The organism is Mycolicibacterium tusciae, from assembly GCF_002086795.1.
GTDB lineage: Bacteria > Actinomycetota > Actinomycetes > Mycobacteriales > Mycobacteriaceae > Mycobacterium > Mycobacterium tusciae.
Window position 1 is genome coordinate 1 of record NZ_MVIM01000015.1, and the last position, 112,694, is coordinate 112,694.

General features: G+C 66.1%; 119 protein-coding genes and 1 tRNA gene (1 of these 120 running past the window's edge). 57 read left to right on the forward strand and 63 right to left on the reverse strand.

Annotated features, from left to right (window positions below; genetic code table 11):
- Window positions 1-51: 51 nt before the first annotated feature.
- The 5 genes from ponA2 to BST47_RS22840 all read right to left on the reverse strand — a co-directional run bounded on the left by ponA2 (window position 52) and on the right by BST47_RS22840 (window position 4,710).
- Window positions 52-2,520: a transglycosylase/D,D-transpeptidase PonA2 gene (ponA2, locus tag BST47_RS22820; RefSeq protein WP_083128079.1), complete on the reverse strand. Its 2,469-nt coding sequence runs from the start codon at window positions 2,518-2,520 to the stop codon at window positions 52-54.
- A gap of 107 nt (window positions 2,521-2,627) precedes the next feature.
- Entirely contained in the window at window positions 2,628-3,074 is a 447-nt protein-coding gene (locus BST47_RS22825) for an RDD family protein (RefSeq protein ID WP_083127941.1), read from the reverse strand.
- Complete coding sequence (locus tag BST47_RS22830; RefSeq protein WP_234809830.1) at window positions 3,071-3,592, reverse strand: hypothetical protein; 522 nt, start codon at window positions 3,590-3,592, stop codon at window positions 3,071-3,073. Before BST47_RS22830 ends, BST47_RS22825 begins: the two co-directional genes overlap by 4 nt.
- Window positions 3,593-3,685: 93 nt before the next feature.
- The gene (locus BST47_RS22835; protein WP_083127942.1) at window positions 3,686-3,901 is read right to left on the reverse strand and encodes a hypothetical protein; all 216 of its coding nucleotides are present in this window, start codon (window positions 3,899-3,901) and stop codon (window positions 3,686-3,688) included.
- A 29-nt stretch (window positions 3,902-3,930) separates the two neighbouring features.
- Window positions 3,931-4,710, reverse strand: a complete 780-nt coding sequence (locus tag BST47_RS22840; protein WP_234809831.1) for an alpha/beta hydrolase — start codon at window positions 4,708-4,710, stop codon at window positions 3,931-3,933.
- An 81-nt stretch (window positions 4,711-4,791) separates the two neighbouring features.
- Here BST47_RS22840 and BST47_RS22845 point away from each other — a divergent pair, with 81 nt between their 5' ends.
- Window positions 4,792-5,793 (forward strand): AraC family transcriptional regulator, encoded by a 1,002-nt coding sequence (locus BST47_RS22845; RefSeq protein ID WP_083127945.1) that lies wholly within the window; start codon window positions 4,792-4,794, stop codon window positions 5,791-5,793.
- A 33-nt stretch (window positions 5,794-5,826) separates the two neighbouring features.
- Here BST47_RS22845 and BST47_RS22850 read toward each other — a convergent pair whose 3' ends face one another.
- Window positions 5,827-7,035 (reverse strand): NAD(P)/FAD-dependent oxidoreductase, encoded by a 1,209-nt coding sequence (locus tag BST47_RS22850; protein WP_083127946.1) that lies wholly within the window; start codon window positions 7,033-7,035, stop codon window positions 5,827-5,829.
- Between the two features lie 36 nt (window positions 7,036-7,071).
- Window positions 7,072-8,118 (reverse strand): LLM class flavin-dependent oxidoreductase, encoded by a 1,047-nt coding sequence (locus BST47_RS22855; protein ID WP_234809832.1) that lies wholly within the window; start codon window positions 8,116-8,118, stop codon window positions 7,072-7,074.
- 9 nt (window positions 8,119-8,127) lie between these two features.
- On the opposite strand from BST47_RS22855, the gene BST47_RS22860 reads away from it, so the two are divergent.
- Complete coding sequence (locus BST47_RS22860) at window positions 8,128-8,616, forward strand: SRPBCC family protein (protein ID WP_083127948.1); 489 nt, start codon at window positions 8,128-8,130, stop codon at window positions 8,614-8,616.
- Between the two features lie 11 nt (window positions 8,617-8,627).
- Here the strand turns inward: BST47_RS22860 and BST47_RS22865 are convergent, their stop codons facing one another.
- On the reverse strand, window positions 8,628-8,894 hold the full coding sequence (locus BST47_RS22865) for a hypothetical protein (protein ID WP_083127950.1): 267 nt from the start codon (window positions 8,892-8,894) through the stop codon (window positions 8,628-8,630).
- On the opposite strand from BST47_RS22865, the gene BST47_RS22870 reads away from it, so the two are divergent.
- The 3 genes from BST47_RS22870 to BST47_RS22880 are packed head-to-tail and all read left to right on the forward strand — an operon-like array spanning window position 8,887 to window position 11,739.
- Window positions 8,887-9,285, forward strand: coding sequence for a DUF6636 domain-containing protein (locus BST47_RS22870; RefSeq protein WP_083127952.1), 399 nt, complete (start codon window positions 8,887-8,889; stop codon window positions 9,283-9,285). The genes BST47_RS22865 and BST47_RS22870 overlap by 8 nt on opposite strands.
- 40 nt (window positions 9,286-9,325) lie before the next feature.
- The gene (locus BST47_RS22875) at window positions 9,326-10,852 is read left to right on the forward strand and encodes an MFS transporter (RefSeq protein WP_234809833.1); all 1,527 of its coding nucleotides are present in this window, start codon (window positions 9,326-9,328) and stop codon (window positions 10,850-10,852) included.
- Window positions 10,853-10,863: 11 nt separating this feature from the next.
- Entirely contained in the window at window positions 10,864-11,739 is an 876-nt protein-coding gene (locus BST47_RS22880; protein WP_083128082.1) for a formylglycine-generating enzyme family protein, read from the forward strand.
- A 4-nt stretch (window positions 11,740-11,743) separates the two neighbouring features.
- On the opposite strand, the gene BST47_RS22885 is transcribed toward BST47_RS22880, so the two are convergent.
- Complete coding sequence (locus BST47_RS22885) at window positions 11,744-12,163, reverse strand: hypothetical protein (RefSeq protein WP_083127954.1); 420 nt, start codon at window positions 12,161-12,163, stop codon at window positions 11,744-11,746.
- A 131-nt stretch (window positions 12,164-12,294) separates the two neighbouring features.
- Between BST47_RS22885 and BST47_RS22890 the strand changes: the two genes are divergently transcribed.
- On the forward strand, window positions 12,295-13,089 hold the full coding sequence (locus BST47_RS22890) for a TspO-related membrane protein (RefSeq protein WP_234809834.1): 795 nt from the start codon (window positions 12,295-12,297) through the stop codon (window positions 13,087-13,089).
- Here BST47_RS22890 and BST47_RS22895 read toward each other — a convergent pair.
- The 3 genes from BST47_RS22895 to BST47_RS22905 form a co-directional block, all read right to left on the reverse strand.
- On the reverse strand, window positions 13,074-13,493 hold the full coding sequence (locus BST47_RS22895) for a pyridoxamine 5'-phosphate oxidase family protein (protein ID WP_207568671.1): 420 nt from the start codon (window positions 13,491-13,493) through the stop codon (window positions 13,074-13,076). The two genes, BST47_RS22890 and BST47_RS22895, sit on opposite strands and share 16 nt — an antisense overlap.
- A gap of 42 nt (window positions 13,494-13,535) precedes the next feature.
- Window positions 13,536-14,396, reverse strand: coding sequence for a transglutaminase-like domain-containing protein (locus BST47_RS22900; RefSeq protein WP_083128086.1), 861 nt, complete (start codon window positions 14,394-14,396; stop codon window positions 13,536-13,538).
- Between the two features lie 79 nt (window positions 14,397-14,475).
- Window positions 14,476-14,694: a DUF3072 domain-containing protein gene (locus BST47_RS22905; RefSeq protein WP_083128087.1), complete on the reverse strand. Its 219-nt coding sequence runs from the start codon at window positions 14,692-14,694 to the stop codon at window positions 14,476-14,478.
- A gap of 262 nt (window positions 14,695-14,956) precedes the next feature.
- Here BST47_RS22905 and BST47_RS22910 point away from each other — a divergent pair, with 262 nt between their 5' ends.
- From BST47_RS22910 to BST47_RS22960, 11 genes are all read left to right on the forward strand, one after another.
- Window positions 14,957-15,307 carry a WXG100 family type VII secretion target gene (locus BST47_RS22910; protein WP_083127956.1) on the forward strand — a complete coding sequence of 117 codons (351 nt, stop codon included), beginning with the start codon at window positions 14,957-14,959 and terminating at the stop codon, window positions 15,305-15,307.
- Window positions 15,308-15,310: 3 nt separating this feature from the next.
- Window positions 15,311-17,599: a TPR repeat domain-containing protein gene (locus BST47_RS22915; RefSeq protein ID WP_083127958.1), complete on the forward strand. Its 2,289-nt coding sequence runs from the start codon at window positions 15,311-15,313 to the stop codon at window positions 17,597-17,599.
- Between the two features lie 5 nt (window positions 17,600-17,604).
- The gene (locus BST47_RS22920) at window positions 17,605-18,465 is read left to right on the forward strand and encodes a hypothetical protein (protein WP_133056239.1); all 861 of its coding nucleotides are present in this window, start codon (window positions 17,605-17,607) and stop codon (window positions 18,463-18,465) included.
- A 104-nt stretch (window positions 18,466-18,569) separates the two neighbouring features.
- Complete coding sequence (locus BST47_RS22925; RefSeq protein WP_083127962.1) at window positions 18,570-19,535, forward strand: metal-dependent hydrolase; 966 nt, start codon at window positions 18,570-18,572, stop codon at window positions 19,533-19,535.
- On the forward strand, window positions 19,532-19,720 hold the full coding sequence (locus BST47_RS22930; protein ID WP_083127964.1) for a ferredoxin: 189 nt from the start codon (window positions 19,532-19,534) through the stop codon (window positions 19,718-19,720). Before BST47_RS22925 ends, BST47_RS22930 begins: the two co-directional genes overlap by 4 nt.
- Window positions 19,721-19,727: 7 nt before the next feature.
- On the forward strand, window positions 19,728-20,909 hold the full coding sequence (locus BST47_RS22935; protein ID WP_083127966.1) for an NAD(P)/FAD-dependent oxidoreductase: 1,182 nt from the start codon (window positions 19,728-19,730) through the stop codon (window positions 20,907-20,909).
- 5 nt (window positions 20,910-20,914) lie between these two features.
- Complete coding sequence (locus BST47_RS22940; RefSeq protein WP_083127968.1) at window positions 20,915-22,081, forward strand: FAD-binding domain; 1,167 nt, start codon at window positions 20,915-20,917, stop codon at window positions 22,079-22,081.
- A 334-nt stretch (window positions 22,082-22,415) separates the two neighbouring features.
- Window positions 22,416-22,859, forward strand: a complete 444-nt coding sequence (locus BST47_RS22945; protein WP_083127970.1) for an STAS domain-containing protein — start codon at window positions 22,416-22,418, stop codon at window positions 22,857-22,859.
- Window positions 22,860-22,997: 138 nt separating this feature from the next.
- A complete protein-coding gene (locus BST47_RS22950; RefSeq protein ID WP_083127972.1) occupies window positions 22,998-24,605 on the forward strand; it encodes an aldehyde dehydrogenase (NADP(+)) in 1,608 nt (535 codons plus the stop codon).
- A 28-nt stretch (window positions 24,606-24,633) separates the two neighbouring features.
- On the forward strand, window positions 24,634-25,563 hold the full coding sequence (locus BST47_RS22955; RefSeq protein WP_083127974.1) for a 5-dehydro-4-deoxyglucarate dehydratase: 930 nt from the start codon (window positions 24,634-24,636) through the stop codon (window positions 25,561-25,563).
- A 2-nt stretch (window positions 25,564-25,565) separates the two neighbouring features.
- Window positions 25,566-26,831 (forward strand): glucarate dehydratase family protein, encoded by a 1,266-nt coding sequence (locus tag BST47_RS22960; RefSeq protein WP_083127976.1) that lies wholly within the window; start codon window positions 25,566-25,568, stop codon window positions 26,829-26,831.
- Between the two features lie 3 nt (window positions 26,832-26,834).
- Here the strand turns inward: BST47_RS22960 and BST47_RS22965 are convergent, their stop codons facing one another.
- Window positions 26,835-27,506, reverse strand: coding sequence for a GNAT family N-acetyltransferase (locus BST47_RS22965; protein WP_083127978.1), 672 nt, complete (start codon window positions 27,504-27,506; stop codon window positions 26,835-26,837).
- Window positions 27,507-27,712: 206 nt separating this feature from the next.
- On the opposite strand from BST47_RS22965, the gene BST47_RS22970 reads away from it, so the two are divergent.
- The 3 genes from BST47_RS22970 to BST47_RS22980 all read left to right on the forward strand — a co-directional run bounded on the left by BST47_RS22970 (window position 27,713) and on the right by BST47_RS22980 (window position 30,599).
- On the forward strand, window positions 27,713-28,942 hold the full coding sequence (locus BST47_RS22970) for a cytochrome P450 (protein WP_083127979.1): 1,230 nt from the start codon (window positions 27,713-27,715) through the stop codon (window positions 28,940-28,942).
- Window positions 28,935-29,606, forward strand: a complete 672-nt coding sequence (locus tag BST47_RS22975; RefSeq protein WP_083127980.1) for a TetR/AcrR family transcriptional regulator — start codon at window positions 28,935-28,937, stop codon at window positions 29,604-29,606. Before BST47_RS22970 ends, BST47_RS22975 begins: the two co-directional genes overlap by 8 nt.
- A 66-nt stretch (window positions 29,607-29,672) precedes the next feature.
- A complete protein-coding gene (locus BST47_RS22980) occupies window positions 29,673-30,599 on the forward strand; it encodes a LysR family transcriptional regulator (protein ID WP_083127981.1) in 927 nt (308 codons plus the stop codon).
- Here BST47_RS22980 and BST47_RS22985 read toward each other — a convergent pair.
- On the reverse strand, window positions 30,596-31,837 hold the full coding sequence (locus BST47_RS22985; protein WP_083127982.1) for a serine hydrolase domain-containing protein: 1,242 nt from the start codon (window positions 31,835-31,837) through the stop codon (window positions 30,596-30,598). The two genes, BST47_RS22980 and BST47_RS22985, sit on opposite strands and share 4 nt — an antisense overlap.
- A 23-nt stretch (window positions 31,838-31,860) precedes the next feature.
- Entirely contained in the window at window positions 31,861-32,751 is an 891-nt protein-coding gene (locus BST47_RS22990; protein WP_234809835.1) for a hypothetical protein, read from the reverse strand.
- 61 nt (window positions 32,752-32,812) lie between these two features.
- Here BST47_RS22990 and BST47_RS22995 point away from each other — a divergent pair, with 61 nt between their 5' ends.
- Complete coding sequence (locus BST47_RS22995) at window positions 32,813-33,448, forward strand: TetR/AcrR family transcriptional regulator (protein WP_083127983.1); 636 nt, start codon at window positions 32,813-32,815, stop codon at window positions 33,446-33,448.
- Window positions 33,449-33,564: 116 nt separating this feature from the next.
- Complete coding sequence (locus BST47_RS23000; RefSeq protein WP_083127984.1) at window positions 33,565-33,894, forward strand: hemophore-related protein; 330 nt, start codon at window positions 33,565-33,567, stop codon at window positions 33,892-33,894.
- Between the two features lie 16 nt (window positions 33,895-33,910).
- Here the strand turns inward: BST47_RS23000 and BST47_RS23005 are convergent, their stop codons facing one another.
- Both BST47_RS23005 and BST47_RS23010 read right to left on the reverse strand, forming a co-directional pair.
- Window positions 33,911-35,278, reverse strand: a complete 1,368-nt coding sequence (locus BST47_RS23005) for a serine/threonine-protein kinase (protein ID WP_083127985.1) — start codon at window positions 35,276-35,278, stop codon at window positions 33,911-33,913.
- A gap of 87 nt (window positions 35,279-35,365) precedes the next feature.
- Window positions 35,366-36,325 carry a 2-hydroxyacid dehydrogenase gene (locus BST47_RS23010; RefSeq protein ID WP_083127986.1) on the reverse strand — a complete coding sequence of 320 codons (960 nt, stop codon included), beginning with the start codon at window positions 36,323-36,325 and terminating at the stop codon, window positions 35,366-35,368.
- A 317-nt stretch (window positions 36,326-36,642) separates the two neighbouring features.
- On the opposite strand from BST47_RS23010, the gene BST47_RS23015 reads away from it, so the two are divergent.
- Genes BST47_RS23015 through BST47_RS23055 form a run of 9 tightly spaced genes read left to right on the forward strand, consistent with a single transcriptional unit; the run spans window position 36,643 to window position 46,055 of the window.
- Entirely contained in the window at window positions 36,643-38,226 is a 1,584-nt protein-coding gene (locus BST47_RS23015; protein ID WP_083127987.1) for an ABC transporter substrate-binding protein, read from the forward strand.
- A 17-nt stretch (window positions 38,227-38,243) separates the two neighbouring features.
- Window positions 38,244-39,173 (forward strand): ABC transporter permease, encoded by a 930-nt coding sequence (locus BST47_RS23020; RefSeq protein WP_083127988.1) that lies wholly within the window; start codon window positions 38,244-38,246, stop codon window positions 39,171-39,173.
- Window positions 39,174-39,185: 12 nt separating this feature from the next.
- On the forward strand, window positions 39,186-40,175 hold the full coding sequence (locus BST47_RS23025) for an ABC transporter permease (protein WP_083127989.1): 990 nt from the start codon (window positions 39,186-39,188) through the stop codon (window positions 40,173-40,175).
- Between the two features lie 13 nt (window positions 40,176-40,188).
- Window positions 40,189-41,211, forward strand: a complete 1,023-nt coding sequence (locus tag BST47_RS23030; RefSeq protein WP_083127990.1) for an ABC transporter ATP-binding protein — start codon at window positions 40,189-40,191, stop codon at window positions 41,209-41,211.
- A complete protein-coding gene (locus BST47_RS23035) occupies window positions 41,204-42,208 on the forward strand; it encodes an ABC transporter ATP-binding protein (protein WP_083127991.1) in 1,005 nt (334 codons plus the stop codon). The genes BST47_RS23030 and BST47_RS23035 overlap by 8 nt, the downstream gene beginning before the upstream one ends.
- On the forward strand, window positions 42,205-42,933 hold the full coding sequence (locus BST47_RS23040; RefSeq protein WP_083127992.1) for a sulfite exporter TauE/SafE family protein: 729 nt from the start codon (window positions 42,205-42,207) through the stop codon (window positions 42,931-42,933). Before BST47_RS23035 ends, BST47_RS23040 begins: the two co-directional genes overlap by 4 nt.
- A gap of 1 nt (window position 42,934) precedes the next feature.
- A complete protein-coding gene (locus BST47_RS23045; protein ID WP_083127993.1) occupies window positions 42,935-43,747 on the forward strand; it encodes an IclR family transcriptional regulator in 813 nt (270 codons plus the stop codon).
- Between the two features lie 14 nt (window positions 43,748-43,761).
- The gene (locus BST47_RS23050; RefSeq protein ID WP_083127994.1) at window positions 43,762-45,096 is read left to right on the forward strand and encodes an enolase C-terminal domain-like protein; all 1,335 of its coding nucleotides are present in this window, start codon (window positions 43,762-43,764) and stop codon (window positions 45,094-45,096) included.
- Window positions 45,093-46,055 carry a 2-hydroxyacid dehydrogenase gene (locus BST47_RS23055; RefSeq protein ID WP_083127995.1) on the forward strand — a complete coding sequence of 321 codons (963 nt, stop codon included), beginning with the start codon at window positions 45,093-45,095 and terminating at the stop codon, window positions 46,053-46,055. The genes BST47_RS23050 and BST47_RS23055 overlap by 4 nt, the downstream gene beginning before the upstream one ends.
- Here BST47_RS23055 and BST47_RS23060 read toward each other — a convergent pair.
- From BST47_RS23060 to BST47_RS23070, 3 genes are all read right to left on the reverse strand, one after another.
- A complete protein-coding gene (locus BST47_RS23060; protein WP_083127996.1) occupies window positions 46,052-46,717 on the reverse strand; it encodes an IF2 family translation initiation factor in 666 nt (221 codons plus the stop codon). The two genes, BST47_RS23055 and BST47_RS23060, sit on opposite strands and share 4 nt — an antisense overlap.
- A 25-nt stretch (window positions 46,718-46,742) precedes the next feature.
- The gene (locus tag BST47_RS23065; RefSeq protein ID WP_083127997.1) at window positions 46,743-47,297 is read right to left on the reverse strand and encodes a CsbD family protein; all 555 of its coding nucleotides are present in this window, start codon (window positions 47,295-47,297) and stop codon (window positions 46,743-46,745) included.
- 156 nt (window positions 47,298-47,453) lie between these two features.
- Complete coding sequence (locus BST47_RS23070; protein ID WP_083127998.1) at window positions 47,454-48,245, reverse strand: bestrophin-like domain; 792 nt, start codon at window positions 48,243-48,245, stop codon at window positions 47,454-47,456.
- Window positions 48,246-48,419: 174 nt separating this feature from the next.
- Between BST47_RS23070 and BST47_RS23075 the strand changes: the two genes are divergently transcribed.
- Complete coding sequence (locus BST47_RS23075) at window positions 48,420-48,887, forward strand: hypothetical protein (RefSeq protein WP_083127999.1); 468 nt, start codon at window positions 48,420-48,422, stop codon at window positions 48,885-48,887.
- A 14-nt stretch (window positions 48,888-48,901) separates the two neighbouring features.
- Here the strand turns inward: BST47_RS23075 and BST47_RS23080 are convergent, their stop codons facing one another.
- Together BST47_RS23080 and BST47_RS23085 are read right to left on the reverse strand one after the other, a co-directional pair.
- The gene (locus tag BST47_RS23080; RefSeq protein ID WP_083128000.1) at window positions 48,902-49,369 is read right to left on the reverse strand and encodes a cyclic nucleotide-binding domain-containing protein; all 468 of its coding nucleotides are present in this window, start codon (window positions 49,367-49,369) and stop codon (window positions 48,902-48,904) included.
- 136 nt (window positions 49,370-49,505) lie between these two features.
- On the reverse strand, window positions 49,506-51,047 hold the full coding sequence (locus tag BST47_RS23085) for a serine/threonine-protein kinase (RefSeq protein ID WP_083128001.1): 1,542 nt from the start codon (window positions 51,045-51,047) through the stop codon (window positions 49,506-49,508).
- 352 nt (window positions 51,048-51,399) lie between these two features.
- Here BST47_RS23085 and BST47_RS23090 point away from each other — a divergent pair, with 352 nt between their 5' ends.
- Complete coding sequence (locus BST47_RS23090; RefSeq protein WP_083128089.1) at window positions 51,400-52,338, forward strand: cyclopropane mycolic acid synthase family methyltransferase; 939 nt, start codon at window positions 51,400-51,402, stop codon at window positions 52,336-52,338.
- A 44-nt stretch (window positions 52,339-52,382) separates the two neighbouring features.
- Window positions 52,383-53,267: a cyclopropane mycolic acid synthase family methyltransferase gene (locus tag BST47_RS23095; protein WP_083128002.1), complete on the forward strand. Its 885-nt coding sequence runs from the start codon at window positions 52,383-52,385 to the stop codon at window positions 53,265-53,267.
- Here BST47_RS23095 and BST47_RS23100 read toward each other — a convergent pair whose 3' ends face one another.
- The gene (locus tag BST47_RS23100) at window positions 53,268-54,518 is read right to left on the reverse strand and encodes a KasA/KasB family beta-ketoacyl-ACP synthase (RefSeq protein ID WP_083128003.1); all 1,251 of its coding nucleotides are present in this window, start codon (window positions 54,516-54,518) and stop codon (window positions 53,268-53,270) included. It lies immediately after the preceding gene.
- 138 nt (window positions 54,519-54,656) lie between these two features.
- Here BST47_RS23100 and ppk2 point away from each other — a divergent pair, with 138 nt between their 5' ends.
- Window positions 54,657-55,535 (forward strand): polyphosphate kinase 2, encoded by an 879-nt coding sequence (gene ppk2 / locus BST47_RS23105; protein ID WP_083128004.1) that lies wholly within the window; start codon window positions 54,657-54,659, stop codon window positions 55,533-55,535.
- Here the strand turns inward: ppk2 and BST47_RS23110 are convergent.
- A complete protein-coding gene (locus BST47_RS23110) occupies window positions 55,463-56,017 on the reverse strand; it encodes a DUF5994 family protein (protein WP_165799841.1) in 555 nt (184 codons plus the stop codon). The genes ppk2 and BST47_RS23110 overlap by 73 nt on opposite strands.
- Window positions 56,018-56,395: 378 nt before the next feature.
- Complete coding sequence (locus BST47_RS23115) at window positions 56,396-56,599, reverse strand: cold-shock protein (protein ID WP_083128005.1); 204 nt, start codon at window positions 56,597-56,599, stop codon at window positions 56,396-56,398.
- A 329-nt stretch (window positions 56,600-56,928) separates the two neighbouring features.
- On the opposite strand from BST47_RS23115, the gene BST47_RS23120 reads away from it, so the two are divergent.
- Both BST47_RS23120 and BST47_RS23125 read left to right on the forward strand, forming a co-directional pair.
- The gene (locus BST47_RS23120) at window positions 56,929-58,281 is read left to right on the forward strand and encodes a glycoside hydrolase family 183 protein (protein ID WP_083128006.1); all 1,353 of its coding nucleotides are present in this window, start codon (window positions 56,929-56,931) and stop codon (window positions 58,279-58,281) included.
- Between the two features lie 39 nt (window positions 58,282-58,320).
- Complete coding sequence (locus BST47_RS23125; protein WP_083128007.1) at window positions 58,321-59,052, forward strand: peptidoglycan recognition protein family protein; 732 nt, start codon at window positions 58,321-58,323, stop codon at window positions 59,050-59,052.
- Window positions 59,053-59,056: 4 nt separating this feature from the next.
- Here the strand turns inward: BST47_RS23125 and BST47_RS31265 are convergent, their stop codons facing one another.
- On the reverse strand, window positions 59,057-59,701 hold the full coding sequence (locus BST47_RS31265; protein ID WP_234809836.1) for a DUF4333 domain-containing protein: 645 nt from the start codon (window positions 59,699-59,701) through the stop codon (window positions 59,057-59,059).
- Window positions 59,698-61,116 carry a neutral zinc metallopeptidase gene (locus BST47_RS23135; RefSeq protein WP_083128090.1) on the reverse strand — a complete coding sequence of 473 codons (1,419 nt, stop codon included), beginning with the start codon at window positions 61,114-61,116 and terminating at the stop codon, window positions 59,698-59,700. Before BST47_RS23135 ends, BST47_RS31265 begins: the two co-directional genes overlap by 4 nt.
- A 202-nt stretch (window positions 61,117-61,318) precedes the next feature.
- Here BST47_RS23135 and BST47_RS23140 point away from each other — a divergent pair, with 202 nt between their 5' ends.
- On the forward strand, window positions 61,319-62,902 hold the full coding sequence (locus tag BST47_RS23140; RefSeq protein WP_420094061.1) for a serine/threonine-protein kinase: 1,584 nt from the start codon (window positions 61,319-61,321) through the stop codon (window positions 62,900-62,902).
- Here the strand turns inward: BST47_RS23140 and BST47_RS23145 are convergent.
- The 3 genes from BST47_RS23145 to BST47_RS23155 form a co-directional block, all read right to left on the reverse strand.
- Window positions 62,896-63,858: a serine hydrolase gene (locus tag BST47_RS23145; RefSeq protein WP_207568672.1), complete on the reverse strand. Its 963-nt coding sequence runs from the start codon at window positions 63,856-63,858 to the stop codon at window positions 62,896-62,898. The two genes, BST47_RS23140 and BST47_RS23145, sit on opposite strands and share 7 nt — an antisense overlap.
- A gap of 107 nt (window positions 63,859-63,965) precedes the next feature.
- A complete protein-coding gene (stpK7, locus tag BST47_RS23150) occupies window positions 63,966-65,768 on the reverse strand; it encodes a serine/threonine protein kinase StpK7 (RefSeq protein WP_083128010.1) in 1,803 nt (600 codons plus the stop codon).
- A 71-nt stretch (window positions 65,769-65,839) separates the two neighbouring features.
- Complete coding sequence (locus tag BST47_RS23155; protein ID WP_083128011.1) at window positions 65,840-67,198, reverse strand: cytochrome P450; 1,359 nt, start codon at window positions 67,196-67,198, stop codon at window positions 65,840-65,842.
- Window positions 67,199-67,331: 133 nt separating this feature from the next.
- Between BST47_RS23155 and BST47_RS23160 the strand changes: the two genes are divergently transcribed.
- The gene (locus BST47_RS23160; RefSeq protein ID WP_083128012.1) at window positions 67,332-69,704 is read left to right on the forward strand and encodes a lysylphosphatidylglycerol synthase transmembrane domain-containing protein; all 2,373 of its coding nucleotides are present in this window, start codon (window positions 67,332-67,334) and stop codon (window positions 69,702-69,704) included.
- A 70-nt stretch (window positions 69,705-69,774) separates the two neighbouring features.
- On the opposite strand, the gene BST47_RS23165 is transcribed toward BST47_RS23160, so the two are convergent.
- A complete protein-coding gene (locus BST47_RS23165) occupies window positions 69,775-71,271 on the reverse strand; it encodes an alkaline phosphatase D family protein (protein ID WP_234809837.1) in 1,497 nt (498 codons plus the stop codon).
- A 230-nt stretch (window positions 71,272-71,501) separates the two neighbouring features.
- Between BST47_RS23165 and BST47_RS23170 the strand changes: the two genes are divergently transcribed.
- The 5 genes from BST47_RS23170 (at window position 71,502) to BST47_RS23190 (ending at window position 75,823) form a co-directional block, all read left to right on the forward strand.
- Complete coding sequence (locus BST47_RS23170) at window positions 71,502-71,888, forward strand: DUF2237 family protein (protein WP_083128014.1); 387 nt, start codon at window positions 71,502-71,504, stop codon at window positions 71,886-71,888.
- Window positions 71,889-71,934: 46 nt separating this feature from the next.
- Complete coding sequence (locus BST47_RS23175) at window positions 71,935-72,417, forward strand: hypothetical protein (protein WP_083128015.1); 483 nt, start codon at window positions 71,935-71,937, stop codon at window positions 72,415-72,417.
- 97 nt (window positions 72,418-72,514) lie between these two features.
- The gene (locus BST47_RS23180) at window positions 72,515-73,768 is read left to right on the forward strand and encodes a TolB-like translocation protein (RefSeq protein ID WP_083128016.1); all 1,254 of its coding nucleotides are present in this window, start codon (window positions 72,515-72,517) and stop codon (window positions 73,766-73,768) included.
- Between the two features lie 110 nt (window positions 73,769-73,878).
- The gene (locus BST47_RS23185; RefSeq protein WP_083128017.1) at window positions 73,879-74,757 is read left to right on the forward strand and encodes a DUF4344 domain-containing metallopeptidase; all 879 of its coding nucleotides are present in this window, start codon (window positions 73,879-73,881) and stop codon (window positions 74,755-74,757) included.
- Between the two features lie 142 nt (window positions 74,758-74,899).
- Entirely contained in the window at window positions 74,900-75,823 is a 924-nt protein-coding gene (locus BST47_RS23190) for a DUF4436 domain-containing protein (RefSeq protein ID WP_083128018.1), read from the forward strand.
- 47 nt (window positions 75,824-75,870) lie between these two features.
- Here the strand turns inward: BST47_RS23190 and BST47_RS23195 are convergent, their stop codons facing one another.
- Complete coding sequence (locus BST47_RS23195; protein WP_083128019.1) at window positions 75,871-77,010, reverse strand: serine hydrolase domain-containing protein; 1,140 nt, start codon at window positions 77,008-77,010, stop codon at window positions 75,871-75,873.
- Between the two features lie 375 nt (window positions 77,011-77,385).
- Here BST47_RS23195 and BST47_RS23200 point away from each other — a divergent pair, with 375 nt between their 5' ends.
- Window positions 77,386-77,832, forward strand: a complete 447-nt coding sequence (locus tag BST47_RS23200; RefSeq protein ID WP_133056240.1) for a hypothetical protein — start codon at window positions 77,386-77,388, stop codon at window positions 77,830-77,832.
- 5 nt (window positions 77,833-77,837) lie between these two features.
- Here the strand turns inward: BST47_RS23200 and BST47_RS23205 are convergent, their stop codons facing one another.
- The 10 genes from BST47_RS23205 to BST47_RS23245 form a co-directional block, all read right to left on the reverse strand.
- Window positions 77,838-78,611, reverse strand: a complete 774-nt coding sequence (locus tag BST47_RS23205; protein ID WP_234809838.1) for an IclR family transcriptional regulator — start codon at window positions 78,609-78,611, stop codon at window positions 77,838-77,840.
- 2 nt (window positions 78,612-78,613) lie between these two features.
- Window positions 78,614-79,426, reverse strand: a complete 813-nt coding sequence (gene hcaB / locus BST47_RS23210; protein WP_083128021.1) for a 3-(cis-5,6-dihydroxycyclohexa-1,3-dien-1-yl)propanoate dehydrogenase — start codon at window positions 79,424-79,426, stop codon at window positions 78,614-78,616.
- Window positions 79,423-79,707: a dihydrodiol dehydrogenase gene (locus BST47_RS23215; RefSeq protein ID WP_234809839.1), complete on the reverse strand. Its 285-nt coding sequence runs from the start codon at window positions 79,705-79,707 to the stop codon at window positions 79,423-79,425. The genes hcaB and BST47_RS23215 overlap by 4 nt, the downstream gene beginning before the upstream one ends.
- Window positions 79,704-80,330 (reverse strand): 3-phenylpropionate/cinnamic acid dioxygenase subunit beta, encoded by a 627-nt coding sequence (locus tag BST47_RS23220; protein WP_083128022.1) that lies wholly within the window; start codon window positions 80,328-80,330, stop codon window positions 79,704-79,706. Before BST47_RS23220 ends, BST47_RS23215 begins: the two co-directional genes overlap by 4 nt.
- A complete protein-coding gene (locus tag BST47_RS23225; RefSeq protein ID WP_083128023.1) occupies window positions 80,327-81,754 on the reverse strand; it encodes an aromatic ring-hydroxylating dioxygenase subunit alpha in 1,428 nt (475 codons plus the stop codon). Before BST47_RS23225 ends, BST47_RS23220 begins: the two co-directional genes overlap by 4 nt.
- Before the next feature lie 84 nt (window positions 81,755-81,838).
- On the reverse strand, window positions 81,839-82,540 hold the full coding sequence (locus BST47_RS23230) for a class II aldolase/adducin family protein (RefSeq protein WP_207568673.1): 702 nt from the start codon (window positions 82,538-82,540) through the stop codon (window positions 81,839-81,841).
- Between the two features lie 515 nt (window positions 82,541-83,055).
- Complete coding sequence (locus tag BST47_RS23235) at window positions 83,056-83,295, reverse strand: anti-sigma factor family protein (protein WP_207568674.1); 240 nt, start codon at window positions 83,293-83,295, stop codon at window positions 83,056-83,058.
- A complete protein-coding gene (locus BST47_RS23240) occupies window positions 83,292-83,927 on the reverse strand; it encodes an RNA polymerase sigma factor (protein ID WP_083128096.1) in 636 nt (211 codons plus the stop codon). The genes BST47_RS23235 and BST47_RS23240 overlap by 4 nt, the downstream gene beginning before the upstream one ends.
- Before the next feature lie 21 nt (window positions 83,928-83,948).
- On the reverse strand, window positions 83,949-84,164 hold the full coding sequence (locus tag BST47_RS31695) for a hypothetical protein (RefSeq protein ID WP_420094060.1): 216 nt from the start codon (window positions 84,162-84,164) through the stop codon (window positions 83,949-83,951).
- A complete protein-coding gene (locus BST47_RS23245) occupies window positions 84,157-84,660 on the reverse strand; it encodes a YkgB family protein (RefSeq protein WP_083128024.1) in 504 nt (167 codons plus the stop codon). The genes BST47_RS31695 and BST47_RS23245 overlap by 8 nt, the downstream gene beginning before the upstream one ends.
- Before the next feature lie 312 nt (window positions 84,661-84,972).
- On the opposite strand from BST47_RS23245, the gene BST47_RS23250 reads away from it, so the two are divergent.
- A complete protein-coding gene (locus BST47_RS23250) occupies window positions 84,973-85,755 on the forward strand; it encodes a thioesterase II family protein (protein WP_083128025.1) in 783 nt (260 codons plus the stop codon).
- 217 nt (window positions 85,756-85,972) lie between these two features.
- Here the strand turns inward: BST47_RS23250 and BST47_RS23255 are convergent.
- Window positions 85,973-86,055, reverse strand: a tRNA-Tyr gene (locus BST47_RS23255).
- A 102-nt stretch (window positions 86,056-86,157) separates the two neighbouring features.
- On the opposite strand from BST47_RS23255, the gene BST47_RS23260 reads away from it, so the two are divergent.
- The gene (locus BST47_RS23260) at window positions 86,158-86,649 is read left to right on the forward strand and encodes a YajQ family cyclic di-GMP-binding protein (RefSeq protein ID WP_014209444.1); all 492 of its coding nucleotides are present in this window, start codon (window positions 86,158-86,160) and stop codon (window positions 86,647-86,649) included.
- 4 nt (window positions 86,650-86,653) lie between these two features.
- On the opposite strand, the gene BST47_RS23265 is transcribed toward BST47_RS23260, so the two are convergent.
- The gene (locus BST47_RS23265; protein ID WP_083128026.1) at window positions 86,654-87,457 is read right to left on the reverse strand and encodes a transglutaminase-like domain-containing protein; all 804 of its coding nucleotides are present in this window, start codon (window positions 87,455-87,457) and stop codon (window positions 86,654-86,656) included.
- A 133-nt stretch (window positions 87,458-87,590) separates the two neighbouring features.
- Here BST47_RS23265 and BST47_RS23270 point away from each other — a divergent pair, with 133 nt between their 5' ends.
- On the forward strand, window positions 87,591-88,616 hold the full coding sequence (locus tag BST47_RS23270; RefSeq protein WP_083128097.1) for an NAD(P)H-dependent glycerol-3-phosphate dehydrogenase: 1,026 nt from the start codon (window positions 87,591-87,593) through the stop codon (window positions 88,614-88,616).
- A gap of 7 nt (window positions 88,617-88,623) precedes the next feature.
- Here BST47_RS23270 and BST47_RS23275 read toward each other — a convergent pair whose 3' ends face one another.
- The 3 genes from BST47_RS23275 to grcC1 all read right to left on the reverse strand — a co-directional run bounded on the left by BST47_RS23275 (window position 88,624) and on the right by grcC1 (window position 91,223).
- Window positions 88,624-89,148: a hypothetical protein gene (locus tag BST47_RS23275; RefSeq protein WP_420094062.1), complete on the reverse strand. Its 525-nt coding sequence runs from the start codon at window positions 89,146-89,148 to the stop codon at window positions 88,624-88,626.
- Window positions 89,149-89,295: 147 nt separating this feature from the next.
- Window positions 89,296-90,174, reverse strand: a complete 879-nt coding sequence (htpX, locus tag BST47_RS23280; RefSeq protein WP_083128027.1) for a zinc metalloprotease HtpX — start codon at window positions 90,172-90,174, stop codon at window positions 89,296-89,298.
- A 41-nt stretch (window positions 90,175-90,215) separates the two neighbouring features.
- On the reverse strand, window positions 90,216-91,223 hold the full coding sequence (gene grcC1, locus BST47_RS23285; protein WP_207568675.1) for a nonaprenyl/(2E,6E)-farnesyl/geranylgeranyl diphosphat synthase: 1,008 nt from the start codon (window positions 91,221-91,223) through the stop codon (window positions 90,216-90,218).
- A gap of 21 nt (window positions 91,224-91,244) precedes the next feature.
- On the opposite strand from grcC1, the gene menJ reads away from it, so the two are divergent.
- Window positions 91,245-92,465: a menaquinone reductase MenJ gene (menJ, locus tag BST47_RS23290; RefSeq protein ID WP_083128029.1), complete on the forward strand. Its 1,221-nt coding sequence runs from the start codon at window positions 91,245-91,247 to the stop codon at window positions 92,463-92,465.
- A gap of 18 nt (window positions 92,466-92,483) precedes the next feature.
- Here the strand turns inward: menJ and BST47_RS23295 are convergent, their stop codons facing one another.
- Complete coding sequence (locus BST47_RS23295; RefSeq protein WP_083128030.1) at window positions 92,484-93,083, reverse strand: TetR/AcrR family transcriptional regulator; 600 nt, start codon at window positions 93,081-93,083, stop codon at window positions 92,484-92,486.
- A gap of 85 nt (window positions 93,084-93,168) precedes the next feature.
- Here BST47_RS23295 and BST47_RS23300 point away from each other — a divergent pair, with 85 nt between their 5' ends.
- The gene (locus tag BST47_RS23300) at window positions 93,169-94,737 is read left to right on the forward strand and encodes a phytoene desaturase family protein (RefSeq protein WP_083128031.1); all 1,569 of its coding nucleotides are present in this window, start codon (window positions 93,169-93,171) and stop codon (window positions 94,735-94,737) included.
- Here BST47_RS23300 and BST47_RS23305 read toward each other — a convergent pair.
- Window positions 94,734-94,955 (reverse strand): hypothetical protein, encoded by a 222-nt coding sequence (locus tag BST47_RS23305; protein WP_083128032.1) that lies wholly within the window; start codon window positions 94,953-94,955, stop codon window positions 94,734-94,736. The two genes, BST47_RS23300 and BST47_RS23305, sit on opposite strands and share 4 nt — an antisense overlap.
- A 21-nt stretch (window positions 94,956-94,976) precedes the next feature.
- Between BST47_RS23305 and BST47_RS23310 the strand changes: the two genes are divergently transcribed.
- Both BST47_RS23310 and BST47_RS23315 read left to right on the forward strand, forming a co-directional pair.
- Window positions 94,977-95,408: a GAF domain-containing protein gene (locus BST47_RS23310; protein ID WP_083128033.1), complete on the forward strand. Its 432-nt coding sequence runs from the start codon at window positions 94,977-94,979 to the stop codon at window positions 95,406-95,408.
- A 148-nt stretch (window positions 95,409-95,556) separates the two neighbouring features.
- On the forward strand, window positions 95,557-95,796 hold the full coding sequence (locus BST47_RS23315; protein WP_083128034.1) for a hypothetical protein: 240 nt from the start codon (window positions 95,557-95,559) through the stop codon (window positions 95,794-95,796).
- Here BST47_RS23315 and BST47_RS23320 read toward each other — a convergent pair.
- The gene (locus BST47_RS23320; protein ID WP_083128035.1) at window positions 95,793-96,854 is read right to left on the reverse strand and encodes an alpha/beta hydrolase fold domain-containing protein; all 1,062 of its coding nucleotides are present in this window, start codon (window positions 96,852-96,854) and stop codon (window positions 95,793-95,795) included. The genes BST47_RS23315 and BST47_RS23320 overlap by 4 nt on opposite strands.
- A gap of 46 nt (window positions 96,855-96,900) precedes the next feature.
- Window positions 96,901-97,587 carry a demethylmenaquinone methyltransferase gene (locus BST47_RS23325; protein ID WP_083128036.1) on the reverse strand — a complete coding sequence of 229 codons (687 nt, stop codon included), beginning with the start codon at window positions 97,585-97,587 and terminating at the stop codon, window positions 96,901-96,903.
- 70 nt (window positions 97,588-97,657) lie between these two features.
- On the opposite strand from BST47_RS23325, the gene BST47_RS23330 reads away from it, so the two are divergent.
- Window positions 97,658-98,482 (forward strand): SDR family oxidoreductase, encoded by an 825-nt coding sequence (locus tag BST47_RS23330; RefSeq protein WP_083128037.1) that lies wholly within the window; start codon window positions 97,658-97,660, stop codon window positions 98,480-98,482.
- Between the two features lie 81 nt (window positions 98,483-98,563).
- Here the strand turns inward: BST47_RS23330 and BST47_RS23335 are convergent, their stop codons facing one another.
- On the reverse strand, window positions 98,564-99,691 hold the full coding sequence (locus BST47_RS23335; protein ID WP_083128038.1) for a glycosyltransferase family 4 protein: 1,128 nt from the start codon (window positions 99,689-99,691) through the stop codon (window positions 98,564-98,566).
- Window positions 99,692-99,824: 133 nt separating this feature from the next.
- On the opposite strand from BST47_RS23335, the gene BST47_RS23340 reads away from it, so the two are divergent.
- Window positions 99,825-100,499, forward strand: coding sequence for a DsbA family protein (locus BST47_RS23340; RefSeq protein ID WP_083128039.1), 675 nt, complete (start codon window positions 99,825-99,827; stop codon window positions 100,497-100,499).
- A gap of 3 nt (window positions 100,500-100,502) precedes the next feature.
- Here BST47_RS23340 and BST47_RS23345 read toward each other — a convergent pair whose 3' ends face one another.
- The 7 genes from BST47_RS23345 to BST47_RS23375 all read right to left on the reverse strand — a co-directional run bounded on the left by BST47_RS23345 (window position 100,503) and on the right by BST47_RS23375 (window position 106,782).
- Window positions 100,503-101,018 (reverse strand): DUF3592 domain-containing protein, encoded by a 516-nt coding sequence (locus BST47_RS23345; RefSeq protein WP_083128040.1) that lies wholly within the window; start codon window positions 101,016-101,018, stop codon window positions 100,503-100,505.
- A gap of 22 nt (window positions 101,019-101,040) precedes the next feature.
- The gene (gene menD, locus BST47_RS23350) at window positions 101,041-102,678 is read right to left on the reverse strand and encodes a 2-succinyl-5-enolpyruvyl-6-hydroxy-3-cyclohexene-1-carboxylic-acid synthase (RefSeq protein WP_083128099.1); all 1,638 of its coding nucleotides are present in this window, start codon (window positions 102,676-102,678) and stop codon (window positions 101,041-101,043) included.
- 2 nt (window positions 102,679-102,680) lie between these two features.
- Window positions 102,681-103,463, reverse strand: a complete 783-nt coding sequence (locus tag BST47_RS23355; RefSeq protein ID WP_083128041.1) for an alpha/beta fold hydrolase — start codon at window positions 103,461-103,463, stop codon at window positions 102,681-102,683.
- 15 nt (window positions 103,464-103,478) lie between these two features.
- On the reverse strand, window positions 103,479-103,979 hold the full coding sequence (locus BST47_RS23360) for a nitroreductase family deazaflavin-dependent oxidoreductase (RefSeq protein ID WP_083128042.1): 501 nt from the start codon (window positions 103,977-103,979) through the stop codon (window positions 103,479-103,481).
- Between the two features lie 53 nt (window positions 103,980-104,032).
- Window positions 104,033-104,779 carry a DJ-1/PfpI family protein gene (locus BST47_RS23365; RefSeq protein ID WP_083128043.1) on the reverse strand — a complete coding sequence of 249 codons (747 nt, stop codon included), beginning with the start codon at window positions 104,777-104,779 and terminating at the stop codon, window positions 104,033-104,035.
- 18 nt (window positions 104,780-104,797) lie between these two features.
- On the reverse strand, window positions 104,798-105,754 hold the full coding sequence (locus BST47_RS23370) for a GlxA family transcriptional regulator (protein WP_083128100.1): 957 nt from the start codon (window positions 105,752-105,754) through the stop codon (window positions 104,798-104,800).
- A 62-nt stretch (window positions 105,755-105,816) separates the two neighbouring features.
- Entirely contained in the window at window positions 105,817-106,782 is a 966-nt protein-coding gene (locus tag BST47_RS23375; RefSeq protein WP_083128044.1) for an o-succinylbenzoate synthase, read from the reverse strand.
- Window positions 106,783-106,826: 44 nt separating this feature from the next.
- Here BST47_RS23375 and BST47_RS23380 point away from each other — a divergent pair, with 44 nt between their 5' ends.
- From BST47_RS23380 to BST47_RS23390, 3 genes are all read left to right on the forward strand, one after another.
- Complete coding sequence (locus tag BST47_RS23380; RefSeq protein ID WP_083128045.1) at window positions 106,827-107,318, forward strand: DUF427 domain-containing protein; 492 nt, start codon at window positions 106,827-106,829, stop codon at window positions 107,316-107,318.
- A gap of 96 nt (window positions 107,319-107,414) precedes the next feature.
- Entirely contained in the window at window positions 107,415-107,900 is a 486-nt protein-coding gene (locus BST47_RS23385) for a TspO/MBR family protein (protein WP_083128046.1), read from the forward strand.
- Window positions 107,900-108,526, forward strand: coding sequence for an SOUL family heme-binding protein (locus tag BST47_RS23390; RefSeq protein WP_083128047.1), 627 nt, complete (start codon window positions 107,900-107,902; stop codon window positions 108,524-108,526). The genes BST47_RS23385 and BST47_RS23390 overlap by 1 nt, the downstream gene beginning before the upstream one ends.
- 20 nt (window positions 108,527-108,546) lie before the next feature.
- On the opposite strand, the gene BST47_RS23395 is transcribed toward BST47_RS23390, so the two are convergent.
- The 4 genes in view from BST47_RS23395 to BST47_RS23410 are tightly spaced (at most 59 nt apart) and all read right to left on the reverse strand, a layout consistent with a single transcriptional unit that may run on beyond the window.
- On the reverse strand, window positions 108,547-110,091 hold the full coding sequence (locus BST47_RS23395) for a long-chain-fatty-acid--CoA ligase (RefSeq protein ID WP_083128048.1): 1,545 nt from the start codon (window positions 110,089-110,091) through the stop codon (window positions 108,547-108,549).
- A gap of 59 nt (window positions 110,092-110,150) precedes the next feature.
- A complete protein-coding gene (locus BST47_RS23400) occupies window positions 110,151-111,755 on the reverse strand; it encodes an amidohydrolase (protein ID WP_083128049.1) in 1,605 nt (534 codons plus the stop codon).
- A gap of 44 nt (window positions 111,756-111,799) precedes the next feature.
- Window positions 111,800-112,594 (reverse strand): mannan-binding protein, encoded by a 795-nt coding sequence (locus tag BST47_RS23405; protein ID WP_420094063.1) that lies wholly within the window; start codon window positions 112,592-112,594, stop codon window positions 111,800-111,802.
- Window positions 112,594-112,694, reverse strand: partial view of an Rv1363c family protein gene (locus tag BST47_RS23410; RefSeq protein ID WP_083128051.1) — the 3' portion only. The gene runs 532 nt beyond the window's last position; 101 of the gene's 633 nt are visible here — the last part of the coding sequence; its start codon lies off the right edge, out of view; the stop codon is at window positions 112,594-112,596. Before BST47_RS23410 ends, BST47_RS23405 begins: the two co-directional genes overlap by 1 nt.

Consider the following 112,694-nt stretch of genomic DNA (forward strand, 5'->3'; position numbering starts at 1 on the left):
GAGCGGAGGCGAGCCCGTCGAGGCGGAGTTGACGGTCGAGGTGGGATCGCTTCAAGTGCGCAAGGGCGAGGGCGGTGGCGGGCCTGGCGGCGGCGGTGGCGGTGGTCCCAAGGTGATCGGCGGCAACCCCGGAATCTCGATGACCATCGGGTTCGCCGGCGGCGGTGGTGGAGGCACGCCGGGCGGCGGCGGGGGCGGCTCGTCCGGTCGTGGCGGCGGTGCCGGCGCTACCCCGTTGCTGATGTTGATGGTGATGATCGACCCCGGAATCGTCTGACCGCTTGGCGTCGTCCCGACGACCGTTCCGTATCGTGCCGAACTGTTCACCGAGGACGGCTGATCCGCCACCTGAAAGCCGGCCTCTCGCAACCGCTGACGCGCCGCATCCACCTTGAGGCCGGAGACGCTGGGCACCCGACCACCCGGCGCACCGTCGACATAGCGCGGATCCGTTGGCGGAAGGCGCACCTCGCCGAAGTCGGTGGCGATCGGCTTCATCGCCGTGAACCACGTGCGGGCGGGCTCGCTGCCGCCAAACAAGTCCCCATTACCGCACTCGCGCAACGGAAATGAACAGATACCCGACGGAGTACTGGAATCTGCGAAGATGTAGTTCGCCGCCGCGTACTGATTGGTGAAGCCGAGAAATCCCGCCGACCGGTGCGACTCCGTCGTCCCCGTCTTGCCCGACATCGGCAGCTCCCACCCCGTCGACGCGGCCGCACCCGCTGCGGTCCCAGGGCTCTGATCGTCCTTGCTGAGCGCATTCGCGAACGTGTTCGCGAGCCCCTCGGGCACCGCCTGGTCGCACGGCTGACTGTCGACCGTCACCTCATTGCCGTGGCGGTCGAAGATCTTGTCGATCGGGTTCGGTGGGCACCACACACCGCCAGACGCCAGCGTCGCCGCCACGTTCGCCAACTCGAGCGCGTTCAGCTGGAACGGGCCCAACGTGAACGACCCGATGTTCTGCCTCTTGATGAACTCCGCCAAGCTTTCGTTGCTCTCGGGGTCGTATGCCCGCGCCGTTCCGGGCAGCGCGTACGACCGCAGCCCCAGTCGCACCGCCATGTCGACGGCGCGCGGAACACCCACCTGCTGAATCAATCTCGCGAAGGCGGTGTTCGGTGACGTCGCCAGCGCGTCGGTGACATTCATCGAGCCGCGGTAGTTCCCGGCGTTTTTCACACACCACGTCTCCTTCGGACAGCCCGGCGTATCGCTGCTGCCGAGGCCCCTGGCCTGGACTGAGCCCGGCACCTGCAACTGATTGTTGATGCCCATGCCCATTTCGAGCGCCGCCGCGGTGGTGAACACCTTGAAGATCGAGCCCGCGCCGTCGCCCACGAGTGAGAACGGCTGCTGCTGCACCGTTTCGTGGGCGTCGCCGTTGAGTCCATAAGTGCGACTGCTGGCCATCGCCACGACGCGATGGGCATCCTTGCCGGGCTTGATGACGCTCATCACGCTGGCCACCCCGTCGGCCGTCGGGCTGGCGAACTCGTCGATCGCCGACTTGACCGAATCCTGCACCTTCGGGTCGAGAGTCGTGCGGATGAGGTAGCCGCCGCGTGCCACCTGCTCCTTGCTGATGCCTGCCCTGGCCAGGTAGTCGAGCACATAGTCACAGAAGAAGCCGCGGTCCCCGGCGGCGACGCATCCTCCCGGCATCTGGTTCGGCCGGGCCAGCATCCCCAACGGTGCGGACTTGGCGGCACGAAGTTCGTCGGCCTGCCCAGACAGATTCTCGATCATGGTGTCCAACACCACGCCTCGCCGTTCCATCGCGGCCTGGGGATTGCTGTACGGGTCGAAGATGCTCGTGGACTTCACCAGTCCCGCCAACAGCGCGGCCTGCTGCCAGTTCAGGTCCGATGCATTGACGCCGAAGTAGGTCTGCGCCGCATCCTGCACGCCGAATGCGCCGTTTCCGAAATACACCAGGTTGAGGTACCGGGTGAGGATCTCCTCCTTGGACAGCGTCTCGTCGAGGGCGAGCGCCAAGCGCATCTCGCGCAGCTTGCGCGCGGGCGTCAACTCGACGGCGGCCCGCCGCTCGGCGTCGGTCTGAGCCGTGACCAGCAACCGGAAGTTCTTCACGTACTGCTGTTCGATGGTCGAGCCCCCGCGGGTGTTGATATTTCCGGCGAGGTAGCCGGAAATACCGGTGAGCGTGCCTTGCCAGTCCACCCCGTTGTGCTCGGTGAAGCGCTTGTCTTCGACCGAGACGATCGCCAGCTTCATCGTGTTGGCGATCCGATTGGAAGGCACTTCGAAGCGGCGCTGTGAGTACAAGCGCGCGATCGGCTTCCCCGCCGCATCCACCATCGTCGTGACCAGTGGGACGTCGCCCTTCAGCAGCTGTGCCGAGCCACTTGTGATGACGTCGGCAGCCCGGTTCGACACCAGCCCGATACTGCCGACCAATGGGAACAGCAGCGCGGCCACCAGTGCACCGGCAGACAGACAACACAAGATCAACTTCGCGACGGCATCCCACACCGACCGGTGCTCCCCCATGCACACAGATTAGTGAGCCGCAGACCGCACGGCGCGCATATCGACAGACCAATCGTCACCGGCCCCTACCGACGAACCGCCGCGCCGACGCCGACGCTGATCTGCGGTCAACGCGCTCCCCTCAGGTAGATCACCCGCGTCCGGAAGACGATGTCCTGCAACGATCTTCGCTGACGGTCGAGTGCGATCCACAGCAGTCCGACCGGGAACAGCACACAGCAGATCGATCGCAGCAATCCAACGAGAAGGCTCACGCGCGGTGACCGTCGCCCGACGACCCGCAGTCCCATCGTCACCGCGCCCGCGGTCGATCCCGAGACCGTCCAGCATCCCGTCAGGTACAACACCGCGACGGCAAACGTCACCACCGTCGAGAACACGGCGTTCAGTGACGGCAGGCTGAAGGCTGTCGGCGAATACACGAGCCTCACCAGCACCAGGCCTCCGTAGAGCGCGCCCATGATCAGCAGCACCACGACCAGGTCAATGACCGCAGCCAACCCCCGGGTGATGATACCGGCCGCCCGCTCACCGTCAGGTTCCGATGTGGTCACCGGGTGTCCCGGTCACGCCCCAGCATGCGATTGACCATTCCGGCCACGGCGTCGTCGGCGCGCTCACCCTGCGTGCGCACGTCCAGCATCACCTCGGCGGTCATCGAATTCGTCGATTCGCGGATGATCGCCGGTAGGTCTACACCTTCAATCACCTTGTCCGCCAGAGCGATGAGGTCGACCCGGTTGATCACCGCGTCGATGTCGAGATCGGCTGCGAGCGCGTCGATATCCACTCTTTCGCGTACGAGCGCGTTCAAATCCATCTCGTCGAGGACCAGGTCGACCAAACCGACCGCGACCGCGGCCACCAGTGCCTTGAATTGGTCGGCGCTCTGCGTCACCCATCTGTCACCCAGCTCGGACAGGCCGACGACGCCGCGCCGCATCAGCGGCCCGAACACCGGCACCTTCTCCGCGACGCGATAAGCGGCCTCCGCGGCGCCGACCGCCATCACCCCCGTACCCACCGCGGCGGATACCGCCGGGTGTTTCAGCAGGTCGACGCCGGTACCCATCACCGCATGGTAGTTCTCGCGGCGCACAAATCCTGCGCAACGGCGCTTGCCGAACAAACCTCACCCACTACATCGCCGAGCACTCCTGAGTGATCAGCCGTCGTCGTCCATCGCGGAGCGCAGGAACGGCAGCACCCAGCCCGAAAGCGGCCACACCGCCGCCAGCGCGAACGCGAACATCGCACCGACGATCCCGGCGATCGCGCGGTGCTTGCGGCGACTCTCGTCGGCGAACGCGCCGCTACGCAGCAGCAGGAACGTGGTGGTCAGCCAGCCCGCCAAATAGAGGGCACCGAGCGCATATTTCATATGCCACCGTTGTACCCCTTCGCGGGGGATCAGGTCGTTTCCACCCTGGCCTGCACGTGCGCGCGCAACCGCGAACCAAGCTCGGCGAGCGCCAGATCGGCTTCGGCGCGCACACCTGCCTGGAGGTGGATGTCGCGCCACAGCGCGTCGGATCGCTGGTGCTCGACATCTGTTGCCACGCCGACGATCTTCTCCACCAGCGGATCCTCGCCCGCGCTCTGCAACACAATCGGCGGCAGATCCGCGAAGTTCCCGCACACCGGAGACACCGCCGATGTGATCACCGGGCGGATCAGGCCCAACGCCGCCGGTCGCGCGATTCCCCTGTCCCGCAGCGTCATTGCCAGCGCCAGCGCCAGCCCGCCGCCCGCTGAATCACCCGCGATCACCGTCGTTTGAGGGTTCATGCCGGCTGCCAACAGCGCCGTGTACACCTCGACCATCTCCTCGAGCGCCACTGACTCCGGCGCCAACGAGTAGTCCGGCACCACGGCCGCCATCCACGCCGCCTCGGCCAGCCTGCCCGCGACGCGCCGATAGCCGTACGCGCTGCCCAGCCCGTACGCTCCGCCATGCAGATAGATCAGCGTTGCGTTGGCACCCAAGCTCACCGTCCGCTCCACCGGCACCCCGCCGACGACCTCTCGCTGCCAGTGCACGCCTTCGAGCGGTCGCGTCAACGCGGTGACGGCGTCATACATCTTTCGGTCAACGCGCACCGAGAACCGATGCGACGCTAACGGCGAGCGGCACCCCCTCAGTGCCGCCCGCACGATCTCACGACGAATCCTCACCATGTGTCGCGTCATGCATTGAGAATGGCTGTCAGCACGCCCCCGAGTCTTGACAAGATCGGACATTTTTTTACCATTTCGCGACAGAAAGCAACGATGGTCAACGTCATCCGGTCCACGGCGATGTGGGGCTACCCCGGGCTCGTCTTCGAGCGCGGGGCCGACCCGGCGGTGTTTCTGGACCGCTTCGACATCCCTTCGGGCACCGAGCTCGAGGTGGACACGTTCATCCCTTTTACGTCGCTCGTCCAAATACTCGAAGCCACCGCCGAGGAGCTGGCCTGCCCCGACTTCGGGTTGCGCCTATCGGGCCGCCAAGGCCTGCACATCATCGGGCCCGTTGCGGTCATCGTGCGCAGCGCGTCGACGGTGCTCAGCGGCATCGAAGCCGTCGAGCGCTTCCTCTACATTCATTCCCCCGCGCTCACGCTGGCCGCCCAGCCACGCGACGATGGCGGCGTCGAGTTCATCTACGAAATCGTCGAGCTGGGAGTTCCTCACATCCAGGCTTACGAGCTGAGCATGGGCATCGCCGCGCAGATCGTCCGCCTACTCGGCGGGCCGTCAGCGCGTCTGGACGCCGTCTCATTCCCGCATCCCCAACAGGGCACCGACGCCGCCTACCGTGACGCACTGGGCTGCGCTGTGTACTTCGAACGGCCGCGCGCCGGCTTCGAGCTGTCGGCGGAGCTGGCCGCCCGTCGCAACGAGAACGCCGACCCGCAAACACAACGCATCGCCACCGAATACCTCGAGGCGACGTATCTTCCGGCCACTGCCACGCTGGCCGACCGCGTGGCCGAGCTGGCACGCCGACTGCTACCCACCGGGCAGTGCACCGTCGAAGCGATCGCCGGTGAGCTCGCCGTGCATCCGCGAACGCTACAGCGGCGACTCGGCGACGAGGGTGCCCGCTGCCAAGACATCATCGACCGCGAACGCCGAGCGCAGGCCGCACGCTACCTCGCCGAACCGGACCTGCATCTCTCACAGATCGCCGGTCTGCTCGGGTATGCCGAACAGAGCGCGTTGAACCGGTCGTGCCGACGGTGGTTCGGCAGGACGCCGAGGCAGTGTCGGTCGGGTGCGCTGGTGTAGGACGTCGCGCTGAGTTCTCTCAACAGGCGTCGGTCAGAGCCGTCCTTTGAGGATCAGATTCCAGTACATCTGCGGCAGGGCGTAGCGGTCGAACGCCCAGGCCGATCGGCGCGGCTTCAGCGGATCGAGGAACGACGGCAATGAACTTCTCAGCGATCCCGTCCCGTCGAACTCGCCGAACATCAGCCGGCGCTCATCGGTCGCGATCGGCGCGACCGTGTACCCGTCGTACTCCTGGAACCGGCCACCGCTGCGCGCCGCCATCAGGTTGTCGACCAGGATCGCCGACTGCCGCCGGATCGCTCCGCCCGACGGGTCGGTGCCGACGTTCGCCGCGTCGCCCAGTGCCCACACGTTGGCGTGGGCCCGGTGCCTGAACGTCTTCGGGTCGATGTCGACCACCCCGTGCGCGTCGCCGTCGGCCAGACCCGACTCCTCGATCCACCTCGGTCCGCGAAAGGGCGGGACGAGATGCAACAGGTCATACGGCAACTTCTGCTCGACACCGTCGCCCACACGGACCGCCAGCTTCCGCTCCGCAGGATGTACTCCGGTCACGGTGGCGTTGTTCAGCACCTGCACGCCGATGTCGTCGAGACAGCGCCGCAGCCGGCCGTCGACCTCCGCGACCCCCAGCAGGTCCGGTCGATCGACAACCAGCGTGATGTCGATGTCATCGATGCACTCCATCCGCCGCCAGTACGCCGCCGCCAGAAACAGCGGCTTCAGCGTGGTACCCGTGCAGCTCACCGGCGGACGCGGGACCGTGAACACGGCATGCCCCGCCGCCATGGACTCCACCAGCTGCCACGTCTTCTCGGCATGGTCGAGATAGTTGCTCGCCACTGCGTCGGTGTCGAGGACGGTGAACACGTCGGCCAGCTCCGCCATATCGGGGACGAGTCCGGGCGCGAGGACCAAGTCGGTGTACCGATAGACGCGGCCACTCCTGCATCGAACCGTCTGCAGTTCGGTATCCACGCCGACGGCGGAGTCCTGCACCCACGTGCACCCATCCGGGGTCACCGACTCTTGTGTGCGCTCGGCGCTGCTGCGCGACGCCTGCCCGCCGCCCACATACGACAACAGCGGCCGATAGGTGTGCACCGCAAGCGGTTCCACCACTCCGACGCTGACGACTCCGCGCCGCAGCAGACGAGCGGCCACGCTGAGCCCCGCGTTGCCGCCACCGACGACCAGGACGTCGAAGGAATCCTCGCTGCGCTCCGGTGGGACTTCCATGGACGAGCATTACCCGGTTCGGCGCCCCCCAATCCCCTATTCCTCGGCCACCAACGCAAGCAGTCGCTCCAGCGTCGCCAACTGCTGCTCGTAGTCGCCGTCCAACTTCGTCAACAGCGTCGTGATCCCGGCCGCTCGGTAGCTGTCCAAGCGCTCCGCGATTCCCTCTTGCGTACCAACGAGATTCGTCAAACGTCCGAGATCGATGGGCACCGCAGCGCGCGCCTCGTCGCGTCGGCCGGCCTGCCACAGCTCGGCGACCCTGGCGACCTCGTCGCCATAGCCGAGTCTGCTGAACGCGTCGTTGTAGAAGTTGCGGCCGCCCGCACCCATCGCCCCGATGGTGAACGCATACCCGTCCGCATGCCGGCGCGAGGCCGCGTCGGCCGCCGCGTCGTCGTCATGGAACTCCACCGCCACCGGCGCGACCAGATCCAGGTCCGCCAGCGTGCGGCCCGCTCGCTGCGCGCCCGCACGCAACGGACCCAGCACCACCTCCGCTGCCTCCGGGATGAACGCGTTACCCAGCCACCCGTCCGCCGCCTCACCCGTCAGCCGCAGATTCCTCGGGCCCATCGCCGCCACATATACCGGCACATGTTGCGGCCGCACCATCGGTCGAAGCGCCGCGCCGCTGCTGTCCGCGAGCGGCAGCGGATAGATCTCCCCGTCATGTTCGAGTCGATCCCCCCGGCTGACGATCCGGATGATCTCGATCGTCTCCCGCGTCGTCTCGACCGGCTTGCGGAACCGGACCCCGTGCCACCCCTCCATCACCCGCGGCCCCGACGTCCCGATCCCCAGCAGGAAGCGTCCGCCCGACAACTCCTGCAGACTCAGCGCCGACGTCGCCAGCAGGGCTGGACTGCGCGAGCCCAGCTGCACCACGAAGGTTCCCAGCTTGATCGTCGACGTCTTCGCCGCGACATACGCCAGCCCGGTCAGCGCGTCGTACCCCCACACCTCCGGCACCCACAACGACTCGACGCCGATCCGCTCGGCGGCGACGGCGAAGTCCACCGCTCCCGGCAGTCGGGGCTCGATCATCGTCCCGATCTTCACCCGCGCCGCCTCCCTTGGCATGCTGCAACTGTGCGCCACCGCGATCAGCCCACCATAGAAGTCACCCAGCGGGTCCGCTGCGATGTGGCCACCGCGTGGTCCCACGTCACCGACATCACTCTGCCTGCCCGGTGCTCGTCAGAACTGCAGAGCGTCGAGTGGATCGACGGGGCCGGCGTCGAGGTGGGTGCTCGCTTCCGTGGCCACAACCAAAACGACGCGATGGGTCAGTGGCAGACCGTGTGCGAAGTCGTCGAGGTCGAGGATCAGCGCCGCTGGGTGTGGAATGTGTTGGGCATCGAAGGAACTGCCGCGACATGGGGTTTCGAAGTCGAACCAGCCAGCGACGGCGTGCTCATTCGTCAGTGGGCCCGACTGGGACCGGGCACGTCCGGGCTGACTATCGGGATCGCGAACCAACCCCACAAGGAGGCCCGCATCGTCGCCCGCCGACTGTCCGAGTGGCAGCAGAACATGCAGGCCAACCTGGAGTGGATCCGGTCGCACGTCGAAGCGTAGGTGCTTCAAGATCAATCGATGAAGGAGAACGGTGACATGACGAAGGGCGCATACCGCCAGCAGCCGATGCTGCGCCGGGTCGGAATGATGGTCGCGTGCTGTGCACTCGCGGTCACGACCGCCGCGTGCTCATCGTCCGATGAGACGTCGGATGAGACGTCCTCGGTTGAGACATCGTCGGCAACCAGCGCGCCCCCCACATCGACAGCGGCATCCCCAACCGCCGCACCGCCGTCGACAGTGACCGCCACCGCGCCCGCACCTGCGACCGTGACCATCACTCAACCCAAGGCCACCCCCGGCGTGAACATCGAGCCGATCAACGGGCCGTTCCAGTCGCCGTCCGGCAACATCCGCTGCACGACATTCGACTCTGACGGCCGCAACACCGTGCGCTGTGAGGTCGTCGAACATGTATGGCAGGCCCCACCCCGGTCCCCTGACTGCCAACTGAACTGGGGTGACCGGGTTGAACTGACCGAGGACGGCGCCGCGGTCTTCAGCTGCTACGGCCAGAACCTTCCCGACCCGCAGGCCACCCTCGAGTACGGCAAGGTCGCCACCTTCGGTTCCATCTCGTGCACCAGCGAAACCGTGGGAATCATGTGTCTGGACAACGACACCGGCCACTTCTTCAACGTGTCGCGCGACGCATATCAGGTCGGCTGATCCTGCTGCTGGTGAGCGTGCGGCCAGTAGCATCCACTCGGTGTCCACCGATTCCCCCGTTGAAACCGGGGATCGCCACGCATCGGGACTAGCCGCCGTGATGACGGTGGCCGCCATGGGCATCGGCTACGGCATTGCCATCGGCGACCCAACCACGCTGTCTGCCAACCTGCAGGTTGTTTCCGCTGGTCTGCACATCACCGGCACCACCTCCACGTTCGTCGCCAGCCTGGCCACGCTGACCATGGCCGCCACTGTGCTGAGCGCCGGCGCCCTCGGCGATCTGTACGGCATGCGCCGCATGTACCTGCTGGGCCTGTCGGGCGTGATCGTGTTCAGCGCGCTCGCCGCCGCCGCGCCGGTGGCAGCGATTCTGATGATTGCTCGCGCCGGCGTCGGCGTGGCGTTCGCGTTCCTGATCGGGTTGTCGCTTGCGCTCACCAATGCGGTGTTCCCGCCGCGAAGGCGGGCCGCGGCCATCGCGGCCTACTTCGGTGTGGGATACGCCATCGCCACGCCAATGCCCGCGATAAGTGGTGCACTCGGACACGCTATCGGCTGGCGCGCATGCTTTCTCGTGGTGCCGCTCATCGCGGTCCTCGGATTGGCGATCACATGGCGATTCGTGCCCGAAACGCTGCGTGCCAGCCGACGCCTCGACCTGCCCGGCTTGTTCCTGTTCGCCATCGCTCTGCTGGGCCTCATCTTCGGTACGTCCCGAATGGAGACCGGCATCGACCTGACCGGTCTCGTCTCCGTCGCGCTCGGCATCGTGGCGGGTGTCGGGTTCGTGATTCGAGAACTGCGCACCCCCGACCCGGCGCTGGACATGCGGGTATTCCGCTCCGGCCGGTTCAACGCGGCGGTTACGGCCGGAGTCATGTTCAACATCGTGCTCGGCGGGTCCATGGTGCTGCTGGCCTTCTACCTTGTGACGATTCGCAAGGAATCCCACGAGCTGTTCGGCTTCCTGCTCATCCCCGCCACCGCGATGGCCGCAGTGGCCGCCACCGCAGCCGGTCCGGTGATCAGAAGCATCGGTCCCCGCGCGGTGATGATCACCGGCCTTCTCGCCATGCTGGCCGGTCTGCTCGTGCTGAGGTTGTTCGACCTGAACACCGGGCGCACAGTCGTTTTCGTCACCGCAGCTCTGATCGTCGTCGGCGGTGCACTGGTCACCACCCCGCAGGCGACGATCATGATGAGTAGCGCGCCTGACGATCTCGGCGGCGCGGTATCGGCTGTCAAGAGCGCGGTCAACGAGGGCGGATACTCACTCGGCCCGGCCCTGTTCGCGCTCATCGGAATCAACCTTTTCCTCACCGATAGCGTGCACGACTTGTCGAAATCCGGTATCAGCCGTGCGGAGACACGCGAAGCGTTGGTGACGGCACACGGTGGCCAGCAGGCTCACCTCGTCAATCCCGAGCAGGCGCGACTGGTGGTGGAACAAGCGCCGCACAACGCTATCGATGCGATTCACACGCTGAGTCTGATGATGGCCGTTGGGCCGGTCGTGGCGATCATCCTGGCGCTCTGGCTCATCAAGCCCGCCGCCAAATCGTGACGCCTGAGACGGTGCTGACCGAACTGATCGACGTCCCCGGGGGTTCGTTCCGCATGGGCTCCAATGACTTCTATCCCGAAGAGGCGCCTGCCCATACCGCCACCGTCGACGGATTCGCGATCGAGCGCCACCCGGTGACCAACGCCCAGTTCACCCAGTTCGTCGACGACACCGGTTACGTCACGATCGCCGAAAAGCCTTTGGATCCAGCCCAATTCCCCGACGTACCGCCGGAGGATCGGGCACCGGGAGCGCTGGTGTTCCAGCCGACCGCCGGTCCTGTCGACCTGCGCAACTGGCGCTTGTGGTGGACCTGGATGCCCGGTGCGTGCTGGCGACACCCCCGCGGACCGGAGTCGTCGATCGAGAACCTCGACGAGCATCCCGTGGTCCAGATCGCCTACCCCGACGCCAACGCCTACGCGCAGTGGGCCGAGCGACGGCTGCCCACCGAAATCGAATGGGAGTACGCGGCGCGGGCGGGATCGACGACGGTGTACCCCTGGGGCGACACCGCGCGACCGGGCGACGAATTGATGGCCAACACCTGGCAGGGCCGCTTCCCCTACCGCAACGACGGCGCCGACGGTTGGACCGGCACCTCGCCCGTCGGCACGTTCGCCGCCAACCCGTTCGGACTCGTCGACATGATCGGCAACGTCTGGGAATGGACCACCACCCACTACCGGCCGGGCCACCGCCCCGGCCAGCCCGCTAAGTCCTGCTGCACTCCCATGCTCTCGGCCGACCCCGCGGTGATGCAGACCCTCAAGGGCGGCTCACACCTGTGCGCGCCCGAGTACTGCCACCGCTATCGCGCGGCGGCGCGCTCGTCGCAATCGCAGGACACCGCCACGTCGCACATCGGGTTTCGCTGCGTGGCCTGAGCGATCAGTACGGCGTGACGGTCGTTCCGTCGACGGAGACGTTCATGCCGTGGACGCTCTTGATGTTCGTCAGACGCGTCCCTTCGATCGTCAACAACAGGGCCCAGCCGTGAAACCGATACGGCTGGCCGTTGACCATCGTCACCTCTTGACCGGAGGTCGGACCGATACCGCCTTCGGCCCAAGTGACCTTCCCGGCGGGGTCCACTGATGCGACGCGACTGCCGACCGGAGCACCAGCGAATCCCGCGGGGTTTTCGCACGCGGCGGCCTCCGCCGTGACCACGCAGCGCACGTTGCCGGCGGTGCGGAGGTACTGGGCGACGGGGTTGTAAGCGCCCGGCTGCGCCGAGGCCGTCGGGGCAATCCCACCCCCCATGACCGCTGCGACCACCCCCAGAACTGCAGCCGATTGTCGTTTCATGAGCTTTCCTTCAGCGCGCAGGCATCGTCGTCTGGGTGATTGTGCGCCATCGATCCCCCATATTTGTGCCGATTGGCATCCGCGAAGCGTCCGGCTCCGAATACCTGGTGAAGCGCATGAGAGGAAACCAGTTGACCACTGCACAGGCCGACAGCAGGGCACCGTCGGTGCGATCGTGGCGGTGGATCGCCGCGCTCTTGGCGCTCACTCAGCTCGCCGCGCCCGTGATCGCGAACGCGGTGGCCCCCGACTTCCTGAAGTCAGGAGCGACGAACCAGGCACTCATCACCCCCGCCGGTTACGCGTTCAGCCTGTGGGGACTGATCACCGCCCTGAGCGCGGCGACGGCGTTGGCGGTCCTGCGTTACGGCCTTGGCTCGTGGTGGGAGACGAGCGTGCTCGTCGACGCCAGCGTGGCGTTCATCGGATTCAGCGTCTGGCTCCTCGTGGCTTCGCAGGACTGGCTGTGGGTCAGCGTCGCGGTGTTCGCGGTGATGGTGTCGGCGCTGATCCACATCATGCGACTGCTGGTGCGGCGGCGCCATGACCTGACCTGCCCGCCCTGGGTCGCGCTGCTCACCACCGTGACATTCGGCCTCTATCTCGGCTGGAGCAGCATCGCGGTGTTCGCGAATGTCGCTGCAGCGCTTATCCAGAGCGGTGTCTCAGCGTCGACCGCCTGGTGGCAATTCATCGTGCTGGCCGCCGCGGGTGCCTGCGCGCTGATCCTGACGACGATGCTGCGCGGCACCCCCGGTTATGCGGCGGGAGTGGTGTGGGCGCTCGTGGCGATCGCGATCGGCGCGGCCGGCCGGGACAATACGTTCCTATCGGTGACGGCCGTCGTGGCCACCGTGCTCGTCGTCATTGCGACAGTCGCGGCGATACAACGTCATCGCGCACATCCGACTCATTCTTCTGAGTAGTCGAAGCTCAGCCACCGCTGCGGCCGCATCCGGATGAGCACCGACGTCGGGGTCAGGTTCGCCTCGGTGAACTGGTTGCCCGCCTCCTCGCCGAGATAACGGACGGCGATCGGGCGCGCATAGTCGTCGGTCGCCGGGCTGATGTCGGTGACGTCACCCTCGGCGGTGACGTACTTGTATGGCGGCTGCTCATCCTGAGCGGTGATCGAGAACCGGCCGGCATCGCGGATCAGCCGATGCTTGAGTGAATCGGACTCGGTCCACAACAGCACCTCGCCGCCGGGTTCATACCCGTACCAGATCGGGACACTGAGCGGGGCGCGGTCTTTACGTTCGACCGCGATCACCCCGACGTGCAGATCGGACAGGAACTTTTCGCGGTCATCACTGCTCATCTTGGCCATATACGGCCAAACCGCGTCCCACCAGATCGCATTCCCGGGGCGTCAGTGCAGCGAGACGAGGTCGTGCACGGAGTCCTGGGGCAGCGGTCCGTCCACGACGGCCGTCACCTCCATGTTCTTCAACGTGATCGCGCCCTTGTGGTTGTCGAGGAAAGCGGTGTCGGCGGCGTCGCGTCCGGTGGCGATGCGCACCATGGACTGTCGCGGAGACAGGCACGTCGCATCGACGACGCGCCAGACTCCCTCGACGTACGCCTCGGCGACCGCATGGAAATCCATCGGCTCACAACCCGGGGCGTACACCGCGACCAGCCGAGCGGGCACGTTCACGGCGCGCAGCAGTGCGACCACCAGATGGGCGTAGTCGCGGCACACGCCCTCGCCGGCCAGCACGGTGTCGGCCGCGCCGTCGATCGGGTCGCTGGATCCCGGTACGTAGTTCAGCCTGGTGCCCACCCACGACGACACCTTCTCCAGCAGGGTCTCCGAGTCGGCATAATCCGCGAATTCCGTTGCGGCGAAACCGAAGAACTTGTCGGCCTCGGCGTAACGGCTCGGCCGCAGGTAGGTGATCAGGTCGATGTCGTGCACCGGCGCGGGGTCGGCCTGCCCGTAGACCGTCGCCGTGTAATCGGCGGTGACGGTGCCCTCGGGTGCCGCAAAGCGGTGAATCCGCGTGCCGTGCTTGCCGATGACCTCGTCGGGGGTGACGGGCTTGCCGTTGCACGTGAAGGTGAGCGACTCGGTCACGCGTGCGCCGGGATGATCGGCGATGGCGATCTGGAACTCGAGGATGGTGGGCGCCGTGACGGCCACTTCGAGGTTGGCGCCGACGTCGCGCTTGAGTTCGCTCGTCGGCGCCTCGTCCGTCGCGTCCGCTGTTGATCGTCGCCACTCAGGCATCTCAGCCATCGCGCACCACTTCCGTCGGGAGGGTGTAACCCTAACGGCGTTCGCGGAGGTCGGCAGCGCGACAAAAGTGCTAGGAGCTCCCCGATCGCCCGGTCTGCTGCTGCAGCTCGTCGATGAGCTCGGACGCCTGCGCCTTGGTCAGGTCGTCGGGGATATCGCGTCCCGCTTCCTGGGCCAGGGTGCCGAGGTAACTGCGCTGCGGGCCGGTCATGGGCTCGTCGCCGGTCACCCACTCGGACGTCTCCTTCTCGGCGTTCTCCATCGGGGCTTGCTGAGTGTCCTTGGTCATGACCGCAGAATTGCCATCGCACATGCGTTCGAAACATGTCCGGGCTCACCGTCGAGCCAGCAAACCCTCCCCGCCACAGATGAATGCAAGAAACGTGCGCAAACCCCGCACCGCAACGGGCTGCAGCGGATCATATCGCCGAAAATCGTCCCGCCCACAGCCTCGCAGATCCGTGTGACCAGCGCTGACACGGAGCGGCACCGCGTGGGCGAAAAATTGGCGCACAGGGGGCGCTCCGACCAGTGGTAATGTTTCAGCAAACATGGAAGCTGCTATCTCGAGGGTGGGGTTGTTCGACATGGGCAAGAACTTGGAGGTCGATCCGGTCGAGGTGCGGATGGCCGCCGATCACGTCGATGTGGCCGCCGACGGCCTGCGTTCGGATCACGGCGTCGCACAGGAACGCATCGGCACCGCCCAGGCCGGCTGGATCGGGACCAGCGGTGACGCGCTCGCCAAGGTCGCCACCAAGTGGGAAGAAGACACCACCCGCCACTACAACGAGCTCATCGCGCACGTCGAGGGTTTCAAGTCGGCGGCGGTGAGCTACGTCGGCACCGACAACCAGCAGGCCACCGAGATCGAAAACGCGGGTCCGGATCTGGGGCTGTAATCCGTGGGGATAACGCTTGCCGACGTCCAGAATTGGCAGCCCGAGCAGATCGACGAAGTGTCACAGGCGGCAGCGCAACGTGCCCGCACCAGTGGCGAAGCCGCCGAAACGCTGCGCAACCTTTCGGTGTTCGGGACGTGGAAGGGCGAAGCCGGCGAGGCCGCGCAGCAGGCCATCAACCAATCGGCCACCACCCTGTCCCTGTCGCAGAAGGAGGCCTTCCTCGTCGCGATGGGCGCGGGGAAAGCCGCCGGTGACGTCCGCAAGGTCAAGAACGACCTCCAAAGCCTGCTCGATTACGCCAACGCCGCCCCGCATGTCCAGATCGACCTGGCCACCAACACGGTCACGCCGCCCGACACCACCGGCTGGCCCGCCGAAAAGATTGAGGAGCTGAGAGCGAAGACCGAAGATGTCGAGAACCGGATGGGGGCCGTGCTGGCCGCCGCCGAGGAAGCCGACGCCGACCTGGCGCGGGTGCTCACCGCCGCGACCGGAGGCGACCCCGGGCTTCCCGGAGAGCAGGGCACCAACGACGGACAGTCACTGCAGGACGGCCAACTCACGCCTGAGGAGATGGCGCGTCTGGAGGAGAACACCAACCTGACGCCCGAGCAGCAGGAGGCGTTGGTCCGCGGCGATCTGGTGCTGCCCACGAGCCAGATGGAGTACCTCAACAACTTGTCTCGGTCGCTGGATGGCAAGAGCCCGGCCGAGATTCGCTCGATGATCGACCAGATGAACGCCAACGGCCAGAACGGCGGCGCCGTGGCCGACGCGCTGCAGCTGCTGGGCAACGAGAACATCACGACGGCCGGCGATCCCGCCGAAGGCGTGCCGACGCAGGGCGGTATGGCGAACCTGCCGTCGGGTATCCGCGAAACATTCGAGCGGCCCACGCGCGGGATTGCGGTGCCTACCCAAGGCACCAACGAGCAGGGCAATCCGACCATCGAGATGCCCGACCTCGAGCATCCGTTCCCCGAGCTCAACAATTACCGCGACATCGCGGCGATCGTGTCGGCCGGCGACGCGAACCTGCAGCATGGGACGGCGTTGGACAAAGCCCTGCTGGACAAGTCGGAGGAGGTCCTGCACGGCACGCACAACCCGCCGTATTACCCGTGGGCCGAAAATGTCGAATGGACACAGGAACGCATCGACCCGGCGGTGCAGGACATGCTCAACGCGGCCGGACGCGACCAGATGGCCGTGCACAGCGAGCTCACGGGCGCCGACGGGAAGACGCCCAACACGGCGTTCATGGAGGACCTGTTCACCCATCAGTGGGCGGACGACGGCGCCGCGGCAGGCACGCTGCTCAACGGCACCGGTGCAATACCGACCGACCTCACCGACCCCACGCAGATGGACCAGGCCACCCGCGCCGGGCAGATCATGCATACGGTCGACTCGTTTGTCGGCAGCGCCGAGTACTCCCCGCGGTTGCTCGACATCCCCGGCCTGGACGGACAGTCGGTCGGTCAGGTCAACCCCGAGCTCACCCAGGCCCTTGCCGAGGCCAACAAGCCTTACATCGACGACATGCTCGGCAATTCCCTGGACGACAGCCAAGGTTTCCGCCCGTTGGATGACATGAAGAACCCGGAGATGCCGGTCATGCGGGATCTGTTCGCGGTGATCGACAGCAATGCGGATGCCGCCACCATCCTCAACAGCCAGGCGTATCTCAATGGCCTTCAGTATCAAGCCAACTTCGAGCAGTCCATCATCGACGGCGGCACGGTCAACACGGGCGATCTGCAGTCAGCCGGCACGTTGCGGGGCGTGATCGATTCCGCGGCCAACATCGCCGACAACGACGCCATCGAATACGGCAACCTGCAGGAGGTGTTGGCCTACGAGAGTCGTGGCATGTGGTTCGACGTGGCCAAGACGATCGGCGGGGAGCTCCCCTTCGTCGACAAGATCCTGGAGTGGAACGACAAGATTCCGGGTGATCCGCTGCACCAGATCTTCGTCGGCGACGCGCCCGTGGGCGCCGACCCGACCTACATCGCCCAGCAGAGTTCCGAAATGATGCAGTACGCCGTGGCGCAACGGTTGATCGACGCCAACCTCGGCGACCCGTCCGTCTTCCAGCAATTCGGCCTGATCGACCCCGAGACCAACCAACTCAGGCCGATCAAGCAGGACGACTTCGGCGACTTCCGCTCTGCCTTCACGGATTACTTCATGGGAATCAACCCGACGGTGAAGATCGGTATCGAGGACTACGAGGACGCCTACCGGGACGCGCTGCCCACGCCGACGGGGCACACGGGAGGATAGCGAGCGTGAAATCGATCGTGCGGTGCTGCGCGGTGCTGCTGCTGACCGTGGTCGGGCTGACGGGGTGCCGCACCGACGAGCCGCCCGCGCCGACGTTTACGAATTGGCCGCAGAGTCTGGCCGACTTCCGGTTCCGGTGGGCGGCCGAGCCGGGCATCGACCTGGTGTCAGGCCCGGCGGTGCCGCTGCGCGCATATCTGGAGTCGTACCGGATCGCTGAACTCACTCGCGAGATCGGCGACGTTTACCCGGGGTTCGAGCGCGCTGTCCCGCAACTGCCGTCCGACTCGGACGCCCCCGCGCAGCTGCTGTCCATCCGACCCTCGTTCGAGGGTGAGCCGTTCGGTCCCCCGGGACCGTTCTTCGGCAACGAGTTCTTCCACATCCTCGAGATCACGCCGATCGAGGGCGGCTACCGCGCCTACGTGTGCGACGGCTTGTACAAGATCTTCCGCGACGGCAAGGAGGAGGACGAGGGTAAGTACGTGTCGGTTGTCGGCTACCGCGCCCGCACGGGCCTCGGCGACGTCAACGGCATGAAGGTGTGGCGGGTCGAGTTCACCGACAGCCCGCCGGCCGCCGACGCACCCGCGAAGGTCACCGACCAAAGCGGGCCCAACCCAGCGCCTGCCGGAGACGTGTTCGGGCCGTGGCGCATCACCGGTGCGAACGACGCCATCTGGGGATCCATGGTCAATCGTGAGTCCACCGCCGACGAACGAGTCGACGGCGCACAACGGCTCTCGCAATGCTCCGATCTGCTGCCGCACTGGCGCACCGAGCGGGACGCGAACATCAGGGCCTCACTCGACACGCCGCCTGCCGCCGAGCCCGCGTCACCCGGCTGGCCAGAGGCGACGGCGTAATGGGACATCCCAAATCCCCAATCCAGTACCGGCGGTACGTATAACTCGTATTCGAGCCGGGTAGTCAGCCTTCACCGACACTGCGCTATCCCGGGGAGGAATCGATGCCGGAAGTCCAGCTGCATCATGACGGGCATCCGAAATACCGCCGCATGGTTCGCTTCGACTGGTCGCAGACACCTCTGCACTGGGTGCCCGACGATCCGTTTACGACGCACATGATCAACGTCCTGCACTTGTTGCTCCCCGAGGGGGAACGGCACTTCATCAAGGCGGTTCTGGAGGCCTCGTCACTGGTCGAGGATCCCGAATTGGAGTCGGCGATCAAACCGTTCGTGCAGCAGGAGTCATGGCACGCCTGGGCACACCAGGTCGTGCTGGACCATCTCGCCGAGCAAGCGATCGACACCAAGCCCTATACCGACCGCCTTGGACGCACCCTATCCATCACGCTCGGCGACCCGCCGAAGCTGCTTCCGAAGCGGCTGCATCGGTGGTGGCTCTATCGCCGACTGGCCGACGTCGCTGCCCTCGAACACTTCACCGCCATGCTGGGCCAGTGGGTGCTGCAGAACCGCACCCACGACGAAATCGGCACCGACCCGATGATGCTCGACCTCCTGCGCTGGCACGGCGCTGAGGAAGTCGAACACCGCTCGCTGGTCTACGACGTTTACCAACACGTGAGCGGCAACTACTTCATCAGGGCCTTCTCGATGCTGATGACGACGCCGCTGTTCGTCGGCTGGTGGGTTGCCGGGGCACGCTACTTGATGAACGCCGACCCGACGATCAACCAGAAGTGGCGGTGGCGTGACTGGGTTCGGGCTGCCCGCAAGGGCCGACTGCCCGGACCGTCGACGCTGCTGGTGACCGCTCCGTTGCGGTACCTGCGGCCCAGTCACCATCCCGACAGTGAGGCCTCGACCGAGCGGGCCATCGAATATCTGGAGTACTCCCCCGCTGCGAAGGCCGCCCGCGAACGGGCCGGCGCCCGGCAACGACCGCAGGGTGCCGAGATGACCAGCGGTCAGCAGATCTCCGAGGTGGAAAGGACTGGCGCACAATGAAAGTAGTGGTCGATCTCGACACCTGTGACGGCAACGGCGTCTGCATGAGCATCTGCCACGAGGTTTTCGACGTGCAGGAGGACGGGCTGCACGTGCTGCAGGATCACCCGAGCGACGACTTGCGCCATCAACTCAAGGGCGCGGAAGTGTCATGCCCTACCCAGGCGATCACGGTGAAGGACTGACGCGCTGATGCTTCGCGACATAGTCGTCGTCGGCGCCGGTCTGGCGGGAATGCGCGCCGCCGAAACGTTGCGGCAGCACGGCTACGACGGCACGCTGACCGTCGTCGGCGACGAGCGCCACGCGCCCTACCACCGTCCGCCGCTCTCGAAGAAACTTCTCAGCGGACAGATTCAACGCGCGGGGATCGACCTAGCGCTGCAGTTCGACTTCGACGCCCGCGTCCTGCGCGGCGCCTCGGCGCGCAAGCTCGACACGTCGGCGCGCACCATTGACCTCGACGACGACGGCACACCGCTATCGCTGCACTACGACGGCCTCGTCATTGCCACCGGCGCCACACCGCGCGCCTGGCCCGGCGGGGCGGTACCCGACGGTGTCCTGCTGCTTCGCACGGTCGACGACTGTCTCGCGATCCGCGAACGACTTTCGGCGCGGCCACGGGTCGTGGTGGTCGGCGGCGGGTTCATCGGCGCCGAGGTCGCCGCAACGTGCCGGACGCTTGGGCTCGACGTCACGCTGATCGAACGCGGCAATGGTCTGCTGCAGTCCGCGCTCGGCGCCGAGATGGCCGAGTGCTGGGCGAAATTGCACACCCAGCACGGTGTCGACCTCAGGGTCGGTGCCGACGTGCAGGCGTTCGTCGGCGACCGAAGGGTGGAAGGCGTCACGCTGGGCGACGGCTCGCAGGTTGCCGCCGACCTTGTCATCGTCGGGTTGGGCGTCACCCCCGCCACCGACTGGCTCGAAGGGTCAGGGCTGCGCGTCGACGACGGTTTGGTGTGCGACGCGACCGGTGCGGTCGACGGTTGCGACAACGTCGTCGCCGCGGGTGACATCGCGCGCTGGTGGCATCCACGCTACGAACGCCACCTCCGCATCGAGCACTGGGACCACGCGGGACGCCAGGGCGAAACCGCGGCCCGGACGCTGCTCGGCAGTGCGGCTGCCTACGACGGCTTGCCGTACTTCTGGTCCGACCAGTACGACGTCAAGCTTCAGATGCTGGGTGTGCCGACGGGCTACGACGCCTTCACCATCGTCGAGGGCCGACCCGACGACTGGGACTTCACCGGGGCCTACGGGCGCGAGGGCCACACCATCGCGGTGCTGTCGACGATCCCCGGCCGGGTTCAGGCCTACCGCGACGCGATTGCACAGGCAGCGGCCTTTCCACCGAGACCGGCGTAGCACAGGTGCGGGTCGCCATCAGCGGGGCCGGTGTCGCGGGCACAGCGCTCGCATACTGGTTGGACCGCGCCGGCCACACCCCCGTTTTGATCGAGCAGGCGCCGCGATTCCGGACCGGCGGCTACATGATCGACTTCTGGGGCGTCGGCTACCGCGTTGCGGAGCGGATGGGCATCGAGGAGCAGATCTGCGAACTCGGCTATGACGTGAACTGTCTGCGCTCGGTCAGCCACGACGGCGAGGTCAAGGCGGAACTCGGCGTCGAGACCTTCCGCCGCATGCTCGACGACGACTTCATCAGCCTGCCCCGCGGTGACCTCGCTGCGGCGATCTACCGCACCATCGACGGCCGAGTCGAGGCCCGTTACGGCGACAGCATCAGCACGATCGAGCAACTCGGCAACGGCGTCCGCCTGAGCTTCGAGCACGCCCCGCCTGAACAGTTCGACCTCGTCATCGGCGCGGACGGGCTGCACTCGACCGTGCGGCGGCTGGAATTCGGACCCGAGGGTGACTACCTGCACTACTTGGGCTGCCAGGTCGCCGCATGCGTGGTCGACGGTTACCGCCCCCGCGACGACCTCGCGTACGTCACCTACAACACCATCGGCCACCAGATCGCCCGCTTCGCCCTGCGCGGCGACCGCACGATGTTCCTGTTCGTGTTCCGCTCCGCGGACAGCAGTGACGAGACCCCACCGAAACAGCGGTTGCGCAATGAGTTCGGCCAGCTCGGCTGGGAGTGTCCGCAAATACTCGATGCGGTCGATGACGTCGAGGATCTCTACTTCGACGTCGTGAGCCAGGTCCGGATGAACCGCTGGTCGCGCGACAGAGTACTGCTGATCGGCGACGCCGCAGGATGCATCTCGTTGCTCGGCGGCGAGGGCACCGGGCTGGCGATGACGGAGGCGTACGTCGCCGCCGGCGAACTCGTCCGCGCGGACGGCGATCACCGCCGCGCCTTCGACGCGTACGAGAGCCGACTGCGTCCGCTGATCTCGTCCAAACAGGTCAGCGCCCAGCGGCTCGTCGGCTTCTTCGCGACGCGAACCCGCTTCGGGCTGTGGTTCCGCAACGTCGCCATCCGCACCATGAACTTCTCTCCAGTGGCGACGCTGTTCTCCGGCAGCGTGCGCGACGACATCGAACTGCCCGATTACGCCATCTAGGTCGCCGGGTTCAGCTAATCGCCGAACGGTCGCACGACCCAATAAGAGCAGGTGATCCAGGCGGCGCTGCGCAATTGTGCAACGGTTTCCGTTGTCCATAAGTGCAGTTACTGACATGCACGCAAGATCACACTTAGACAAGCTGACCAAAGGTCTTGCAGCCAAACAAAACTGGAAGTTTTCCGAAGCTGCAGACGGGCGACGAAATCCGTACTACCCTCAACTTTGGTTGAGTTCCCAGCCCGCCGGCAGCGCCGTTCTGGTGCCGCGTACTGGACTCACTCCAGGACGCTCTCCGGCGACACCTCTACAAAAACGATCTTGGGGTTGTGCAATGAGGGATGGGACCGTGCGTATCGGTCGGCCGGATCCTGCTTCGGTAGATGAGCACCGACAATGCGGCAGAGCGACGTTTGCAGTGCGACGGCTCGCCGCGTCACGCCTGGCCGTCGCGGTGATCGGCGACATCGACGCCTGTAACGGACGCGAACTCGGCCGCTTCGTCGAACAGCACACCGGGATTTCGCGCCAGCTCGTGCTCGATCTTCGGGCCGTCGACTTCGCGGGCACGCAGGCTTTCACGGCGATCTACTACATCAGCGTCCACTGCGCCCGAAACGACGTCGACTGGATCCTGGTCGGCAGCCACCCGGTGCGACGCCTGCTCTCGATCTGTGACCCCAACGGAGAACTGCCGCTCGTCGACGACCTCCCGTCGGCGCTGGAGCGACTGACCCGCACGGCGCGGTGCCACCAGCACGTTCGATCCGCGGTATAGCTGCCGCTCCACATCTCGCAGTATTCAATCTATTGATCCATTCTGCGCATCAGTCATGCCCAAAACAGTCTTGGACAGGCATGGATCGGGCTCCTACCGTAAGTGGCAGACCAGAGACCATCGACGGCCTAGGAAGTCATGACTGCCACCATTGCGGGCCCATTGAAGTCCACCGAACCCACCGGACAGATGCTCATCGCCGGCGAACCCGTCCAGGGATCCGGCAAGCCCATCAACGCCTTCGACCCCGCTACCGGCGCGACGCTCGAGCCCGCCTACCGATACGGCGATAGCTCCCACGTCGAAGCCGCCTGCGCCGCCGCGGCCGCCGCCTTCCCGATCTACCGCGCCACCGACTCCGAGCAGCGCGCCCAGTTCCTCGAGACCGTCGCCGCCAACATCGAGGCTGCCAAAGACGCCATCATCGCCCGCGCCACCGCGGAGACCGGTCTGCCCACCGCCCGCATCACCGGCGAGGTCGGCCGCACCACCGGCCAGCTCCGCCTCTTCGCCTCCGTCCTGCGCGAGGGCTCCTGGAACAGCGCCCGTATCGACCCCGCGCAGCCCGACCGCCAGCCCGCGCCGCGGCCCGACATCCGTCAGCGTGCCATCCCCCTCGGTCCCGTCGCCGTCTTCGGCGCCTCCAACTTCCCGCTGGCCTTCTCCGTCGCCGGCGGTGACACCGCCTCCGCGCTCGCCGCGGGTTGCCCCGTCGTCGTCAAGGGTCACGACGCCCATCCAGGCACCTCCGAGCTCGTCGGCCGCGCCATCACCGACGCCGTCGCCCAGGCCGGTCTCCCGAAGGGAACCTTTTCGCTGCTCTTCGGCGACGGCCCCGACCTCGGCATCGCCCTGGTCACCGATGCGCGAATCAAGGCCGTCGGCTTCACCGGATCCCGTTCCGGCGGAACAGCTCTCGTGAAGGCAGCCGCCGCCCGGCCCGAGCCCATCCCCGTCTACGCCGAGATGAGCTCCATCAACCCGGTCTTCCTGCTCGACGGTGCGCTGAGCACCCGCGGCGCCGATCTCGGCAAGGCGTTCGTCGGCTCGCTCACCATGGGGTCGGGCCAGTTCTGCACGAACCCCGGCCTGGTCGTCGCCGCCGACGGTCCGGGGCTCGACGACTTCGTCACCGCCGCCCGCGACGCGCTCGCCGGATCACCCGCCACCCCGATGCTCACCCCGAACATCGCGGGCAGCTACGCCGACGGCGTCACCGCGCTCAGCAAGGAGGCCGATCTCGTCGGCCGCGGCGAGGCTGGCGACAGCGAATGCGCTTGCCGCGCAGCTTTGTTCGCCACCGACGCCGCCGGCTTCCTGAACTCCGAGCAGCTGCAGGCCGAGGTCTTCGGCTCGTCCAGCCTCATCGTGCGCTGCAAGGACGCCGCCGAGATGCGGGCAGTCGCCGAGAACATCGAGGGTCAGTTGACCGCGACCGTGCACGCCGACGAGTCCGACCACCCAGAAGCCGCAAAGCTCCTGCCGGTGCTCGAACTCAAGGCCGGACGCATCCTGTTCGACGGCTGGCCCACCGGCGTCGAGGTCGGCCACGCCATGGTCCACGGCGGCCCGTATCCGGCCACCTCCGACTCCCGCAGCACCTCGGTCGGCTCGCGGGCCATCGAGCGTTTCCTGCGGCCCGTCGCCTACCAGGATGTGCCGACGTCGTTGCTTCCCAGCCCGATCGCCGACGGCAACCCCGACCATCTGTGGCGCCGCATCGACGGCCAGCTCACCGCCGACTGACCCATCACTCACCAAGGAGCCCAGCCCGATGCAGCCCAATTTCGACGGCGTTCTGTTCTTCCCCGTCACGCCCTTCACCGAGACCGGCGCGGTCGACCTCGACCTGCTGGCCCGCCACGTGGCCAAGGGCGTCGACGCCGGCCCCGGTGGTGTCTTCATCGCCTGCGGCACAGGCGAATTCCACGCGCTGGAGCCGCAGGAGTTCGGTGACGTCGTCCGTACCGCCGTCGAAACCGTCGCAGGCCGCGTCCCCGTCTACGCCGGCGCGGGCGGATCCGTCGCCCAGGCCAAGCTGTTCGCCACGTCCGCCAAGGACAACGGCGCCGACGGTCTGCTGCTGCTTCCCCCGTACCTCGTCGAGGTGCCCGACGCCGGCCTGGTCGCCTACACGCGCGAGGTCGCCGCGGCCACCGATCTGCCGGTGATCGTGTACAACCGCAACAACGCCCGCTACACCGAGGCGTCGGCGGTCGAGGTCGCCAAGATCCCCAACGTCATCGGATTCAAGGACGGCACCGGCGATCTCGACAAGGTCGCGCGCATCGTCCGCGCCGTCACCGAGAAGGTCGACGAGGACTTCCTGTTCTTCAACGGCCTGCCCACCGCGGAGACCACGCAGCAGGCCTACCGTGCGATCGGTGTGCCGCTGTACTCGTCGGCCACCTTCGCCTTCGCCCCCGACCTGGCGCTCGCGTTCTACAACGCGCTCGAATCGGGCAACGATGCATTGGTGAACGCCCTGTCCGCCGCGTTCTTCCACCCGTTGGTGCGGCTGCGCGACACCGTGCCCGGCTACGCCGTGTCCCTCGTGAAGGCCGGCGTCGCGATGGAGGGCATCCCCGCCGGTCCGGTCCGCCCGCCGCTGGTCATGCCGACTTCCGCTGACCTCACCGAACTGCACTCGATCATCTCCGCCGGACGCGCCGTGCTGGCCGACGCGCTCGCCCAGGCCCGCTAGTCATGCCGCCCAGCCGGATTCGCATCACCGGCGCCCGAATCACCCCGGTTGCGTTCGTCGACCCGCCGCTGCTCAACACCGTCGGCGTGCACCAGCCGTACGCCTTGCGTGCGATCATCCAGCTCGACACCGACGCCGGACTCGTCGGCTTGGGCGAGACCTATGCCGACTCAACACACCTCGTCCGCTTGCAGGCCGCCGCCGATGCGATCACCGGGCTGGACGTGTTCTCGCTCAACATGATCCACGCCGCCATTGCCGACCGGCTGCGCGGCGACAACGCGGCCGTCGGCACCGCGGGCATGATCACCACCGCCAGCGCGGTCGATCAGGTCTTCTCGCCGTTCGAGGTGGCCTGCCTCGACATTCAGGGCCACGCCACCGGACGGCCCGTCAGCGATCTGCTGGGCGGCACGGTCAGGAACACGGTGCCGTTCAGCGCCTACCTGTTCTACAAGTGGGCCGCACATCCCGGCCAGGAGCCCGACGCGTTCGGCGAGGCGCTCGACCCCGACGGGCTCGTCAAACAGGCCAAGCGCATTATCGACGAATACGGCTTCAGCGCAATCAAACTCAAGGGTGGGGTTTTCGCTCCCGAGGATGAGGTGGCGGCCATCGAGGCGCTGCACCAGGCGTTCCCCGATCACCCGCTGCGGCTGGACCCCAACGCGGCATGGACGCCCGAGACGTCGCTGAAGGTGGCCTCGAGCCTGTGGGACATCCTCGAGTACCTCGAAGACCCGACGCCCGGCCTCGACGGTATGGCCGAGGTCGCGAAGCAGGCTCCCATGCCGCTGGCGACCAACATGTGCGTCGTCGCATTCGACCAGCTTCGGCCAGCCGTGGCGAAAGGCTCGGTGCGCGTGGTGCTTTCCGATCATCACTACTGGGGTGGCCTGCAGCGCTCGCGGCTGCTCGCCGGCATCTGCGATACGTTCCAGCTCGGGCTGTCCATGCATTCCAACTCCCACCTCGGCATCAGCCTCGCCGCGATGGTGCACCTCGCGGGCGCGACCCCGAACCTCACCTACGCATGCGATACGCACTGGCCCTGGAAGGTCGAGGAGATCGTCAAGCCCGGCGTGCTGGAGTTCAAGGACGGCGCCGTGGCTGTGCCGACGACACCCGGTCTGGGTGTCGAGATTGACGACGACTCGCTGGCCGCGCTGCATGAGCAGTACGTCCGCTGCGGCATCCGCGACCGCGACGACACCGGCTACATGAAGACGATCGATCCCAGCTACGAGTTCGTCAGCCCCCGTTGGTAGCGCCTAGCCGGCGGTAGCCCCGGGAGCGCGGACCACCATCGGCACGGCGGGGAAATACCGCGCCATCTCTGACCGCGCTTTACGCAGGGCCGCGGTGCCGTAACCGTGCTTCCGATGGTCGGGGTGAATCCAGATCCGCACGTTCACCTCACCGCCGACCAGTTCCCCGAACACCATTCCGACGGTCTGCGTTCCGATTTCGGCAACCAACCACACCGCATCCTCGGCGCTGATCCGTCCGAGAGCCGAGCCGATCTCGTCGTCGAGAGGGCCCGCCGCACCGCCGGAGCCGTCACCGGCAGCACCCACGTCGGTCGTCCGGACTCCGAAGAGGTCTCGGTCGATCTCGCCGGAGAACGCCCGCAGCTCGAGATGCTCTCCCGAACTCTCGGGCCGTTCCATCAGGGTGAAGGTCAACCGGCTGTTCAGGTCCTCGAGTTCCGCAGCGATCTTGCGCCGGGAGTCTTTGGTGAGCCGATACATCGGCATCCCCACCACCGCTTCGGCGCCCAGCTGCGTGGTGCCGAGCAGTGCAGCAACCGCCTCGACGGCCGCGCCGCGATTGTCGGCATCGACGATCACATCGAGCACCTCGTGTCGGCGGTCGAGCGCAGCGATCAGGGCGTCGGTGATCTCGCGGCGCGAGGCAGCGTGATCGTGGTCATTATCAGCCATGGCGCCAGCGTAAACGCCGGGCGTCAGATCCGCGGACTACAGCGACGAGCGGCCGCTCGCACCTGGCTTCGGGTGGTTCCACGGCGAGACGTTCCGGCATATTTGTATGACTCGGACCGCTCTCGCGTCGTTCGCTCGTTGACTTTCAGCTAAGCCAGTCATACATTCAGTGAATTCTGTCGTCTCAGCCCCGGACAGGTGGCCTCATGACCGTCGACGTGCTTTCCTCCAACGTTTTCGAGGCCGGGTTGCCGTCACTGGCCTATGACGTCGACGAAACTCCCGCCGAGGTGTTCCCGCGAATTCGCGCTGCGCAGGCACAGGCCCCGATCGCGATCGGACCGTTCGGGCCCGAGATCCTCTCCCACGAACTTGTGCGGACGGTGTTGCGTGACCCGCGCTTCACGATCCCGCCGGGCATGAACCTGATGGTGCAGGGCATCAACTCGGGACCGTTATGGGACAAGATCGTCAACAGCCTCCTCGGCCTCGATGGCGAGCCGCACCGCCGCCTGCGCAGCCTGGTGTCCAAGGCGTTCACACCCAAGGCCAGCGCACGGTTGCACGACACCATCGTCGAGGTGATCAACGACCTGATCGATCATGTGGCCGCCGAAGGGCGTTGCGACATCGTCACGGATATCGCCCGGCCGTACCCCGTGCCGATCATCTGCGCCCTGCTCGGCGCCCCGCGTGAGGACTGGGAGCAGTTCTCGCTGTGGGCCGACGACATCTTCACCGCCTTCACCTTCAGTCCCGACGGCATCGACCAGGAATTCGTCATGCACGCGTGGAACGAACTCGATGACTATGTCGACGAGATGGTCGCGCGGCGCCGCCACAACCCGACCGACGATCTGCTGTCTGATCTGATCCGTGCGGAGGACGAAGGCGATCGACTCAACGCCGCCGAACTACGGATGCTGGCGGGCGGCCTGCTGCTCGCGGGCACCGACACCACCCGAAATCAGCTGTCGGCGTCCATCGACGTGCTCGTCGAGCATCCCGACCAGTGGGCGCTGCTGGCCGAACACCCCGAACTGGCGGCAGGCGCCGTCGAGGAGACCATGCGCCATTCGCCGATCGCGTCCGGCACGCTTCGCCTCGTCACAGACGACACCGAGCTGGCTGGCCACGTGTTCCCCGCCGGAACGCTGGTGCTTGTCAATACCTATGCGGCCAACCGGGATCCGGCCATTTGCCACGATCCCGACCGCTTCGACATCAGTCGGACCGACGCGCCCGCGGTGCTGAGTTTCGGCGGCGGCGTCCACTACTGCCTGGGGGCGAATCTGGCCCGCCTCGAGCTTGCCGAGGCCCTCCGAATCGTGACCCGCCGAATGACCAAGCCGACACGCAGCGGACCGGCGCCGTGGAAGCCGATGATGGAGTTGAGTGGGCCGACGACGCTTCCGATCGAGTTCTGCCATGGCTAACCGCGGCTGGTCCGGCGATCCTCCGGCGACCGACGAGGAGGCGATCGACCGCATTCTCGACGTGGCCGACGCGATCATCGCCGAGCGTGGGTCCGCGGTGCGCATCGCCGACGTCGCGCGCACGCTCGGTGTCACCCGACAGACCGTCTACCGCTATTTCCCGGGCACCGAGGAGCTGCTGCTGGCCAGCGGAATGCGCACGGCCGACGGCTTTCTCGACCAACTCGCCGAACACACCAGGGGGTTGACCGAGCCCGCCGCGGCGATGGTCGAAGGCATCGCCTTCGCCGTCGAGCGACTCGCCGAAGATGCGCACTTCGCCAATCTGCTCAGGAACGGCAACAAGAGCGGGGCGGCCGTCTCGCTCACGTCCGACACCTCCAAGGCCTTCAGCCGCTCGATGCTGCACCGGTGCGACGTCGACTGGGAGAAGCACGGTTACGACGAGGCGGCGCTCGACGAGCTCGCCGAGTTGGGGCTGCGCACGTTCCACTCGATACTCGTCGACCCCGGCGACCCCGCGCGTGACGGTTATGCCCTGCGCCGCTTCATCTCTCGATGGTTGGGCCCCGCCATCGTCTACCCGCGGCTGACCCAGGTCATGGAGGCGCTGCAGCCGGTCGGCACACGAGCGAAACGCAGCCGGCCTACAGCTGCGTCGTGACCACACCGCCTAAACTAATGCACCATAGGCACGCAAATTGCGTGTAGTGATGCAAGGAGTGCATCGGTGTTTTCACTGGCCCGCCTGTCCTGCTTCGTCGCCGTCGCCGAGGAACTGCACTTCGGTCGCGCCGCCGAACGCCTACACATGACCCAGCCGCCGCTGAGCAGGCAGATTCAGCAGCTCGAGAGCGAGCTCGGCGTGCAGCTCATCGACCGCACCACCCGGACCGTCACCCTCACGCCCGCCGGCGTCGCGTTCCTCCCCGACGCGCGACGCATCCTCCAACTCGCCGAGGGTGCCGCCCAGACCGTCAAGCGCATTCCCGAAGGCGACCTCGGCACCGTTGTCGTCGGATTCACCGCGGCCTCCGCCCATGTCGTGTTGCCGCGTCTGCTCAGCGCCGCCCGCGAGAAGCTGCCCGACGTGAAACTCGACCTGCGTGAGATGGTGACGGCCGTTCAGCTCGACGGCCTGATGAGCGGCGAACTGGATCTCGGCATGGCACGCCCGCCGGTGAAGCGGCCCGGGTTGGTCTCACGTCCGCTGCTGCACGAGCAGCTGATCGCCGCGCTTCCCGAGGAACATCCGCTTGCCGGCCTGAACCGTCAGTTGACGCTGAACGATCTCGACGGACAGGACGTCATCATGTACTCCCCGATTCAGGCAAGGTATTTCAACGAACTGCTGATCAGCACGTTCACCATCGCCGGGGCATCGCCACGCTATGTGCAGTACGTGACGCAGGTGCACACGATGCTGGTGCTGGTACGCACCGGCATCGGCATCGCGCTGGTTCCGGCGTCGGCGGCGACGCTGCATCCCGACAACGTCGTGTTCCGCACCATCGGCGCGTTCCGCGAGCGCCCGGTCGAACTCGACGCCGTCTGGCGCGGCGACAGCAGCAATCCCGCCCTGCACCGTCTGCTCAGAGATGTTCTGCCGCAGCGGGAATGGACGACGGACAACCTCGTTGAAGATGTGCTGAGCTAGTAGTTCATCCCGGTATAGACCTCGTTGAGGACCTTCGGCAGCAACGCGTTCGCGGTCGTGGCGCCATCGGGCGACAACGTGAGGTTCGTCCAAATGACCAGCGTCACATCGTTGTCCGGATCGTGGCCCATGAACGAGTTGAAGCCCGGCAGCTCGCCGCCGTGGTAGTACATCTGCGCGGTTGGACTGTAGCGCTGATATGAGATTCCGTATCCGTACATCTGCCCGCCGGGTGAGTCCGGATCCTCGATCTGCAGGCTGTCCAACCACTGCTGCTGATAATCGGCGTTGAACACCTCGCCCGATACCAGCGCCTTGATCCACGTAGCCAGGTCGTCGGCCGTGGAGATGGCTCCGCCCGCCGCGGTGGCGTACGACGGGTTCTGATAGGTGTAGTCGATCGGTTTGAGTGCACCGGAACGCATTTCGGCTTGCATCTCTGCCGGGTACGCGATGTCGGCCAGCGCGTACTTGCTCTCGCCGTACATGTAGCCGTGTGCGTAGGGCGCCGGAATCGACGTGTCGTCGATCGCCGGTAGCGACGTCTGGCCGATGCCGACCGGGCCGAACAGGCGTTTCTTGAACTGTTCGGCAAGCGGACGCCCACCGACCTTCTCGGCGATGACACCCAGCACCACGTAGTTGGTGTTGTCGTACATGTACTCCGCGCCCGGAGCGAACTCCCGGGGATGGGCGAACGCGATCGCCAGCGCCTCTTGCGGCGTCCAGGCTTTCACCGGATCGGAGTCGAGGGCTTCGGCGAGTTCGGGTGCTTCCGTGTAGTTGTAGAGGCCGCTGCGCATCTTCAGCAGATCGGCGATCGTGGTCTTGTCACCGTCGGGCACGTCGGGAACGTATTTCGACACGGGATCAGTGAATTTCAGCTTGCCGTCCTGCGCGAGCAGCACGATGAGCGCCGCGGTCAGTGTCTTGGTGTTCGACGCGATCCGGAAATGCGTACCCCCGGCGGGCGGCCTCTGCGCGCCGAGCTCGGTCGTGCCGACCGCCGCTCGATATTCCCCCTGGGGGGTCCGCAGAACCACCATCGCGCCGGGCACGTAGAGGTCCTTGGCCGCCTTCTCGACGGCCGTTTGGAACGCCGCGGCATCGATGGGCTTGAGCGCCGGGTTGGCCGTCGTGGTCGTCTCGGATGCCGTCGTCGACTCCGACGACGAGCAGGCGCCGATGACGAGGCCCACGCACATCGCCAGTGACGCGACCCGAACCGTTGCCTTCATTGCCGCACCCTAGGTCTTGAAAGTCAGACGCGCGCGGGAACGGCCGCACGCGACTCGAAGCGCGGACGGGTCACAACGTCCACCACTCGGTGCAGCCACGGTGTCCGGACGGGCCGCCACACATGCCGGTGCTCGGCCGGCCACGCGTACGCGGGTCCGCCGTCGTCGACCAGCGATAGCAGACGTGGCTCACCCAGCAAGCGCGCCGACATCGCATACAGCGCCTCGGCCCGCGGCGCGATCACCCCGACGTCGACCATGCGAAACACTCTGTTCTCGCTGTCGATAATCTCTTCGATCGTCACGTTCTCGATCGGGTAGCTCACGGGCAGCACATCTTTCATCGACAGCAGCGCCTGCGGTCCGCGCGCCCGCGGATGGCCGACGAGCGTCGCCACGGGCGCGAACCGACCCAGCGCGAGGTTTGCGTCGAACACCAAAGCATGCGCATAGAGCACCCGCACCAGAACCACATTCATGAAGAACCGCTCGGCCAGGCCTTCCCGCTCGGCCAGCTCGGCGTGCGCGAGATAACCGGCCACGACGCTCGCGTTGTGGGCCAGGTACCAAGACCGCGCCGACGGCGCGCGGAAGAAGTCCACCCAGTGCTGAACCGTCGGTCGCGACGCCACCACATCCTCACGCTCGACCAGAAGCTTCGCCTCGAGGGCGTCGCGCAGCAGATCCTCGTTGACCGCACGCCACCACGGGCTGCCCGGCACCCCGGCGTCCAATGCATTGAGGACACCCCGCGACTGCTGCCACCGCATGAACGCCACCACCGCGCGCCGGTACGGGCGGAAGGGCCGCCGCGCACCGCGAAGCGCATACGTGTCACCGGCCAACCGAATGCGCGCCGCGGGATCGTCGCGCACCGCGGCGACCATCCGCGAGGCTTCCTGGGCGGCGGTCACGTTCTGCTCCTCTCGTCGAATGTGAACACGATTCACATCAGATGATGTTAGCGTTGTAAACATGCCACGTCCAGTGGAAATTCCCGATCCCGAAAAGTCATCCCCGCACGCCAAGCGGGGCGCCTACCACCACGGAGATCTCAAGCGCGCACTGACCGATGCGGCCTTGCAGTTGGTTCAGGAGAAGGGCCCGAAGGGTTTCACGCTGCGCGAGGTCGCCCGGCGCGCGGGCGTCAGCGCTGCCGCGCCCTATCGACACTTCGCCGACAAGGCACAGCTGCTGGCCGCCGTGGCCACGCAAGGGTTCGTCCAACTGCACGAGGCGTTGGATGGCACGGTCGCGGCCAACGACGACCTCGCCGAGCAAGCACTCGCGATGGGCAGGGAGTACGTGCGATGGGCCGTCACCCATCCCGACTATTACCAGGTGATGTTCGGTGCCGAACTCGACAAGACCGAGAGCCCCGAGGTGGTTGCCGCCGGGATACGTGCCTTCGACGATCTACTCGACACCATCGTGCGGTGTCAGCAGGCCGGACTGCTACCCGCCGGCGACCCACGCGCGACCGCAGGCCCCATTTGGTCGCTGCTGCACGGCATTTCGATGCTCACGATCGGCGGCGAACTCACCCACGTCGGCATCGACGAGGAAACCGAGGCGCTGACGGAACGTTCGCTGCGCCAGATGATGTTCTGACCGCCCGATTCCGCTCTCTTAATGTTTACTCAGAGATGTTCTGCCACAAGGGGAATAGGCGTCCTCGATCGAAAAGAGACGTGGTGAGCAGGGCTGATGCGTGCTAGCGTCGACGCATGCGCTTGAAAGCAAAGACTCTCGTCGCCTCGGGCGGTTTGCTGCTGTCGATGGCCGCAGGCGCCGGAACGGCGTCTGCACAGGATCTCGGCCCGCTCCTCAACACCACCTGCACGTATCCGCAGGTGATCGGGGCGCTCTCGGCTCAGAACCCAGCCGCTGCGGGCCAGTTGACCGCCTCGCCCTCGACCGTCGCCATTGTCCAGCAGTACCTCGTGTCGCCCCCCACCGAGCGCCAGAAAATGCTCTCGCGACTGCAAACGCTTCCGGGCGCCGCACAGTACGTCGGCCTCCTGTTGGGCGTCGCAGGAACCTGCAACAGCTTCTGACTCGCGGAGCGGCCGCCTACGCCGGCCCGGTGAGGTTGCCCTCGCGGATGTCTCTGCGGCACTCGATCCGGGTCTTGCCCGTCTCACCCACGCACACCCGCACCTGTTCCTCGATCCCCGGCGGGTACACCTCGTCGGTCGGACCGGGAGTGGCGGTCGGATTCGGTACGGGGCCTTGGTAAATCGACCATAGCTGGTCGCCGGTCGACGGCAGTCGCGAGCAGTACGCCTGCTGGCCGGTCGGAGCGACACCCGCGGAGCCCAGCGGATCGCAGTCCGCACCGATGCGCACCACCGGCACGACCGGGGCGCTCGTCGGAGCCGACACATCAGCGCTGGCCGCCGGACGTTGGGGCGCCGGCTGATCCCGATTCGCGATGGTCACCCCAACCGCGATCGCCGCGCCGCCGAGCACCGCGGCGACGCCCGCTGCCAGCAGTCCGAGCCGCAACCGGCTCGATCCGCCGTTCTTCATGTGCTTGTTCCGCCGCCCCGACGCGGGGGCCGACATCGTCGGATCGGTGGCTCCGATCTGCTGCGCCACCTCAGACAGGCCGTGAGCCATCGCCTCGGCGAAGTCGCTGCAGGAGTCGAAGCGGTCGCCGGGCGCCTTGGCCAGCGCGCGCTGGAACGCGGGGCCCAATCCGGACAGTTCGGGGATGCGGTCGCCGATCGACGGCGGGCTCGCCGTGAGGTGATTGCTGATGACCACCGCCGGGTTGTCGTGCTGGAACAACTGCTGGCCGGTGAGAAGGTGGAAGGCGGTCGCGGCGAGCGCATACTGGTCGGCCCGGCCGTCGAGCGGCTCGCCCATGAGCTGCTCGGGCGCCGCGTAGGCCACCGTGCCGACGGTCATGTTGGTCGCCGTCAGATCCGAGGTGTCCGCGTTCGAGCGTGCAATGCCGAAGTCCGCGAGCAGCGCGCGACTGAAGGTGGAATTCGACTGGGCCAGAAGGATATTCGACGGCTTGACGTCGCGATGGAGCAGGTGCTGCTGGTGCGCGTAGTCCAGCGCGTCGGCGACGCCCGACACGATCCGCACGACGTCCGCAGGCGGTAGCCCACCGCCCTGATGTTCGGCGAGCAGCCGCGCGGCGTCGGTGCCCTCCACGAAGTCCATCGTGATCCAGAATTGCCCGTTGTACTCGCCGCGGTCGTGCACTCCGACGATGTTCGGGTGCCACAGTCGCGCAACGAGGTCGGCCTCGCGGTTGAAGCGCTCGAGATATTCGCGGTCGGTGGTCAGCTCGACCGGCAAGATCTTCAGAGCGTCGCACCGGGGCAGCCGGGGGTGCTGGACCAGATACACCTCGCCCATGCCGCCGGCGCCCAGTTGGCGCACGACGGTGTACCCGGCGAAGACGTCGCCTTCGGCTAGCGGCATGGCGCCACGCCCCACATGGTGCCGCTATCGCCGTTTCGCGCCATCCGCAAACCTTCGCACGAACGCGTGCCGCGGTTGCTGTGGGGGCTACTTCGACGCTGTGACCGGCATCGGAACGGGCGTGACGAGCCGGCCCGACTCCAGGAAGCTGTCCAGGTTGCGCAGCGTGAGCTGCTCCATCGCCGCTCGGGTTTCGACGGTTCCGCTGGCGACGTGCGGCAGCACGACGACGTTGTCCATCGACAGCAGCGCCTGCGGCACGTTCGGCTCGTCGGCGAAGACGTCCAGGCCCGCACCCGCCAGCCTGCCGTCCACCAACGCCGAGACCAACGCCTCCTCGTCGAGGACGCTGCCGCGCGCGATGTTGATCAGGTATCCGCGAGACCCGAGCGCATCGATCACCTCGCTGCTGACCAACCTGTTGGTGCCGGCTCCACCCGCGGCCGCGACGACCAGCACGTCGACCCCGGCGGCCAACTCGGCCGGCGACCCCATATACGTATACGGCGCACCCTCGACCTCATGCCGATTGTGGTAGGCGATCGTGCAACCGAAAGCGCTCAGTCGCTTGGCGATTGCGCTGCCGATACGGCCCAGACCGATGATCCCGACGCGGGTGTTGCTCACCTGGCGCGTCAGCGGATAGCTGCCGTCGACCGGCCACCGGCACGCCCGCACATAGCGGTCCGACGCCGAGAACTGCCGCAGCGTGTCGATCATCAGCCCCACCGCGGTGTCCGCCACGCAGTCGGTCAGCACATCGGGGGTATTGCTCACGACCACCCCGCGCTCGGCCGCCGCGTCGACGTCCGTCGTGTCGTAGCCGACGCCGAAGTTGACCACAGCACCCAGGTTGGGCAGCGCCGACATCAACTCCGCGTCCACGCCGGTGCGACCCGACGTCACCACGGCGCGGATCTCATGGCCGTGCTCGGCGAGGAAATCGGCAGGATCGTCGGGTAGCACGTATGCCGCGTAATCGTCCTGCAGCGTCTGCGCCAACGACGGCTTCAGCGGGCCAACCTGCAGTACCGCGCGAGTGCTCATAGTGGTGCCCACGCTACGACGACCTGCGGATACCCGTCCAACATTCAATTCGCATGGACTTATATCGAAAGCGCATCAGTGATGGATCGTTGGCCGCCTCGGGGTATCGGACCATCGCCAGGTGGGCTAAAAGACCAGCTCATCAGGTCTTTCCAAGACTGTCATAGAGTCGGACGATCGTCCCAAAATCACCCGATTCGGCCATTTGACCGGGGTTGACGCTGTCGAATCGGCGTCCCTACCGTGTGGTTGCGATCACAAGTCTCATCCACATACGTGGACGTCACTCCAGCAGCCCGGGAGGATCGAGGATTCAGATGTTTTCAAGAGCATCACGCCCGTCCACGCTTCGACACCAGGTGCTGGCTGTCGCTCTCGCGGGAGTCACCGTGGCCGCCTCCGGCTGTACCGTCGCCAACTCCCGTCACGGCGGCTACGACCCCAACACCCTGCGCATCGTCCTCGCCCAGGAGCCGCCGACCCTCGAACCCTGCGAGAGCTCGCTGACCTCCACCGGCATCGTCGTCCGCTCCAACATCACCGAACCGCTCATCGAACGCGACCCCAACACCGGCGACCTGCAGCCGCTGCTCGCCACCGAATGGCGCCAGACTTCGCCGAACCAATGGACGTTCACGGTCCGCGACGGCGTCACCTTCTCCAACGGCGCGCCGATGACCGCCAAAGACGCGGCCTACTCGATCGACCGGGCCGTCAACTCCGATTTGAACTGCAACGTCGACGGCTACGTGTTCGGCGACGAGAAGCTCGAGCTCGCGACCCCGGACGACAGCACCCTGGTGGTGGGCACCAAGACGCCGGATCCCATTCTCCCGCTGCGTATCTCGTTCGTCGAGATCGTGCCGACCGGCACGTCCATGACCGAGAAGGTCCGCGAGCCCATCGGCACCGGCCCCTACGCCATCGACGGCTGGGAGTACGGCCAGAAGCTTTTCCTCGAGCGCAACGACACCTACTGGGGCGAGAAGCCCCCGTTCGCCAGGGCCGAATATCAATGGCGCAGCGAGGGCAGCGTCCGCGCCGCGATGATCACCAACGACGAGACCGACATCGCCGTGAGCCTCGGGCCCGAGGACGGCGCCGAAGATCTCGGTGTCCCGTTCCAGAACAACGAGACCACCGCCCTGCGCATGCAGGCCACCGAGGCGCCGCTCAACGACATGCGCGTGCGCCAGGCCATCAACTACGCCGTCAACCGCGAAGGCATCGTCAAGGCGCTGTTCCGCGGACTCGGCGATCCCGCCTCGCAGCTGATCCCATCCGGCGTCGTCGGATACAACGCGGATCTGCCGCTGTGGCCGCACGATCCCGACAAGGCCAAGCAGCTCATCGACGAGGCCCGGGCTGACGGCGTGCCCGTCGACACCGAGATCCGTCTCATCGGCCGCACCGCGCAGTTCCCGAAGATCAGCGAGACCATCGAGGTGTTGCAGAGCGAGTTCTCCGAGATCGGCCTGAACGTGAAGATCGAGATGATGGACACGTCCAACCAGCTGCTGTACCAGCTGCGGCCGTTCCCCGAGGGCGCCGGTCCCTACGTGCTGATGATCATGCACGGAAACCAGGCCGGTGACGCCGCGTTCACCATGGATCAGTACATGCTGTCCGACGGCGCACAGGCTTCCTACGGCACACCGGAATTCGACAAGAAGATCCGTGCCGCCGAGGAGCTCACCGGCCAGCAGCGTCAGGAGGCCTTCGCGAAGCTGTTCGCCGAGGAGCCGCAGGAGATCATGAGCATGGCCTACCTCGCGCATATGAAGGGCATCCTCGGCAAGTCGCCCCGTGTCGACTACACCCCCAACTCCGCCACCGGTGACGAGATGCGGCTGGCCGAGATGACGCCCGCCGGCTCGACCACCCCGACGGTTGCCCAGTAGTAAGGAAACCTGCCCTCATGTTCTCCTTCATCCGGCGCCGGACCTACACCAGCGCACTGCCGTTGATCATCGTGCTGCTAGGTGTGTTCCTGCTCGCCCGCCTCACCGGTGACCCCACCAACCTGTACCTGCCCGAGTCGGCGACACCCGAACAGCGGGAAGCCTTCGCCCAGGCCAACGGTTTCGACCAGCCGGTGTGGACGCAGCTGGTCGACTACTTCAAGGGCGTTCTGCACTTCGACTTCGGCACCTCACTACGCACCGGTGAATCCGCCTCCGAGATGGCGTTCCGCGCGTTCCCCGCAACGCTGCAGTTGGCTTTCACCACAATGCTTCTCGCCGTCGTCGGCGCCATCGTGATCGGCTGCTGGGCCGCCTACCGGCCCAACTCGCTGGCCGACCGCTTCTCGAGCCTGCTGTCCATGACCGCCGCATCGATCCCCGACTTCTGGTTCGCGATCACCGGCGTCTGGCTCTTCGCGGTACTGCTGGGCTGGCTGCCCACCTCGGGTGTCGACAGTGGCATCCTGTCCTGGATCCTGCCGATCGCGACACTCATGATCCGCCCGCTCGGCGTACTCACCCAAGTCGTCCGCGGCGCAATGGTTTCCGCGCTCTCCGCGCCGTATGTGCGGCTGGCCCGCAGCAAGGGCGCCAGCGACTTCCGCGTCGTCAGCCACCACGCGCTGCGCAACGCCGCAGCCCCGGCGCTGACCGTCGCGGGCGACCTGGCCGTCGGTCTGATCAACGGTGCGGTCGTGGTCGAGGCCATCTTCGGCTGGCCCGGCATCGGCAAGCTGATGATCGACGCGATCCTGCAACGCGACTTCGCAGTCCTGCAGGCCGCCGTCCTGCTGACCGCCGTGAGCATCTTCCTGCTCAACATCTTCATCGACGCCTGCTACGCGCTGCTCGACGCTCGCGTCCGCGAACCGGTAATGGCCTAGGAGCACAACGACATGAGCACTGGAATCGACCTCGTTCCCGTCAAGCCGACCACCGCCATCGTCGGCGAACCTGGGCAAGACGGCGCCAAAAAGGGCATTGCATCGAAGTGGTTCCGGATGCTGGTCAACGACCGCGTCGCCGCGGCCGCTGCCCTGGTGCTGGGAGTCGTGTTCCTCACCGCGACCTTCGGCCCGATGCTCGTCGGCGATCTCGCCACCGACATCGACCTCGACAACTCCAACCAGGCGCCGTTCACCCTCGCGCACGGCTGGGCCAACTTCCTCGGCACCGACCCGCTGGGCCGCAGCATGCTGGCCCGGCTCATCGTTGCCTGCCAGACGACGCTGTCGGTCGCGATTCCGGCCGTGGTGATCTCCGCGATCGTCGGCTCGGCCATCGGCATGTGGGCCGGGTACTACCGCGGTTGGCGCGAGACCGTCGCCATGCGCGTCGCCGACGTGATCATGAGCTTCCCGTCGCTGCTGCTCGCGGTCGTCGTCCTATACGTGTTCTCCCCCAGCGCCGCGAACATCGTTCTGGTGCTGGCGATCACCCGCATACCCGTCTACCTGCGGACCGCACGCGCCGAGTCCGCGGAGCTGCAGAGCCGGCTGTTCGTCGACGCCGCGCGGACGTTCGGCGCACCGGCCCGGTCGATCATCTTCCGCCACGTCCTGCCGATCGTGCTGCCGACGCTGCTGACCGTCGCGACGCTGGACTTCTGCTACGTCATGCTGGCCGAGAGCTCGTTGAGTTTCTTGGGCATCGGCATCCAGCCGCCCGACGTCAGCTGGGGCCTGATGGTCTCGCAGGGCCGCACCTACCTGCACACCGCGTGGTGGTTGTCGTTCTTCCCGGGCCTGGCCATTGTCATCACCACCGTGTCGGCCACGATCCTGGCGGCCTGGGCCCGTATCGCCACCGATCCCGGGCAGCGGTGGCGCCTCACCGTTCCGCAGAAGCGCCTGTCCCGCTTCGCCAAGACCACGTCACGCATCTGAAAGGCGCCTCATCATGACCGCCGCAGTAGACCACAAGCCCGGCGTCCGCCAGACCGACGCCCAACCCGTGCTAGACGTCGACGGCATGAGTGTCGAGATCCGCACCATCAACGGCACCGTCCGCGCCGTCAACGAGGTCAGCTTCACCGCCCGCCGCGGCGAAACCCTGGCCCTGCTCGGCGAATCCGGCTGCGGCAAGTCGATGACCGCCACCGCGCTCGTCGGTCTGCTCGAACCCGTCGCCGACGTCGTCGAAGGTTCCGCCACCCTCGGCGGTGTCGACCTCTTCCAGGTCGGTCGTGCCAAGCGACGCGAAATGGCGGGCACCGAACTGGCGATCGTCTTCCAGGACGCCCTCACCGCGCTCAACCCGCTCTACACCGTGGGAACCCAACTGGCCGAACCGTTCCGGATCCATCACAACCTGTCCGCGAAGGAAGCCAAGCGCAAGGCCGTCGAGCTGATGACGCGCGTCGGCATCCCGCAGCCCGAATCGCGGCTGAACTCCTACCCGCACCAGTTCTCCGGCGGCATGCGCCAGCGTCTGCTCATCGCGATGGCCGTCGCACTCAACCCGAGCGTGCTGATCGCCGACGAACCCACCACCGCACTCGACGTCACCGTGCAGGCGCAGATCATGGCGCTGCTACGCGACCTCCGCACCGAGTTCGACATGGCTGTCGTCCTGATCACCCACGACCTGGCGCTGGTCGCCGAGGAGGCCGACCGCGTCGCGGTGATGTACGCAGGCAACATCGTCGAAACCGGGCCGGTGTCCGGGGTTTTCGCCAACCCCAAGCATCCCTACACCAAGGGGCTGCTGAACTCGGTGCCCGTCAACGCCCGCCGCGGCGACGACCTGAAGTCGATCGGCGGATCACCGCCGGACCTACAGGCCATCCCCGACGGTTGCGTGTACCAGGCCCGGTGCCCGCTGGCCCGCGAACTCTGCGCGAGCAAGCGACCCACACTCGACACCGTGCAGTCCGGCCGCAACGCCGCCTGCCACTTCCCGGAAGAGGTTGCCAATGTCTGAGTCCGCCAACCTGCTGGAGGTCCGCGACCTCCGCAAGTCCTTCCGCGTCCCGGGCGCGGGAAAGAAGAAGCTGTGCGCGCTCGACGGCATCACGCTCGACCTCAAGCGCGGCGAAACGCTGGGCCTGGTCGGCGAGTCCGGCTGCGGAAAGTCCACGCTGGCAAGGACATTGCTGATGCTCGAGCGTCCGGATGAGGGCAGCGTGCGCTTCGACGGCATCGACCCATTCAGCCTGCGCGGCAAGGAGTTGCTGAACTTCCGCCGCCGGGTGCAGATGGTGTTCCAGGACCCGTACGCCTCGCTGAACTCGCGCATGTCGGCAGGCGACATCATCGCCGAGCCGTGGCGCAGCCACAAGGACATGTACAAGGCCCGCAAGGACCGCGAGATGCGGGTGCGCGGTCTGCTCGACCTCGTCGGGCTGGGCGCCAAGGCCGCCGACAAGTATCCGCAGGAGTTCTCCGGCGGCCAGCGTCAGCGCATCGGCATCGCCCGCGCGCTCGCGCTCGATCCCGACGTGATCATCTGCGACGAGCCGGTGTCCGCGCTGGACCTGTCGGTCCAGGCTCAGGTGCTCAACCTGCTCAACGAACTCCAGCAGCAGCTGAGCATCAGCTACATCTTCATCAGCCACGACCTGTCGGTGGTCCGGCACGTCGCCGACCGCGTCTCGGTGATGTACCTCGGCCGCATCATCGAAAACGGGCCCACCGAGTCGGTTTTCGACCGACCCAACCACCCGTACACCGCGGCGCTGATGTCGGCCGCACCCAAACTCGACAGCGCACAGCGCAAGGACCGCATCCTGCTCAAGGGCGAGGTGCCGTCACCGGTGAATCCGCCTTCGGGCTGCCGATTCCGCACGCGCTGCTGGAAGGCCACCGAGATCTGCGCGACGACCGCTCCCCCGAGCGCGGTCGACCCGGAGGTCAGCGGCCACGCCGCCGAGTGCCACCATCCCCTGCTGACGGAAGGCAGCATGCTGGCAACGGCATGAGTGTCTGGGGATATTGCATTGTGGCGGCGACGATCATGTTGGCGTCGGCGCTGCAGGCGTCGATCGGATTCGGCATCGGTCTGCTCTCCGCACCGATCATCGCGCTCGTCGACCCTGCCCTCATTCCCGGCACCCTGATCATGGTCGCCACCCTCGTCACGCTGATCGTCGTCGTGCGCGAACGCGAAGACATCGATCTGCACGGGACGAAATGGGCGTTGATCGGTCGGGTTCCCGGCACCGTCGCCGGTGCACTGCTGCTCACGGTGCTGCCCGAGCGTGGTCTCGCGATCATGCTCGCGCTCGTGGTCCTCGCCGGCGTCGGATTGACCACGTTCGGCTGGATCCCGCTGCCGCGCAGGCGGAATGTCGTCCTGGCCGGCGCGGCCTCGGGCGTACTCGGCACCGCCACAGCGATCGGCGGACCACCGATGGCGCTGATCTGGCAGCGCAAAGAGGGTGCCGGGCTGCGCGGCACGATGAGCGGATTCTTCCTCGTCGGCTCCATCCTGTCGATCGCCGCGCTGGCCGCCACCGGCGCCGTCAACGGCCACACGATGGTGATGTTCGCGGTGCTCGCTCCGGCAGCGGCCATCGGATATCTGATGTCGCGACGGCTCAACCACGTACTCGATCCGGCACGGCTGCGGTGGGTGGCCATCGGGGTTTCGGCACTGGGTGCGGTCCTACTGATCGGCCGCGAACTCTTGGCGATCGGGAGCTGAGATGTCTGAAGAAGTTGTCGTACGTAAGGTCAAATCCGCTGTGCGGACGGTCGAACTCTTGGAGTTCCTGGCGGCCCGCCATGACGAGCCGGCGCGGCTACGCGAGATCAGCAATGCGCTCGCCATGCCCCGTAGCAGCGCACATGCCCTGCTGCGAACGCTCGTCGCACAGGGCTGGGTGCGCACCGACGCGACAGGCACCCAGTACGCGATCGGCGTGCGCGCGTTGTTGGTCGGCACCAGTTATCTGGACAGCGATCCGTACCTGCCGCTGATCACCCCGTTTCTCGACGACCTCCGCACCGATCTGGACGAGACCTTTCACGTCGGCAGGCTCGACGGCACCGACATCGTGTACCTCGCGACGCTGGAGTCGAAGAGCTACACGCGCACCGCTAACCGCGTGGGCAGGCGGTTGCCCGCCTACGCCACCGCGCTCGGGAAGTCGCTTCTTGCCGAACGATTCGGCACCGAGCGCGACGAACACGTGCCGTCCGCGCTCAAGCCCTTGACCGACAAGACGATCGTCGACCGCGCCGCCCTGGACGCCGACCTCGACAACGTCCGCATTCGCGGCTACGCCACCGACGACGAGGAGAACACCTCGGGTCTGCGGTGTTTCGCCGTCGCCCTGCACTACTGCCAGCCCGCACAGGATGCGATCAGCGCGTCCGTGCCGCTGGACCGATTGACCCCGCAACGCGAACGCGAGATCGCCGACGCGCTGCGCACCATGGGAGACAAGGTGTCTCGCGTGGTGCGCCCCCTGGCCAACGGCGACAAGTGGTTCGCAACCGAAGTATCAGGAGACTGACTGTGACAACCCCCATGAGGACGCCGACAATACGCGACATCACCGTGACGCCGATCGCCGGCCGCGACAGCATGCTGCTGAACCTCAGCGGCGCACACGGCCCGTTCTTCACCCGAAACCTGCTGATTATCACCGACTCCGACGGCAACACGGGCGTCGGCGAGGTCCCCGGCGGCGAACCGATCCGGCGCACCCTCGAAGACGCCCGCACCATCATCTCCGGTCGCAGCATCGGCGAGTATCACGCGATTCTCAACGACATCCGCCGCGCGTTCGCCGACCGCGACGCCGGTGGCCGCGGCGCGCAGACGTTCGACCTGCGCGTGGCCGTGCACGCCGTCACCGCCGTGGAGTCGGCGCTGCTCGACCTGCTCGGCCAGCATCTCGACGTTCCGGTCGCGGCCCTGCTCGGCGACGGCCAGCAGCGCGATCGCGTACAGGCGCTGGGGTATCTGTTCTTCGTCGGCGACCGCACCAAGACCGACCTGGCGTACCGGTCGCCCGCCGACGAGGACGCCGCGGCCGACGATTGGCTCAAGCTACGGCACGAAGAGGCGCTCACCCCGGACACCGTCGTGCGCCTCGCCGAAGCGGCCGCGACCCGGTACGGCTTCCGTGACTTCAAGCTCAAGGGCGGGGTGCTGCCCGCGCCCGACGAGGCCAAAGCCGTCATCGCCCTCAAAGACCGCTTCCCGGAGGCGCGAATCACCCTGGACCCCAACGGCGGATGGCTGCTCGCCGACGCCATCAAGACGTGCCGCGAGCTCACCGATGTGCTCGCCTACGCCGAGGATCCGGTCGGACCTGAAGGCGGGTTCTCCGGCCGCGAGGTGATGGCAGAGTTCAAGCGCGCCACCGGCTTGCCCACCGCGACCAACATGATCGGCACCGACTGGCGCGAATTGGGCCACGCGATCCGTGCCAACGCGGTCGACATCCCGCTCGCCGACCCGCACTTCTGGACGATGGCCGGCTCGGTGCGCGTCGCGCAGCTCTGCGAGGCGTGGGGGCTCACGTGGGGGTCGCACTCCAACAACCACTTCGACGTCTCGCTGGCGATGTTCACCCACGTGGCCGCCGCGGCACCTGGTGACATCACCGCGATCGACACCCATTGGATCTGGCAGGACGGGCAGCGCATCACCAAGCAGCCGTACGAGATCGTCGACGGCTACCTGACAGTGCCCGAAAAGCCCGGTCTCGGTGTCGAACTCGATAGCGCGGCCGTCGCCGCCGCACACGAGTTGTACCAACGCGAGGGACTGGGCAGCCGCGACGACGCGCTCGCGATGCAGTACCTGATCCCCGGCTGGACGTTCGACAGCAAGCGTCCGGCGCTTCAGCGATGAAAATCGTTGTTGCCGACACGAACCTCACGCCGCATCGCGAACGATTCGAGGCGGCGTTGCCGGGGGGCGTGGTCGTCCAGTGGCACCCGGGCGGTGTGCCGCTGGGCGACTTGCGCGACGCCGACGTGCACATCGGGAGCCGGTTCACCGCGGAGATGGCCTCGGCGGCAGAGAAGCTTCGGCTCATCCACGTCGCAGGCGCAGGCACCGACAAGGTCGACTTCGGCGCCGTTCCCAATGGAGTGCTGGTGGCCAATACGTTTCATCACGAACGGTCGATCGCCGAGTACGTCGTCGCATCGGCCGTCATGCTGCGCCGCGACTTTCTGGCCCAGGACCGTGCCCTTCGGCGAAACGCGTGGGCGACGTCGGTCTACGACCCCTCGATCCCTCAGCTGCCCACCCTGGGACAGGCCCACATCGGCTTCGTCGGCTTCGGGCACATCGGACAGCAGACGTGGAACCTGTTCCGCGCCTTCGGGTGTACCGCTGCGGCGGTGACGGGATCGGGTCGCGTGCCGGCCTGTGGACTGTCCTGGGCAGCCGACGCCTCCCAGTTGAACCGGCTGATGCACGAGTGCGACGTGGCCGTGGTGTCGGCGCCGCTGAACGAGCACACCGCCGGAATGATCGGCGAGGACCAGTTGAGCCTGCTCGGCGCCGACGGCGTGCTGATCAACGTCGGCCGGGGTCCGCTGGTGCAGGAACAGGCGTTGTACAATGCGTTGGCGGACAACGTCATTCGGGCCGCAGCGATCGACGTCTGGTACCGCTACCCGACGGCCGGCGGGGTGAGCGCGCCGAGCCACCTACCGTTCGCGGATCTGCCGAGCATCCTGATGACGCCGCACTCCTCGGGCGTCACCAGTGACACGTTCGCCGGTCGCGCCGACGACATCGCTGCCAACGTCGGACGGCTGGACCGGGGCGAGCCCCTGAAGAACGTGGTCGCTCACTAGTCCTCGTCGGCTCGACGCAGCGCCACTTCCTCGGCCAGATCGTCGACGCGGTCGGCGTGGGCACGCTTGTCCACGGCGTCGCTGCGCTTCTCGGCAGCATCGTCCAGCTCCGACTTGGCGACGGCGGTCACCGATTTCTCGGTGGCCGTGATGGTCTGCTGCTTGGCGCGTTTCGCATCTTCGACGCCCGTCACCTTGCGCGCGGCCTCCTCGTCGATGCGTCGCTTCGTATCGGCCGACCGCTTCGCTGCGGAATCCGCGGCCTCGCGCTTGCGCTGTTCGGCAGCCGATCGCGCCTTGTCGACCTTGCGCTGCGCCGCTTTACGGGCCTTGCCCGGCGCGGCGATGACGCCTTCTTGCTTCCGGCGCAGTTCCTCGTCGGCCTGCTTCTTCTTTCGCGCGGCTTCTTGGTCGAGCCGAGTGGCTTCTCCGAGTGCCTCGCTGCGCTCCATGAGGGCAGTCCCGCGCCTTCCGACTTCGGAATCGCCCAGCGCATTACCGACCGCGGCGTCCACAGCACCCACCGAACGCTCGTAGAGCAGCCGTCCCGGTGCCTCCGAGTCGACGCGAGTGAGCACGCGCTGTTCGAAGAGGCGCAACGGTGCGCGGGCGATCCGGTACTGGAGCCTTAAGGCCGCAAACGGAATCTCGGTGATCTTCATCTGTCGCTCCTATCGGTAACCGTGGTCACGCCTGATCCGAGTGGTCGATGACCTCCGCGCGGCGTCTCAGCTGATTCGCCTCGGCCTGCGTCGAAACGGCGTCGCTCACGGCATGTCGGTGCTCATCGACTGCATCGCCGTACTCGTCGGCGGCAGCAGCGATGCCGGCACGCTCGTCTGCTTTCGCGTTCTTCATCTGACGCTGGGCATCCAGCTCCGCCTTCGTCTGCTCACGGACTGCGTCTTGGCCGGCCGCCTCGTCGGCCGCGGCTTTGGCGACGGCTTGGTCGCCGCGTACTTGCGCGGTTGCCACCGCCGCCTCCGCGCCCGCCTGCAGTCGTTCCTCGGAGGCTTCGCGCTTGGCGTCGGCCGCGACGGATTGTGCATGCGCGGCTTGGGCATCCGCCTCGGCTTCGGCCTTGGCGGCGTCTCGGCGATCCTTGGCGTCGACCTGGTCGAGTTGTCCCTCGGCGGTCAACGAGTCGTTCCCCGTGACGGCTCCAGCGACCTCTTTCGCCTTGCCCTTGACCGCATCGAACATGGCCTTGCGGGCCTCACCCGACTTCTCGCCTTTGGTCATCGCAACTCCTCACATCGTGTTGCGATACTCATTCCACATCCGGGTCGGTTGAAACCCCGCCGCGCGCGAGATCACCGACGAAACACGCGTTTAGCTGCACATTTCATCCGAATATCGAATTGACGACCTACGCAAATTTGTTGCGCCGTCGCCGTCTCAGGTGCCCTTGTCGATCGAGTCGAACACGACCTGTGACTGCTCGAACGGCTCCGACGTGACGCCGAGCTGATTGCCGAAGGGATGGTCCAGCCAGAACACGATGAACAGCAACAGACCCAGCAGCACGGCAACGGCGCCCAACAGGCCGAAATGTGCGCGCGTGCTGCCCAGACGCATGAACCCGCCCAGCCCCAGCAGGACGACGCCACCGAACAGCAGACCCGTCCAGAGCAGGCCGGGTATGCGCGGCTTGGCATCCAGGATCCGCTGATTGCGTTCCGATGCCAGCGTGGTCAACTGGTTGAGGAAATTCTGGCTTATCGGGCTGGACGCGACGCTGGACTGCTCACTTCCGAGCACGCGGTACATCTCGTTGAGCGCGTCGCGTGCATCCTCCGTCCCGACACCGCCACTTACCGCGTTCTGCCACTCTGGGCCGGCGACGGCGTCGGTGTACTTGCGGAGCAGCACACGCATCTGCGCCTGCTCGTCCGCAGGCATTCCGACGGTCTGCCGGTACATCGTGACGACCGTCGACGCCTCGTTGTAGACGTTGGTCTCGGCCGACGAGAACTGCTCCCAGGCGACGACGATCACGAACCCGAGCAGGGCGCCGTACACCAGGCCGACGCAGGTGATGAACGGGGACAGCGCCCCGTTGTGCCCCTCGCTCACCGGGTCCGGAAGCGTGCGATGCGCCAACCACATCCCGGCCCCCGCGACCGCCACCGCCGCGATGAGACCCAGAGCCAGAAGTCCCCAGAGCCCCGCGATCCCGTATTCACCCATAGCTGCCCCTCGTCCGGTGTCGACCGCAGGTACCGCACGGCGTGCTCGGTCTGATACCCGTCTGGACGCCATGACACTCGGCGCCGGCATTGCCGGTCAGGCCGGCACCGGGATACATGCCCGACTTCGGCAAATGTGGCCGTTCTCCGTGGTCGCCGGTGCTAGGCAGTGGGAGTGGATCTGGCGAGCTGGGGCCTGGGACTGGCGCTCATAGTGCTGACCATCGCGATTCACACCACCGCAGTGGTGCTCATGGCGATCGGACTCGAGTCGAGGATGCGTTCCGGCGTCCCGAACCCCGACCGGCGGAAGGTGATTCCCGCCGTGATCGCCCACATCGGGGCCGTTGCGCTGATACTGGCAGCCCTGCACGGACTGGAAGGCGTCCTGTGGGCGGTGGCGTACTGGTGGCTGGGTGCAATCGATTCGTTCGCCCAGGCGTCGACATACGCCCTGGCCACGCTGACCACGTTCGAGTTGTCGGGACTGACGTTGCCGTCCCGTTTTCAGATGTTCAGCGCCCTGCAAGCCGTGAACGGTGTGCTGCTCTTCGGTATCAGCACGGCGTTCCTGTTCGCCGTCATACAGGTTCACTGGCGGCGCATGTTGTCCCACAGTCCTTCGGTTGCCGGCGACGAGTAGCTCACCGCGGCAGGTCAACTCGGTTCGGCGGTGGCCGATGCAGGTACATGGCGCGCGACCGTTTCGTCCAAGGTTTCACGCAGGGGGCGGATTTCGGTGAGGAGACGTTCGAGGTCGTCACGCTCGATGTGCAACACCTCGGCCCTCCCGGTCGTCGTCACGGTCGCATTGCGCAGTTTGCCGCGGCGAAGCGCGGATTCGCCGATGATCTCGCCCGGCCCGACGAGGGCGATGCGCTCGTGACCGACATACACGCCCGCTTCGCCACTGAGCAGGATGTAGCAGGCGTCCGACGGGGTGTGCTGGCGAATCAGCGGCCACGGCCCAGATGTCGAGGTGCGATGTGCCGCCTCGACGAGCTTCTTGAGGTCCGCGTCGGAGAACTTCTCGAACGACGGGAATTCCCGCAGCCGGCGGGCACTCTCCTGCTGTTCCTGCTTGCGGGCCTCAGCACTGGCGCGTTCGTACGAGCGATTGTCCATGGTCGATCCCCGATCCGCGATGTGACCCCTGACGCCGTGAGCCTATCCATCAAACGACGCGGATGCGGCCATAATCCATGCGAATCGGGCGCGCTAGCGGACCGTGAGGGTTCGTTGGCGCGCCGAATTCGCGAAATCACTGTCGATCGGAGCCGTACTCCAGCGCCGGCTCCGCCGAATCCACACCGCTCCTGCTGAGAATGGTCAGCATGTCGGGCTGCACCTCGTAGCGGGCGCCGTCGGCGGGGTTGACCGCAGTGAATCCGCCGCCCGACGGAACCGCGTTCGACAGTTGCAAATTGGCTCCGTCGCGCAGCCGCTCACCGCGGTAGTAGTACGTACCCGGTGCCGACTCACACACGACCGCAATGGAATTCGACGTTCTGATCGCCGCAGCAGGCGTGCTGCCCGCATCGCAGCGCGCGGTATGGCCGACGAACCCCTGCGCGTCCGTTCCCGACACCCCCGAAATCGGTTCGGATCTGGCCGACGTCGTGGTGGGAGTCGTGGTCGACGGCGACGCCTCGTCCGTCGGCGTGGTCGTGACCGTCGTCGTCGAGGGCGTCGGCAGCGCGAGCTTGGTCTGCGGTGCCGACCCGCCGTCGCGATCGCCGAAAACCAGCACCGTCGCGAGCACCACGGCCGCGGTGAACATCGCGATCGTCGCTGCCACCAGCGCCACCTGCGTCGGGCTGAACCGCGACTTCTTGGCCGGCGGGACGGGTGGCGGCAGCGGACCGTGCGGCTGCTGGTAGCCCGTTCGCGCCGGGTTCGGGTCGAGCGCCGAGAACTGCCTGGTGTTGCTCGGGGGAGGTGGCATCGGTACTGGGGCCGGGGTCGAATCCGTCATCGCCGCTGCAGCCGCTTTGGCCAGCTCACCGGCCGTCGTGTACCGGTCGTTCGGCTGCTTCGCCATGCCCTTCGCGACGACGTCGTCGAACGCGCGGTTGATCCCCCTGCGCATGATGCTCGGCCGCGGGGGCGGCGAGAACATGTGCGCACCCATCATCTGCCGCACATCTCCCGCCTCGAACGGGGGGCGGCCGGTCAGGCACTCGTAGAGCAGGCAGGTCAACGAGTACACGTCCGCGGCGGGCCCACCGCGACCGCCGCTGAATCGCTCCGCCGCCATGTAGGCGCACGACCCGATGACCAGCCCGGTGCTCGTCACGTTCGCCTCACCGCCACCATGCGCGATGCCGAAGTCGACCAGATAGGCGAAGTCGTCGGGCGTCAGCAACACGTTCTCCGGCTTGATGTCGCGGTGCACCAGACCGCTGCCGTGCGCCGCGTCCAGGGCCGCCGCCACCTGGCTGATGATCGACAGCGCGCGGGTCGGCGGAAGCGCCCCCTTGACCCGCAACTCGTCCTTCAGGCTGGCGCCCTCGACGAGGCGCATGTCGATGTAGAGGACGCCGTCGATATCGCCGAAGTCGTGCACCGGGATGACGTGCGGCTCCTGCAGCCGCGCGGCGACGCGGGACTCGCGGCGAAACCGCTGCTGAAAGCCCTGGTCTGCCGCTACCTCCGTGCGCAGCACCTTGATCGCCACCAGGCGTTCCCTGACGGTGTCGTAGGCGCGGTACACCTCGCCCATGCCGCCTTCGCCGATCAGCGCTTGAAGCTCATACGGTCCGAATTGCGTACCCACGCGAGTGCCGCCGTTCGGGGAACCCATGTGAATCCTTCCGTCTTTTCGGTACGCGAATTTGCAGGTCGATCCGCCGCGCTCAAACGAGTTCCCGCACCGCGCTCTTCCTTAACCCGCTCCCCACAGCGGGCAGATTGTGGCACCATCATTGGGGCCACTGAAAACGAAGCAGCACAAGCGATTTGCTTCAGTGGCCGAGTCTACAAAGGGTCGAGGTGCTTGCGAATTGATGGCCGCCCACCTGCGATGACACCAGCCGGGTGGTGCACCCCCGCGTGGTACTCCACAAATTCAGAGGCATAACGTCGGCTGTGTTGGGGAACACCTCCATGTCGACGTTCGAGTCGGAGCCCGTACAAGATGTGTGACAGGAGCCGCGGTGGCTAGTTCAACTGACAAATCCCAGGTGAGTACGCCCGATCCGAAGTCCAAGTGGCTTTCCGAGTCGGCGGGCCAGACCCGTGGTTCGGACAAGAAGGAAGTCCAGTTCCACTACGACATCTCCAACGACTTCTTCAAGCTGTGGCAGGACCCCACCCAGACCTATAGCTGCGCGTATTTCGAGCGCGACGACATGTCCCTCGAAGAAGCGCAGATGGCCAAGGTCGACCTTTCATTGGGCAAGTTGGGCCTCCAGCCAGGCATGACGCTGCTCGACATCGGCTGCGGATGGGGCTCGACCATCATGCGGGCCGTCGACAAATACGACGTCAACGTCATCGGTCTGACGCTGTCGGAGAACCAGAAACAGCACATCGAGGACCATTGGTTCGCCAACTCCAAGAGCAAGCGCAACATGGAGGTCCGTCTGCAGCCGTGGGAGGACTTCGACGAGCCCGTTGACCGCATCGTGTCCATCGGCGCGTTCGAGCACTTCGGCTTCAACAAGTACGACGACTACTTCAAGAAGACGTTCAACTGCCTACCCGAAGACGGCGTCATGCTGCTGCACACGATCATCATTCCCGAGGACGAGGAGATCAAAGCCAAGGGACTGCCGCTGACCATGTCGAACGTCCGCTTCATCAAGTTCATCATGGACGAGATCTACCCCGGCGGTCGTCTGCCACTGGCGTCGATGGTCAAAAAGCACGCAGTCGGCGCCGGCTTCAACGTGACACGCGAGCAGCACCTGCAACCGCATTACGTCCGCACACTGGACACCTGGGCGGCAAATCTCGAGGCCAAGAAAGACGACGCCATCGCGGTCACGTCCGACGAGGTCTACGAGCGATTCATGAAGTACCTGACCGGCTGCGCCGACCTTTTCCGCAACGGCTACACCGATGTGTGTCAGTTCACCTGCGAGAAGGCGTGATTCGTTTCGGAACTAATTGAGTCTATTTAGTAGGGTCATCGACAATGACTGACATCGAGTCCGGACCAACCGATATGCGGCCTCACTTCGAAGAGATCCAGGCCCATTACGACCTCTCGGACGAATTCTTCGGTCTCTTCCAGGATTCCTCGCGGACGTACAGTTGCGCGTTCTTCGAGCGTGACGACATGACGCTCGGCGAAGCGCAGTTTGCCAAAATCGATCTGGCACTTGGCAAGCTGGATCTGCAGCCGGGCATGACGTTGCTAGATGTCGGCTGCGGTTGGGGTTCGGTCATGCAACGCGCCGTCGAGCGTTACGACGTCAACGTCGTCGGCCTGACCCTGAGCAAGAACCAGTACCACTACTGCGGGCAGCTCTTCGAGAAGCTCGATACCGATCGCAGCACCCGCGTCGAGTTGCACGGCTGGGAGGAATTCGACGAACCCGTCGACCGCATCATCAGTATCGAGGCGTTCGAAGCCTTTCCCAAGGAGCGTTACGGCGCCTTCTTCGAGACGTGCTACCGAATACTTCCCGAGGGTGGCCGCCTGGTCCTGCAGACGATCATGGGGCATCCGCTCAAGCGCTGGCCCGACCTGGGCATTCCCATCGTCATGTCGGACCTGAAGTTCATGCGGTTCATCGCCAAGGAGATCTTCCCCGGCGGTTCGATCCCGTGCGACGAGGACATCATCGGGCTTTCCGGCAAGGCCGGCTTCTCGATGCACCACTTCGAGACCCTGAATCCGCACTACGTACGCACCCTGCGGACGTGGGCCGACAATCTCGAAGCCGCACACGACGAGGCTGTCGCCGCCACCTCCGAAGAGGTCTACGAGCGCTACATGAAGTACCTGACCGGGTGCGCGGACTTCTTCGAGCGCGGCATCAGCGAACTCGGCCAATTCACCCTGATCAAAGGCTAGTCAGGGCGCGCCGAAGGCCAGCACGACGTTGTTGCCGCCCAGCCCGAAGGAATTCGACACCGCGTACCGATAGTCGCCGGGCCGAGGCCGGTCCGCCACCACATCGAGGTCGATCTCGGGATCGAGGGACTTCAAGTTGCGGGTCGCCGGAATGATGCCGTCGCGCAGCGCCTGCACCGTCAGCACCGCCTCCACGGCTCCTGCGGCGCCCAACGAATGACCCAGCGCCGCCTTGGGCGCATACACCGCCGCCGAATGGTCGCCCAGCGCACGTCGGATCGCGTGGGCTTCGGCAAGGTCCCCGAGTTTGGTGCCAGTGGCGTGGGCGTTGACGTGGTCGACGTCGGTCGCCGTGAGGCCGGCCAGTTGAATCGCCCGGCTGATCGCGTCGCCCGCCCGCTCACCGGTCGGGTCGGGGTCCACGACGTCGTAGCCGTCTGACGTGATGGCCGCGCCCATAAGTCGAGCGAGGATCGGCGCGCCTCGCGCCTTGGCGTGTTCCTCGGTTTCGATGAGCATCAGCGCAGCGCCCTCGCCGAGCACCATGCCGTCGCGGTCGGTGTCGAACGGGCGGCACGCACCCGCCGGGTCGTCGTTATTGGTCGACAACCAGCCGAGGTTGTTGAATGCCGCGACGGGCACGGCTTCGATGCAGTTCTCGACGCCGCCGCAGATGGCGATATCGGCCTCGCCCAGGATGATGCCCTGCCAGGCTTCCGCGATGGCGGCCGCTCCCGAGGCGTCCGCCAGCACCGGGGACGTGATGCCCGCTCTGGCCTTCAAGTCCAAGCCGACCGACGCGGCGGGCGCGTTCGGCATGTGCATCTGCACAGCCAACGGATTGGCCGCGCGCACGCCCCGTGCCTTGAAGTCGTCGTAAAGCCTGATCATCGCCTCGGTGCTGGCGAGCGCGAGGCCGATCGAAACGAGGAGGCGACGGGTGTCGACTTCGGGCGATCCGGCGGTCTCCCACAGGCGTCGGCCGAGCACCCGCGACATCTTCTGCATATACGACAGCCGGCGGAGTTCGACCCGGTCGAGATACTGGTCGAACTCCTCTCGGAGTTCACCTCCGATGCGGACGGGGAAGTTGTATTCATCGACGAACGGCTTCTCGAGTCGGCGAATTCCGCTCTGCCCCTCCAGCAACTGCTGCCAGGTCTCTTCGGCGTTGGTCGCCAAGGCATTGCTCGACGCCACCGCTGTGACGACGACATCGGGAAGGCCGTCGCCGGTGGTCTTACTCGCCATGGGTCACCAAAGTTCCTTCACTGCGCTAGCTGACCTGGTCGAGATTTCCCCAATGTACGACCGAATATGCGTCGGCGCAGCGACTTTTTGCACGCGCCTGAATCCAACATTAGCGGCAACTGCCCTAGCGTTGAAACCATGACCGAGATCGATCTCGAGGCACTCTCGACAGGCGCGCACGGCTACACGGTCAACGACGAGGACGACGACGACCCCGTCCTGCTCGACCAAGACGGCAATTACATCGACACGTGGCGTGAGCGATATCCGTACGACTCCCGGCTACCGCGCGATGAGTACGAACGTGTCAAGCGGCGGCTACAGATCGAGCTGCTCAAGCTGCAGAACTGGAGCAAACGGACCGGGGCCCGGCACGTCGTCGTCTTCGAAGGCCGCGACGCCGCCGGAAAAGGCGGCACCATCAAGCGGTTCATGGAGCATCTCAACCCTCGCGGCGCGCGGGTGGTGGCGCTGGAGAAACCCACCGACCTCGAGAAGGCGCAATGGTATTTCCAGCGCTACGTCAAGCATTTACCGACGGCCGGGGAGATGGTCCTGTTCGACCGGTCGTGGTACAACCGCGCCGGCGTCGAAAAGGTGATGGGGTTCTGCACCCCCGAGGAGCATGCCGAATTCTTAAGGCAGGCACCGATGTTCGAAGACATGCTCGTCAGCCAGGGCCTCGACCTCACCAAGTTCTGGTTCTCGGTGTCACCTGCCGAGCAGCGCACCCGGTTCGCGATCCGCCTGGTCGATCCCGTACGCAACTGGAAGTTCTCGCCGATGGACATGGAGTCGATCGACAAGTGGGAGCAGTACACGGAGGCCAAGCAGGAGATGTTCGCCGCAACCGACACCGACTACGCGCCATGGATCGTCGTGAAGAGCAACGACAAGAAGCGCGCCCGCATCAACGCGATGCGCCATCTCCTCGCGAAGTTCGACTACGACGACAAAGACGACGAAGTCGTCGGCGAACCGGACCCGTTGATCGTGGGGCGGGCTTTGGAGGACTGAGGGCTGCGCAGCCGGCCAGCCCAGATCGCACTCTCGGCCCGCGCGACGCTCATCACGGTGCGCGCGGTCTCCCACAGCTGGCTACCGCGATCCGCGTGCACGGCGGGCAGACCCGCCGCGCACCGCATGACCATCGCGCCGAGATTCGCCGACGTCATGTAGGGCACCACAAGTAGATTCGCGCAGGTACCGCGCCCCTCGACCTTCATCAGGCGAGGACGACGGGGGCCCGGGCTGTCAACCGTCCTGGCACCGCTGATGATCGAGTCGAAATCGACCGGGCCTTCGGTGGGCGACCAGTTGATGGCGATGTCGACGATTTCCCCAAGCGGGGCATGCAGAAGTCCGATGAGTTCAGGAAGCTCTGCGCCCACCGAGGCGGTGTGCGGCCACCACGCCCCGTCGATGTCGGAGCCCAATTGGGGTGCGAGCAGAAGGCGAACGGGGCGGGCCAACCGGCGCGTCCCCGATAGACCGTTCACGACAAGGGCTTAGCGGAAGATGACTTCTTCTGGTCGTTGTCCGAGAAGGTGGGGTTCTCCGTGGGCTCCGTGGAGCTCGCGCGCTTGTCGACGACGTGCGGCTTGTGGGGGTGTGAAAACAAATCTGACGATTCCATAGAACACGTCCTTAAAACATACGGGTGAGAGCCCATATATACGAAGTGGGCGAACGGAGATCCGTCCGCAGGCTGATCGCGAGAGCGACATCAGAAGAATGCTGAGGCGAAAGGCCTGACACCCAATTTACCCGATCATCGATAAAACTGGTGATTCGCCTTCGCCCTCGACCGCAAAGTCCGTAGAAAGCGGTGTGGGCTGGCGGGTATGTCCCCACCAGCCCACACGACCAAGATCAGGTTATACGGCGGACACACCGACTGCCTGGGGACCCTTGGTCCCCTGCTCGACGGTGAACTCAACACGCTGGTTCTCCTCGAGCGACTTGTATCCATTTCCCTGGATTTCGCTGAAGTGAACGAAAACGTCGTCCGCTCCGCCATCCGGAGCAATAAAGCCGAAGCCCTTATCGCTGTTGAACCACTTCACAGTTCCCTGCGTCATACTTTTCTACTTCTCTCATTGTGTACGGATGTCGACAGACACCCGTCTAAAGCCTAGCACGCCCAAGGCCGAACACGTATTCGCCTGTGCGGTAATCCTTTTGGCGTTCGGCGCAATTGCGGGTGCAGGTGAGCGGGACGGCCTCGCCGACTTCTCCTGAGCAGCAACAGTTCTGAACCACGACCGGGGTTGCGCGGGTCATCGGTTGCGACACGGTCACGGAAGGGTATCCATCCGGGTAGCAGTAGTCACAAAAATCCCACTGGTCACTATCGTCACATGAAGCCGCTTATGACGTCACCGCGACGTCGTGCCACGAAAGGTGTGACATGTCGCCGCGTCATCTCTTCGCATCGATATCCGCGGTTTCGGCGACCGTACTCACCGTGGCCATCGGCGTGGCACCGACCGCATTCGCCCAGCCCTGCAGCGGTGCCGCCGCGGCTATCCAGCCTCCTGCTTCATCCAACTCCGGCGAGACTCCGGACCTGCCCGGCGACGGTCGACCTCGGGGTCAGCGGCCCACCGGGGCCAATGAGGGCGCCGCACTGCCGAGTCTGGGGCAGGTCCAAGGGGCCTCCCAATACGAACAGCAAGCCGCGGTGGTGCCCGATGCCGCACAGCCTGTTCCCGATGCCAACCCGGTGGCGCCGCCGGCGCCTCCTCCGCCTCCGGCGCCGCCGGGTACGTCACTCGTCGGCTGGGTGACCGGACCGGAAAGCCCGAACGACACCGTCAACCGCTTCGCCATCACCGGCACCGACCTGGGCATCATGTGGGACAACGGTGGCGGTGAGGTGCTGATGGCCTTCGGCGACACCTATGGGTACTGCGGTGTGCGCGGCCAGCAGTGGCGGTACAACGCCCTGTTCCGAAGCCGGGACGGCGTGCTGTCCAAGACGGTATCGGCGTCGAGTTCTCCCCTGTGGTCCCAAGGACTTTCGAAGCAGATCATCAACAGCATCAAGTACTCGCCGACCGAGAAGGGCGTCATCCCGACCGCGGGTATCGCAGTCGGCGGCAAGCAGTACCTGAACTTCATGTCGATCAAGAATTGGGACAGCGACGGTCGCTGGACGACGAACTTCTCGGCCATCGCGGTGTCCCCGGACAACGGCGAGCACTGGGGCGTCTATCCGGACTCCGTGCGCCCGGCGTCGCCTAACAGCACCGACCGGGCCCGGTACGTCGCGGGCAATGAAAACTTCCAGCAGGGCGCGTTCCTCACACCGGGCCCCGGTGATCCCTACCTCTACTCGTTCGGCACCCCGGCAGGGCGCGGCGGTGCGGCGTACATGTCGCGGGTGTTGCCCCAGAGCGTGCCCGACCTTCGCAGGTACGAGTACTGGAGTTCGGCCTCCAACTCGTGGGTGCCGGGCAATCCCGCGGCGGCGACGCCGGTGATCCCCGGACCCGTCAGCGAGATGTCGGCGCAGTTCAACAAGCATCTGGGGCAGTACCTGGTGCTGTACGGCAACGGCGCCAACGACATGGTGATGAGGACGGCGCCCGCACCGCAGGGGCCGTGGAGCCCAGAGCGCGTCCTGGTTCCGTCGATGCAGTTCCCCGGCGGCATTTACGCGCCGTTCCTGCATCCGTGGTCGACGGGCCGAGAGCTCTACTACAACGTCTCCTTGTGGTCGGCATACAACGTCATGCTGATGAGAACCGTTCTGCCGTAAGGGTCTGCCTCGGGCCGGCATCTGCTTATCCTGGGCGCCATGGACATTCGTCCGCCCGACGAACATGAAGGCCGTCCCGACCTCATCAGCCGGCGTCGGCTGCTTTGGCTGAGCGGCGCTGGGCTGGCGGCCGCCGTCGCGCCGATCGCCGCGCCTGTCGTGACGTCCGCTGCACCCGCGGCCCATCAGATCCTGTGCCGGGACGCTTGGGGCGCCGCTCCAGCTCGCCCCGGCGGCAGGACTCACACGCTCGATCGCATGACGATCCATCACACCGAAGTGACTCTGGGCGACAACGCCGACGCTCCTGCCCGACTCCGTCAGCACCAGCGCTACCATCAGGACACGCACGGGTGGATCGACATCGCCTACCACTTCAGCGTTGATCGCAATGGAAACATCTACCAGCTGCGAAGGCCAGACCTGGTGGGCGACACCGCGACGAGTTACGACCCGACCGGCCACTTCCTCGTCGTGTGCGAGGGCGACTTCGACAAGGAGCAGGTCAGCGAGGATCAGCTCAACGGGACAGCGCTCGTATTAGCTTCTGCCGCGCAGCAATTCGGCATCTCGACGGACACGCTGGCGGGTCACCGCGACTTCAGCTCGACGACGACCTGCCCCGGCGCGAGCCTCTATCAACATGTGACCTCGGGCGATCTCCAGAACCGGGTGGACGGGCTCCTCGCCGCAGGCCCGGTCGACCTGCCGTTGCTCTGCGGGCCCGAGGCGACCGAGACCGTCGCGGAAATCGAATCGGGACTGCGCTGACTCGCTAGCGCGGTCCGTCGACCTCGTAAGTGCCGAGGTCGTCCTGGAAGACCACCTGCACTGTGCGTTTCGCGCCGTTGATGGTCACGTCACAGGCGAAGCCCGCGCCCACTTCGACCTTCGGATTCTTGCCGCCATTGCACTCGACAGCCGACACGTCGTTCGCACCGTAGCCGTTGATCGGATTGCTGAGAATCTCCGTCACGCCGGCTTCGGCCGCACCGACGTCGAGAACCGTTCCGCCGCCGAGGAATCCGGAGACCCAGAGTCCCCCGATCAATGCCGCGCCACCGATGACGACGACCGCGGCGACCGCGCCGGCGATCATCGGGAGTCGCGATTGTTGAGGCTTCGCGGGCGGCGGCGCTGGTGGTGCAGCGGGCTGCTGGCCGTACTGCTGCGCCTCCGCGGGTGTCCACTGTGGGGTCGGCCGGGCAGCAGGCGGCCAACCGGGTTGCTGCTGCGGCGGGTGGTGCGGAGGCGGCTGCTGCGGCGGGTACTGAGGCCGCTGCTGCGGCGGGTATTGGGGCCGCTGCGGCGGGTACTGCGGGCGCTGCGGCGGTGGGGTCGCCGGCCTGCCGGGCTGTGGCGCACCACCGGGGCGCTGCCACCACGGCTGTCCGGAGCCTCCGTCAGGTGGGCGCGTCATGTGAACCGCTCGAAACACTCTTCGATGCGGCTGGAAAGCCCCAACCGATAGGCGAGGATCCGGGAGAAGCCCGCGGGTGCGGGAACCCCGTTGACATCGCTGGCGGCCAGTCCGTTGGCCAGGAGGCCCGCCACCGCCTCGTCGGTGTCTCCCGGCGACAGGATGAAGTCGGCGCCGTCCTCTTCGGTCATCTGTCCCTGTGCCACGCCGGTCAGACAGGCCGTGCGCAGCGCCGCGACGGGCGTATCGATTTTCGCGCCACGCTCCTTCTGTATCGCGAGCGCATAGCGCGACGTCACGATCGACAACGCGGAGTTGTCGCCTTGCACCAACACCTCGTCGCTTTCCTCGTTCTTGGTCGCTCCCGCCGCCTGCAGCGCGGGCATGTCCACGAAGATCTTGTTGGAATCCGGGCAGTACGAAGTCGGTTCGGTGATCGTGGCACCCGTGCATTCGGACCGGTCGGTGGTCAGTGTCGGAGCCTCGGCCGGCTGAAACGTCGTGTCCAGCACGGCCATCAACTTCGAGAGGGTGTCGTCGTTGATCGGGCTGTCCAGCGACGTGCCGGAGTCGAACGTCACGTGTTCGGGCAGATCACCTTGACGCTTGGTGATCTCGTCCATGTCGATCGCCGCGCATTGGTCCGCACCACCGGTGAACCCCAACTGAAAGGCACTGACGCGGTCGAGCGCCGAGCCGTGCGGGTCGTCGGACGGTCCGCCTTCCAGGCGGTCGCGGATGTAGATCACCCCGGCGAGCACGTGGTTGAGACCGTCGCCGGTGCTCAACGTGAACCGCGGCGAATCTCCGGCAGCCACCCAGTGCAGGTACACCCCCGCGAAGCAGTCGGCTTGCTGTTCTCTGACCAGGCCGGGGGTGTCCATGTCGGCGATCCCGGCCATCCATTGCAGCGCGTGCCCGTATTCGTGGGCGATCACGCCGACGACACCCATGTCACCGAAGTACTCCTGCGCGACGGGCAGGAACACCCCGCGGTCCCAGATCATCGTGTTGAGCCGGAAGCAGAACGCCGCGTTGGGGCTGTCGTACATCGACGAGCCGCACAGCTCCGGGCTGTTCGGATCTGTCGAGTCGTAGGACGCCAGGGTGTCCACCGGTTCGAACTGGCCCGGCAGATACTTGTCGTAATTCTTGGTCCAGAACTCCTGAATATCGTTGACCGCCAACAGCGCCAGGCGATCCATCGGGCCGTCGTCGGCGTACTCGACGGTGCCCTCGGGTTCGGGCGCATTCGGCCGGGGACCGCTGGGCCCCTCGCTGACCGGCAGGCCACCGACACGCTCGGGGTTGAACAGCATCGACGTCGCCCGGCCGTCGATCACGGAAGGAGTGCACGCGGTCAACAGCACCGCGCATACGACGACCGGCACCACGCGGGCGAAACCCCTGCGCACCGTCTCGCCCGCGCCGTGCCGCACCACCCGCACCACGTCGTTCACTTGTCGTTACCCCTGTCAGTGCAGTCGTCTCGCCCAACTTTGCCGCTTCCGCTGGACTTCAGCAGGAAGATTATGCGAAGAATCCCGCAAGCGACGGATACTGCGTGGTGGAGGAGGTGAGATCGAGGTGGATTCTCCGAACTCGCGCGTGGGCCAGATGTTCGGCCACTACCGGCTCACCGGCCTGCTCGGGCGAGGTGGCATGGGCGAGGTGTACCGGGCAGACGATACGAAGAAGGGCCGTACCGTCGCGCTGAAAATCCTCGCCGAACAGTTCTGGCAGGACGAAAAGTTCAGGACCCGCTTCCAGCGTGAGTCGCGGGCGGCCGCCGTTCTCCAAGAACCACACGTCATTCCGATCCACGACTGGGGTGAGATCGACGGGCACCCGTACATCGACATGCGACTCGTCGAGGGCCAGACCCTGCAGGAGCTGCTGAGCGCCGGACCGCTGAAACCCGCCCGGGCGTCGTTCATCATCGGCGGGGTTGCCGCTGCCCTGGACGCCGCGCACGCCGCCGGGCTGATTCACCGCGACGTGAAACCGCAGAACGTCATCGTCACACCGTCGGACTTCCCCTACCTCGTCGACTTCGGCATCGCCGAAGCCAAGGGCGAGAGCGGCTTGACGAACACCGGCATGCAGATCGGCACGTGGACCTACATGGCTCCCGAACGATTCCGCGATCGCGAAGCCACTCCCGCGGTCGACGTGTACGCACTCGCCTGCGTTCTGTTCGAATGCCTGACCGGCGAACCGCCATTCCAGTCGAACAGCATCGAGCAGATCATGACGTCGCACCTGTTCATGCCGCCACCACAGCCCAGCCAGGCCAATCGGGCCCTGTCACCGGCATTCGACGAGGTCGTCGCGCGCGGCATGGCCAAAGAACCCGACGACCGCTACGGAAGCTGCGGAGCCTTGGGCCGGGCGACGCAGCGCGCCGTGGAATCGGACACCACGATCAGGCCCGCCCCGGATCCCGGTCCGACGATGCCGGTGCGGACGCAGCAGGCCTGGAACCGTCCGCGGACGGTCGCAGGCTTCGGCGATCCGACCATGCACCGGCCTACCAACGTCGCCCCACCGCAGCCGTCGTACAGCCCGCCGCCGCCGTCCTACCCTCCACCGCCCACCCCCAGCGCGCCGCGACCGGCCGCCAGTTCCCCGCCGCCGGCGGCGACGTCGCGCAAGTGGTTGATGCCGGCCGTCATCGCGGCCGTCGCGGTGCTGGTGCTGGGCGGAACCGGCATCGCGATCGGAGTGCTGACCAACGACGACTCCACGCCCGTGGCCACCGATCCGTCGGATCCCCCGGTCCAGCGGCCCGGCACCGATACCGACACGACAACCCCGGACCCGACGCCTACCGCGAATCCGCTGTCGGTGGGTTCGCCTCCGCCGGCGCCGCTGGTCGGCCGGGACACCAGCGCCAACCCGACGAGCTGCACCGGCGACTACGCGCTGCCCGGCCGCAACGATCCCGGCACGCACGCCCGCCGGGGTTCGGCCGACACCTCCTGCCTTTTCACCGAGAGCGTACTGAATTCGTATTGGCAGAAGTACGGTGACGCCAGCCGTGACCTTCGAGAGGTGTCGGCGCCCGGTGCCGTCGATTGTGTGCCCGGCAACGGATTCCGCTGTGACGGAGCAAATTTCGTGATGGAGTGCCAAGCGCGTCCAGGCAACGCCTACATCACCTGCACCGGCGGCAGGGACGCCGTCGTCTATCTCTACTGAGGGCAGCTGCCCGCGGGCAGCAGGTCGGGATGGTCGGTAAGCCAGGTCGCGATCTGCGTCAAAGCCGCTGTCCCGTCGTCGAATGCGCCCGACCTCGGTTCGACGGCCACCGCGACGACCGCCGAGCCGTCCCGCACGGGGATGACCCCGAACTGGCGGACGAGGTAGTTGCCCTCCGGCGAAGGACCCCAGCCACCTTTGAATTTCGCGTCTGGGAGCATGCCAAGGCCCCAGCGCTGGTCGAGCTCGACCTGTCCCATCAAATCCACTATCGGCTGGTCACCGGGATCGCACGCGGCCGCTGAGAGAAACGTTGCCTGATCGGCCAGCGACCACGTCGTCTGCCCGAATGCGGTGAACTCCGGCCTGACCTTGCGCGATTCGACGGCGGTCGGTGCGCCGGCGTCGGCCAGCACTGCCTCCACCTTCTTGGCCGCCTCGGGCGGATCTCCCAGGCTCGCCCAGATCGATTCGGCCGCATCGTTATCCGATTGGGTGATCGCGGCCCGCATCGCCTCGGTGACCTGGTCGGTCTCCCGCAGGCCCGCGATGGCCAGCGGCACCTTGATGGTCGACCACGCCGTCCCGGTGCTCCATTCGCCTGCCGTCACCGGCGCCGGTCCCGCGCCCACCGGTCGGACGACAATGCCCACGTCGGCATTGAGTTGGGCCGCGAGAGAGGCGAACTCGGTGGCGAAGGGCCCGCCGTCGACGGGCGTCGGAACGCCGGGCGTCGCGGGCGACGACGGCGCCTGGGTGAGGGGTGGCGGCGCACTGCTGCTCTGCGTGGACTCCGGCTCGGCCGAGATGTTGCGACCGATGACGATGCCGCCCCCGACGATTCCGATGGCTGCCAGGGCGGCGACGAGCACGACCAGAGATCGGCGGGGGCGATTCTGTTTCGAGCGGGTGTCTCTGGGACCCGGCGTCGGTCGGCTGTTGGTCGTGGTGGCCATCTCCCCCAGTATCACGGCTGTCGGCGCCGACTCCGCGCAGCAAGGCGGCACGCTGTTGATAACAATTTGACACCGCAGTGCAGCCGAGGAACCTCAGACTGTGGGAATCACTTCGCCGCGCCGTTGATCCTCGGTGTCAGGATCATGCCCTTCTCGACGCCCCACATCGTCGCGATCGTCCTGTATTCGCCGGTCTGAATCAGGTGCTCGAGCGCCTTCAGCAGCGATTGCGCCAGGCCTGATCCCTTCGCCACCGGCCACCCGTACGGAGCCGAGTCGAACACCTCGCCCGCGGCCTCCAGTTCGCCGCCCGAGGTCTTGATCGCGAACAACGTCACCGGTGAATCCGCCGACATCGCATCCACTTCCCCGTCGATCAGCGCCGCGGTCAGATCGTCCTGACTGACGAACACCTTCTTGTCGATCGGCGGCTGCCCGGCCGCCTCACAGGCACCGCTCTTCGCCGGAATCTCCTCCGCCTCTTGCAGGGACGGGTATGCGACACCGATGGACAACCCACACGCATTGTTCGGGTCCACTCCGCTGCCGGGGCGTTGCGCCCACAGCGTGCCCGCCTCGAAGTACGTGACGAAGTCAACCGATTCCTCGCGCTCCTTGGTGTCGGTGAACGACGACATCCCGACGTTGAAGTCGCCGCCGCGCACGGAGGGAATGATCGCCTCGAACGCCGTCTCGCGGTGCTCCGGCACCAACCCCAGGGTGCGGGTGATCGCATTCATCAGGTCGACGTCGAAACCGACGATCGCCCCACTGGCGTCCTTGAATTCGTTTGGGGCATAGGGCACATTCACCCCGATGATCAGCCGGCCCGTCGACCTGATGTCTTCGGGCACCGTGGCGGCGATCGATTCCACCGCGCCGGGCTGCGGCCCCGGCGTCATCGTCGACGAGCTCTCCGCCACGCTGGCGGGCTCGGCACCATCGGACCCGCCCCGCCACTGCCAGACCCCGAGGCCGCCGGCCACCACCACCAGTGCCACCGCGACGGCGACCGCGACGAGGCGCCCGGAGACGTGCCGTCGGGCGGGGGCGGCGCGTCGGGCCGAATGCCGTCCGCTGCCCGCCATCCGCACCGGTGCGTTCAGCGCACGCCGTGCGGCAGAGGCCAATTCGGCGGCCGACTGATACCGCTTTCCCGGCGACTTCGCCATGCCCTTGGCGATGATCGCGTCGAACGCCGCCAGCTTCGGGTTGACGGCTGACGGCCGCGGAATCGGCTGGGTCATGTGCCCGGCGATCTGCTGTTCGAGGCTCTGCGCCGGATAGGGCCGCTCGCCGGTCAGGCATTCATAGAGCACGCACGTCAACGCGTAGATGTCGGACGTCGCGTCGACCGGCTTGCCCTCGAACCGCTCGGGCGCCATGTACGCCATCGTCCCCAGCGTGCTGCCCGCCGTCGTCAACCCGACTTCCCCTGCGCTTCGCGCCAGCCCGAAGTCGATCAGGTAGACGAAATCGCTGTCGGTGATCAGGATGTTCGACGGTTTGACGTCGCGGTGGATCAGCCCGGCGGCATGTGCGGCGTCCAGTGCGGTCGCGACCTGCTCGGTCACCTTGACCGAAAGCTCGGGATCCAGCGGACCGGAGGTCTCGTTGAGCATCGTCCCGAGATTGCGGCCCTCGATCAGCCGCATATCCAGGTAGAGGCGGCCGTCGATCTCGCCGAAACTGTGGATCGGCACGACATGTGGGTCGTTCAGGCCCGCGGCGGCCTGGGATTCGCGCCGGAACCTGGCCTGGAACGTCTCGTCGGCCGCCATGTTCGGCGGCAGCACCTTGAGGGCGACGATGCGGTCGGTGTTCGTGTCGTAGGCCCGGTAGACCTCACCCATTCCCCCTCGGCCTATCAGCCTTTGAAGCTGATAGTGCCCGAATGGTGTCGCATCCACCGTCAACTCCTCGGCAGCGGGCCCCCCGCGTCACGTGTCGATCGAAACTACATCACGTTTGCCAGAAAGTCCTACGAGTGGGCGACTCGAACTTGGCCGGTGGGCGCGACCTTCTTGACGGCACGGACGGTGATCTGTGCGCCGCGCTGCGGCGTCATGATGACGTGTTTGAGCCTCGTCTTCTCACCAGGCTCGGAGGTGGTGCTCAACTCGACGCGCCGCAGAATCTCACGCAGCACGATCCGCATCTCCACCATCGCGAAACCTGCACCGAGACAACGCCGATTGCCGCCGCCGAACGGGAACCACGTCGTCGGGCTCAGCGTCGCGCCGACCATCCGGTCCGGATCGAACTTCTCGGGGTTCGGGTAGACGTTCGGATCGGCGTGCACCGACGTGATGCTGGGGACCACCATCACCCCGACCGGTAGCTGGTATCCCCCGACCTCGACGGGTTCCTTCAGGATCCGGCCGACGTCGGGGACCACCGGGCGGATCCGCAACGTCTCCTTGGCGATTGCGTCGAGGTACTCGTCACCGGCGACATCACCGGCCTCGGCCGCGGCGACGGCTCGCGACAGAATCTGCGGGTGTCGGGTGAGCCGCTCCAACGCCCACGCCAGCCCGGTCGCGGTGGTGTCGTGGCCCGCCACCAGCAGGGTGATCAGCTGATCACGCAATTCCTTGTCGCTCATCCCGGTTCCGTCGGCCGCGCCGGCCTGAACCAGCATGGCCAGGGCGTCGGTGCGCTCGGCGAGGTTCGGATCGGCGCGGCGTTCGGCGATCTCGGCGTACAGCAGCCGGTCGGCTTCGGCCATATTGCGTACGAACCGCCGCCATGCCGGGCTTTTCTGCAGCTTCGGCTTCGCGATGGCCAACGACTCCCAGGGGCCGACTTTCAACAGCCGGGGCATCACGTCGCGCAGTGCGGCGAGCCGCACCGGATCGCTGGCGCCGATCACCGTCCGCAGGATCACCTCCAACGTGATCTCCGACGTTTTCGGCGCCACCGCGAACGCCTGGCCCACCGGCCAGCCCGCGATGTTCTCCGCCGCGATCTCGGCCATCAGCTCGGCCTGGCGTGCGACCGCATCACGATGGAACGGCGCCATCATCAGCTTGCGCCGTTCGCGATGGACGTCGCCGTCGATGACCAGCACCGAGCTCGAGCCCAACAAACCGCCCAGCATCGAATTGGCTTCGCCCGCATGGAAAATCCGAGGGTCACCGGCGAACACCATCTTGATGGTCTCCGGGTCGGCCAGATAGACCATCTCGCCCATCATCATGTTGCGCAGCGTGAAGATCGTCCCGTAGCGGCGACGGCACGACGCGACGAACTGCGGCCACCACCGCATCATCAACACCAACTGCACCGCGGCGGGCACTTTCGGCCCAGGGGGGAGAGCTTTCCGCGCTGTTGCACTCATGCCTAATACGGTACGTGCGGGAGTCGGTCCAGGCAACGGGTTGGGCGTTTCCGATAACCTCGGACACGAGTTGTGCGGCTAATGTGTCGGCGAGTCGCGCACCGGCGCGCCGCATCCGAAAGATCCTTTGTCTATGCGAGTTGACGGGCGGGACATCACCGTCACGGGCAGCTTGCTGCAACCGTTGACCCACCGGACCAACGACATCTTCCGCGTGGTCCTGTCCGGGGTGTTTCTCGCCGTCGTCATCACCAGCTCGGTGATCACGCGCAACGAGTGGGTCGCCCTGGAACGGTCGATCTCCGAGATCGTCGCGGTCCTCACCCCCACCCAGGCCAACCTGGTGTACCTGGCGTATGGCGTCGCCATCCTGGCGTTGCCGTTCGTCATCCTGGTCAGCCTCATCGTCGGCAGGCAGTGGAAACTCCTCGGCGCATACGCGGCCGCTGCCGCGATCGCCGGTCTGGCGCTGTCGATCACCAACGCCGGCATCGCGGCGCCGCAGTGGCACTTCGACCTCCGGGGTCGTCTGGACACGGTGCCGTCGCAGTTCGTCGACGATCCGCGGTGGATCGCGATGCTCGCCGCGGTGCTCACCGTTTCGGGGCCCTGGCTGCCCGCGCGGTGGCGGCGGTGGTGGTGGGCGCTGCTGCTGGCGTTCGTACCGATCCATCTCGTCATCAGCGCAGTGGTTCCGGCGCGCTCGCTGTTCGGGCTCGCCGTCGGCTGGTTCATCGGCGCGCTGGTCGTGCTCGTCGTGGGCACTCCCGGCCTCGATGTACCGCTGGAGGGGGCGGTTCGCGCCATGGCGCGCCGCGGGTGCGTCGTGACCGCGCTCAAGGTGGTGCGACCGTCCGGTGCCGGGCCGCTGATCCTGCACGCGGAATGCGAACACCAGCAGACGACGGCCGTGATGGAGATGTACGGACCACACCAGCGCGGCGGCGGTGTGCTGCTGCAGGTGTGGCGAAAGGTGCGGTTCCGCGATCGCGAGACCGCGCCACTGCACGCGTCGATGCGACGCGCGGTAGAGCACCGGGCGCTGATGGCGATCGCGATCGGTCAGCTGAAGCTCGCCAACATCTCCACGATCGCCGTGGCCGGACTCGAGCGCAGCTGGACGTTGTACGCGCACACCCCCGCGCACGGGACGCCGCTCGGCGATTGCACGGCAGCCATCCCCGTCGACCGAGTCTGGGAGTCGTTGCGCGAACTCCACGACTGCCAGATCTCACACGGAGACCTGCGCGCCAGCGAGATCACCGTCGAGGAGACCGTGTTGTTCGGTGGCTTCGACAGCGCCGAGTACGGTGCGACCGACGCGCAGCTGCGCTCGGACATCGCACAGTTGTTGGTGACGACGACCCATCTGTACGACGCGCCGTCGGCCGTACGGGCGGCCATCGATGCGTTCGGCAAGGACACTGTGCTATCGGCATCGCGGCGACTCACCAAAGCGGCTGTGCCGCTGCACATCCGGCAATCTGTGCGCGATGCGAAGACCGTCATCTCCGCCGCGCGTGACGAGGTGAAGCGTCAGACACGCGTCGATGAGATCCGGACCGAGACCGTCACGCGGTTCACCCGCGGCCAGCTGATCCAGCTCGTGCTGTTGATTGCGCTGGTATACGTCGCGTATCCGTTCATCAGCTCGGTGCCGACCTTTCTCACCGAACTCCGCACGGCGAATTGGTGGTTCGCGCTGCTGGGACTGGCGGCGTCGGGGCTGACGTATCTCGGTGCGGCGGCGGCGCTGTGGGCGGCCGCCGACGGCGTGGTGAAGCTGCGGGGCCTGATCGTCATGCAGGTGGCCAACAAGTTCGCCGCGACGACGACCCCGGCGGGTGTCGGCGGCCTTGCACTCAGCGCGAGGTATCTGCAGAAAGGCGGCGTCACCCCGATGCGCTCGACGACTGCTGTCGCGCTGCAACAATCGGTGCAGGTGATGACGCACATCGTGTTGCTGATCTTTTTCAGCACCGCGGCGGGTGTGTCCGCCAACCTCTCGCGGTTCGTTCCCAGCGTCAACGTTCTGTATCTGGTGGCCGGCCTGCTGCTGGGGTTGATCGGCGCCTTCCTGCTGGTGCCCCGCCTGCGACGCTGGCTCGCGACGTCGGTGCGGCCGCGACTGCAGGAGGTGATCGGCCACCTCATCGAACTGGGCCGCGAACCCCAGCGACTGGTGGTCATCGTACTCGGCTGTGCAGCAACCACTCTCGGTAACGCGTTCGCGTTGTGGGCGGCCATCGAGGCGTTCGGCGGCGACACCTCGTTCATCACCGTCACCGTCGTGACGATGATCGGCGGCACGTTGGCCTCGGCGGCGCCGACGCCCGGCGGAGTGGGTGCGGTGGAGGCCGCGTTGATCGGCGGCCTGGCCGCATTCGGGATGACCGCCGCGATCGCCGTTCCGGCGGTGCTGCTCTACCGCGTGCTGACGACCTGGTTGCCGGTGTTCGTCGGCTGGCAGGTCATGCGGTGGATGACGCAGAACGGGCGGATCTAGCGCGCCGAACGTGGGTTACCCGCACGCTTCGGGGCCCCCTGGTGTGCGGGTAACCCACGTTCGCGGAAGTTCAAGCGAGCGAGTGCAGCGCCGGCGCGCGGTCCGGTACGACGAACGACGCCCCCGTTCGCACCTCGGCGCCCGGCCGCGACACGTAGGGCAGCACACGAAAGTCCGCCCGCATCTCGTCCGCATCGAATCGGGCCCGCACATATCCGCGGCGACCGCTGAAGTACCGAAGGTGCGGGTTCTCGGGCAGCACCGCCGCGACATCGTCGCGCATATCGGACCCGTCGCCGCCCGAGCTGATCGACGTCGTCACCAACTCGGTAGCCACCACGGGCGATAACGGGTCGTCGGCCCGAGCATGCACCTCGGCCGCCCAATGCGAATGCACGTCTCCGGTGAGCACCACAGCATTGCGGACGGGCGAGTGCACGAGGCCGTGAACGACGCGTTCGCGATTGGCCGCATAGCCGTCCCACGCATCGGGGTTGAAGCCGCGACCCGGACCGGGCGTGAACTCCACCTGCGAGAAGAACACCTGCTGGCCCAGGATGTCCCATCGCGAACGAGATCGCTGAAACCCGTTGAGCAGCCAGCGTTCCTGTTCGGCACCGATCAGTGTGGCCGACGGGAGCTCCCGTTCGTCGCAGTTCGTACGGAACCCATCGCCGCACGGCTGATCGGTGCGGTACTGCCGGGTGTCGAGCATGTGCAACGTCGCCAGACCGCCCCACCGCACCCGACGGTAGAGCTTCATGTCGATGCCGCGCGGCACCGCCGACCGCCGCAACGGCATGTTCTCGTAATAGGCCTGCAGTGCCGCGGCACGACGACGGGGAAATGCTGGGTCGGGTCTCTCCGGCACTTCGTCGGCCCAGTTGTCGGCCACTTCATGGTCGTCGAACACCGCCAGCCACGGTGCCACCGCATGCGCGGCCTGCAGGTCCGGATCGGTCTTGTACTGCGCGTACCGCTGCCGGTAGTTGGCCAGCGTCACCGTTTCGGGACCGGCATGCGCCCGCACGCCCTTGTCCGAAGCGGCGTACTCGTATTGGTAATCGCCCAGGTGCACAACAAGATCCGGATGCTCCTCGGCGAGGCGGCGGTACGCCGTGAACCAGCCCTGCTGATAGTTCGCGCACGACGCGACGCACATCGTCACCGGTGCCAACGACCCGCCGTCGGGTGAGGTCCGCGTTCGGCCGGGCGGCGACACATGACCACCGGTGCGGAAGCGGTAGAAGTACTCGGCGCCGGGACGCAGTCCGGCGAGTTCGACGTGCACACTGTGCGCCGACTCCGGGACAGCTGTCGCGATCCCCCGCTGTTCGATCTGGCTGAACCACTCGTCGCGCGCCACTTCCCATTCGACGTCGATCCCCCGCGCCGGCATGCCTGCGAATCCGTCGTCGGCCAATGGATTCGGTGCCAGCCGTGTCCAGATGACCGCACCGTCTGCGGAGGGATCACCGGACGCCACGCCGAGCGTGAACGGATCGGATCGGATGGGGCTCAAGCGGCGATCACCGGTGAACCCGACGACCGGCAACGCGCCGAGCACGAGCGCACCTTTGAGAACGGCGCGGCGGCTCGTACGCACGGACACGGCCGAGTGTCAGAAAGCCATCTGTCCTGCCGGTGACGGGCGGACATCCGGTGTCTCCCGCCGGTCGGGCCATTGCGCGAACACCTGGAGACGACGCGACGAACGTGGGTTACCCGCACGCTTTCCGGGGTGCGAACGTGCGGGTAACCCACGTTCGCGCGAATCGGAGAAGCCATACTGAACGGGTGGGTGAACGCAATGTATTGGGCGGCCCGCTCGAGCCGTGCGGCACCGATCCGATGACCGGCTTCTACCGCGACGGCTGCTGCTCGACCGGACCTCAAGACGTGGGCAGGCACACCATCTGCGCCGTCGTGACCGCTGAATTCCTCGAGCATCAACGCTCCATCGGCAACGATCTGTCGACCCCGATGCCGCAATACCGCTTTCCAGGTCTGGAGCCCGGCGACCGCTGGTGCGTCACCGCGGTGAACTGGCTGAGGGCATATCAGGACGGCTACGCGGCCCCGGTCGTCCTGGCCTGCACCCACGAACGCACGCTCGACGTCGTACCGATCGAGGCGTTGCGCGAGAACGCCGTCGACGTCCCCGACGACCTGGAAAACCTTTAGCGCAATACCCGTCAGCGCGTCTCCGATCAGGCATACCGTGTGCGCTATGACCGATCAGGACCCCGCTGTCGCCGCTGCGCATCCGCCCGAAAAATTGCTCCGCATCGTCAACCCGATGCTGCGCAAGCTGCTGGGCACCCCACTGGCGGGTTCACTTCGCAAGCAGCTGATGGTGCTCGACTTCAAGGGACGCAAGTCCGGCCGCCAGTTCTCGATTCCGGTGAGCGCGCACCACATCGACGGCGCGCTGTACGCCATCGCGAACGCGGGGTGGAAGCACAACTTCAGCGGCGGCGCCGACGCCGAGGTTCTGCACAACGGCAAGACCACGAAGATGCACGGCGAAGTCATTTCGGACCCGGCCACCGTCGCCGATCTCGCGCACCGCGCCGCCCAGTCCTACGGCGTCAAGAAAGCCCAGACGATGATGGGTCTCAAATTCCGCGACGACCGCATCCCGACCGTCGGCGAGTTCGCCGAGGCGTTCGCCCGCGACAAGATCGTCGCGGTCAAGTTCACCCCGCGCTGACCAACGTTGATCAGCGAGTTCAATCGCCGTTCGCCGACCGCATCAAGAATCCTCCAAGCCGCCTCGTGCACCCTTCCGCCACTGGAAAGGACTGCACATGAATCAGATCTTTCGTCGAGCCGCGGTCGTCGCGGCGACGGCGGCGGTGGTGGTGGGATGCTCGTCGTCAACGGAACCGGCCGCGCGCCCCGGGCCATCCGCGCCGTCGGCGCCGGCCACCTCAACACAGACGCCCCATGCCGCAACGATGGCCGCATACAACGAGGAAGCGCCCCTCCAGGACGTGCCTTGGTCAGAGGTCGGCCCCGGTTGGACGCTCGCGATGTGGAACGCCGCCACCCCGACGAACGCCGGTGACGAGTTCGAGCCGGGCGATCCGACGCCCCACAACTCGGAGACGACGCTGTACCTCGTCAATCCCGAGGGCGGCCGCTACGCGATCACGACATTCGAGGCGCCCGGCGAATCCGGTTCACTACCCACCCTTGTCGACTGGTCCGGTGACGGGACCCGCGCACTGTTCTCCCGCCGCGGCGACGACCTGACCGTCATGCAGGTCGACCTGCGCACCGGTGAGCGGACGTCGTTCCGGGTCGAGGACGGCTTCGCGGTGACCCCGCGTTACTCGCTGCCCGAAGGCAAAGCGGTGTTGTTGCTCGAATCGCGGACCACCGAAGGCCCGGCATCCCTGACGCGGGTCGATCTCTCCGGTAAGCAGCAGCTGACGTACCCGGTGGACAAGCTCGGGAGCGAGTTCAACGAGTCGTTCATCTCCACACCCGACGGCACGGAACTGGTGCTCGGCACCGGTCGCGGCCTGACCCGGATGGGCAACGACGGAACGCCGGGCAAGGAGCTGCCGGTGCCGGACGCCAGCTATTGCCTACCGATGCGGTGGTGGGACGCCGACGTGGCCCTGACCCGTTGCAACGGACCGGATTTCAGCTATTCGCGGCTGTGGCTTGTTCCCCTCGACGGCACGGCGCCGACGCCTCTGACGGCGAAGAACGACGGAACGCAGGGCCCCGACATGGCCGACCTCAACGCGTGGCAGGTGCCGGAAGGCACGTTCGTACAGGCAGCGGGCGGATGCGGCTTCGTGTATCTCGCCAAGCTAAACGCGGAAGGTACGACAACCCCGGTGTCGGTTCCGGAGGTGGACGACAACCACAGCGTGCGCGTGCTCGGCGTCAACGACGGCAACCTTCAGTTGCAGGCGACCCTGTCGTGCGGCAGCGGCGAGACGCTCGTCGACTACGACCCGGAGGCGGGCACGTCGACGGTTCTGCTCGGCGGTGACACCAACGGCGGCGGCGTCGTCGACGCCTTGGCCTACCCGGCTAGGGCCTAGCCGGAGGCATCTCTCGCTATCCCGATTCAACAAATCAGCTGGTCACCATTTACTTCGCACCCAAAATCTGCGACCGTGTCAATTTCGGGGGTCACAGCTAAGGGGAGACCATGCGCAGTCGAATTGCGCCACTGATGGCGGCTGGATTGATCGTGGCCGGATGCGGCAGCGCGACCACAGAAGAGACCGACGCTCCCGAGACGCCGGCAGCCGCGGACACGTCGGTGAAGGGAAAGGTCGACGAGAACGGTGCCCCGGAAGCACCTGCCCCCGAAGGCCCCGGCGGGACGATGATCGTCACCTACGAAGACGCCGACACCCCCGAAGCGCTGAACGGGAAGAAGATTCAGCAGGAAAACCGGATGCTCGAAGACCTCGCCGACGACATAAACCAGACGCTCGTGCTGCCCAACGACATCACGCTGCGCGGGGCGCAATGCGGTGTCCCGAACGCATATTGGAGCGAGAGCGAGAACACCATCACCATGTGCTACGAGGACACCGACTGGTCCATGGCGGTTTTCACGAAGGCGGGCGACGCCGATCCGCTCCAGTCAGCGCTTGGCTCCGAGTACACGACGTTCTACCACGAGACCGGCCACATGACGATCAGCATCTATGACCTGCCGGTCACCGGGCGCGAGGAGGACGTCGCCGATCAGGCCGCCGCGTACTTGCTTTTGACGCCAGGGGATGACGGAACGGTCGATCCGGAGTCGGTGCAGTCCGTGAAGGACTTCGCACGCGCGTTCGCCGCACTGGCAGAAGTCCAAACCGAGTTCACTGCCGAAGACATGGCCGACGAACACTCGCTGAATCTGCAGCGGGTGTACAACATGGACTGCTGGATCTACGGATCCAATCCCGAAGCCAACGGCGATTTGGTCGGCAACGGACAACTTCCCGAGGATCGCGCAGCGGGCTGCCCGGCGGAGTGGGAGCAGCTCGACCAAGCCTGGTCGACGTTGCTCGAACCGCACTGGAAGTAGCGCTATCCAGCCGACGAAAAGCGATCTTGATAACTCGCTGGTAGTCGGTTTGCAGGCGCGAAGGTGAACATTATTGACATTGGCGTAGACGGCTGTGTCTAAAGCAAGGACAGAACCGTCTAGCCGCCCTAGCATTCCGTCCGTGGAACCCCAAAGGCCAGAGGCGCCAGAGCGCCAGGCAAATTCGCGACACGGGGCTCCCGAGCCCAAATCGGGCCGGCACGTCGGAACCATCGTCGGCGTCGTCGCGGTGGTCCTGCTGGCCTACTTCGGCACGCTGTTCGCCTACTGGTGGCTGTCGGGCTCGTCGACCGAGTTGGGTCCCGCCGACACCGGCGACGGATCCGAGACCGTCGTCCTCGTGACGGTGAAGGCCTTGCGCACCGTCGACTATCAAGCCGACGTCAAGGTGCTCGTCATTCCGCAGGATGACCTCACCGATGAACGTCTCGAGGTACTCAACACCGACATATCGGTGCGGTTGTTCCCGTGGAACACGTTGGGCGACTTGAGCTTCCCTGCAGGGGAGGCGCCTGCCGAGAAGACGACCACCCTCGACCTCAACGGCGACGTGAACAACTGGCCGTTCGACTCGTACAAGAGCGAGCCGATCAGCGCCACGCTACTGGTCGGATCGGGCGAGGAGCGGCAGTTCATGCCGGCCCGCGTGGAGGTAGAGGGCTCGCTGCAGGGCTGGGATATCACCGCCGACGAGGTGGCTCCGGGACCGCAGACCTCGGGCACCGACGAAGCGATCCAGGTGACGATGAAGCGGTCACTCGGCCCGCTGGCATTCGATCTCGGCATCTGCATCGTGTTGATCACGCTGCCCACGTTGGCGATTGCCACTGCCCTGCAAGTGATCACGCGACGGAAGGCATTCCAGATGCCGTTCCTGACGTGGTACGCCGCGATGCTGTTCGCGGTTGTCCCGCTGCGAAACATCTTGCCGGGAGCACCGCCGCCGGGCGCGTGGATCGACGTCGGCCTCGTGCTGTGGGTCCTCGTCGCCTTGGTGACGGCGATGTTGATGGCTGTCATCTCCTGGTGGAAACAGGTCGACTAGAGAACGGAGTAGGTCTTGGACGTAACGACATTCGGTACGTCCAAGTTCTATTCCCAGATGTCCTGAAGTTCGTCGGCGATCGCCACGGGGTCCTGCGTGTCGGTGTTGCAGGTGACGGCGATGGACGTGTGCCGGTCCGCACTGACGCGGAACGCGCTGACGAATCCAGCCCAGGAGCCGTCGTGGTCGAGGCTGCCGTCGGGGTATACGAAGATGCCGGCGCCGTAACGGTCCCCGTCGCCGGATCCGGTGTCTGCGGCCCCTTCGACCTGCTCGTCGAGCAGCCGCTGGCCGCCCAGCTTGCCGGTCCGATAGTTATCGGCCCACCGCACGAGTTGGGTGGGTGTGGTTTGGATGGCGCCGTCACCGACCTGCTCCCATGCGGAATTCGAGACGGTGTACTCGGAGGTGTCCTCGTCGAACCCGTAGGACAGGGCCTTGCCCGGGATCGAGCTGCCGGCATCCATCGCCATGGCTAGATCGAGCGGCTTGAAGACCTGGGCGCTCAGGTAGGCGGGCAAGGGTTGGCCGGAGACCCGCCGGACGATGTCGGCCAGCAACAGGTAGTTGGAATTCGAGTACTCAAACTGGTCGCCGGGCTCGAACTCCAAATCCTGTACCTGGGCGAGGATCTGCAGCGCCTGCTCTTGCGTCGTGCGGTCGCTGTACTGATAGCCGGCGTCTTCAAGCAGTCCGATGTAGTCCGGGATTCCACTCGTTTGATGCATGACTTGTCCGACGGTCACGGTTTCGGCCCACGCGGGGAGCCCCGGCACCACGGAGGCCAGGGTGTCGTCGAGCGAGAGCTTGCCCGCGTCAACCAACAACAGGAGCGCGGTGGCGGTGAATTGCTTGGACACAGAAGCGATGTCGAAGACGGTGGTGTCGGTGATCTCGGCGCTGGTTTTCAGATCGGCGAGACCACGGACGCCTTTCCAGACCACGTCGCCGTCGACACCGACCGCGGCGGAGCAGCCGGGCTCGTCAAGCATGATGGCGCCGTTGAGCACGTCCTGGCTGCGGGCCGCGGATTCGTCCGGCGCGAATGCCGCGGTGGCCGCGGTTCTGTCGTGGGTTCCCGGCGCCGGCTCGTATGCGCTGCTGCACGCCCCGAGGAGCAGTGCAACGACGACAAGCCGAATCGCCAGCTGTCGCTTACGGGTTGCCCCGGCGCAACGAGTCACCATGGCTACCTCCCGCGCCGACAATATATCCACGCAACCTGAGTGACTGCTGTACGAGCGAATCACCGAGGATGAGATCGGCCAGCAGGCAACGGGATTGGACGATGAGCTCTTCGGACCGCACGATCACGCTGCCGTTGATCCGAAGCTGAACGTCAGCGATCCCGACGACACGTTGCTGACAGCACGTACCCCTTTCTAGTCACAGGCGTATCGCCGGTCACAGCTGCCACCGACAACACAGGAAGCGCGGTCTTCTGCACAGATTTCGGTGTCGAATTCTGCGATTTCGCGAAATTTGCCATCGGGTAATGGTGTGATGGACATCACCGTCGATGAATTCATTTGGACCCAGGCATCCATGTGAAGGGGGGAACGATGGACCCGTTTTTGGGGCACGCGTGGATCGGGGCGATAGCCATCCCGCTGGCGATAGTGATGGCCATCGCGTTCGTCTTGGAGCAATACCAACAGCGTCAAGATCGCATGGACGGCGTACTGCTGTCGTGGAATGACCTGCGGTTGACCCGCAGTCTTCTCATCGTCGGTTCAGGCCGTGACGCGGAACGATTTCCCATCGGCGGGCTGAGCGCGAAGGTCGACGTCACCCGCTCGCCCGATCAGCCCGACGACGAGGTCCACCTCGTCATCAAGAACGCAGGCGCCGACATCCGCCGCAGGCAGCCGTACTCGTACGGTGCGAGCGGGAACGCGCAGATGTTCGCGATCAAGCTCAACATGCTCAGCGGCCACCCCCACAAGGCGGCCGATGCCTTTGCCGCCGGCATCATCGATGGCGCACGGTCGGATCGCCACGCCGCCTGAGCGCGCTAGGTTTTCAGTAGCTGCGCGGCATCGTCGACCACGCCCATCACGATCTCGCCGATGCGACGCTTGTCCGTCGGGCTCATCCGCGGACGCGGTATCGCTGTGCTGAAGGCCAGGTGCGGCAACCCTTCGCGAGCGGGAAACGCGACCGCAATCGACGAGACGTCCGCCTCGCTCTCCTCAGAGCTGCACGCGTAACCGCGCCGCCGGATCTGTGCGAGCTCGCGCAGCAATCCGGCTTTGGTCTTGATGCTGCGGTCGGTGAGGGTAACGAGTTCTTCTGTCGGATAAAGCTTCTCGAGTTCAACGAGCGACAGCCCGGCGAGCATCGCCTTGCCGGACGCCGTCGTACTCGCGGGTAGCGCCATGCCCACCCGCGAAGCGGTCCGCGCCACCTTCGAGCCTTCGATCGCGTCCACGAAACAGACCGCCGTGTTGTCGAGCATCGACAGATGCACCGTCTCGTCGAGCGTGGAGCTGAGCTTCTCCAGATACGGCCGCAGCGGCGCCAGGAAGTCCAGACGACGGGTGATGGAGAAGGCAATCTTCGTCAGCGCGGTGCCTGCGGTGTAGATCTTTGTCTTCGGGTCTTGTTGGACGAAACCGCGATAGAGCAACATCGCCAACATTCGGTGGGCACTCGAGGATGCGACGCCGAGGTAGTCGCTCACGTCGGTCAACCGGAGTTCGCCCCGTTCCGCGAGGAGTAGTACGACCTTCAACGCGTTGTCCACCGACTCGATCGGGTATTGCGGCATCGGTCCGCTGGCTGTCACGATCACATGACCTTGGTCGGCGATGGACTGGGCCCGAGCCCGTACCCGCCGTCGGGATGCAAAGTGTCCCCGGTGATTCCGCGTGCACGATCAGAAGCCAGATACACAAAGCTCCAGGCGTGATCTTCGGCCGTCAACGCCACGTTCAGGGGAGTTCGCGCCTTAAGACCACTGGCGCGATCGGGATCGTCACCGAGTCGAAACTCGCTCTGGCCCAACGTGGTCAAGCCTCGCAGATCGGTCTTGACCGTGCCGCCCGGGGCGACACCGTTGACCCGGATGCGCGGCGCTAGTTCATAGGCGAGGCTGGCGACCAACCCGCGGACCGCGAACTTCGACGAAACGTAAAGAACCCCGCCGCGTCCGGGATAGAACGAGGATGCCGACTCCGCGAGCACGACCGACGATCCAGTCCCGCGCTGCAAGACCGGGACTGCCGCCTTGACCGACTGCAGATGGCTCAACACGTTGACTCGGAACATCTCCTCGAAGGCCGCGTCGAGGCGGTCCTCGGCGATGTCGGTCAGGCCTTGGTAGAAGTCGAACACGCCCACACAGTTGACCAGGGTGTCCAGTCCCCCATACGCATCGACGGCGGCGTCGACGGCGTAGACGTTGGCTGCCCTGGTCGTCGCGTCGCCCTCGATCGCGGGTACGTCGGGGAGTTCGTCGCGCAGGGCGATGCACTTGTCGGCGTCACGTTCCAACGCCACCAACTGCGCGCCCTCACGGCGAAACGCGTCAACGACGGCTCGGCCGATACCGGATCCGGCCCCGACGATCAGCGCGCGTTTACCGTCGAGCCATCCGGTCATCGGTCGCCCTCGGCGTCGGGGACCAGCGGCGCGTTGGGGTTACTTATCATCGCCTCGAGTGTGGCCGTGTTCTGCCACGTCAGGGCTTCCACCTCCAACGCGTCCAGGGTGATCCAGCGTCCCGTGCGGGGTGACGTGATGAGCAGCCGCGTTCCGTTACGGGTCTCGATGCGGTAGACCTCGGTGGCACTGAACTCGTTCGCGATGACGATCGGATCGCCGACGCGAGCGTCGAGCAGACTCTGCGGCAGTGCCGATGTCCGGCCGTCTCCGGTACTCATAGAAAGATCGCCAGGTTCTGCATGCGGATGACCGATTCGTCGATGAAGATCGTGCGCCGGGCGATTTTCCAGCGGTCTCCTTCGCGCCGCAGCAGGTCTTCACGGCCACACGACACGGTTGCGGCTTCGTTGACGTCGCCGCGGCTACGGAACAGCAGCTCGGCCGAGTCGACGATGAGGTGGTCGTCCTTGTCGGTCGCGAAGGTACGCACGTTGGTGATGTAGTGCCGCAGCCGAGACGGCGGATCCTCCGTCCACGCGTGCTCGGTGCGGAACCGGGCGACCCGGCGGCTCAACGAGTACTTGTTCTCGTCGAAGTGAGCCATACCCGGCGACGAGTCGTACCCGGTGCCCAACGCGGTCGAAACTCGCACCGGCATCACGTAGTGCACGTCGTCGGTGAACAAGTCCAGCCACTCGCCGTACGCTTGGGCATCGAGCAGGTAGGCCTCATCGACGAGGAACTGGTGGGCGCGCAGGTGGCGCTCATCGTTGAAGGGCAGCGTGCTTCCGACGCGACGGTCACGCGCGGCGTGGTCGCCGAGTACCGACTGCTCGGAGTATGTCTCGCCGCGCCCGAATCGGCGGAATCCGCTGGCTCGATCATGCTGCGGCGCAGTCATACCCGCGCTCCATCCGCAACCGGAAGGCTGGCCGTCTGAAGCAGCGGCTCGATCCCGTCGGCGCGTGTCCCGACCGCCACCGTCGACGAGGCCTCGACCGGACGCTCCAGATGGTCGGCCCACAATCGCAGCAGAGCACGCTGATTGGCTTCGTTGTAGCCGACCTGCGCTAGGCCGGGTCCATGGAATTCGTTGGGCAGCAAGCGCTTTCCGACGTGTGTATCGTCCTCCAGTAGCCCCATCCGACTGTTGAGCTGCAGCCGCCGCGCCATCGAGCCCGCCGCGGTGTTGGTCAGCGACACCCAGTTCTCGACATCGTCCTGCTCGAACATGCCCGTTGAGCCGAAACACATCAGATACGCCTTGTAGGAGTTCTTCTTGTAATCCTCCGGTGCCGCCGAGTCGACGGCGAACCAGGAGTAGACCTCGGTTTCGTGTGCACTGATCGGTTGCCACGTCCGCAGCGAGATGAACGGCAGGACGGCGTCACCGTCCTCCACCTTCGGCCAATTGTGCACCAGGCTCATGTTCGGGAAGCAGGACGCCGCCGAAATCATGAAGCCGTCGCCGCCGATTAGCTTCTGCTGATCCGACGACCAGATCTGTTCGATGCGCGCGATCATGTCGTCGGTGTAGCCGACGTAGCGCATCCGCTCCCGCAAATCGCCGGGCGGCAGTTTGTAGGTGGTGCCTCCGCCGACCCCGGCCCAGTAGGTGGCGCCGTCCTTGCGCTTTTCCGCCTTGGGCTCGCGGAACAGGCCGATCTCCACGACGGACGTGTGCGTCTGCGGCGTGTGATACATGTCGCCGGCGAAGTTCTCGGCGCCGATCTTCCAGTTGGCGTTGATGCGCCATCGCTGGGGACCGCGGACCTCCAAACCGGCCGAGCTCTGCCTGGAGTAGTAGTCGAGGTAGAACCGGAAGTCGCCGAGATAGTCCTCGAGTGGTTCGGCGTTGGCATCCATGCTGATGAAAATCAGTCCGTTGTAGCTGGCGAGGCTCGGGGCGGGCAGCAGAGTCTGACCGCGCTTCTTGAAGCCTTGCTCACCTCCATAGGCCTCGTGATGAAACGGCAAGCCGAGGATGCGTCCGTCATTGCGGTACGACCACCCGTGATAAGGGCATCGGAAGTTCGAGGCGTTGCCCATCTCCGCGCGGCACACCTGCATGCCCCGGTGCAGGCACATGTTGAACATCGCCCTGATCTCGCCCTTCGAGTCGCGCGCGATGACGAACGAATCGTCGAGCACGCGCCTGACCACGTAGTCACCTTCGAGCGGAACCTCTGACTCGTGTCCGACGAATATCCAGGACCGGCTGAAGATCCGCTCCCGTTCGAGGGCGAAGATCTCGGCGTCGTTGTAGATGTGGGCGGGGATCATGCCCCGGCGCACTGCAGCCAGGACATCCACGAGGTCGGGCATCGCAATCCTCCAACCGGGGCAGTCTCTGACAGACAGAAAGCCATCTCCGCCAGTTAGAAGGATTTCTCTATACCGGGGCGCTAGTCAAGGATGCTCGGACGTGCCGTCTCGACTCTTGCGAAGCAGATACTGATATCCAGCGTCGAGTTGCTTCTGATTCCACGCTTGTTCGCGCTTGAACGCCGACTCTGCAGGGTCGGACCAGATAGCCGGCCCCCCGGCGGACATCGCCATCAGCTGGGTACGACAGGCGCGTTCGAGCAGGACGGCGTGCATCACGGCGCTGGCGACGTTCGGGCCGGCGACGGCAGCGCCGTGGAACGGCATCAAGATGGCCGGCGCACCACCGAGTTCAGCGGCCAGTGCGCTTCCGAGTTCTCGACTGGCAATCAACGCCCCGGTGACGGTGAAGCGCGGTAACCCGGCCTCGAAAAGGACGCCGTCGTGGGATATCGGGCGCAGCGGTACATCGAGGGACGCGAAGGCGGCGAGTGTCGGCGCGTGAGTGTGGACGACACAGTGCACCTCGGGTCGGGCGGCCATGATCTCCGTATGGATCGGATACTCGATGTGGCGCGGCCCGTTTCCGGCGGCGACGTCACCGTCGGGCGTCACGAGAGCGACGCGGTCGGCCGTCACCTCGTCGAACCCCCACCCGCTGGCCTTCATCCAGACGCCGATGCCGTCGGGATCGCGCACCGAAGCGTGGCCCCACACCATGTCGGTGAGGCCGTGCGCCGCCAGCGCTGCACTAGCTGAAACGACTTCTGCTATCGGATCGTCCACGGCGTTGCCCTCCTCGTTCCAACCGATTCTGAACCCAGCCCGGCGTCACCATGGGTATATCTCGTCGGTGTCGCCGAGGAACTGCCCCGTCGGCCCATCACCGCCGATCAGAGCCGTGTTCACGGCCACTCTCGCTGCGGCGGTTACCTACCGTGCGACTGGACAGTTGAGCCCGCGTTGTTCGGTCGCAGAGAACGAACCTCGTTGTGCGACTAGACAATTGGGCGCGCATTGTTTGGTCTCTCGGAGGCGATATGCTGCGGTCGAATCGAGCAGAGTCGAATAGTCAGGGGCCGTCGTGGCATGTGCGTGTGAAGAGTCAGGCCAGCCGCTCTGCGGCTGGTGCGAGGAGGCTGTCGTGCAGGATGTGCCGCCTTCACACCACAAATGCCTGAACGGTTACTGCTCGTAGCGGGATTTCGGCGTGGCTGGGTCATTAGGTTTGGCCGCGACACACGCCGGTGACGACGCATTGCGACCAGGGGTGTGAGCACTGCGCCACCGTTACAGACGGTCTAATGCCATTCTTTGAACACGTCAAGGAGGCGATCTCGGAAGGTTGGATCGAGCTCGCCGACGGGGATCTTGCCGATGGTGCCCACGGTCCTGCGGAACTGTTGAAGGTAGTTCTCACAGCCTTCGCATTCCAACAGGTGGGTGTCGAACCGCGCACGGTCCTCCAGATCCAGAGAGCCGTCGAGGTAGGCGGTGATCAACTCCACGAGCTCGTTGCAGTCCATCGAATCTGTGCTCATGAGCTTTCCCTCAGATAGTCCTCGAGGGCCTGCCGGACCGCGGCTCGGCCCCGATGCAGGAGCACCCGTTGGTTGGCGACCGTGATGCCGAGATGCTCGCACACTTCGGCGGAATCCAGTCCCAGCACGTCGCGCATTGTTACAACGAGTCGTTGCCGCTCGGGCAGCTTGTCGAGCTCTCGTTGCGCAAGGCTGACGAGTTCATCACCGAGAACCGAGCCTTCGGGCGTCTCCGGAAACGGCGACGGCTGTTGCTCCGGTCTCCAGTGCCGTGGATAGCGGTCGTCGGCGTCCCGGAAGCGCGCCGGATCGACAGTGCTGCCGGTGAAGGCCATCACCGCGACATCAGCGTCACGACGCTCGCGCACGCCTTTTCGCTTCGCGATATTTATCATGACGGTGAAAAGCCATGTGCGCAAAGACGATCGGCCCTCAAACGAGTCGATTCCTTTGAGCAGGGCGATCCAGGTCTCCTGAACAACCTCCTCGGCGAGCTCGCGGCTCGACACATAGCCTCGCGCCACACGCAGCATCGCAGGCGTATGACGGTCCACCAGAGACGCGAACGCGGACTCCTCGCGGTTGCGCAGGGCCGCGATGAGTTCTTCTTCGTCACCAGCCGTCCTGGTCATGACGAGCAGCATCGTATCCGCTCAGCGGTACTCGGGGTTCTCGAAGTCATACCGGCACCCCGCATCCCAACCGGTTCGAAGGTTTCCGTACGCCGGCACTCCGCCACCGTCGCGCAGCATGCGGGCCAAATGCATGTCGATCAAGCGGCCGGTGTTACTGAGCTCCGGGGACTTCTTCAACGTGCAGTTGATTAAGAGGGCCCGCAATCCAGAGAAATCCCAGCTGAGCTCAGGCACGCTGCGCCACCCTGGCCGCGCGCAGCGCGTCGCCCAGACTCCATACCGAAAGCCCAAGCAGCGCAACATCTTTGATCAGAAACTGACCTGTCATCGACAAAAACGGGAAGCCGCCGGCCGATGCCTCGCCGACGCCGGGCGTCGTGAACAGAAAGCTGATCGTGGCGACGAACAGTCCAATCGACGCAACACTGCCGAGCGCCGACAGGCGCGGCCACCACGGCTTGACCGCGAGCAGCACCGCGGTGCCCACCTCGACAACGCCAAGCAGCGCCGCGAAGGCGCCCACCGAGAACACCCCGTACACCCACGACATGAACGGACTGTGAGCCACCAGCGGCTCGATGCCCTGCGCTTCATAGGCCGTGAACTTCAGAAGGCCAATCCAGCCGATCACGACAACCAGGCCATACCGCGCGAGCACAGCGCCTACTCGTGCCACCGTCGACTCCGTCGAGGATTCGTCGATCCTGCCCTCGAGATGGATCCCCGCCATAACGTCTCCTTCACTCCGTGCGGCGCCGATCACGGCCCCGCTGATGGTTACCGTGCGAAGTGGCGCCGAATGCAGCAGGCGTTACATGGGTGCCCTCTGGATCTTGCAGGCGAACGGAGGCAGGTCCGGCGCTGAAGGCGGCAGACGCTCTGACCGAGTGGCAGGCACCAGCGCTGGCCAGTCGAGTTCTGGTCGGCCTACCGACAAGGCGGCCGCGTTTCTGACGATTGCTCACAGTGCACGCAGATCCTTTAAGGATTCGCCAAGGTGCCGACGTCAAAGTCGTTCTCAACACCACCGGGAGGACCCGACATGTTGGTCAAGACGCTGACGGAAGAACCCGCTCGTCCAATCGCCCGTTTGTCGGCTGCGACGAGGTCGCGGAAGGCGACGCGACGCGTCCGCTTGATCTGCTTCCATCACGCCGGGGGCGGGGCCAGCTCGTTCAACCTCTGGAAGAGGGGCCTCAGCGCGGACGTCGACGTTGTTGCCGTCGACGTGCCCGATCGCGAACGCTTCGCCACGCTCAGCGAGCTCGTTGAGGCGATCCACGATCAGCTCGGTCCGCTGCTCGACGAACCGCACGTATTCTTCGGCCACAGCTTCGGCGCACTCGTGGCGTACCGACTGGCGAGCCTGCGCGCGGCGGCGGGCCTACCCCTGCCGAGCGCCTTGATCGTGTCTTCCTTCCCCCCACCGCACCTGCCGACAGCGATACACATGGTGCACGAAGTCGACGATCAACAGCTGAGCAAGGTCCTGTCCGACATCGGCGGTCTACCGGTCGAGCTGGACCGGTGGCCGTGTCTGCGGAAGAAAGCGGTCGCGTTAGCTCGAATCGACCTGCGTCTCGGCGCAACGGATGACGACGCCACGTCGGTGCCCCTGACGTGCCCGATCCACGCCTTCGGTGGCAGCGACGACTTCCTGGTCAGCGAGCGTGAGCTGCGCCAATGGAGTTCGCGTACCGTGGCCGAATTCTCAGTGCAGATGCTCAAAGGCAACCACTTCCACATCAGCGACCGCAAGCAACTGTTCGCCGCCCTAAAGCCACTGCTCTTTGGATTCGACGCGCCCCACGCCAACGTCGCATAGCTCAGTCGCACGCCTAGACCGAAGTCGTGCAGGCAAAGTGCGAGAAGACCTTTAAGTTTCAGTTTCGCGGCTCACACAGCTCAATCGGATCGCGACAGATTTGATCGCGGGGTGAGCAGGTCGCCAAATCACCGTTCCGCTAGTCAGTTCCTGCTACGCCCATCGCGCGCTGCGCTGTCGGGCGTGAAAACCACTCCTGACCTAGGGCAATGCTGGGTGGCAGGTGCAGGATTCGAACCTGCGTAGGCGTAAGCCGACGGATTTACAGTCCGCTCCCATTGGCCGCTCGGGCAACCTGCCTGGGTGCTGCACCACCCGGGTGCCGGGTTGGTGCGAATAGCAGGGTACAACGAGGATGGTGCTAAGACGAAAACGCACCAGAGACCAGGAGGGCCGAGTCCAATGGCGGATTCATCGTTCGACGTCGTGAGCAAGGTCGACCGTCAGGAGGCCGACAACGCACTGAACCAGGCGGCCAAGGAGCTGTCCACGCGCTACGACTTCCGCGGCACCGACACCTCCATCGCCTGGCAGGGCGAGGAGACCGTCGTCATCACGTCCTCGACCGAGGAGCGGGTCAAGGCGGCGATCGACGTCTTCAAGGAGAAGCTGATCCGCCGCGACATCTCCATGAAGGCATTCGACGTCGGCGAGCCCCAGGCTTCGGGCAAGACCTTCAAGGTCAGCGGCCAGATGAAGCAGGGCATCAGCAGCGAGGACGCGAAGAAGATCACCAAGATCATCCGCGACGAGGGCCCCAAGGGCGTCAAGGCTCAGATCCAGGGCGATGAGATCCGGGTGTCGTCGAAGAAGCGCGACGACCTGCAGGCCGTCATCGCCCTGCTCAAGGGCTCCGACCTGGACGTCGCCCTGCAGTTCGTCAACTACCGCTGACGCCCTAGCCGATCGACACCAGTTCGCCGATCGGGTCCCTCGGCAGGTCGCCGTCGGTGACGGCGGTCACCGACATCCAGTTCAGGTTGATTCCGCCCCTGTGGTTGTCCAGGAAGGCGGTGTCGGCGGCGTCGCGTCCGGTGGCGATGCGGACCAGTGTCTGCCGCGGCGCCAGCAGCGTGGCGTCGACGACGCGCCACTGCCCCTCGACGAACGCCTCGGCCACCGCGTGAAAGTCCATGGGGAACAGGCCCGGCGCGTACACCGACACGACGCGGGCCGGGACGAACACGGCTCGCAGCAGCGCCACCACCAGGTGCGCGAAGTCGCGGCAGACTCCGGCCCCGGCGAGCAACGTGTCCGCCGCGCCGTCGATCGGGTCGCTGGACCCGGGCACGTAGTTCAGCCGCGTACCCGCCCATGACGACACCTTCTCCAGCAGCGTCGCCGAATCAACGTAGTTGCCGAATTCCGTTGCCGCGAACCCGAAGAACTTGTCGGCCTCCGCGTAGCGGCTCGGCCTCAGGTACACCGACTTCTCGTACTCGGTGACCGGCGGCGGATCAGCCCGTCCGGTGACGGTCGCGGCATAGTCGACCTTCAGCAACCCGCCTTGAACGTCAAGCTTGTGGATCCGGTTGCCGTGCGTTCCGCTTATCTCCAAGGGCTGCACTGCTTTTCCGTCCAACACGAAGGACAGCGATTCCGACACGTGAGCATTGACGTGCGGTGCGACGGCGATCTGGAACTCCAGTTCGGTCGGCGCGAGCACCTGGACTTCGAGCTGTGCGCCGACGTCTCGCCTCATGCTGCTGATGATGCGCCTCTCGGTCGGGTTGTGCGAGCCAGATGACGAACGTGGGACTCGCCAGAGGATCTACCCGCATTCAGTCGCCACAAACCGGTCCGCGCGGCTCGCCGACAGTCATACCCTGATCGGCATGGCACCTGCGCAGCGCGAACCCAAAGTCGTCGTCCTCGGTGGAGGCTCATGGGGCACCACCGTGGCGTCCATCTGCGCCAGGCGCGGGCCGACGCTGCAGTGGGTGCGTTCCCAGGAGACCGCCGACGACATCAACGACAAGCACCGCAACACCAAGTACCTCGGCAACGAGGTCGAGCTGGCGCACACCCTCAAGGCCACCACTGACTTCTCCGAGGCCGCCGAGTGCGCCGACGTCATCGTCATGGGCGTGCCTTCGCACGGCTTCCGCGGGGTGTTGACCGAACTCGCGATGGAACTTCGGCCGTGGGTGCCGGTGGTGTCTCTGGTCAAGGGTCTCGAGCAGGGCACGAATTACCGGATGAGCCAGGTCGTCGACGAGGTGCTGCCCGGACACCCTGCCGGTATCCTCGCCGGGCCGAACATCGCGCGGGAAGTGGCCGAGGGTTACGCGGCCGCCGCGGTGCTCGCCATGCCCGACCAACGTCTCGCCGCAAACCTCGGAAAGCTGTTCCGCACCAGGCGATTTCGCACCTACACCACCGACGATGTCGTCGGGGTGGAGATGGCCGGTGCGCTCAAGAACGTGTACGCGATCGCCGTGGGAATGGGCTATTCCCTTGGCATCGGGGAAAACACCCGCGCGATGGTGATCGCCCGCGCGCTGCGCGAGATGTCGAAACTCGGCGAGGCGATGGGCGGACACCGCGATACCTTCGCCGGCCTGGCCGGCATGGGCGACCTCATCGTCACGTGCACGAGTCAGCGCAGCCGCAACCGCCACGTCGGCGAACAACTCGGCTCCGGTAAGTCGATCGAGGAGATCATCTCATCGATGAACCAGGTCGCCGAGGGCGTCAAGGCCGCCAGCGTGATCATGGAATTCGCCGACAAGTACGGCATCTCCATGCCGATCGCACGCGAGGTCGACGGCGTCATCAACCACGGTTCCACCGTCGAACAGGCCTACCGTGGCCTGGCGGCCGAGAAGCCCGGCCACGAGGTGCACGGCTCGGGGTTCTAGCGCGTGCTCAGTTGAAGTACGGGTTGGTGCCCTCGGGCCGATCCAGCAGCGGGTTGACGCCGCCGTTGATGATGAAGCTGCCCGCCGGGCTGAGCACGAACCCGGATTGATTGCGGCTGTCCGCGCAGGTTGTCACCGACCCGTCGCTGCCGCAGCTGACCGTCTGATAGCTCAGGCGCGAACCCGCGGGCAGCGGCTTGGCGTTGACGTTGGCGAACACATCCCCCGCCGAGTTGGCGAACGACGGGACGCCGGGGCCACCACTGACCAGGTTCGCGCCTTCCGGTGCCCCGGGGATCGGGCCGCTGCAGCCGTAGCCGCCGTTGCGCTGCAGGACGCAGGTCAGGCCGTCGGGCGTCTTGAAGGCGTACCACTGGTTTTCCATCACCTGGTACTCCGACAGCTTCATCGGCGCGTACGCGTTCACGTTCGGTGGAGGTGGCGGTGGCGGCGGTGCCGGCGGCTGGGCCATCGCGATGCCCGGCAGTCCGATGAGGGCCGCCCCCGCAGACGCCACGACGCCGATCAGCATTCTGTTCAGCACGGTCCACACCCTAGATGGTGCGGTTGTGACTCGCAGCATGCCCATGTCATCGCCGGTCAGGGCGGCGACGTTACCCATCAGCGACTTCGGTGCGCCAACCATCGCTGAGCGAACGTTCGGGCACCGAAATCGCACTCAGTACCGGTCTGGGCCGCGGCCGGCCATCGCCTCCAGCCGGGCGATGCGATCTTCCATCGGCGGGTGCGTCGAGAAGAGCTTGCCGATCTTCTCCCCCGCCCGGAACGGGTTGGCGATCATCAGGTGCGCCTGATCGGCGAGCTGGGGCTCCGGCGGCAGCGGGGCCTGCTGCACGCCCATGCTGATCTTGCGCAGCGCACTCGCCAGCGCTAGCGGATCGCCCGTCAGCTCGGCTCCCGACTGATCGGCCTGGTATTCACGCGACCGCGAAACAGCCAACTTGATCACCGTCGCGGCGATCGGACCGAGTAGCGAAACCAGAAGAATGGCAAAGGGATTGGTACCGCCATCGCGATTACCACCGAACATGCTCGCGAAGAAGGCGATGTTGGCGAGCGCGGTGATGACCGCGGCCATGGCGCCGGCCACACACGAGATGAGGATGTCGCGGTTGTAGACGTGGCTGAGTTCGTGGCCGAGCACCGCACGCAATTCGCGCTCGTTGAGGATGCCCAGGATGCCGGTCGTGCAGCAGACGGCCGCATTGCGCGGGTTGCGTCCGGTCGCGAACGCGTTCGGGGCCGCGGTGTCGCTGATATAGAGCCGCGGCATCGGCTGACGCGCCGTGGTCGCGAGTTCGCGCACGATCTTGTACATCATCGGCGCCTGCATCTCGTTCACCGGCTGCGCATGCATCGCCCGCAACGCCAGCTTGTCGCTGTTGAAGTACACGTAGACGTTCATGCCGACGGCGAACAGGACGGCTAGAAACATGATGTTGCGCCCGAACAACGCGCCGATGAACACGATCAGCGCAGAAAAGCCTGCGAGCAGCAGGAACGTCTTGGCCGTGTTGGCGTGCGGATGCCAGGTCATGCCCGTTTAACGCTTAGCCCGGCTCTGCAAGTTCCGCTCCGTCAGCCGTGACGATTGGCCGTGTAGTCGGCCAGCGTCGCCAACGCCTGGCGCCCGGGGCTCTCGGGCAGGTTCGCCAGCTCTTCGCGTGCCTGTGCGGCGTACTCGGCGACGGTCTGCTTGGCCTTCACCATGCCCTGCGAGGCACGCAGCAGGCGCAGCGCCTCGGCCAGGTCGTCGTCGTTCTCGACGGGGCCTGCGAGCAGTTCACGCAGCCGGTCGGCGTCCGGGCCGGTGTCCCGCAGCGCGTAGAGCACCGGCAGCGTGTGCACGCCTTCGCGCAGGTCCGTGCCGGGCAGCTTGCCGGATTCGTCGGGATCGCTGTCGATGTCGATGATGTCGTCGGAGATCTGGAACGCGGTGCCGACGATGCCGCCGAGGCGGCTCAACCGTTCGATCTGCTCCTCGTCGGCACCGGAGAACGTCGCCCCGAACCGGCCGGACGCCGCGATCAGACAGGCGGTCTTCTCGTACACCACCTTCAGGTAGTGCTCGACGGAGTCGACATGGTCGGCCGCGCCGCGGGTTTCCCGCATCTGGCCCGTGACCAGCTGGGCGAACGTGTCGGCGATCACGCGCACCGCCTCCGGACCCAGCCGGGAAACCAGCCGCGACGCCGTCGCGAACAGGTAGTCGCCCGCGAGGATCGCGATGTTGTTGCTCCACCGCGCGTTCGCGCTCGGAGCACCGCGACGCACCTGAGCCTCGTCCATGACGTCGTCGTGGTACAGCGTCGCCAGGTGCACCAGTTCGATGACGGCGCCTGCCACGTCGACCTGCCACGCATCGGGGTCGGGGCCGAGGCGCGCCGCCAACACCGTGAACAGCGGACGGAACCGCTTACCGCCCGCCTGGAACAGGTGCTGGACGGCCGCGGACATCAGTTCATCGGCTTTGCCCAGCTCAGTGGCCATCAAATCTTCGATTCGGGCCACGGCCTCGCGCACATCCTGCGCAAAGGCGGGGTCTCCGAAGTCGACGCCTGCCACCACACTCGCCGGTGTCCTCACCCTGCCAACATACTGGGAGCTATGCATACGCGAGCCGACGTGGTGGTCGTCGGGGCCGGACCCGCCGGTTCCGCCGCGGCGGCGTGGGCGTGCCGGGCCGGGCGCGACGTGCTGGTGATCGATTCGGCCCAGTTCCCGCGCGACAAAGCGTGCGGCGACGGTCTGACACCGCGCGCGGTCCAGGAGATGGAGCATCTCGGGCTCGGTGCGTGGCTGGACGGTCGCGTGCGACATCGCGGGTTGCGGATGGCGGGGTTCGGCGCGGACGTCGAAATCGAGTGGCCGGGTCCGTCGTTCCCCGCCACCTCGAGCGCGGTCCCGCGCACCGAACTCGACGACCGCATCCGCATGGTGGCGGTCGATGAGGGCGCCAAGATGATGCTCGGCGCCAAAGTCGTTGATGCCCATCACGATTCGTCAGGACGAGTGACGTCCCTGGTGCTGGACGACGGCGCCGAGATCGGCTGCGGCGAGCTGATCGTCGCCGACGGCGCCCGCTCGACGCTGGGACGCGTGCTCGGTCGTGAGTGGCACAAGGAGACGGTGTACGGCGTGGCCATCCGCGGGTACATCGGCACGCCGCGCGCGAGCGAACCGTGGATCACGTCGCATCTGGAACTGCGCTCACCCGAACGTGAGGTGCTGCCCGGCTACGGCTGGATCTTCCCGCTGGGCAACGGCGAGGTGAACATCGGTGTCGGTGCGCTCGCGACGTCCAAACGGCCGGCCGACGCCGCACTGCGTCCGCTGATGGCGTATTACACCGACCTGCGCCGCGAGGAATGGGGCTTCGACGGTGCGCCGCGCGCGGGCCTGTCGGCGTTGTTGCCGATGGGCGGTGCCGTATCCGGAGTGGCCGGGCCGAACTGGATGCTGATCGGCGATGCCGCGGCCTGCGTCAACCCGCTCAACGGCGAGGGCATCGACTACGGGCTGGAAACCGGCAGGCTCGCAGCCGAGCTGCTGGGCACCGGCGATCTGACATCGGCGTGGCCCGCGGTGCTGTCGGCGCACTACGCGCAAGCTTTCTCCGTGGCGCGGCGGCTGGGGCTGCTGCTGACGATCCCGCGCTTCTTGCCCGCGACCGGTCCGCTCGCGATGCGCTCGTCGTTCCTGATGACGGTCGCGGTGCGCGTCATGGGCAACTTCGTCACCGACGAGGACGCGGACTGGGTTGCGCGGTTGTGGCGGCGTGCGGGTGCGGCCTCGCGTCGGATCGACGAACGCCCGCCGTTCAGCTAGTCGGATCGCCACGGCGAATCAGGACAGCGGCGCAAGGCCCGAGCGGACGAGGTTCATCGACCTCGCCGTGATCTCGCCGAGGTCACCGGTGCAGCCGTTGCGACCCCAGTGCTCGACGGCCGTCACGAGTGCCGCGGCGACCACCGCCCCGGCCACGTCGGCGACGAGGTCGATGTCGGCGACATCCCGGTATCGGTTCGCGATGAAGGCGGTCAACACTGCGGCGAACGACGACTGCACGACCCGTAGGTGCCCGGCGATCCGCTCGGCGCTGATCAATTCCGCCCTGGCGGTCGCGGCCTGGCGTACCACCTCGATGTCGAACGGGAAGCTGACGATGCCTGCGAGCACCGCGTCGAACAACGATTCCGTGGGAGGTCGCTGCTCCAACGCTTCGGCCAACCACTCCACCTGCGTCTCGTAGTCCTGGAACAGCACCGCTTCCTTGGTGGGGAAATGCCGGAAGAAAGTCCGCTCGGTGACCCCGGCCTCGCGCGCCAGCTCGGTGACCGTCACATTGGCGAACCCCTTGTCCGCGAAGCTGGCCAGCGCGGCGCGCCGCAGTGCCTCACGGGTCGCGCGTCGCCGCTGCTCATGCAGGTTGGGGGCGGAGGTCATCGTGGCCCGATGGTAGCCGAGCCTTGAAAATTTATGTCAGTACTGACATATTTTTGGGACGTGTGCGAGGCGAAGGGAATGGGCCATGAGCGAATACGACGCGATCGTCGTCGGCGCCGGACATAACGGGCTGACGGCTGCGGCCGTGTTACAGCAGGCAGGAATGCGCACGCTGTGCGTAGAGGCCAACACCTACAGCGGCGGGATGGCGGCGACGGTCGAGCTGATCGAGGGGTTCCGCTATGAGATCGCGGGCTCGGTGCAGTTCCCCATGCCGCCGCAGATCGCCAAGGAGCTCGGGCTGGACACGCTGCCGACCGTCGACGCCGAGGTGCAGTCGGTGAATCTCGGCGACGCCGGCGAGGAGCCGCTGATCTTCTACCGCGACCCCATGAAGTTCATGACCCATCTGGCCGACAAACACGGCATGGAGGCGGTCGCCGGGATGGCTGGGCTGATCGGGTGGTCGCAGGGTCCGGCAAAGGCGCTGGGCCGCTTCGACGTTCGCACACCGCCGAAAACACTTGACCAGATGTACGCGTGTGCGGCCAACGAGGCCGAACGCACCGCGATCCACGATGTGATGTTCGGCTCCGCGATGGACGCCATCGACCGCTACCTTCCCGACAAGGAGAAGCACGCGGTGTTACGCGGCATGCTGGCGTTCCTGGCGATCAACTCGACCTACCGGGGGCCCTACACTCCGGGCAGCGCAACGTGTCTGGCGTGGGCATTGGCGGTGCCCGACGATACGACCGCCATGATGACCAAGCTCGAAGGGGGCATCGGCGCGCTCTGCGACCATCTCCGAGAGTTGTTTCTGTCCTCCGGCGGTGAAATCCGTTATCGCACAAAGGTGGATCGCATCCTGGTATCTGATGACCGCGTCACCGGGGTTCGCCTGCGCGACGGATCTGAGATCAGCGCGCCGGTGGTGGTTTCGAACCTGTCGCCGGACTACACCCTCGTCGACCTGGTGGGCGCCGACCTGCTGCCCGCCGACCTGGTCACCCGCATCAGCGGCCGTGACCACCGCGCATCGTTTGTCCAACTGCACTTCGCCCTTGACGGCCTACCCGAATTCGCGCCGCCGTACGACTTCCTCAATGATCCCGAGATGCTCGGGTCGGTGGCGATCTTCAATTCGCCAGAGGAACAACAGCGCCAGTGGGACGAGTGCCGGCGCGGGATCGTGCCGGACAACCCGTCGATGGGCATGCAGATCCCGTCCGTGCACGACCCCAGCATGGCACCACCGGGAAAGCATGCCGCCAGTGCCTTCGCTTACGCGCTACCCGTCGAGAACAGCCGAGACACGCGCAAGCTCAAGAACGAGATGGCCGAGAACGTCATCGACAAGATCACCCGGTATGCGCCTAATTTCCGCGATATCCAGATACGGCACATCACCTTTGCGCCGTATCACATGGACACCATGTTCGCCGCGCCGTCCGGCGACTTCTGCCACGGTCTACTGCACCCAGATCTGATGGGGCCCAACCGGCCAGGGCCGAAAGGCTTCCTGGACATGCCGATTCCGATCGACGGGCTCTACCTCGGCGGGGCCGGTTGTCACGGCGGGCCGGGAATCACCTTCACCCCTGGCTACAACGCCGGCTATCAGGTCATCGAGGATTTCGCGGCCAGCACCTAGTCAGACGAAGAGGGGGTCTTCTTCTTGTCCCCGCTTCCGGCGGTGAGTGCCAACGCGATGAGGATGTCGGCGGCGGTGATGAACAGGCCGGCCCAGTACGCCCAGCGAAGCTCCGGATCGCGCGGGGAGGCGAAGAACATGATCAGGAAGATCGGGCCGACGATGCCGAAGACGAACATCATGGCCTGAATCAGCAAGTAGCGCTTGAACGTCTCCATGTCGGGTGCAGAATATCGCGAATGCCCGAGGTCTACCGCGCACCGATGCGGTCCCGCCGCGACGACATCGATCCTCGATCGACGGTTGGTCGCGCGCTTGCGAAGGGGGTCGTCGGCTTCGGCGACGCCGGCGCCGACGATCGTCTCGACCGCCGCGTCGCGCGGTTCGCCGACGTGGCCGACGGATCGTTCGTGTGGACTCGCGACGCCGACGGTCTCTTCTGGCTCGGCCGCATCGAGGGACCTCTGTTCTACGACGATGCGGGCGCCGCCGTCGATCTCGTTCATGTTCGGCCGTGCCGGTGGATCGCCGAGCCGGTCCTCGAACCGGAGGTTCCCTCCGCGGTGCTTGCGACGTTCGCGCGAGGAGGTCGCAACTTTCAGCAGACGCACGACCAGGAGGTCGGCGAGCAGACGGCGGCGATTTGGCGCATGCGCCGCCCAGCATGCTGACAGCTGCCGTGAAAACCATTGCTGGAGCGTGTGATTTGCACAGCCCGGCTAAATGTAAGCCCAGCTAGAGGACCTATTTTCAAACGCTTCGCGGGATTACTCTGGAGTGCACCGGCGTTCACATAAGCATCGGCGGAAGGAATCCACGATGCGCAAGCTGACAGTTCGATCAGCATTCGCGGCAACGGCGATTGCGGCCGCCGTGATGGGCACGGCCGCTGTTGCGAGCGCCGCGCCCGCCGGCCCGTGCGAAAAGGTCACGTCTGTCGGCGTCTGCCAGCCCTTCGATCAGCAGCAGCAACAACAGCAACGCATTCGGTCACCACAGCAGGGCATGGGTGAAGTGGTCGTGCCCGGCCTCGGCTCCAACTCTCTGACCCTCGGTTAGCTCCCCAGCGACTTCGCGAACCCACTCACGTCGCGGATCGAGGCGTGAAACACCTCCGGCATCACGTGCGGCAGTAACAGGTCACCACCGTGGCACGTGCCCGCGACCACCCGGCCCACTGTCGGCACCCCCGCCTGCAGGAGCCGGCGGTAGTACTGCAGTCCCTCGTCGCGCAGCGGGTCCAGCTCGTTGACCGAGATGACGTGCGGCGGCAGGCCCGCCAATTCGTCATCGGTGGCCACCGCGGCCCAGCAGGCCGCGTCGTCGCCATGGCTGTCGGTGGGGTCATAGAGCGAGCCGAGCAGTGCCAGTTGGTGGCACGTGACGAAGTACTCGTCGTTCTCGGTGAGCGACGGCAGGTCCTCACAGTCCTCGAGCCAGCGGTTCGAGATGTACGGGCACTGCGCGTAGAAGCCGGCGATTTCGTCCAGCCAGCCTTCCCGCTTCGCTTTGTGCGCGACGGTCAGCGTGAGGTTCCCGCCACCGGACTCGCCGGACACGATCAGCTGCGCGATGCCGAGCTCGCCGCGGTTGCCGGCAGCCCATCGGACCGCGGCTGCGCAGTCGTTCAGACCCGCGGGGAACGGGTGCGGTCCGAGCTTGCCGCCGGAGTTGCGGAACTCCACACCGATCACGACGACCCCGGTGGCAGCGAGATGTTCGCGCAGCATCATGTATCCGACGTCCGCGGCGGCGCCGATCGCCATGCCGCCACCGTGCAGGTGCACGACGCCCGGGAGCGGTCCGTCGGCGCCGTCGGGCCTGCTGATGTAGAGCGTGACGTCGTTGCCGTCGTCACCGGTGACGGTGGTCGTCGTGGTGGTGACACCCTCGGCCGCGGATGCTGATTGCGCGAACACGTCGAAGATCGCGCCCATGCCCTCTTCGCTCATCGTCGCGAACGCCAGCCGCTCCTCAAGGGGTGCGTCGACGGCCAGCTCTATCGGCGGCAGCCGACCGTCGAGCCCGAACTCGGCGAGCGCCTTGACCATTCGCGGGTCGGAGCGGGGATCGGTGGCGAGTGTCGAATCCGGATCAGCGTGACGTCCATAAGTCATGGCGCGACCGTACAACGGTCGGCAGTTGTGAACGCGCGCTTTACCGTTAAGGTTTGGTCGCAGCGTGCAGCGCCACGATGCCGCCGCTCAGGTTGCGCCACCGCACCGCCGACCAGCCTGCGTCGGCGATGTGTCGCGCGAGGTCGGGCTGGTCGGGCCACGCGCGGATCGACTCGGCGAGGTAGACGTAGGCGTCGGGATTCGACGACACCGCGCTCGCCATCCGCGGCAGCGCTTGCATCAGGTACTCCTTGTAGGCCGTCGCGAACAGCCTGTTCGTCGGCGTCGAGAACTCGCACACAACCAGCCGCCCGCCGGGCCGCGTCACCCGGGCCATCTCACGGAGCGCCGCGCCGTGGTCAACGATGTTGCGCAGCCCGAAGCTGATGGTCACCGCGTCGAACACGGCGTCGCCGAACGGCAGCTTGGTGCCGTCGGCGGCGACCTTGGGCACCTTGCGCGCACTGCCCGCCGCGAGCATGCCGACGGAGAAGTCCGCGGCCACGCACCATGCCCCCGAAGTTTCGAGTTCCACGGTCGAGACGGCGGTGCCGGCGGCCAGGTCGAGCACCTTGTCACCAGGGCCGATACGTAGCGCCTCGCGCGTCGCCCGCCGCCAGAAGCGGTCCTGCCCGAGAGACAACACCGTGTTCGTGAGGTCGTAACGGCGCGCCACCCCGTCGAACATCGACGCGACCTCGTGGGGATCCTTGTCCAGCGTCGCGCGGTTCACAACGGCGACGCTACCTGTCACCATCCGGGCGCCGGGAATGGAATGCGCCCCAGCGGGCATTTACCCGCACATGGCGGAAAAAGTTTGGTTCATCACCGGTACATCGCGGGGCTTCGGGCGAGAGTGGGCCATCGCGGCACTCGAGCGCGGCGACAAGGTCGCGGCGACGGCGCGGAACACGTCGACCCTGGACGATCTGGTCGCGAAATTCGGGGACGCGCTGCTGCCGATTCAACTCGACGTGACCGACCGCGATGCAGACTTCGCGGCGGTGAAACAGGCGCACGATCACTTCGGTCGGCTCGACATCGTCGTCAACAACGCGGGCTACGGCCACTTCGGTTTCATCGAGGAGCTGACCGAACAGGAGGCGCGCGACCAGATCGAGACCAACGTGTTCGGTGCCCTGTGGGTCACCCAGGCGGCGCTGCCCTACCTTCGGGCGCAGCGCAGCGGGCACATCATCCAGGTGTCGTCGATCGGCGGGATCACCGCGTTCCAGAACGTCGGCATCTATCACGCCTCGAAGTGGGCCCTGGAAGGGTTCTCGCAGTCACTGGCGCAGGAGGTCGCGCCGTTCGGGATTCATGTGACGCTGATCGAACCCGGCGGGTTCTCGACCGATTGGGCGGGGTCGTCGTCGAAACGGTCGACACCGCACCCTGATTACAAAGAGGTGCATGAAGAGGCGGACCGGCTACGCAGCCAGCGCGTCTCGGAGCCCGGTGACCCGAGGGCGTCAGCGGCCGCGGTACTCAAGCTCGTCGACGCCGAAAAGCCGCCGCTGCGAATCTTTTTCGGTGAGCTGCCGCTGCAGCTGGCCAAGGCCGACTACGAAAGCCGGCTGGCTACCTGGGAGGAATGGCAACCGGTGTCGATCGAGGCGCAGGGCTAGCATTTTCAGCGCGAGCAGACGTGAAAACCCCCAATTGCGTGCAAAATAGGGGGTGCGAGCGTCTGCTCGCCGGAGGCGACGCTAGGCGGCCTTGAGGCGGCGCAGGCCGATGACCTCGTCGTAGTGTCCGAGCAGCTCGTCGCAGATCGCAGGCCACGTCCGGGTCAGCACGCTGCGGCGCGCCGCCACCGAGTAGCGCTGCCGTTCGGCGATCAGATGGTCGACGGCCGCTGGCAATTTGGCTTCGAACTCGTCGACCGACAGCAGCAGTCCGGTGCGGTAGGGCGTGACGAGATCACGCGGACCGCCGGCATTGGGTGCGATCGCCGGCAGCCCCGAGGCCATCGCCTCCTGCACCGCCTGGCAGAAGGTCTCGTGCTCGCCGGGGTGGACGAAGACATCCATGCTTGCGTACGCGGCGGCCAGCTCTGAGCCGAACAGGGCACCGGTGAAGACGGCTGACGGCAGCATGGTTTCGAGCTTCGCGCGGTCGACGCCGTCACCGACGACGACCACCTGAAGATCGTCGCGCGCCGACAGTGCTGCCAGCCGCTCGACGTGCTTCTCCGGCGCCAGCCGGCCGACGAATCCAACGATCGGCTTACCCCGTGGGGACCACAGGCTGCGCAGACTCTCGTCGCGTGCCGAAGGTGCAAACCCGGTGATGTCGACGCCGCGCGCCCACTTGTGCACCCGTGGGATGCGATGGGCCGTCAGGTTTTCCATCGCAGCGGCCGACGGCCCCAGTGTGCGGTCGGCGCGGGTGTGGACCATCCGCGTCCACGCCCAAGCCGCCCTGGACGCAAAGCCCATGCCATAGCTCTCTGCGAAACCTGCGACATCCGTTTGGAATACGGCGACTGTCGGCACGCCGAGGTGACGCGCGGCGAGCATGCCGCCCCAACCGAGCAGAGCCGGCGAGGCCAGGTGCACGACATCGGGATCGAACCCGCGCAACACACTCACCATGCGGGGACGTGGCACGCCAAGCGGCAGCGATGTGATTTTCGGGAACATCCGCGACGGCACCCGGTGCACCCGGATACCTTCGTAGATCTTGTCGGCCGCCGGCTCACCTCGCGGGGTGTCCGGTGCGATGACGAGGGCCTCATGACCCGTGCAGCGGAGATGCTCGAGCACCCGAAGCACCGAGTTGGTGACGCCGTTGACATTCGGGAGGAACGATTCTGCGACGATTGCAACGCGCACGCCTCGAGAGTCCCATCGGCGGCTGTCGTCAAGGTTTCCTGCAGGGATATGTCACGCGAATAGCTCGTGCCGATGAACGGATTCTCCAGGTCCGCGTTTTCGAGTACTCTGCGCTCAAAGAAAGGCGGTTGACATGCGGATTTCCCGGTTGGCATCGGTGGCCATCGCTGCGGTGCTGATTGCCACCGGTTGCACTACGCAGGTGACCGGCACTGCGCTCCGCGATCCCGTGCAACCTCCGTTGACCCTGAGCGAAGACGGCTACGGCATCGTCGCGGGATTCGAGGACGCGCCGACGCGCATCGAGATCTTCACCGAGCCGCAGTGTTCCCATTGCGCGGATCTGCAGGCCGATTTCGGCGATCAGTTCGCGTACTACATCGGCGTCGGGGCGCTGAAGATCACCTATCGACCCTTGACATTCCTGGACAGCGGGGGCGGCGGCTACTCGGCGAATGTGAGCAACGCACTGTTTCTTGCCGCCGAGGGCGATGCGACGGGAACGCAGTTCCAGCGCCTCGTCGAGGAGCTGTACGCACACCAGCAACGGGCCAAGGGTGGCCCCGGCCCCACCGACGACGAAATGGCCGACATGGCGAAGACGGCGGGCATGCCGGACACCGTCGCGAATCGCATCGCCGATGCTGGGTCAGCGATCAACACCCAGGACATGGACACCGCCAACTTCGAGTACCTGTACGCGATCGACCCGCTGAACACCGGCACACCAACGGTTTACGACCCGCAGACCGACGAGAAGATCGACATCTACGACAACAACTGGCTGAACACGCTGATGCAGACCTGAGGTCTACCCGACCTTCTGCACCGAAACCCGCCCTAGGTCGCGGCGGCGCTCCAGATAGGCCAGGCCCGACAGTGCCGCCACCGCGATGAGCCAGCCGACGACCGCGATGGAACCGGCCGGGATGATCGCCAGCGAGGCGTTGCGATCCCGGACCCGTACCAAATCCGGGTTGTTCGTGTCGTATTCGACGTAGATCCGCATACCCGTCTCCAGTTCGGACGGGTACAGCACACCCAGCTCGGGGCGGTAGGTCACGCGGTCTGGCGTCACGAACTCGATGGTCGACCGTCGCGGTCCGGCGCTGAGCACCTCGGCGGCGGCCACGCCCATGTGCCGCTCGATCTGCCGGTCGTTACGCCACGCGCCCATCACCATGAGCACCGACTGCAGCGTCACCAAACACGCGACGAGCACGATTCCGATGCGGATCCGCCGGAACACACGCTGCGCCCGCGTCTCGGTGGGGTCGGGCGACAGTCGCGGAACCAGCTTGCGCCACAACGCGATAACGCGGCTCACAGTGCAGTCTCGTTCGCTCGGCTCACAGTGCAGCCTTGATCGACGCGTGCAGAGCTCGCAGCGACGACCGGTCGGCCTTCACCTCCAGTACCCGCATCCCGTCGAACGGTTCGTCGAGCGCCTCCACCAGACCGTCGACCTCGATCTGCCTGCTGTCGATGTGGTACGCCCGGCACAACGCGCCGACGTCCACATCGTGCGGGGTACCGAATATCCGCGACGACACGTCGGAGAACCGCGGATCGCCTTGCTCTAGCAGTTCGAAGATGCCGCCGCCGTTGTCGTTCGACACGACGATGGTGAGATTGCGCGGCGTCGGCTCGGTCGGACCGATCAGCAGCCCGGAGCTGTCGTGCACGAACGTCAGGTCACCGATCAGCGCGAGGGTCCTGCCGTCATGCGCGAGCGCGGCGCCGATCGCCGTCGACACCGTGCCATCGATCCCGGCGACTCCGCGGTTTGACCGCACCTTCAAGCCTTGGGTGTTGAGGCCGACGAGCGCGGCATCCCGCACCGGGTTCGACGCGCCCAGCACCAATTGGTCGCCGGTGCGGACCGCGTCGGCGACGGCGGCCGCCACATGGAGTCCCGTCTTGAGCGGATGGGCCTCCAACTGGGCCCGAACGGCGTCCACAGCGTGCCTGTTGACCTCATCGCATCGCGCCAACCAGGCGGGATCGGGTTCTCCGCTGGTCACGGCGCGTGTTCCGGTCGCGGCCGAGTTCCCCGACACGTCCGGCCAGCGCGGGCCCGTCGTCAGCGCGTAGACCGGGACCGCCGGATCGGCCAGCAGCGTCGACACCGGCCGGTGCAGCGTCGGGCGGCCCAGCATGATGACCTGCTTCGGCCGCACCAGCCGCAGGGCGAACGGATGCAGCGGGTTGGCGGCCGGTGGCGCCGTCGGCTCCGCGACGGTCGGGAGCGCAGCGAGGTTCGGGTGCACACCGGCACCGTGGCCGGCGATGACGACCGTGTCCGGCGTCAGGTCGATGTCGAGCGGCTGATCGAAGATGACCGGCGGCGTGTACGTCCACGGCTTGCCGTCGGGCCGTCCTTGCGGGCAATAGTTGCCGCTGGAGCTCAAGCTGTCCGCGACGCCGGGCACCAGCGGTTCGCGCAGCGGAATGTCGAACTGCACGGGCCCCGCGTTGGCCGAACGAGATCCGGTGGCGGCCACTAGGACTCGACACGTCGCCGACCGCCACTGCGCGTTGAGAGCGTCCATTTGATCTGGCCTGTCCTCGGCGAGGCCGAGGCTGATGGTCTCGCGCACCTGCGTGCCGAAGTAGCCCAGCTGCTCGAACGTCTGGTTCGCTCCGGTGCCCAGCAATTCGTACGGCCGGTTGGCACTCAGCACGATGAGCGGCACCCGCGCGTAGTTGGCCTCCACCACCGCAGGACCGAGGTTGGCCACCGCCGTACCGGACGTCATCGCGACGCACACCGGCGCGCGCTCGGCGACGGCGAGGCCGATCGCCAGGAAGCCGGCGGTGCGTTCGTCGATGCGCACGTGCAGGCGCAGCCGGCCCGCACGGTCGGCGTCGTGCAGCGCGAACGCCAGCGGGGCGTTGCGCGAACCGGGGCACAGCACGACATCACGCACGCCGCCGCGGATCAGTTCGTCGACGACCACGCGGGCCTGCGTAGTCGAGGGGTTCACCACTACAGACTATCGGCGAAGAATTTCAGCGCCGCGGCGTTGACTTCCTGCGGCTTCTCGAGGAATCCGAGGTGACCGGTGTCGGCAATCTCCAGGTAGTAGCCGGTACGGATGGCGTTGGCGACCTCACGCCCCAGATGCGGCGGCAGCACGATGTCGTCGGCGAACCCGATGACCAGCGTGGGCGTCGGAATACTTTGGTAAGCGGGCAGCCGATCATTCGTGGGTACGGCGTCGGTCTGACAGCGCAGTCCAGGCGACGGCTTGGTGGGCCACATCATGAACATCTCGGCCCAGTCGCGGACGAAGTCGTCGTTGTTCAGCGTGGCCGGCGAAAAGCTCTCCATCAGACGGATTTTCGCGTCGTAGGAGGCGGGCAGCTCGATGCCGGAGTCGTAGAGTTCACGCTCGGCGTCGCGGAAGAAGCTGCGGGCCCGGTCGTGGCGGCCGCGGGTGGCCATCAGCACCGAGGCACTGACCAGCTCTGGACGCGCCAGCATCAGTTCCTGCGCGATGTAGGAACCCATCGAGACCCCGACGATGCGCGCAGGTCCGGCGTCGAGCTTCTCGATCAACTCGGCGGTGTCGGCGACCATCTCCTCGATGCCGAAATTGTCTTCGTTCTCGGTGGCGCCGATACCCCGGTTGTCGAAGGTGATGCAGCGGTATCCCGCGCGCTGGAACTCCGGCACCTGATGCAGGTGCCAGGTGCGACCCGCACCGCCCCTACCTGCGATGAACAGCACCGAATCGCCTTTACCGCGGTCGTCGTAGGCCAGATCCACGCCGACGACGCTACTTCACTCGACCTCGGTGAACGCCACCACCGGGATGCGGCGACCCTGCGTCGTCTTCTGGTATCCCGCATAGTTCGGCATGAACTGTGTGGCCAGCTCGAACAGTCGGTCGCGTTCGGCGCCCAGCATTTCCTCGCCGACGAAGGTGCCCCGGTAGCCGCGGGAGGTGAGCGTGACGCGGGGATTGGCCTTGACGTTGTGGTACCAGGCGGGATGCCGAACGCCGCCGTAGTTGGAGGCGACGACGATGACGCGGCCGCCGTCGGTGAAATACGTCAGCGGTGTGCTGCGCTGCTGACCGGACTTCGCGCCGGTGTGCGTGAGTAGGACCTCGGGTCGGACCATCGAGATCGACAGATGGCCCTTGGTCGCCTTGATCAGCGCGCGGTCGATGCGCCAGCCGTACCGGCGCAGGAACGTCTGCCCAGGACCTGTCGCCGTGAGACGCGCGCCGGCCCTGACCATGGCTGACGGCGGATTGGGCGGAACCTCGGGAATTCCCACGCCTGCGACCGTATCGCAGCGAATCGGGCGCGCATACCAACCGTGAGCGGCTATCAGCGCGCCGAATTCGCAAGCCCGCGGGACTTGCGGCCGGCGCGCACGCGGTCGATGGCCGCGCCCCACAGCAGCTGGACCGTCGGCGTCAACTGGTGTCCCTTGATGGTCTCGACGCTCAGCGCCGCGGTGGCCGCCGCCTTGGTCGCCGCCGACGCCTTCGACATATGACCCGAGTCGTACGGCGGCTGGGGGTCGTACTCGATGACCAGCTGCACGGCCTTGGCCTTGGCGTCGCCGCAGATCTGACCGAACAGCCATAGCCCCAAGTCGATGCCGGCCGACACCCCCGCCGCGGTCACGATCTTGCCTTCGCGCACGATCCGCTCGTCACCGACAGGCTCGACGCCGAACGGCTTGAGCATCGGCACGCACAGCCAGTGCGACGTGGCGCGGCGGTCTTCGAGAATGCCCGCGGCGGCCAGGATCACCGAGCCCGAGCACACCGACGTCGTCCAGGTGGACGTCTCGTGTGCCCTACGCACCCAGTCGAGCACCTTCTCGTCGCGGGCGTGCTCGAAGGTCGCCATGCCGCCGGGCACCAAAATGATGTCCGGAGAGGGGGTTTCGTCGAACGAGTGCGTCGCACCGATGAGCAGCACTCCCGAGTCAGCGGTGATGGGTCCGGGTTCGTGCCACACGAACCGCACCTCGGCATCGGGGAGGTTACGCAGCACCTCGTAGGGCCCGATGAAGTCCAGTGCGGTGAAGCCGGGGTACACCATGATTGCGATCTGCTGGGACATTGGGAGCTCTCTTTTCTACTAGGCGAACGTCTTGCGGTATTGGTCGGGCGAAATACCCAGTCTTCGAACGAAATTGCGGCGCAGCGTCTCGGCACTACCGAAGCCGCAGCGCGCCGCGATGACCGTCACGGTGTCGTCGGTCTCCTCGAGTTGCCTGCGGGCGGCCTCGGTGCGGATCCGCTCGACATATGCCCCCGGTGCCTCCCCCACCTCGTCGGTGAACACCCGCGTGAAGTGCCGAGGACTCATCGACGCGCGCCGGGCGAGCTCGGGAATACTGTGCGCGCCACCGGGTTCAGCCTCGATCGCGTTCTGCACGTCACGGATCGGTGCCCGCTTGGCGCGCGGCATCCACACCGGCGCGGCGAACTGCGTCTGGCCACCGGGCCGCCGCAGGTACATCACCATCCAGCGCGCCACCGTCTGCGCGACGTCGGTGCCGTAGTCGTCTTCGACCAGCGACAGGGTCAGGTCGATGCCCGCCGTGACACCGGCCGCCGTCCAGACCTGTTCGGAGCTGCGCACAAAGATCGGTTCGGGATCGACGGTCACCGCGGGGAACTCGTCGGCCAGCTGCGAAGCGAACGCCCAGTGCGTGGTCGCGACGCAACCGTCGACCAGACCGGCCTGCGCGGCGATGAAGGCGCCGGTGCAGACGCTGACGACGCGCCGCGACTGCTCGGCGGCGATCCGAATCCAACCGACGGTGTCGGGATCCCGTCGCGCATCGTCAACGCCCATGCCTCCGGGCAACACGAGTGTGTCGATCGGTTCGCGCGGGTCGGGGAACGTCTGGGCAACCAACTCGAGGCCGGTGAGAGTCGCGGCGGGTTCGCCCGTCCGGGTGACGATGGTGACGGAATAGCCCTCGTCTACTCGTCCCTGACTGGCCAGACAGATGGTGGCTCCCGTGAACACCTCGAACGGGCCGACCAGGTCGAGAGCCTGGACGCCCGGGAATCCGAGGATGACCACCGATCGCACGCCTTCAGTGTTGGCCAGCGCGCGGGTGGCGTCTAGGCCATGGTCCCCACAAATTAGGACATCAGCGGATAGCAGGCGCGGATCCGGTCGATCCACCAACGCCGACGTTCCGGCGCCGCGGCCAGCGCGGCCAGCCGAGCCGGGTCGGGTACGACCGGTGCGACGGGCAGGAACCCGTCGACCGGTTCGACGGACTCGGCGATGTCGTCGACGAAAAGGCCGCCGGTTCCGAGGCCGCAGGCGTACGGGAGTTCGGGCAGCGCGGCCGCCGCGAGCAGTCCGCGGCCGATGCCGACCGCGGAATCGAGCGCGCTGGACACCACGATCGGGATATCGATCTGACCGGCGATCTCCAGCATCCTGGCCACGCCGCCCAGCGGCGCGACCTTGAGTACCGCGACATCCGCGGCCTTGGAACGCACCACCCGCAGCGGGTCGTCGGCCTTGCGGATGCTCTCGTCGGCCGCGATCAGCACGTCGACACGGCGGCGCAGCGCCGCCAACTCGGGCACCGTTGCGCACGGCTGCTCGATGTACTCGATCGGACCGTCGGCGGTCAGCGCGGCGGCTGCCTCGGCTGCCTCGTCGACGCTCCAGCCACCGTTGGCGTCCACGCGCACCCTCGGAACCAGTGCGCGTACGGCGTTGACGCGTGCCACGTCGTCGGCCAGGGTCTGCCCGGGCTCGGCCACCTTGACCTTCGCGGTGCGCGCGCCGGAAAACCGGGCCAGCACCTCGGGCACCTGCGCGGCGACGACGGCGGGCACGGTGGCGTTGATGGGGATGCGGTCGCGCCGGACGTCGGGGGGCACCCGGTATGCCGCCTCGACGGCCGACGCCAGCCAAAACACGGCTTCTGGCGGCTCGTATTCGGGAAATGCCCCGAACTCGCCCCAGCCCACCGGGCCCTCGATGAGCACGACCTCCCGAACGGTGATGCCGCGGAACCGAACTCGCATCGGCAGCGAGACGACATGCAATCCGTCGAGAACCTCGTCCAGCTGCGGCACGCAGACCATACTGCCCCGCTCCGGCCCATCGATCCCGGCTTTACAGTGGTGACATGCCCACCCCTGACACACCGCGCCCCGGCCAGGAGTCGGTGTGGGATTACCCACGGCCGCCGCGGCTGGAGGAGTTCCACGGTTCGATCACCGTCGAACTCGGTGGCATCGTCATCGCATCGACAACGGCGGCGTGGCGCGTGCTCGAGACCAGCCATCCCCCGACCTATTACCTGCCTGCCAGCAGCTTCATCGATGGCAGTCTGCGTGCGGCGGCCGGCTCCTCATGGTGCGAATGGAAGGGGCAGGCGAGTTATTTCGATCTCGTCAGCCCGCGCCGGGTGGCGTCACGGGCGGCATGGACCTACGTTTCACCGACCCGCGGATTCACCGCGATCGCCGGCGCGCTCGCCGTCATGCCTGCACTGGTCGACCGGTGCACTGTCAACGGTGAACAGGTCATTCCACAGCCGGGGGGCTTCTATGGCGGGTGGATCACGAGTTGGGTCGCGGGCCCCTTCAAAGGAGTGCCGGGCTCGACGGGCTGGTGACCTTAGTCGTCATGCATCGGTCACTTTTGGCCCACGTTTAGATCGGCCCCCTCTGGATATAGTTAAGAAACTTAATGATGTCACGAGGAGCAGATCTTGAAGGCAGGAACTCTCGCAGGAACAGCCGTGGCGACCGCCGCGACCGCCGTCATCGGTGGGCTGGCCAGCCGGCCGGCGCAGTCGCCGTGGTACGCGAACCTGAAGAAGCCGCCGTATCAACCTCCGCGCCAAGCCTTTCCAATCGTCTGGCCCGTCTTGTACGCCGACATCGCAGTGGTGTCGGCCGCAACGATCGACGAACTGGAGGAACGCGGACTACGAGACGAGCGGCGGACGTATATTGCCGCGCTGGTGACGAACCTGATCCTGAACGGGAGTTGGTCCTGGTTGTTCTTCAATCGCCGCTGGCTTGGCACATCGGCGATCGCGGCCGGGATTCTGTCCATCAGCAGCGCCGACCTGACCAGGCGCTCCATCGCCGTCCGCGGTGGGAAGGCAGCCCCGATGGCCGCCTACGCAGCGTGGACATCGTTCGCCACCGCGCTGTCGACCCACATCTGGGCGCTGAACAGGCGGCGTTGATGAGACTGATCGACATACCGGGCCAGGTTGCCGAATCGATCTTGTCGATCGTCGGCATCCGCGTCGGCACCGAAGAGCCCCACTATCTGGCGACCAAACTGACCGACGGCGTAGAAATCCGGCGGTACGGCCCGCGGATCGCCGCCGAAACGGCGGTGGCGGCCGACGACGAACGCGCCCGCAACATCGGCTTCCGCCGACTGGCGGGTTATATCTTCGGCGGCAACCATCGCGGCGAGACGATCTCGATGACGGCGCCTGTCAGCCAGCAGCGCGGTGACACGATTGCCATGACGGCTCCGGTCGCGCAGGCCCGAAACACTGAGGGCGAGTCGATGATCCGGTTCTTCATGCCGGCGAAGTGGACGATGGAGACACTGCCGACGCCCGATGACGAGCACGTCCAGTTGGTCCAGGTCCCCGCCGAGACCTACGCGGTCCTGCGCTTCACCGGTGACCGCAGCCCGGCGGCCATCGATGCTCGAACCACTGAACTGCGGAAGGTTCTGCGCGACAACGCCGTCAATACTGTCGGCGAGCCGGTCGCGTGGTTCTTCGATCCGCCGTGGACGCTGCCGTTCCGGCGGCGCAACGAAATCGCCATCCCGGTTGCGCCACCGACCTAGACCGTCGAGCGGACGCCGCCTTACGAGTACTGCTTGCGCAGATCTTTCTTGAGGATCTTTCCGGTCGGATTCCGCGGCAACTCGTCCTTGAAATCGACGGACTTCGGGCACTTGTACGCGGCCAACCGCTCTCTGGCGAAGGTGATCAACTCGTCTTCGGTGGCCTCACCCTCAAGTTGGACAACGGCTTTGACGACCTCACCCCACTTGTCGTCGGGGATACCGATGATCGCGACATCGGAGACCGCGGGATGCTCGGCGAGTACCCGCTCCACCTCGATCGAGTAGATGTTCTCTCCGCCGGAGATGATCATGTCCTTGAGTCGGTCCTCGACGAAGATGTAGCCGCCGTCGTCGACGCGCCCGATGTCACCGGTGCGGAACCAGCCGTCCTCGGTGATCGACTCCTGCGTTGCCTCCGGCTTGTTGTGATAGCCCTTCATCAACTGTGGTGAGCGGAACCACAATTCACCCTGGTCACCTTCCGGCACGTCTTTGAGGGTGTCGGGATCGACCACCCGCACCTCCGCATTGGGAACCAGCGTGCCCGCACTCGATAGCCGCTCCTCCTTGCCCGGGTCACGGTGCGCCTCGGGAAGCAGGTGGCTGATGACGCCGCACACTTCGGTCAGCCCGTAGGCCTGCATGAAATCGGTGTTCGGCCATGCTTCCAGCGCGCGACGCAGCAATGGAAGCGGCATCGGCGAAGCGCCATAGGCGAACGTCTTCAGCGATCCGAACAGCTTGACCGCATCCTCACCGGAGTCGAGCACCTTGGCCAGCACCGCGGGCACCAGGAATGTCCTGTTGGCACCCTTGAAGATTGCGCCGGCCAGGGACGCGCCGTCGACCTCGCGGGTCATCACGCTGGGGACGCCGTCGTGGATTCCGAATTGCACATAGGACGAGCCGCCGACATGGAACAGCGGCATCGACACCATGTTCTTGTCGCCTTCGTCGAACTCGAACCCCTCGTGCGCATTCACCGTGTGCGCAATGATGTTCGCCTGAGTCAGCTGCACGCCCTTCGGTTTGCCAGTCGTGCCTGACGAATACATGATGATCGCGACATCGTCGGGCTCGACATCGTCCTGACGATCGACGGGCGTAGCCGCGGCGAGCATCGCCTCGTACTCGTCGCCGTCGCCGCCCTCCGGCGTCACCTCGATGACGTGCTCGACGTGGGTGAGCTTGTCGCGGATCTTGTCAACGTTGGGCCGCAGTTCCTTGCCCACGATCAGCAACTTGGCGCCCGAATCGTTGAGCACGTAGTCGAGCTCGTCGGCGGCCAGCCGGAAGTTGATGATCGCGTTGGCCGCGCCCAGCGACGCGGCGGCCAGTGTCAGCTCCACACAGGCGGGATGGTTTTTGTCGAGGAACGCCACCACATCCCCACGCTTGACGCCACGCTCCTTCAACGCACCCGCCAGCCGTCGCACGCGGTCATTCCACTCCGCCCACGTCCAGGATCGGTCGAGGTAATCGAACGCCTCGGCGTCGGGCCGTGTTTCGGCCCAATGAGCGGTGCGTTCGTCGAGGAAGCGGGGTTCAGCCAGGTCAGACATGCTCTGAGCCTGCCACGGACACCGCCGGCGATACCCGTGTTTCGGCCAATCCGGCCGCGTCAGCGTCCGTAGACCTGCCTGCCCGCCAGGTAGGTGGCACGCACTTCGAGGTCGGCGATCTGCTCGGGCGGCACTGTTCGCGGGTCCGCCGAGAGCACCACCATGTCCGCGTACTTACCCACTTCCAGCGAGCCGATCACGTCGTCGGAGTGCAGCTGCCACGCCGCGTCGATGGTTTGCGCCCGGATCGCCTGCTCAACGGTGATCCGTTGCTCCGGGCCGATCACCCGGCCGCTCGGTGCAGTGCGCGTGACGGCGACGCTGATGTTGCGCAGCGGCTCCTCGGGTGTGACGGGCGGATCGTTGTGCAAAGAGATGCGCATTCCCGTCGCCACCGCCGAACCGCACGGCATCCAACGGTTTCCGCGCTCAGGTCCGAACAGGCCGTCGACGACGATGTCGCCCCAATAGTGGATCTGGTCGACGAACAGGCTGCAGGTGACGCCGAGATCGTGAGCGCGCTGCAGTTGGTCGTCGCGAATCGCACCGACGTGCTCGAGGCGTAGCCGATGGTCGTCGCGCGGGTGCTCGCGCAGGGCATCCTCGTAGACGTCGAGGATGGTGTCGGCACCCGCGTCGCCCTGGACGTGGCAGGCCATCTGCCAGCCCTTCGGAAAGTAGGCGCCGACGATCTCGGTCAGCTGCTCACGGGTGTAGTTCGCGCAGCCGCACGATCCCTTCGGGATGCCGACGCTGCGGGTGGCCGCGGTGTCGAGGTACGGGAACGACAGGTCGATGTTGCCTATCCACGGCGAGCCGTCGACCCAGATCTTGATGCCCGCCTGCCGGACCATGTCGTCGCCGTTGTCAGGTACCTGGTCGGTGGTCATCGCGGCGGTGGACATTTCGTAGACGCGAAGCCGCACCGTGAGGTCGTCACGCATCTGTTCGATCACCGGGCGGAATGCCGGGTCGAACGCCATCTCCGAACACGTCGTCAGCCCGGCGCGGTTCAGCCGGGCCAGTTCGGCGTGCAGCATCGCCGGGTAGTCGGCGGGCTGGATCGCACCCTGCAGCAGCGGAAACACCGCCTGGATCTCCTCGGCGCTCCCGTCGAGCGAGCCGTCCGCGTTCCGTCCGTACTTGGCGCCCTTCGGGTCCGGTGTGTCACTTGTCAGCCCGACGCGGGCGGCCGCCGCGGAGTTGAAGTACGCCTTGTGCCCGGAGTTGTGAATGATCACCAGCGAGTATTCGGGGGCGATGCCGTCGAGCCAGGCGAGCGTCGGGTCGGGCAGTCCTTGCTGCAGCAGCGCGTCCCACCCGTTGAGGTAGGCGCCCTCGGCCCCGCGCTTGGCGACTTCGCCGTTGACCGCCGCGACCACGTCGTCGGCGTTCGGCAGCGTGACGGGGCGAATGTCGACCATCCGGTCCGACAGCACGATGGCCTCCATCAGCGGGTGCCCATGCGCCTCGACCAGTCCGGGCATGACACATGCGTCGCCGAGGTCCTCGGTGTGCGTGTCCGGGCCGATCCAGGCTGCGACCTCAGCCCTGTCGCCGACCGCGACAATGCGGCCACCGGACACGGCTACCGATTCGGCAGTGGGTTGTGCGTCGTCGACGGTAAGAACGGTCGCGTTAATCACCAAGTCTGCGAAGGGCATCCGCAAAGTATGACCCGCCCGGTCGCGGCCGTGGCGCTATTCGGCTAGGCGCCACCGAACTCGGGACGCAGTACGGAGCGCAGCGCGGCCAGCGGGATGTGCGCCTGCACGGTGCCGCCGTCCATCGCCCACTGCATGCGGCCGATCGTGTAGTCCAACGGGGTGTCATGACCGACCGGATAGTCGGGCATGTAGAGAATCAACTCATCGGATGTCAACGCCCAGGCCCGGTAACCGCCGGAGTACACCTTATCCGGGGTCCAGCGGTCCGGGGTGAACGGATAGGTGCCAGGCTGGTGCGGCGGCGGTGCGGCATCGAGGGCCGCCACGATGAACGGCGCACCCAACCGCGGGATCTCAGCCCCGTGGTCGACTCCCGGCTTGAACAGGTCGGCCAACTTCACCTGTCGGCCGCCCGCGAAGGTGAAAGTGCGGTAGGCGTCGCTGATGATGGGCGCGTTCGGGTGTGCGAGGGCGTCGGTACCGACGGTGCCCGAGTACATCTCGTGGAAGACGACCGTCGTCGCGTCCCCGTGCTGGAAGATCTGGAATTGCTCCTCGCCGAAGCTGTCTTGAGCCATCGTTCGCGCCGCGTTGCGCCAGTTGTTCATCAGGTTGGTCAGGTAGTCCCGGATGGTGGGGTTTTCCACCAGATCACCGGGCAACGCCATCTTGATGTTGCGAACCGCCTTGCGCTCCGACTCCACCGACGTGCTGCAGGACTGCCCGTCCCATTGACCGCCCAGCTCACCGCAGAGGGCCGGCGCTGACGCCGACGCGGCCGGTGCCACGCAGACCGCCGCCCCGATGGCCACGACTGCGGCGACGCAGCGTGCGATCACGGCAGCTCGACTTTGCTTGCCCGCCAACGACCGTCGACGTGCTCCATCGTCATCTTGATCCTGCTGCGGTCGACCCGGGGGTCGGGCACGCTGGTGT

Coding starts and splice junctions, on each gene's coding strand:
- BST47_RS23140 (WP_420094061.1), top strand. CDS start 61,319: ATGTTCGGCCACTACCGGCTCACCGGCCTGCTCGGGCGAGGTGGCATG.
- BST47_RS23340 (WP_083128039.1), top strand. CDS start 99,825: ATGCGGATTTCCCGGTTGGCATCGGTGGCCATCGCTGCGGTGCTGATT.
- BST47_RS23045 (WP_083127993.1), top strand. CDS start 42,935: ATGTCTGAAGAAGTTGTCGTACGTAAGGTCAAATCCGCTGTGCGGACG.
- BST47_RS22960 (WP_083127976.1), top strand. CDS start 25,566: ATGCCGCCCAGCCGGATTCGCATCACCGGCGCCCGAATCACCCCGGTT.
- BST47_RS22925 (WP_083127962.1), top strand. CDS start 18,570: ATGCCGGAAGTCCAGCTGCATCATGACGGGCATCCGAAATACCGCCGC.
- BST47_RS23035 (WP_083127991.1), top strand. CDS start 41,204: ATGTCTGAGTCCGCCAACCTGCTGGAGGTCCGCGACCTCCGCAAGTCC.
- BST47_RS23060 (WP_083127996.1), bottom strand. CDS start 46,717: ATGAAGATCACCGAGATTCCGTTTGCGGCCTTAAGGCTCCAGTACCGG.
- BST47_RS23070 (WP_083127998.1), bottom strand. CDS start 48,245: ATGGGTGAATACGGGATCGCGGGGCTCTGGGGACTTCTGGCTCTGGGT.
- BST47_RS22985 (WP_083127982.1), bottom strand. CDS start 31,837: ATGAAGGCAACGGTTCGGGTCGCGTCACTGGCGATGTGCGTGGGCCTC.
- BST47_RS23120 (WP_083128006.1), top strand. CDS start 56,929: ATGTCGCCGCGTCATCTCTTCGCATCGATATCCGCGGTTTCGGCGACC.
- BST47_RS23040 (WP_083127992.1), top strand. CDS start 42,205: ATGAGTGTCTGGGGATATTGCATTGTGGCGGCGACGATCATGTTGGCG.
- BST47_RS23085 (WP_083128001.1), bottom strand. CDS start 51,047: ATGGGTTCCCCGAACGGCGGCACTCGCGTGGGTACGCAATTCGGACCG.
- BST47_RS23265 (WP_083128026.1), bottom strand. CDS start 87,457: ATGAGGCGAGACGTCGGCGCACAGCTCGAAGTCCAGGTGCTCGCGCCG.
- BST47_RS23400 (WP_083128049.1), bottom strand. CDS start 111,755: ATGCCCTTCGCAGACTTGGTGATTAACGCGACCGTTCTTACCGTCGAC.
- BST47_RS23145 (WP_207568672.1), bottom strand. CDS start 63,858: ATGGCCACCACGACCAACAGCCGACCGACGCCGGGTCCCAGAGACACC.
- BST47_RS23055 (WP_083127995.1), top strand. CDS start 45,093: ATGAAAATCGTTGTTGCCGACACGAACCTCACGCCGCATCGCGAACGA.
- BST47_RS23330 (WP_083128037.1), top strand. CDS start 97,658: ATGGCGGAAAAAGTTTGGTTCATCACCGGTACATCGCGGGGCTTCGGG.
- BST47_RS22885 (WP_083127954.1), bottom strand. CDS start 12,163: ATGAAACGACAATCGGCTGCAGTTCTGGGGGTGGTCGCAGCGGTCATG.
- BST47_RS23200 (WP_133056240.1), top strand. CDS start 77,386: ATGGACCCGTTTTTGGGGCACGCGTGGATCGGGGCGATAGCCATCCCG.
- BST47_RS23095 (WP_083128002.1), top strand. CDS start 52,383: ATGACTGACATCGAGTCCGGACCAACCGATATGCGGCCTCACTTCGAA.
- BST47_RS23390 (WP_083128047.1), top strand. CDS start 107,900: ATGAGACTGATCGACATACCGGGCCAGGTTGCCGAATCGATCTTGTCG.
- ppk2 (WP_083128004.1), top strand. CDS start 54,657: ATGACCGAGATCGATCTCGAGGCACTCTCGACAGGCGCGCACGGCTAC.
- BST47_RS23185 (WP_083128017.1), top strand. CDS start 73,879: ATGCGCAGTCGAATTGCGCCACTGATGGCGGCTGGATTGATCGTGGCC.
- BST47_RS23030 (WP_083127990.1), top strand. CDS start 40,189: ATGACCGCCGCAGTAGACCACAAGCCCGGCGTCCGCCAGACCGACGCC.
- BST47_RS23155 (WP_083128011.1), bottom strand. CDS start 67,198: ATGAGTGCAACAGCGCGGAAAGCTCTCCCCCCTGGGCCGAAAGTGCCC.
- BST47_RS23240 (WP_083128096.1), bottom strand. CDS start 83,927: ATGACCAGGACGGCTGGTGACGAAGAAGAACTCATCGCGGCCCTGCGC.
- BST47_RS22930 (WP_083127964.1), top strand. CDS start 19,532: ATGAAAGTAGTGGTCGATCTCGACACCTGTGACGGCAACGGCGTCTGC.
- BST47_RS23245 (WP_083128024.1), bottom strand. CDS start 84,660: ATGGCGGGGATCCATCTCGAGGGCAGGATCGACGAATCCTCGACGGAG.
- BST47_RS23380 (WP_083128045.1), top strand. CDS start 106,827: ATGCCCACCCCTGACACACCGCGCCCCGGCCAGGAGTCGGTGTGGGAT.
- BST47_RS31265 (WP_234809836.1), bottom strand. CDS start 59,701: ATGACGCGCCCACCTGACGGAGGCTCCGGACAGCCGTGGTGGCAGCGC.
- BST47_RS23115 (WP_083128005.1), bottom strand. CDS start 56,599: ATGACGCAGGGAACTGTGAAGTGGTTCAACAGCGATAAGGGCTTCGGC.
- BST47_RS23050 (WP_083127994.1), top strand. CDS start 43,762: ATGAGGACGCCGACAATACGCGACATCACCGTGACGCCGATCGCCGGC.
- BST47_RS23180 (WP_083128016.1), top strand. CDS start 72,515: ATGAATCAGATCTTTCGTCGAGCCGCGGTCGTCGCGGCGACGGCGGCG.
- BST47_RS22970 (WP_083127979.1), top strand. CDS start 27,713: ATGACCGTCGACGTGCTTTCCTCCAACGTTTTCGAGGCCGGGTTGCCG.
- BST47_RS22850 (WP_083127946.1), bottom strand. CDS start 7,035: ATGGAAGTCCCACCGGAGCGCAGCGAGGATTCCTTCGACGTCCTGGTC.
- BST47_RS23010 (WP_083127986.1), bottom strand. CDS start 36,325: ATGAGCACTCGCGCGGTACTGCAGGTTGGCCCGCTGAAGCCGTCGTTG.
- BST47_RS23295 (WP_083128030.1), bottom strand. CDS start 93,083: ATGACCTCCGCCCCCAACCTGCATGAGCAGCGGCGACGCGCGACCCGT.
- BST47_RS22995 (WP_083127983.1), top strand. CDS start 32,813: ATGCCACGTCCAGTGGAAATTCCCGATCCCGAAAAGTCATCCCCGCAC.
- BST47_RS23215 (WP_234809839.1), bottom strand. CDS start 79,707: ATGAGTACCGGAGACGGCCGGACATCGGCACTGCCGCAGAGTCTGCTC.
- BST47_RS22840 (WP_234809831.1), bottom strand. CDS start 4,710: ATGACGCGACACATGGTGAGGATTCGTCGTGAGATCGTGCGGGCGGCA.
- BST47_RS23375 (WP_083128044.1), bottom strand. CDS start 106,782: ATGGTCTGCGTGCCGCAGCTGGACGAGGTTCTCGACGGATTGCATGTC.
- BST47_RS23005 (WP_083127985.1), bottom strand. CDS start 35,278: ATGCCGCTAGCCGAAGGCGACGTCTTCGCCGGGTACACCGTCGTGCGC.
- BST47_RS22905 (WP_083128087.1), bottom strand. CDS start 14,694: ATGACCAAGGACACTCAGCAAGCCCCGATGGAGAACGCCGAGAAGGAG.
- BST47_RS23000 (WP_083127984.1), top strand. CDS start 33,565: ATGCGCTTGAAAGCAAAGACTCTCGTCGCCTCGGGCGGTTTGCTGCTG.
- BST47_RS22835 (WP_083127942.1), bottom strand. CDS start 3,901: ATGAAATATGCGCTCGGTGCCCTCTATTTGGCGGGCTGGCTGACCACC.
- menJ (WP_083128029.1), top strand. CDS start 91,245: ATGCATACGCGAGCCGACGTGGTGGTCGTCGGGGCCGGACCCGCCGGT.
- BST47_RS23300 (WP_083128031.1), top strand. CDS start 93,169: ATGAGCGAATACGACGCGATCGTCGTCGGCGCCGGACATAACGGGCTG.
- BST47_RS22935 (WP_083127966.1), top strand. CDS start 19,728: ATGCTTCGCGACATAGTCGTCGTCGGCGCCGGTCTGGCGGGAATGCGC.
- hcaB (WP_083128021.1), bottom strand. CDS start 79,426: ATGACCGGATGGCTCGACGGTAAACGCGCGCTGATCGTCGGGGCCGGA.
- BST47_RS23015 (WP_083127987.1), top strand. CDS start 36,643: ATGTTTTCAAGAGCATCACGCCCGTCCACGCTTCGACACCAGGTGCTG.
- BST47_RS23175 (WP_083128015.1), top strand. CDS start 71,935: ATGACCGATCAGGACCCCGCTGTCGCCGCTGCGCATCCGCCCGAAAAA.
- BST47_RS23305 (WP_083128032.1), bottom strand. CDS start 94,955: ATGGAGACGTTCAAGCGCTACTTGCTGATTCAGGCCATGATGTTCGTC.
- BST47_RS22900 (WP_083128086.1), bottom strand. CDS start 14,396: ATGCCTGAGTGGCGACGATCAACAGCGGACGCGACGGACGAGGCGCCG.
- BST47_RS22855 (WP_234809832.1), bottom strand. CDS start 8,118: ATGCCAAGGGAGGCGGCGCGGGTGAAGATCGGGACGATGATCGAGCCC.
- BST47_RS22845 (WP_083127945.1), top strand. CDS start 4,792: ATGGTCAACGTCATCCGGTCCACGGCGATGTGGGGCTACCCCGGGCTC.
- BST47_RS23195 (WP_083128019.1), bottom strand. CDS start 77,010: ATGGTGACTCGTTGCGCCGGGGCAACCCGTAAGCGACAGCTGGCGATT.
- BST47_RS23250 (WP_083128025.1), top strand. CDS start 84,973: ATGTTGGTCAAGACGCTGACGGAAGAACCCGCTCGTCCAATCGCCCGT.
- BST47_RS23125 (WP_083128007.1), top strand. CDS start 58,321: ATGGACATTCGTCCGCCCGACGAACATGAAGGCCGTCCCGACCTCATC.
- BST47_RS22975 (WP_083127980.1), top strand. CDS start 28,935: ATGGCTAACCGCGGCTGGTCCGGCGATCCTCCGGCGACCGACGAGGAG.
- BST47_RS23260 (WP_014209444.1), top strand. CDS start 86,158: ATGGCGGATTCATCGTTCGACGTCGTGAGCAAGGTCGACCGTCAGGAG.
- BST47_RS22910 (WP_083127956.1), top strand. CDS start 14,957: ATGGAAGCTGCTATCTCGAGGGTGGGGTTGTTCGACATGGGCAAGAAC.
- BST47_RS23235 (WP_207568674.1), bottom strand. CDS start 83,295: ATGAGCACAGATTCGATGGACTGCAACGAGCTCGTGGAGTTGATCACC.
- BST47_RS22895 (WP_207568671.1), bottom strand. CDS start 13,493: ATGGCCAAGATGAGCAGTGATGACCGCGAAAAGTTCCTGTCCGATCTG.
- BST47_RS23080 (WP_083128000.1), bottom strand. CDS start 49,369: ATGGACAATCGCTCGTACGAACGCGCCAGTGCTGAGGCCCGCAAGCAG.
- BST47_RS23100 (WP_083128003.1), bottom strand. CDS start 54,518: ATGGCGAGTAAGACCACCGGCGACGGCCTTCCCGATGTCGTCGTCACA.
- BST47_RS23065 (WP_083127997.1), bottom strand. CDS start 47,297: ATGACCAAAGGCGAGAAGTCGGGTGAGGCCCGCAAGGCCATGTTCGAT.
- BST47_RS23310 (WP_083128033.1), top strand. CDS start 94,977: ATGCCCGAGGTCTACCGCGCACCGATGCGGTCCCGCCGCGACGACATC.
- BST47_RS23160 (WP_083128012.1), top strand. CDS start 67,332: ATGCGAGTTGACGGGCGGGACATCACCGTCACGGGCAGCTTGCTGCAA.
- BST47_RS22830 (WP_234809830.1), bottom strand. CDS start 3,592: ATGGGTACCGGCGTCGACCTGCTGAAACACCCGGCGGTATCCGCCGCG.
- BST47_RS23220 (WP_083128022.1), bottom strand. CDS start 80,330: ATGACTGCGCCGCAGCATGATCGAGCCAGCGGATTCCGCCGATTCGGG.
- BST47_RS23365 (WP_083128043.1), bottom strand. CDS start 104,779: ATGTCCCAGCAGATCGCAATCATGGTGTACCCCGGCTTCACCGCACTG.
- ponA2 (WP_083128079.1), bottom strand. CDS start 2,520: ATGGGGGAGCACCGGTCGGTGTGGGATGCCGTCGCGAAGTTGATCTTG.
- BST47_RS23020 (WP_083127988.1), top strand. CDS start 38,244: ATGTTCTCCTTCATCCGGCGCCGGACCTACACCAGCGCACTGCCGTTG.
- BST47_RS23395 (WP_083128048.1), bottom strand. CDS start 110,091: ATGTCTGACCTGGCTGAACCCCGCTTCCTCGACGAACGCACCGCTCAT.
- BST47_RS22965 (WP_083127978.1), bottom strand. CDS start 27,506: ATGGCTGATAATGACCACGATCACGCTGCCTCGCGCCGCGAGATCACC.
- htpX (WP_083128027.1), bottom strand. CDS start 90,174: ATGACCTGGCATCCGCACGCCAACACGGCCAAGACGTTCCTGCTGCTC.
- BST47_RS22955 (WP_083127974.1), top strand. CDS start 24,634: ATGCAGCCCAATTTCGACGGCGTTCTGTTCTTCCCCGTCACGCCCTTC.
- BST47_RS23315 (WP_083128034.1), top strand. CDS start 95,557: ATGCGCAAGCTGACAGTTCGATCAGCATTCGCGGCAACGGCGATTGCG.
- BST47_RS22865 (WP_083127950.1), bottom strand. CDS start 8,894: ATGGTCACGGTCGCAGGTGCGGGCGCGGTGGCGGTCACTGTCGACGGC.
- BST47_RS22950 (WP_083127972.1), top strand. CDS start 22,998: ATGACTGCCACCATTGCGGGCCCATTGAAGTCCACCGAACCCACCGGA.
- BST47_RS23275 (WP_420094062.1), bottom strand. CDS start 89,148: ATGCTGATCGGCGTCGTGGCGTCTGCGGGGGCGGCCCTCATCGGACTG.
- BST47_RS23270 (WP_083128097.1), top strand. CDS start 87,591: ATGGCACCTGCGCAGCGCGAACCCAAAGTCGTCGTCCTCGGTGGAGGC.
- BST47_RS22945 (WP_083127970.1), top strand. CDS start 22,416: ATGAGGGATGGGACCGTGCGTATCGGTCGGCCGGATCCTGCTTCGGTA.
- BST47_RS23320 (WP_083128035.1), bottom strand. CDS start 96,854: ATGACTTATGGACGTCACGCTGATCCGGATTCGACACTCGCCACCGAT.
- BST47_RS23025 (WP_083127989.1), top strand. CDS start 39,186: ATGAGCACTGGAATCGACCTCGTTCCCGTCAAGCCGACCACCGCCATC.
- BST47_RS23225 (WP_083128023.1), bottom strand. CDS start 81,754: ATGCCCGACCTCGTGGATGTCCTGGCTGCAGTGCGCCGGGGCATGATC.